98 protein-coding genes and 1 riboswitch are annotated in these 113,997 nt (G+C 56.8%); of the genes, 44 read left to right on the top strand and 54 right to left on the bottom strand.

Annotated features, from left to right (window positions below):
- Positions 1–229 precede the first annotated feature (229 nt).
- From metA to aceK, 4 genes are all read left to right on the top strand, one after another.
- Entirely contained in the window at positions 230–1,159 is a 930-nt protein-coding gene (gene metA / locus V6940_RS20470) for a homoserine O-acetyltransferase MetA (protein ID WP_185668422.1), read from the top strand.
- A gap of 271 nt (positions 1,160–1,430) precedes the next feature.
- Positions 1,431–3,032 (top strand): malate synthase A, encoded by a 1,602-nt coding sequence (gene aceB, locus V6940_RS20465; protein WP_333497111.1) that lies wholly within the window; start codon positions 1,431–1,433, stop codon positions 3,030–3,032.
- Between the two features lie 31 nt (positions 3,033–3,063).
- Complete coding sequence (gene aceA, locus V6940_RS20460; RefSeq protein WP_185668424.1) at positions 3,064–4,368, top strand: isocitrate lyase; 1,305 nt, start codon at positions 3,064–3,066, stop codon at positions 4,366–4,368.
- A gap of 102 nt (positions 4,369–4,470) precedes the next feature.
- Entirely contained in the window at positions 4,471–6,255 is a 1,785-nt protein-coding gene (gene aceK / locus V6940_RS20455) for a bifunctional isocitrate dehydrogenase kinase/phosphatase (protein ID WP_333497117.1), read from the top strand.
- Between the two features lie 51 nt (positions 6,256–6,306).
- On the opposite strand, the gene iclR is transcribed toward aceK, so the two are convergent.
- Positions 6,307–7,131 (bottom strand): glyoxylate bypass operon transcriptional repressor IclR, encoded by an 825-nt coding sequence (iclR, locus tag V6940_RS20450; RefSeq protein WP_035895219.1) that lies wholly within the window; start codon positions 7,129–7,131, stop codon positions 6,307–6,309.
- Positions 7,132–7,329: 198 nt separating this feature from the next.
- On the opposite strand from iclR, the gene metH reads away from it, so the two are divergent.
- The gene (gene metH / locus V6940_RS20445) at positions 7,330–11,013 is read left to right on the top strand and encodes a methionine synthase (protein WP_333497110.1); all 3,684 of its coding nucleotides are present in this window, start codon (positions 7,330–7,332) and stop codon (positions 11,011–11,013) included.
- Positions 11,014–11,225: 212 nt separating this feature from the next.
- Positions 11,226–12,857: a Na/Pi cotransporter family protein gene (locus tag V6940_RS20440; protein ID WP_333497109.1), complete on the top strand. Its 1,632-nt coding sequence runs from the start codon at positions 11,226–11,228 to the stop codon at positions 12,855–12,857.
- Between the two features lie 97 nt (positions 12,858–12,954).
- On the opposite strand, the gene pepE is transcribed toward V6940_RS20440, so the two are convergent.
- The 3 genes from pepE to V6940_RS20425 form a co-directional block, all read right to left on the bottom strand.
- Positions 12,955–13,644, bottom strand: coding sequence for a dipeptidase PepE (gene pepE / locus V6940_RS20435; RefSeq protein WP_333497116.1), 690 nt, complete (start codon positions 13,642–13,644; stop codon positions 12,955–12,957).
- 117 nt (positions 13,645–13,761) lie between these two features.
- Positions 13,762–14,574: a shikimate 5-dehydrogenase gene (locus V6940_RS20430; protein ID WP_333497108.1), complete on the bottom strand. Its 813-nt coding sequence runs from the start codon at positions 14,572–14,574 to the stop codon at positions 13,762–13,764.
- Positions 14,575–14,595: 21 nt separating this feature from the next.
- Positions 14,596–15,519 (bottom strand): sugar-binding transcriptional regulator, encoded by a 924-nt coding sequence (locus V6940_RS20425; RefSeq protein ID WP_333497107.1) that lies wholly within the window; start codon positions 15,517–15,519, stop codon positions 14,596–14,598.
- A 219-nt stretch (positions 15,520–15,738) separates the two neighbouring features.
- On the opposite strand from V6940_RS20425, the gene rluF reads away from it, so the two are divergent.
- On the top strand, positions 15,739–16,617 hold the full coding sequence (gene rluF / locus V6940_RS20420) for a 23S rRNA pseudouridine(2604) synthase RluF (RefSeq protein WP_185668431.1): 879 nt from the start codon (positions 15,739–15,741) through the stop codon (positions 16,615–16,617).
- Here the strand turns inward: rluF and V6940_RS20415 are convergent.
- The 3 genes from V6940_RS20415 to rtcR all read right to left on the bottom strand — a co-directional run bounded on the left by V6940_RS20415 (position 16,614) and on the right by rtcR (position 19,671).
- Entirely contained in the window at positions 16,614–16,886 is a 273-nt protein-coding gene (locus V6940_RS20415) for a DUF3811 domain-containing protein (protein WP_333497106.1), read from the bottom strand. The two genes, rluF and V6940_RS20415, sit on opposite strands and share 4 nt — an antisense overlap.
- Positions 16,887–17,052: 166 nt before the next feature.
- On the bottom strand, positions 17,053–17,979 hold the full coding sequence (gene panS / locus V6940_RS20410) for a ketopantoate/pantoate/pantothenate transporter PanS (RefSeq protein ID WP_333497105.1): 927 nt from the start codon (positions 17,977–17,979) through the stop codon (positions 17,053–17,055).
- 111 nt (positions 17,980–18,090) lie between these two features.
- Positions 18,091–19,671, bottom strand: a complete 1,581-nt coding sequence (gene rtcR / locus V6940_RS20405) for an RNA repair transcriptional activator RtcR (RefSeq protein WP_333497104.1) — start codon at positions 19,669–19,671, stop codon at positions 18,091–18,093.
- A gap of 453 nt (positions 19,672–20,124) precedes the next feature.
- On the opposite strand from rtcR, the gene V6940_RS20400 reads away from it, so the two are divergent.
- Positions 20,125–21,252 (top strand): slipin family protein, encoded by a 1,128-nt coding sequence (locus V6940_RS20400; protein ID WP_333497103.1) that lies wholly within the window; start codon positions 20,125–20,127, stop codon positions 21,250–21,252.
- Positions 21,253–21,257: 5 nt separating this feature from the next.
- A complete protein-coding gene (locus tag V6940_RS20395) occupies positions 21,258–22,046 on the top strand; it encodes a nucleotidyltransferase domain-containing protein (protein WP_333497102.1) in 789 nt (262 codons plus the stop codon).
- A gap of 89 nt (positions 22,047–22,135) precedes the next feature.
- Here V6940_RS20395 and lysC read toward each other — a convergent pair whose 3' ends face one another.
- Positions 22,136–23,485: a lysine-sensitive aspartokinase 3 gene (gene lysC / locus V6940_RS20390; protein WP_333497101.1), complete on the bottom strand. Its 1,350-nt coding sequence runs from the start codon at positions 23,483–23,485 to the stop codon at positions 22,136–22,138.
- Between the two features lie 114 nt (positions 23,486–23,599).
- Positions 23,600–23,797, bottom strand: a riboswitch (Lysine riboswitch).
- A gap of 243 nt (positions 23,798–24,040) precedes the next feature.
- Here lysC and pgi point away from each other — a divergent pair.
- The 5 genes from pgi (at position 24,041) to V6940_RS20365 (ending at position 29,808) form a co-directional block, all read left to right on the top strand.
- Complete coding sequence (gene pgi / locus V6940_RS20385; protein WP_220440466.1) at positions 24,041–25,690, top strand: glucose-6-phosphate isomerase; 1,650 nt, start codon at positions 24,041–24,043, stop codon at positions 25,688–25,690.
- 336 nt (positions 25,691–26,026) lie between these two features.
- A complete protein-coding gene (yjbE, locus tag V6940_RS20380; protein WP_035895200.1) occupies positions 26,027–26,278 on the top strand; it encodes an exopolysaccharide production protein YjbE in 252 nt (83 codons plus the stop codon).
- 61 nt (positions 26,279–26,339) lie between these two features.
- Positions 26,340–26,978 carry a YjbF family lipoprotein gene (locus V6940_RS20375; protein WP_333497100.1) on the top strand — a complete coding sequence of 213 codons (639 nt, stop codon included), beginning with the start codon at positions 26,340–26,342 and terminating at the stop codon, positions 26,976–26,978.
- Entirely contained in the window at positions 26,975–27,712 is a 738-nt protein-coding gene (locus V6940_RS20370; RefSeq protein ID WP_333497099.1) for a capsule biosynthesis GfcC family protein, read from the top strand. The genes V6940_RS20375 and V6940_RS20370 overlap by 4 nt, the downstream gene beginning before the upstream one ends.
- Complete coding sequence (locus V6940_RS20365; RefSeq protein ID WP_333497098.1) at positions 27,712–29,808, top strand: YjbH domain-containing protein; 2,097 nt, start codon at positions 27,712–27,714, stop codon at positions 29,806–29,808. Before V6940_RS20370 ends, V6940_RS20365 begins: the two co-directional genes overlap by 1 nt.
- An 86-nt stretch (positions 29,809–29,894) precedes the next feature.
- Here V6940_RS20365 and V6940_RS20360 read toward each other — a convergent pair whose 3' ends face one another.
- The gene (locus V6940_RS20360; protein ID WP_333497097.1) at positions 29,895–30,350 is read right to left on the bottom strand and encodes an acyltransferase; all 456 of its coding nucleotides are present in this window, start codon (positions 30,348–30,350) and stop codon (positions 29,895–29,897) included.
- Positions 30,351–30,359: 9 nt separating this feature from the next.
- Positions 30,360–30,869, bottom strand: a complete 510-nt coding sequence (locus tag V6940_RS20355) for a GNAT family N-acetyltransferase (RefSeq protein WP_333497096.1) — start codon at positions 30,867–30,869, stop codon at positions 30,360–30,362.
- A 242-nt stretch (positions 30,870–31,111) separates the two neighbouring features.
- On the opposite strand from V6940_RS20355, the gene psiE reads away from it, so the two are divergent.
- The gene (psiE, locus tag V6940_RS20350) at positions 31,112–31,522 is read left to right on the top strand and encodes a phosphate-starvation-inducible protein PsiE (protein WP_035896861.1); all 411 of its coding nucleotides are present in this window, start codon (positions 31,112–31,114) and stop codon (positions 31,520–31,522) included.
- Between the two features lie 150 nt (positions 31,523–31,672).
- Here psiE and malG read toward each other — a convergent pair whose 3' ends face one another.
- The 3 genes from malG to malE all read right to left on the bottom strand — a co-directional run bounded on the left by malG (position 31,673) and on the right by malE (position 35,437).
- A complete protein-coding gene (gene malG / locus V6940_RS20345; RefSeq protein WP_185668440.1) occupies positions 31,673–32,563 on the bottom strand; it encodes a maltose ABC transporter permease MalG in 891 nt (296 codons plus the stop codon).
- Between the two features lie 13 nt (positions 32,564–32,576).
- Entirely contained in the window at positions 32,577–34,121 is a 1,545-nt protein-coding gene (malF, locus tag V6940_RS20340) for a maltose ABC transporter permease MalF (RefSeq protein WP_333497095.1), read from the bottom strand.
- Positions 34,122–34,246: 125 nt separating this feature from the next.
- The gene (gene malE / locus V6940_RS20335) at positions 34,247–35,437 is read right to left on the bottom strand and encodes a maltose/maltodextrin ABC transporter substrate-binding protein MalE (protein ID WP_185668442.1); all 1,191 of its coding nucleotides are present in this window, start codon (positions 35,435–35,437) and stop codon (positions 34,247–34,249) included.
- 371 nt (positions 35,438–35,808) lie between these two features.
- Here malE and malK point away from each other — a divergent pair, with 371 nt between their 5' ends.
- The 5 genes from malK to ubiA all read left to right on the top strand — a co-directional run bounded on the left by malK (position 35,809) and on the right by ubiA (position 40,988).
- On the top strand, positions 35,809–36,918 hold the full coding sequence (malK, locus tag V6940_RS20330; RefSeq protein WP_333497094.1) for a maltose/maltodextrin ABC transporter ATP-binding protein MalK: 1,110 nt from the start codon (positions 35,809–35,811) through the stop codon (positions 36,916–36,918).
- Between the two features lie 101 nt (positions 36,919–37,019).
- A complete protein-coding gene (locus V6940_RS20325; RefSeq protein ID WP_333497093.1) occupies positions 37,020–38,345 on the top strand; it encodes a maltoporin in 1,326 nt (441 codons plus the stop codon).
- A gap of 115 nt (positions 38,346–38,460) precedes the next feature.
- Positions 38,461–39,405 carry a maltose operon protein MalM gene (gene malM / locus V6940_RS20320; RefSeq protein WP_333497092.1) on the top strand — a complete coding sequence of 315 codons (945 nt, stop codon included), beginning with the start codon at positions 38,461–38,463 and terminating at the stop codon, positions 39,403–39,405.
- Positions 39,406–39,603: 198 nt separating this feature from the next.
- On the top strand, positions 39,604–40,101 hold the full coding sequence (gene ubiC, locus V6940_RS20315) for a chorismate lyase (protein ID WP_333497091.1): 498 nt from the start codon (positions 39,604–39,606) through the stop codon (positions 40,099–40,101).
- 14 nt (positions 40,102–40,115) lie between these two features.
- A complete protein-coding gene (gene ubiA / locus V6940_RS20310; RefSeq protein ID WP_333497090.1) occupies positions 40,116–40,988 on the top strand; it encodes a 4-hydroxybenzoate octaprenyltransferase in 873 nt (290 codons plus the stop codon).
- 94 nt (positions 40,989–41,082) lie between these two features.
- On the opposite strand, the gene plsB is transcribed toward ubiA, so the two are convergent.
- Positions 41,083–43,512, bottom strand: a complete 2,430-nt coding sequence (plsB, locus tag V6940_RS20305) for a glycerol-3-phosphate 1-O-acyltransferase PlsB (protein ID WP_333497089.1) — start codon at positions 43,510–43,512, stop codon at positions 41,083–41,085.
- 128 nt (positions 43,513–43,640) lie between these two features.
- Between plsB and V6940_RS20300 the strand changes: the two genes are divergently transcribed.
- The 4 genes from V6940_RS20300 (at position 43,641) to V6940_RS20285 (ending at position 46,451) form a co-directional block, all read left to right on the top strand.
- A complete protein-coding gene (locus tag V6940_RS20300; RefSeq protein ID WP_333497088.1) occupies positions 43,641–44,009 on the top strand; it encodes a diacylglycerol kinase in 369 nt (122 codons plus the stop codon).
- Positions 44,010–44,108: 99 nt separating this feature from the next.
- Entirely contained in the window at positions 44,109–44,717 is a 609-nt protein-coding gene (lexA, locus tag V6940_RS20295; protein ID WP_035897335.1) for a transcriptional repressor LexA, read from the top strand.
- 68 nt (positions 44,718–44,785) lie between these two features.
- Positions 44,786–46,105 carry an MATE family efflux transporter DinF gene (gene dinF / locus V6940_RS20290; protein ID WP_220440476.1) on the top strand — a complete coding sequence of 440 codons (1,320 nt, stop codon included), beginning with the start codon at positions 44,786–44,788 and terminating at the stop codon, positions 46,103–46,105.
- A gap of 136 nt (positions 46,106–46,241) precedes the next feature.
- Positions 46,242–46,451: a CsbD family protein gene (locus V6940_RS20285; RefSeq protein ID WP_035897337.1), complete on the top strand. Its 210-nt coding sequence runs from the start codon at positions 46,242–46,244 to the stop codon at positions 46,449–46,451.
- 55 nt (positions 46,452–46,506) lie between these two features.
- On the opposite strand, the gene zur is transcribed toward V6940_RS20285, so the two are convergent.
- Positions 46,507–47,022, bottom strand: coding sequence for a zinc uptake transcriptional repressor Zur (zur, locus tag V6940_RS20280; RefSeq protein ID WP_035897338.1), 516 nt, complete (start codon positions 47,020–47,022; stop codon positions 46,507–46,509).
- Positions 47,023–47,148: 126 nt separating this feature from the next.
- Between zur and V6940_RS20275 the strand changes: the two genes are divergently transcribed.
- The 4 genes from V6940_RS20275 to pspG all read left to right on the top strand — a co-directional run bounded on the left by V6940_RS20275 (position 47,149) and on the right by pspG (position 50,607).
- Positions 47,149–47,637 carry a cupin domain-containing protein gene (locus V6940_RS20275; protein WP_333497115.1) on the top strand — a complete coding sequence of 163 codons (489 nt, stop codon included), beginning with the start codon at positions 47,149–47,151 and terminating at the stop codon, positions 47,635–47,637.
- A 171-nt stretch (positions 47,638–47,808) separates the two neighbouring features.
- The gene (locus V6940_RS20270) at positions 47,809–49,056 is read left to right on the top strand and encodes a conjugal transfer protein TraF (RefSeq protein WP_333497087.1); all 1,248 of its coding nucleotides are present in this window, start codon (positions 47,809–47,811) and stop codon (positions 49,054–49,056) included.
- Positions 49,057–49,229: 173 nt separating this feature from the next.
- A complete protein-coding gene (dusA, locus tag V6940_RS20265) occupies positions 49,230–50,228 on the top strand; it encodes a tRNA dihydrouridine(20/20a) synthase DusA (RefSeq protein WP_333497086.1) in 999 nt (332 codons plus the stop codon).
- 139 nt (positions 50,229–50,367) lie between these two features.
- Positions 50,368–50,607 carry an envelope stress response protein PspG gene (gene pspG / locus V6940_RS20260; protein ID WP_333497085.1) on the top strand — a complete coding sequence of 80 codons (240 nt, stop codon included), beginning with the start codon at positions 50,368–50,370 and terminating at the stop codon, positions 50,605–50,607.
- 172 nt (positions 50,608–50,779) lie between these two features.
- On the opposite strand, the gene V6940_RS20255 is transcribed toward pspG, so the two are convergent.
- Positions 50,780–51,763 (bottom strand): quinone oxidoreductase, encoded by a 984-nt coding sequence (locus V6940_RS20255; protein ID WP_333497084.1) that lies wholly within the window; start codon positions 51,761–51,763, stop codon positions 50,780–50,782.
- 89 nt (positions 51,764–51,852) lie between these two features.
- Here V6940_RS20255 and dnaB point away from each other — a divergent pair, with 89 nt between their 5' ends.
- From dnaB to V6940_RS20230, 5 genes are all read left to right on the top strand, one after another.
- The gene (dnaB, locus tag V6940_RS20250) at positions 51,853–53,268 is read left to right on the top strand and encodes a replicative DNA helicase (protein ID WP_333497083.1); all 1,416 of its coding nucleotides are present in this window, start codon (positions 51,853–51,855) and stop codon (positions 53,266–53,268) included.
- A 37-nt stretch (positions 53,269–53,305) separates the two neighbouring features.
- Positions 53,306–54,385: an alanine racemase gene (gene alr, locus V6940_RS20245; protein WP_333497082.1), complete on the top strand. Its 1,080-nt coding sequence runs from the start codon at positions 53,306–53,308 to the stop codon at positions 54,383–54,385.
- A gap of 185 nt (positions 54,386–54,570) precedes the next feature.
- Complete coding sequence (tyrB, locus tag V6940_RS20240; protein ID WP_333497081.1) at positions 54,571–55,764, top strand: aromatic amino acid transaminase; 1,194 nt, start codon at positions 54,571–54,573, stop codon at positions 55,762–55,764.
- Positions 55,765–55,963: 199 nt separating this feature from the next.
- A complete protein-coding gene (gene aphA / locus V6940_RS20235; protein WP_185668458.1) occupies positions 55,964–56,677 on the top strand; it encodes an acid phosphatase AphA in 714 nt (237 codons plus the stop codon).
- A 225-nt stretch (positions 56,678–56,902) separates the two neighbouring features.
- Positions 56,903–57,256: an MmcQ/YjbR family DNA-binding protein gene (locus V6940_RS20230; protein WP_333497114.1), complete on the top strand. Its 354-nt coding sequence runs from the start codon at positions 56,903–56,905 to the stop codon at positions 57,254–57,256.
- On the opposite strand, the gene uvrA is transcribed toward V6940_RS20230, so the two are convergent.
- Entirely contained in the window at positions 57,257–60,082 is a 2,826-nt protein-coding gene (gene uvrA / locus V6940_RS20225; RefSeq protein WP_333497080.1) for an excinuclease ABC subunit UvrA, read from the bottom strand.
- Between the two features lie 254 nt (positions 60,083–60,336).
- On the opposite strand from uvrA, the gene ssb1 reads away from it, so the two are divergent.
- The gene (gene ssb1 / locus V6940_RS20220; RefSeq protein ID WP_035896752.1) at positions 60,337–60,864 is read left to right on the top strand and encodes a single-stranded DNA-binding protein SSB1; all 528 of its coding nucleotides are present in this window, start codon (positions 60,337–60,339) and stop codon (positions 60,862–60,864) included.
- A 92-nt stretch (positions 60,865–60,956) separates the two neighbouring features.
- Here ssb1 and V6940_RS20215 read toward each other — a convergent pair whose 3' ends face one another.
- Positions 60,957–62,468, bottom strand: coding sequence for a lytic transglycosylase F (locus V6940_RS20215; protein ID WP_333497079.1), 1,512 nt, complete (start codon positions 62,466–62,468; stop codon positions 60,957–60,959).
- A gap of 152 nt (positions 62,469–62,620) precedes the next feature.
- On the opposite strand from V6940_RS20215, the gene V6940_RS20210 reads away from it, so the two are divergent.
- Positions 62,621–63,376, top strand: a complete 756-nt coding sequence (locus V6940_RS20210) for an IclR family transcriptional regulator (protein ID WP_333497078.1) — start codon at positions 62,621–62,623, stop codon at positions 63,374–63,376.
- Between the two features lie 92 nt (positions 63,377–63,468).
- Here V6940_RS20210 and V6940_RS20205 read toward each other — a convergent pair whose 3' ends face one another.
- Positions 63,469–63,750, bottom strand: coding sequence for a YjcB family protein (locus V6940_RS20205; RefSeq protein ID WP_035895939.1), 282 nt, complete (start codon positions 63,748–63,750; stop codon positions 63,469–63,471).
- A gap of 252 nt (positions 63,751–64,002) precedes the next feature.
- Positions 64,003–64,332: a superoxide response transcriptional regulator SoxS gene (soxS, locus tag V6940_RS20200; RefSeq protein WP_185668463.1), complete on the bottom strand. Its 330-nt coding sequence runs from the start codon at positions 64,330–64,332 to the stop codon at positions 64,003–64,005.
- An 87-nt stretch (positions 64,333–64,419) separates the two neighbouring features.
- Here soxS and soxR point away from each other — a divergent pair, with 87 nt between their 5' ends.
- The 3 genes from soxR (at position 64,420) to V6940_RS20185 (ending at position 68,535) form a co-directional block, all read left to right on the top strand.
- Complete coding sequence (soxR, locus tag V6940_RS20195; RefSeq protein ID WP_035895941.1) at positions 64,420–64,878, top strand: redox-sensitive transcriptional activator SoxR; 459 nt, start codon at positions 64,420–64,422, stop codon at positions 64,876–64,878.
- A gap of 409 nt (positions 64,879–65,287) precedes the next feature.
- On the top strand, positions 65,288–66,637 hold the full coding sequence (locus V6940_RS20190) for an NCS2 family permease (protein WP_333497077.1): 1,350 nt from the start codon (positions 65,288–65,290) through the stop codon (positions 66,635–66,637).
- Positions 66,638–66,888: 251 nt separating this feature from the next.
- Positions 66,889–68,535 carry a Na+/H+ antiporter gene (locus V6940_RS20185; RefSeq protein ID WP_185668466.1) on the top strand — a complete coding sequence of 549 codons (1,647 nt, stop codon included), beginning with the start codon at positions 66,889–66,891 and terminating at the stop codon, positions 68,533–68,535.
- A 137-nt stretch (positions 68,536–68,672) separates the two neighbouring features.
- Here V6940_RS20185 and V6940_RS20180 read toward each other — a convergent pair whose 3' ends face one another.
- Positions 68,673–69,557 carry a LysR family transcriptional regulator gene (locus V6940_RS20180; protein ID WP_333497076.1) on the bottom strand — a complete coding sequence of 295 codons (885 nt, stop codon included), beginning with the start codon at positions 69,555–69,557 and terminating at the stop codon, positions 68,673–68,675.
- Positions 69,558–69,659: 102 nt separating this feature from the next.
- Here V6940_RS20180 and V6940_RS20175 point away from each other — a divergent pair, with 102 nt between their 5' ends.
- On the top strand, positions 69,660–70,070 hold the full coding sequence (locus V6940_RS20175; RefSeq protein WP_185668468.1) for a CidA/LrgA family protein: 411 nt from the start codon (positions 69,660–69,662) through the stop codon (positions 70,068–70,070).
- Positions 70,063–70,752, top strand: a complete 690-nt coding sequence (locus tag V6940_RS20170) for an LrgB family protein (protein WP_333497075.1) — start codon at positions 70,063–70,065, stop codon at positions 70,750–70,752. Before V6940_RS20175 ends, V6940_RS20170 begins: the two co-directional genes overlap by 8 nt.
- Positions 70,753–70,837: 85 nt before the next feature.
- Here V6940_RS20170 and V6940_RS20165 read toward each other — a convergent pair whose 3' ends face one another.
- Together V6940_RS20165 and V6940_RS20160 are read right to left on the bottom strand one after the other, a co-directional pair.
- On the bottom strand, positions 70,838–72,121 hold the full coding sequence (locus V6940_RS20165; RefSeq protein WP_442910835.1) for an ABC transporter substrate-binding protein: 1,284 nt from the start codon (positions 72,119–72,121) through the stop codon (positions 70,838–70,840).
- Between the two features lie 108 nt (positions 72,122–72,229).
- On the bottom strand, positions 72,230–73,525 hold the full coding sequence (locus V6940_RS20160; RefSeq protein WP_333497073.1) for a Gfo/Idh/MocA family protein: 1,296 nt from the start codon (positions 73,523–73,525) through the stop codon (positions 72,230–72,232).
- Between the two features lie 47 nt (positions 73,526–73,572).
- Here V6940_RS20160 and V6940_RS20155 point away from each other — a divergent pair, with 47 nt between their 5' ends.
- Complete coding sequence (locus tag V6940_RS20155; RefSeq protein ID WP_333497072.1) at positions 73,573–75,147, top strand: hypothetical protein; 1,575 nt, start codon at positions 73,573–73,575, stop codon at positions 75,145–75,147.
- A gap of 211 nt (positions 75,148–75,358) precedes the next feature.
- On the opposite strand, the gene actP is transcribed toward V6940_RS20155, so the two are convergent.
- From actP to acs, 3 genes are all read right to left on the bottom strand, one after another.
- Positions 75,359–77,008, bottom strand: a complete 1,650-nt coding sequence (gene actP / locus V6940_RS20150) for a cation/acetate symporter ActP (RefSeq protein WP_185668473.1) — start codon at positions 77,006–77,008, stop codon at positions 75,359–75,361.
- Positions 77,005–77,319, bottom strand: coding sequence for a DUF485 domain-containing protein (locus tag V6940_RS20145; protein ID WP_106928512.1), 315 nt, complete (start codon positions 77,317–77,319; stop codon positions 77,005–77,007). The genes actP and V6940_RS20145 overlap by 4 nt, the downstream gene beginning before the upstream one ends.
- Before the next feature lie 171 nt (positions 77,320–77,490).
- The gene (gene acs, locus V6940_RS20140; RefSeq protein ID WP_185668474.1) at positions 77,491–79,449 is read right to left on the bottom strand and encodes an acetate--CoA ligase; all 1,959 of its coding nucleotides are present in this window, start codon (positions 79,447–79,449) and stop codon (positions 77,491–77,493) included.
- 414 nt (positions 79,450–79,863) lie between these two features.
- On the opposite strand from acs, the gene gltP reads away from it, so the two are divergent.
- Complete coding sequence (gene gltP, locus V6940_RS20135; protein ID WP_333497071.1) at positions 79,864–81,177, top strand: glutamate/aspartate:proton symporter GltP; 1,314 nt, start codon at positions 79,864–79,866, stop codon at positions 81,175–81,177.
- Between the two features lie 187 nt (positions 81,178–81,364).
- Here the strand turns inward: gltP and V6940_RS20130 are convergent, their stop codons facing one another.
- The 6 genes from V6940_RS20130 to V6940_RS20105 form a co-directional block, all read right to left on the bottom strand.
- Positions 81,365–82,054: a tetratricopeptide repeat protein gene (locus V6940_RS20130; RefSeq protein ID WP_333497070.1), complete on the bottom strand. Its 690-nt coding sequence runs from the start codon at positions 82,052–82,054 to the stop codon at positions 81,365–81,367.
- 92 nt (positions 82,055–82,146) lie between these two features.
- Positions 82,147–84,294, bottom strand: a complete 2,148-nt coding sequence (fdhF, locus tag V6940_RS20125; RefSeq protein ID WP_333497069.1) for a formate dehydrogenase subunit alpha — start codon at positions 84,292–84,294, stop codon at positions 82,147–82,149.
- Between the two features lie 239 nt (positions 84,295–84,533).
- The gene (locus tag V6940_RS20120) at positions 84,534–86,006 is read right to left on the bottom strand and encodes an MdtP family multidrug efflux transporter outer membrane subunit (RefSeq protein ID WP_442910834.1); all 1,473 of its coding nucleotides are present in this window, start codon (positions 86,004–86,006) and stop codon (positions 84,534–84,536) included.
- Positions 86,003–87,958 carry a multidrug efflux transporter permease subunit MdtO gene (mdtO, locus tag V6940_RS20115; RefSeq protein WP_333497068.1) on the bottom strand — a complete coding sequence of 652 codons (1,956 nt, stop codon included), beginning with the start codon at positions 87,956–87,958 and terminating at the stop codon, positions 86,003–86,005. The genes V6940_RS20120 and mdtO overlap by 4 nt, the downstream gene beginning before the upstream one ends.
- The gene (gene mdtN / locus V6940_RS20110; protein ID WP_333497067.1) at positions 87,958–88,989 is read right to left on the bottom strand and encodes a multidrug transporter subunit MdtN; all 1,032 of its coding nucleotides are present in this window, start codon (positions 88,987–88,989) and stop codon (positions 87,958–87,960) included. The genes mdtO and mdtN overlap by 1 nt, the downstream gene beginning before the upstream one ends.
- 19 nt (positions 88,990–89,008) lie before the next feature.
- A complete protein-coding gene (locus V6940_RS20105) occupies positions 89,009–89,284 on the bottom strand; it encodes a YtcA family lipoprotein (protein WP_333497066.1) in 276 nt (91 codons plus the stop codon).
- A gap of 315 nt (positions 89,285–89,599) precedes the next feature.
- Here V6940_RS20105 and yjdP point away from each other — a divergent pair, with 315 nt between their 5' ends.
- On the top strand, positions 89,600–89,938 hold the full coding sequence (yjdP, locus tag V6940_RS20100) for a DDRRRQL repeat protein YjdP (protein ID WP_333012356.1): 339 nt from the start codon (positions 89,600–89,602) through the stop codon (positions 89,936–89,938).
- Here yjdP and phnP read toward each other — a convergent pair.
- From phnP to kdgT, 17 genes are all read right to left on the bottom strand, one after another.
- Positions 89,935–90,693, bottom strand: coding sequence for a phosphonate metabolism protein PhnP (phnP, locus tag V6940_RS20095; RefSeq protein ID WP_333497065.1), 759 nt, complete (start codon positions 90,691–90,693; stop codon positions 89,935–89,937). The genes yjdP and phnP overlap by 4 nt on opposite strands.
- Before the next feature lie 9 nt (positions 90,694–90,702).
- Complete coding sequence (phnO, locus tag V6940_RS20090; RefSeq protein ID WP_333497064.1) at positions 90,703–91,137, bottom strand: aminoalkylphosphonate N-acetyltransferase; 435 nt, start codon at positions 91,135–91,137, stop codon at positions 90,703–90,705.
- Positions 91,124–91,681, bottom strand: coding sequence for a ribose 1,5-bisphosphokinase (gene phnN / locus V6940_RS20085; protein ID WP_333497063.1), 558 nt, complete (start codon positions 91,679–91,681; stop codon positions 91,124–91,126). Before phnN ends, phnO begins: the two co-directional genes overlap by 14 nt.
- Entirely contained in the window at positions 91,681–92,817 is a 1,137-nt protein-coding gene (phnM, locus tag V6940_RS20080) for an alpha-D-ribose 1-methylphosphonate 5-triphosphate diphosphatase (protein ID WP_333497062.1), read from the bottom strand. The genes phnN and phnM overlap by 1 nt, the downstream gene beginning before the upstream one ends.
- Positions 92,814–93,500, bottom strand: a complete 687-nt coding sequence (phnL, locus tag V6940_RS20075; protein WP_333497061.1) for a phosphonate C-P lyase system protein PhnL — start codon at positions 93,498–93,500, stop codon at positions 92,814–92,816. The genes phnM and phnL overlap by 4 nt, the downstream gene beginning before the upstream one ends.
- A 227-nt stretch (positions 93,501–93,727) precedes the next feature.
- Positions 93,728–94,486, bottom strand: a complete 759-nt coding sequence (gene phnK, locus V6940_RS20070) for a phosphonate C-P lyase system protein PhnK (protein ID WP_185668486.1) — start codon at positions 94,484–94,486, stop codon at positions 93,728–93,730.
- Positions 94,483–95,328 (bottom strand): alpha-D-ribose 1-methylphosphonate 5-phosphate C-P-lyase PhnJ, encoded by an 846-nt coding sequence (gene phnJ, locus V6940_RS20065; RefSeq protein WP_220438968.1) that lies wholly within the window; start codon positions 95,326–95,328, stop codon positions 94,483–94,485. Before phnJ ends, phnK begins: the two co-directional genes overlap by 4 nt.
- Positions 95,321–96,385: a carbon-phosphorus lyase complex subunit PhnI gene (locus tag V6940_RS20060; protein WP_333497060.1), complete on the bottom strand. Its 1,065-nt coding sequence runs from the start codon at positions 96,383–96,385 to the stop codon at positions 95,321–95,323. Before V6940_RS20060 ends, phnJ begins: the two co-directional genes overlap by 8 nt.
- 1 nt (position 96,386) lies before the next feature.
- A complete protein-coding gene (gene phnH, locus V6940_RS20055) occupies positions 96,387–96,971 on the bottom strand; it encodes a phosphonate C-P lyase system protein PhnH (RefSeq protein ID WP_065356600.1) in 585 nt (194 codons plus the stop codon).
- The gene (phnG, locus tag V6940_RS20050; RefSeq protein WP_333497059.1) at positions 96,968–97,420 is read right to left on the bottom strand and encodes a phosphonate C-P lyase system protein PhnG; all 453 of its coding nucleotides are present in this window, start codon (positions 97,418–97,420) and stop codon (positions 96,968–96,970) included. The genes phnH and phnG overlap by 4 nt, the downstream gene beginning before the upstream one ends.
- On the bottom strand, positions 97,421–98,146 hold the full coding sequence (phnF, locus tag V6940_RS20045; RefSeq protein WP_333497058.1) for a phosphonate metabolism transcriptional regulator PhnF: 726 nt from the start codon (positions 98,144–98,146) through the stop codon (positions 97,421–97,423).
- A gap of 20 nt (positions 98,147–98,166) precedes the next feature.
- Positions 98,167–98,949 (bottom strand): phosphonate ABC transporter, permease protein PhnE, encoded by a 783-nt coding sequence (gene phnE / locus V6940_RS20040; RefSeq protein ID WP_333497057.1) that lies wholly within the window; start codon positions 98,947–98,949, stop codon positions 98,167–98,169.
- Between the two features lie 122 nt (positions 98,950–99,071).
- Positions 99,072–100,088, bottom strand: coding sequence for a phosphonate ABC transporter substrate-binding protein (phnD, locus tag V6940_RS20035; RefSeq protein ID WP_333497056.1), 1,017 nt, complete (start codon positions 100,086–100,088; stop codon positions 99,072–99,074).
- 23 nt (positions 100,089–100,111) lie between these two features.
- Positions 100,112–100,900 carry a phosphonate ABC transporter ATP-binding protein gene (phnC, locus tag V6940_RS20030; protein ID WP_333497055.1) on the bottom strand — a complete coding sequence of 263 codons (789 nt, stop codon included), beginning with the start codon at positions 100,898–100,900 and terminating at the stop codon, positions 100,112–100,114.
- Positions 100,901–101,032: 132 nt separating this feature from the next.
- Complete coding sequence (gene yjdN / locus V6940_RS20025) at positions 101,033–101,479, bottom strand: VOC family metalloprotein YjdN (RefSeq protein ID WP_333497054.1); 447 nt, start codon at positions 101,477–101,479, stop codon at positions 101,033–101,035.
- Positions 101,480–101,663: 184 nt separating this feature from the next.
- A complete protein-coding gene (locus tag V6940_RS20020) occupies positions 101,664–101,999 on the bottom strand; it encodes a zinc ribbon domain-containing protein YjdM (RefSeq protein ID WP_185668496.1) in 336 nt (111 codons plus the stop codon).
- Positions 102,000–102,241: 242 nt separating this feature from the next.
- Complete coding sequence (gene kdgT / locus V6940_RS20015) at positions 102,242–103,240, bottom strand: 2-keto-3-deoxygluconate transporter (RefSeq protein WP_333497053.1); 999 nt, start codon at positions 103,238–103,240, stop codon at positions 102,242–102,244.
- Positions 103,241–103,923: 683 nt separating this feature from the next.
- Here kdgT and proP point away from each other — a divergent pair.
- Positions 103,924–105,426 (top strand): glycine betaine/L-proline transporter ProP, encoded by a 1,503-nt coding sequence (gene proP, locus V6940_RS20010; protein WP_333497052.1) that lies wholly within the window; start codon positions 103,924–103,926, stop codon positions 105,424–105,426.
- Positions 105,427–105,544: 118 nt separating this feature from the next.
- Here proP and V6940_RS20005 read toward each other — a convergent pair whose 3' ends face one another.
- From V6940_RS20005 to V6940_RS19985, 5 genes are all read right to left on the bottom strand, one after another.
- Positions 105,545–106,900 (bottom strand): HlyD family type I secretion periplasmic adaptor subunit, encoded by a 1,356-nt coding sequence (locus tag V6940_RS20005; RefSeq protein ID WP_442910833.1) that lies wholly within the window; start codon positions 106,898–106,900, stop codon positions 105,545–105,547.
- A complete protein-coding gene (locus tag V6940_RS20000) occupies positions 106,887–109,073 on the bottom strand; it encodes a type I secretion system permease/ATPase (protein ID WP_333497051.1) in 2,187 nt (728 codons plus the stop codon). The genes V6940_RS20005 and V6940_RS20000 overlap by 14 nt, the downstream gene beginning before the upstream one ends.
- Before the next feature lie 98 nt (positions 109,074–109,171).
- The gene (locus tag V6940_RS19995) at positions 109,172–110,524 is read right to left on the bottom strand and encodes a TolC family outer membrane protein (RefSeq protein WP_333497050.1); all 1,353 of its coding nucleotides are present in this window, start codon (positions 110,522–110,524) and stop codon (positions 109,172–109,174) included.
- A gap of 160 nt (positions 110,525–110,684) precedes the next feature.
- Complete coding sequence (locus V6940_RS19990) at positions 110,685–111,293, bottom strand: hypothetical protein (protein ID WP_333497049.1); 609 nt, start codon at positions 111,291–111,293, stop codon at positions 110,685–110,687.
- Positions 111,290–113,997, bottom strand: a 2,708-nt coding sequence (locus V6940_RS19985; RefSeq protein WP_333497048.1) for a hypothetical protein, incomplete at its 5' end; no start/stop codon positions are given. The genes V6940_RS19985 and V6940_RS19990, both read right to left, overlap by 4 nt.

Genomic DNA, 113,997 nt, shown 5'->3' with positions numbered 1-113,997 from the left:
CTCTTTAAGTCATCTTAAATGACTCTGAGGTGTCTGTTAAACCCGTGGCGATTCAAACGTCGAATTATCATCATTTTTCTCCTTTTCGAATCGTTTCAACATTCTACCTTATAAGTAATTGAAACTTTCTCACCTTCAACTTGCAGACTCGACATTTAACGGAAATCTGGGTATCGTTAGCTGTCTGGATGTCTAAACGTTTATACGTATGCTGTGAGGTAATAAGGTTATGCCGATTCGGGTGCAGGACGAGCTACCAGCCGTCAATTTCTTGCGTGATGAGAACGTCTTTGTGATGACCACGTCGCGTGCTACGGGTCAGGAAATTCGTCCTTTGAAGGTGCTGATACTCAACCTGATGCCGAAGAAGATTGAGACAGAAAACCAATTTTTACGCCTTCTGTCAAACTCTCCGCTGCAGCTGGATATCCAGCTCCTGCGTATCGATGCGCGCGAGTCACGCAACACGCCAACGGAGCATCTTAATAACTTTTACTGCAATTTCGACGACATTCGCGACCAGAACTTCGATGGTCTGATCGTCACCGGTGCGCCGCTTGGGCTGGTAGAATTTAACGACGTTGCTTACTGGCCGCAGATCAAGCAGGTGCTAGAGTGGGCCAAAGATCACGTCACGTCGACGCTGTTTGTCTGTTGGGCGGTACAGGCCGCGCTTAATATTCTCTATGGCATTCCCAAGCAAACCCGCAACGACAAGCTCTCCGGCGTTTATGAACACCATATTCTCCATCCGCATGCCCTGCTGACGCGCGGCTTTGACGATAGCTTCCTGGCACCGCACTCTCGCTATGCCGATTTCCCAGCGCAGCTGATTCGTGACTATACCGACCTGGAAATTCTCGCCGAAACGGAAGGCGGTGACGCCTATCTGTTTGCCAGCAAAGATAAGCGTATCGCCTTTGTTACCGGTCACCCGGAATACGATGCCCATACCCTGGCGAGCGAATTTTTCCGCGACGTGGATGCCGGTTTAACCCCAGAAGTGCCGTATAACTACTTCCCGAAAGATGACCCAAATAACAAACCGCACGCGACCTGGCGTAGCCACGGAAATCTGCTGTTTGCCAACTGGCTCAACTACTACGTCTACCAGATCACACCGTACGATCTGCGGAATATGAACCCTACGCTGGATTGATCCTCTACCTTCCGCGATCCTAAAGCGTTTCAGCATTCTCAATCAGGCACCTTCGGGTGCCTTTTTTGTTTCCGAAATGACCCCCAGTACAAAATAAATTTTTATCTTATTACTAATCAATAAGTTGTATTTATTTTAAATTGAAAATGGAAATTGTTTTTGTTTTTTTGATTTTATTGATTAGGATTAAAAACGTTGAGCGAAAACTACACAACGATCTTCTGCTCAGCTGGCGGGGAAACTATTCGGATCATTCACGAGGAGCTGCACCATGACACAACAGGCCACAACAACCGATGAACTGGCTTTTCTGAAGCCTTCTGGCGCGCAGGAACAGCAGGTTCTGACTGCGGAAGCGGTGGAATTTCTGACCGAACTGGTGACCCGATTTACGCCTAAACGCAATAAGCTGCTGGCTGCACGTATTCAGCAGCAGCAGGATATCGATGACGGTAAACTCCCCGGTTTCATTTCGGAAACCGCTTCCATTAGAGAGGGTAACTGGACGGTTCGCGGTATTCCGGCTGATTTGCAGGATCGCCGCGTAGAAATCACCGGGCCGGTTGAGCGCAAAATGGTGATTAACGCGATGAACGCGAACGTCAAAGTGTTCATGGCCGATTTTGAAGATTCCCTCGCACCAGACTGGAACAAGGTGATTGAAGGTCAGATCAACCTGCGCGATGCCGTTAACGGCACCATCAGCTATACCAACGACGCGGGAAAAATCTACCAGCTCAAGCCCGACCCGGCGGTGCTCATCTGCCGCGTACGTGGCCTGCATCTGCCGGAAAAACACGTCACATGGCGCGGTGAAGCCATCCCGGGCAGCCTGTTTGATTTCGCACTCTATTTCTTCCACAACTACAAAGCGTTGCTGGCAAAAGGCAGTGGCCCCTATTTCTATCTGCCGAAAACGCAGGCCTGGCAGGAAGCGGCCTGGTGGAACGAAGTGTTCTGCTTCGCAGAAGATCGCTTCAATCTGCCACGCGGCACCATCAAAGCCACGCTGCTGATTGAAACGCTGCCGGCGGTTTTCCAGATGGACGAAATTCTGCACGCGCTGCGTGACCATATTGTTGGCCTGAACTGCGGCCGCTGGGACTACATTTTCAGCTATATCAAAACCCTGAAGAACCACCCGGACCGCGTACTGCCGGATCGTCAGGTGGTGACGATGGATAAACCGTTCCTCAGCGCTTACTCGCGTCTGCTGATTAAAACCTGCCACAAGCGTGGCGCCTTCGCGATGGGCGGTATGGCGGCGTTTATCCCAAGCAAAGATGCCGAGCGCAATGCGCAGGTGCTGAATAAGGTGAAAGCGGATAAATCGCTGGAAGCCAATAACGGCCACGACGGCACCTGGGTGGCGCACCCCGGTCTGGCGGATACCGCAATGACGGTGTTTAACGAGGTGCTGGGCGAGCGTCCAAACCAGTTAACCGTTTCCCGCGCTGACGACGCGCCGATTACCGCTGAAGAACTGCTTTCACCGTGCGACGGCGAGCGTACGGAAGAGGGGATGCGCGCCAACATTCGCGTGGCGGTGCAGTACATCGAAGCCTGGATCTCCGGCAACGGCTGCGTACCGATTTATGGCCTGATGGAAGATGCGGCAACCGCTGAGATCTCCCGCACCTCCATCTGGCAGTGGATCCACCATCAGAAGACGCTGAGCAACGGCAAACCGGTCACCAAACCGCTGTTCCGCCAGATGCTGGCCGAAGAGCTTCTGGTTATCAAAGACGAGCTGGGCGATGCGCGCTTCAGCGGCGGCCGTTTCGATGATGCCGCACGCCTGATGGAGCAGATCACCACCTCCGACGAACTTATCGACTTCTTGACCCTGCCTGGCTACCGCCTGCTGGCGTAATTCACCACATAACAATATGGAGCATCTGCACATGAAAACTCGTACCCAACAAATCGAAGATTTACAAAAAGAGTGGACGCAGCCTCGCTGGGAGGGCATTCGTCGCCCGTACAGCGCGGAAGAAGTGGTGAAACTGCGCGGGTCGGTCAACCCGGAATGTACGCTGGCCCAGCTCGGTGCCGCCAGAATGTGGCGTTTGCTACACGGTGAATCGAAAAAGGGCTACGTAAACAGCCTTGGTGCGCTGACCGGCGGTCAGGCGCTGCAGCAGGCGAAAGCGGGTATTGAAGCGGTATACCTGTCCGGCTGGCAGGTGGCGGCAGACGCGAACCTGGCTTCCAGCATGTACCCGGACCAGTCGCTCTATCCGGCGAACTCCGTCCCGGCGGTGGTCGACAGAATCAACAACACCTTCCGCCGCGCGGATCAAATTCAGTGGGCGAACGGTATTGAGCCAAACGACCCGCGCTATGTGGACTATTTCCTGCCGATCGTTGCTGATGCCGAAGCCGGTTTCGGTGGCGTGCTGAACGCCTTTGAACTGATGAAGTCGATGATTGCAGCTGGTGCAGCGGCGGTGCACTTCGAAGATCAGCTGGCCTCAGTGAAAAAATGCGGTCACATGGGTGGCAAGGTACTGGTACCGACTCAGGAAGCGATTCAGAAACTGGTTGCTGCGCGTCTGGCGGCCGATGTGATGGGCGTACCGACCCTGCTGATCGCCCGTACCGATGCGGATGCGGCGGATCTTATCACCTCCGACTGCGACCCATACGACAGCGACTTCATCACCGGTGAGCGCACCAGCGAAGGCTTCTACCGCACCCATGCGGGCATTGAACAAGCGATCAGCCGCGGCCTGGCCTACGCGCCGTACGCCGACCTGGTGTGGTGTGAAACTTCTACCCCAGATCTGGCATTGGCGAAGCGCTTTGCCGACGCTATCCACGCGAAATACCCTGGCAAGCTGCTGGCCTACAACTGCTCGCCGTCGTTCAACTGGCAGAAAAAACTGGATGATAAAACCATCGCCAGCTTCCAGCAGCAGCTGTCAGATATGGGCTACAAGTACCAGTTCATTACCCTGGCGGGTATCCACAGCATGTGGTTCAACATGTTCGACCTGGCGCACTCTTATGCCCAGGGTGAGGGGATGAAGCACTATGTTGAGAAGGTTCAGCAGGCTGAGTTCGCGGCGGCGAAAGATGGCTACACCTTCGTTTCTCACCAGCAGGAAGTGGGCACCGGCTATTTCGATAATGTCACCACTATTATCCAGGGCGGCACCTCCTCGGTGACCGCGCTGACCGGCTCGACTGAAGAATCGCAGTTCTGATTACTGCCCGGTGGCGCAGCGCTTACCGGGCCTACAACAACATGTAGGCCGGAGAAGCGAACGCGCCATCCGGCATGACTCGGTGCCGGATGGGGAATAATGATGACGCGAGGCCTGGAATTACTGATTGCGCAGACCATTTTGCAGGGATTTGACGCCCAGTACGGGCGTTTTCTGGAAGTCACTTCCGGCGCACAGCAACGGTTTGAACAGGCCGACTGGCATGCGGTTCAGCAGGCGATGAAAAGCCGTATCCATCTGTACGACCACCACGTGGGGTTGGTGGTTGAACAGCTGCGCTGCATTACCGATGGTAAGAGCACCGATGCGGATTTTCTGCTGCGCGTTAAAGCGCAGTACACCCGCCTGCTGCCGGATTACCCGCGCTTTGAAATTGCCGAGAGCTTTTTTAACTCGGTCTATTGTCGATTATTCGATCACCGCTCGCTTAGCCCCGAGCGGTTATTTATTTTCAGCTCGCAGCCGGAGCGCCGCTTCCGCGCCATTCCCCGGCCGCTAGCGAAAGACTTCTTCCCCGAATATGGCTGGGAAGCGGTGATTTTCAAAATGCTCAGCGACCTGCCGCTGCGTCTGCCGTGGCAAAATAAATTCCGCGATGTTGGCTATATCATGGCGCACCTGAGCGAAACGCTGGGCGCTGAGATGCTGCATCGTGCGCATCTGCAAATTGCTAACGAACTGTTTTACCGTAATAAAGCGGCCTGGCTTATCGGTAAGCTCATCACGCCAAACGGTACGCTGCCGTTTTTAATCCCGATTCATCGCACCGATGAAGGGGAGCTTTTCGTCGATACCTGCCTGACCACCACCGAAGAGGCGAGCATCGTCTTTGGCTTCGCGCGTTCCTACTTTATGGTTTATGCCCCACTGCCTGCCGCCCTGGTAGAGTGGCTGCGGGAGATCCTGCCGGGCAAAACCACCGCCGAACTGTATATGGCGATTGGCTGCCAGAAGCATGCGAAAACGGAAAGCTATCGTGAGTACCTGAACTATATCGCCAGCACCGACGAGCAGTTTATCGAAGCGCCGGGCATTCGCGGGATGGTGATGCTGGTGTTCACGTTGCCGGGCTTTGACCGGGTATTTAAGGTGATCAAAGACCGCTTTGCGCCGCAAAAAGAGATGTCTGCCGCCCACGTGCGCGCCTGCTATCAGCTGGTAAAGGAGCACGACCGCGTTGGCCGCATGGCGGATACCCAGGAATTTGAAAACTTCGTGCTGGATAAGCAGCAGATTGCGCCCGCGTTAATGGCGCTGTTGTTGCAGGAAGTACCGGGTAAGATCGTCGATATGGGTGATAAAATTGCAATAAGCCACCTCTACATCGAACGCCGGATGGTTCCGCTGAATATCTGGCTGGAGCGGGTGGAAGGCCAGCCGCTGCGTGATGCGGTGGAAGAGTACGGCAACGCCATTCGTCAGCTTGCCGCGGCCAATATTTTCCCTGGCGATATGCTGTTTAAAAACTTCGGCGTCACCCGCCACGGCCGCGTGGTGTTCTACGACTACGACGAGATTTGCTATATGACGGAGGTGAACTTCCGCGACATACCGCCGCCGCGCTACCCGGAAGACGAGCTCGCCAGCGAGCCCTGGTACAGCGTGTCGCCGGGGGATGTTTTCCCGGAAGAGTTCCGCCACTGGCTGTGCGCCGACCCGCGTATCGGGCCGCTGTTTGAAGAGATGCACGCCGACCTGCTCAGTGCCGATTATTGGCGCGGCCTGCAGACGCGTATCAAAAATGGGCATATAGAAGACGTTTATGCCTACCGCCGCCGCCAGCGTTTCAGCGTACGTTATGAAACCGACTGTAGGCCGGATAAGGCGCTTGCGTCGCCATCCGGCAATGTGCGCCGATCTGCCTGATGGCGCTACGCTTATCAGGCCTACCGAAAATGCCCCTCTGGGGCATTTTGTTTATTTAATGCCGCCGTACGCCAGCGTCACCTCTTTCGCCGCCTTAATCACCATCGCGCCAAACTCGGTGACCCGGTCGTCGGTAATACGGGAAATCGGCCCGGAGATGGAGATAGCCGCAAACGGCTCGCGATGCTCATCGTAAATACACGACGCCACGCAGCGCAGGCCGAGCGCATGCTCTTCATCATCAAACGAATAGCCGCGCTTGCGCGTCTGGGCCAAATCGTCCTTCAGGTGCACCGGCGACACCAGCGTCGCGTGGGTGTAAGCGTGCAGCCCCTTGCGGTGCAGCAGGCTGGTAACTTCTTCTTCGCTCAGCTGAGATAAAAATGCTTTGCCCGCGCCGGAGGCGTGCATCGGTAGCTTGCCGCCAATCGGGGCGGACATACGCATCAGCTGCGTACACTGCACCTGGTCAATAATAATCGCCTGATGATCGCTCTTATCCAGCACCGCCAGATTCACCGTTTCGCCGGAGTCTTCCATCAGCTTGCGCAGAATCGGGTGGACAATTGCTAGCAGATTACGGCTTTGCAGGAAGCTGCTGCCGACGATAAAGGCGTGCGCGCCCACGGACCAGTGCCCCAGTTCACCTACCTGACGTACGAACCCGAGCTGCTGCATGGTGGTGAGCAGGCGGTGCGTGGTGGAGTTCGGTAGCCCAGCCTGCTGCGCGAGTTCGGTCAGCGCGACGCTGCTATGGGATTCGGCAATCCACTCCAGCAGCTTCAGGCCACGGGTCAGTGATTGCACCTGGCCAGTTGCTGGGGCAGCGGCAGGGGCGGGTTTTCTACCGCGTTTCGCAGGAACGTTGGCAACCATCGCAACTCCTTTCTGTATCGTGGAAATTGTTTTCGTTTTTATTGATTATAATACAACCGTTCGTATTACTGCTCCGATGAGTCATGTTGAACATGTCTCAAGTAGCAAGTTGTTTCCTTTTCCACCCTCACAGTTTATGCCAGTATGCTTTATTGCCTTTTTATGTCTGGGTTTCGTTGAGCGGTGTCGGGAGTGCTTGTGAGCAGCAAAGTGGAGCAACTGCGTGCGCAGTTAAATGAACGTATTCTGGTTCTGGACGGGGGCATGGGCACCATGATCCAGGGCTATCGTCTGAGCGAGCAGGACTTTCGCGGCGAGCGTTTCGCCGACTGGCCGTGCGACCTGAAGGGAAACAACGACCTGCTGGTACTCAGCAAGCCGGAGGTCATCAGCGCTATCCATAACGCCTACTTTGAAGCGGGCGCGGATATCATTGAAACCAACACCTTTAACTCCACGACCATCGCCATGGCGGATTACCAGATGGAATCCCTGTCGGCGGAGATTAACTTTGCGGCGGCGAAGCTGGCACGCGCCTGTGCCGACGAATGGACGGCACGCACGCCGAATAAACCGCGCTACGTCGCGGGCGTGCTTGGCCCCACCAACCGCACTGCGTCTATCTCACCGGACGTCAACGACCCGGCTTACCGTAACGTCACCTTTGATCAGCTGGTGGCGGCCTACCGCGAATCCACCAAAGCGCTGGTGGAGGGTGGCAGTGACCTGATCCTGATTGAAACCGTCTTTGATACCCTGAACGCCAAAGCGGCGATTTTTGCGGTGAAAGAAGAGTTTGAAGCGCTGGGCGTTGACCTGCCGATCATGATTTCCGGCACCATCACCGACGCCTCCGGGCGTACGCTCTCCGGCCAGACCACTGAAGCGTTCTACAACTCTCTGCGTCACGCTGACGCCCTGACTTTTGGCCTCAACTGTGCGTTAGGCCCGGATGAACTGCGCCAGTACGTACAGGAGCTGTCGCGCATTGCAGAATGCTACGTGACCGCGCACCCGAACGCCGGTCTGCCGAACGCCTTTGGCGAATATGACCTCGATGCCGACACCATGGCCGCCCAGATTCAGGAATGGGCGCAGGCGGGCTTCCTCAACGTGGTCGGCGGCTGCTGCGGCACCACCCCAGAACACATTGCGGCGATGAGCCGCGCCGTCGAAGGTTTGCCGCCGCGCAAGCTGCCGGATCTGCCGGTTGCTTGCCGTCTGTCCGGCCTTGAGCCGCTGAACATCGGCGACGACAGCCTGTTTGTGAACGTCGGCGAACGTACCAACGTTACCGGCTCGGCGAAGTTTAAACGGCTGATCAAAGAAGAAAAATACAACGAAGCGCTGGATGTGGCCCGCCAGCAGGTGGAAAGCGGCGCACAGATCATCGACATCAACATGGATGAAGGGATGCTCGACGCCGAAGCGGCGATGGTGCGTTTCCTCAACCTGATTGCCGGTGAGCCGGATATCGCCCGTGTGCCGATTATGATCGACTCCTCCAAATGGGAGGTTATCGAAAAAGGGCTGAAGTGCATCCAGGGCAAAGGTATCGTCAACTCCATCTCGATGAAAGAGGGCGTTGAGCCGTTTATCGAACACGCGAAAAAAGTGCGTCGCTACGGCGCGGCGATGGTGGTGATGGCATTTGATGAAGTGGGCCAGGCCGATACCCGCGAGCGCAAAATTGAGATTTGCCGCCGTGCCTACAACATTCTGACCCAAGAGGTGGGCTTCCCACCGGAAGATATCATCTTTGACCCGAACATCTTCGCCGTGGCAACCGGCATTGAAGAGCACAACAACTATGCGCAGGACTTTATCGGTGCCTGCGAAGACATCAAACGCGAACTGCCACATGCGCTGATCTCCGGTGGTGTCTCCAACGTATCGTTCTCGTTCCGCGGCAACGACCCGGTGCGTGAAGCCATTCACGCGGTGTTCCTCTACTACGCCATCCGTAACGGCATGGACATGGGGATCGTCAACGCCGGTCAACTGGCGATTTATGACGACCTCCCAGCCGAGCTGCGCGATGCGGTAGAGGACGTGATCCTCAACCGTCGCGATGACGGCACCGAGCGTCTGCTGGAGCTGGCCGAGAAATATCGCGGCAGCAAAACCGACGAGACCGCCAATGCTCAACAGGCGGAATGGCGCAGCTGGGACGTGAAAAAGCGTCTCGAATACTCGCTGGTGAAAGGCATTACCGAGTTTATCGAACTCGACACCGAAGAAGCCCGCCAGCAGGCCGCGCGCCCGATTGAGGTTATCGAAGGGCCGCTGATGGACGGCATGAACGTGGTCGGTGACCTGTTCGGCGAGGGCAAAATGTTCCTGCCGCAGGTGGTGAAATCGGCCCGCGTGATGAAGCAGGCGGTGGCCTACCTCGAACCGTACATTGAAGCCAGCAAAGAGAAAGGCTCCAGCAACGGCAAGATGGTTATCGCGACCGTGAAGGGCGACGTACACGACATCGGCAAAAACATCGTCGGTGTGGTATTGCAGTGTAATAACTACGAAATCATCGACCTCGGCGTGATGGTCCCGGCGGATAAAATCCTCAAAACCGCCAAAGAGGTGAATGCCGACCTGATTGGTCTCTCTGGCCTGATTACCCCATCGCTGGACGAAATGGTCAACGTGGCGAAAGAGATGGAGCGTCAGGGCTTTACTATCCCGCTGCTGATTGGCGGCGCGACCACTTCAAAAGCGCACACCGCGGTGAAAATTGAGCAGAACTACAGCGGCCCAACGGTCTACGTACAGAACGCCTCGCGTACTGTTGGTGTTGTCGCGGCGCTGCTCTCGGATACTCAGCACGACGACTTTGTTGCTCGTACGCGTAAAGAGTACGAAACCGTGCGTATTCAGCACGGGCGTAAGAAACCACGCACGCCGCCGGTAACGCTGGCCGCGGCGCGTGAAAACGATCTGGCGTTTGACTGGGAAAATTATACCCCGCCGGTGGCGCATCGTCTGGGCGTGCAGGAAGTCGAAGCCAGCATCGAAACGCTGCGTAACTACATCGACTGGACGCCGTTCTTTATGACCTGGTCGCTGGCCGGGAAGTACCCGCGCATTCTTGAAGATGAAGTGGTGGGTGAAGAGGCGAAGCGCCTGTTCAAAGATGCCAACGACATGCTCGATCAACTGAGCGCGGAGAAATCCCTCAACCCTCGCGGCGTCGTCGGGCTGTTCCCGGCCAACCGCGTGGGCGACGATGTGGAAATCTATCGCGACGAAACGCGTACCCACGTGCTGACGGTCAGCCGTCATCTGCGTCAGCAGACGGAGAAAGTCGGCTTTGCGAACTACTGCTTGTCTGACTTTGTCGCGCCGAAAACCTCCGGCAAAGCAGACTACATCGGTGCTTTCGCGGTGACCGGTGGTTTGGAAGAAGATGCACTGGCCGATGCGTTTGAAGCGCAGCACGATGATTACAACAAGATCATGGTGAAGGCGATTTCTGACCGTCTGGCGGAAGCCTTTGCCGAGTATCTGCACGAGCGCGTGCGTAAGGTTTACTGGGGCTATGCGCCGAATGAAAACCTGAGCAACGAAGAGCTGATCCGCGAAAACTACCAGGGGATCCGCCCGGCACCGGGTTACCCGGCCTGCCCGGAGCACACCGAGAAAGGTACCATCTGGGAACTGCTGGACGTGGAAACCCACACCGGCATGAAGCTGACCGAATCCTTCGCCATGTGGCCTGGTGCGTCGGTCTCCGGCTGGTACTTCAGCCACCCGGACAGCAAGTACTACGCGGTGGCGCAGATTCAGCGCGACCAGGTTGAGGATTACGCCTTCCGCAAAGGGATGAGCGTGGCGGAAGTGGAGCGCTGGCTGGCGCCGAACCTCGGCTACGATGCCGACTGATTCACAAAACCGTCATCTTTCCTTACAACTAACAGGGCGCTCTTAGAGCGCCCTGTCTCTTTATTGTGCGTAAACCCTTATACTGAAAGAAGGCTCACGTGCGCTGTACACCTTTTCCGGCCAGCATAGGGATGATTTGTCGGCCTGATAAGCGCAGCGCCAACAGGCATAGGAGCCTCAGGAACCCATAACAATAAGGAGAAAATGATTCCGTGTTAACTCTGCTGCACCTGCTTTCTGCCGTCTCGCTGTTGGTGTGGGGCACCCATATCGTGCGTACTGGCGTGATGCGCGTCTTCGGCGCGCGCCTGCGTACCGTGCTCAGCCGCAGCGTCGAGAAAAAACCGCTCGCCTTCTGTGCGGGTATTGGCGTTACCGCGCTGGTCCAGAGCAGTAACGCCACCACTATGCTGGTGACCTCCTTTGTCGCGCAGGATTTGGTTGCCCTGACGCCTGCGCTGGTCATTGTATTGGGAGCCGACGTGGGGACCGCGCTGATGGCGCGTATCCTGACCTTCGATCTATCGTGGCTGTCGCCGCTGCTGATATTTATCGGCGTGGCCTTTTTCCTCGGCCGCAAGCAGACCCGTGAAGGGCAGCTTGGCCGCGTCGGGATTGGCCTGGGGCTTATCCTGCTGGCGCTGGAATTAATCGTTCAGGCGGTCAGACCGATTACCGAAGCCAACGGCGTACAGGTCATTTTCGCCTCGCTGACCGGTGATATCCTGCTGGATGCCCTGATTGGCGCGGTATTCGCCATCATCAGTTACTCCAGCCTGGCGGCGGTACTGCTGACGGCGACGCTGACTACCGCGGGGGTTATCTCCTTCCCGGTGGCGCTGTGTCTGGTGATTGGTGCCAACCTGGGCTCTGGCCTGCTGGCGATGCTCAACAACAGCGCCGCGAACGCCGCCGCGCGACGCGTGGCGCTGGGTAGCCTGCTGTTTAAGCTGGTGGGTAGCCTGATCATCCTGCCGTTCGTCCATATGCTGGCCGACGTGATGCACAAGCTGCCGCTGCCGGAGTCCGAGCTGGTTATCTACTTCCACGTCTTCTACAACCTGATTCGCTGCCTGGCGATGGTGCCGTTCGCCGAGCCGATGGCGCGACTCTGTAAGCGTCTCATCCGCGATGAACCGGAGCTGGACGCCAACCTCAAGCCGAAGCACCTGGACGTGACCGCGCTGGATACCCCAACGCTAGCGCTGGCCAATGCCGCCCGTGAAACGCTGCGCATCGGTGATGCCACCGAGCAGATGCTGGATGGGTTAAAGAAGGTGATGCACGGCGAACCGCGTGAAGAGAAAAACCTGCGTAAGCAGGCAGATGATATCAACGTGCTCTACACCGCCATCAAGCTCTATCTGGCGCGAATGCCGAAAGATGAGCTGGCGGAAGAGGAGTCCCGCCGCTGGGCGGAGATTATCGAAATGTCGCTTAACCTCGAACAGGCCTCGGACATTATCGAGCGCATGGGTAGCGAGATTGCCGACAAATCGCTGGCTGCGCGTCGTGCCTTCTCGGTTGAGGGGTTAAAAGAGCTGGAAGCGCTGTATGAGCTGCTGTTAAGTAATTTGCAGCTGGCGATGTCGGTGTTCTTCGCCGGTGACGTCACCAGCGCCCGTCGCCTGCGTCGCAGCAAGCACCGGTTCCGTATTCTGAACCGCCGCTACGCGCACGCGCACGTCGACCGCCTGCACCAGCAGAACGTGCAGAGTATTGAAACCAGCACCCTGCACCTGGCGCTGCTGGGTGACATGCTGCGCCTGAACTCGCTGTTCTGCTCCGTTGCCTACAGCGTGCTGGAGCAGCCGGATGAAGACGACGATCGCGACGATTACTAACGCACACCCGGCGTCGCTGCGCTCGGCCGGGCTACCTTGATAATTATCTGTGTCTGTAGCCCGGGCGAGGCGTTTACGCCGACCCCGGGTTTACGGCTCAGAAGCGATGCCCTTCCTCCAGCGCGACCGCTTCTTCTCCCGCTCTGAACACATAGGTCGTACGCGGCCCACCAAGCGTCGCTTCCCCATTTGCCACCTGAATCCAGTTGCCTTCCGGCAGACCAATCACCGTTAATTCCGGTGCCACGACCAGCAGTTCGCGAATACGCTGCTCGCGGGTTTCGCCCTTATGGCCTTCCGGCAGCGCGTTGGTGAAGTGTGGGTTAATCTGCAGCGGGAACAGCCCCAGCGCATCAAACCCTTTCGGATCGACAATCGGCATATCATTAGTGGTGCGGATGGTCTGGCAGGCAAGGTTAGCGCCCGCGCTCCAGCCGATGTACAGCGCACCACGCTTCACTACATCGACAATCGGTGTCAGCAGCCCGCGCTCGCGGCTCTCTTTCAGCAACTGGAAGGTGTTGCCGCCGCCGACGATAATCACCTCGGCATTTTCAATCGCGGAAATAGGGTCTGCCACGCTATGGATACCGGTGACCGTCACGCCTAACGGCGCCAGAACGGCGGCGGTTTTTGCCGTGTACTCGTCCCAGGTCTGCGTCACGCCCGCAAACGGCAGAAACACCGCGCGACGGCGGCCGTTTAACTGCCCGGCAATCAGTGGCAGCGCGTGTTCCAGCCAGGCTTTACCCGGCAGCGTCGAGTTACTCAGCAGAAGTAAGTCCATCATTTCTCCTATTCATCAGAAAATTATCGAGCAGGGCAGCATGTTATCACCCTGCGTCGGGCAGCTTACTGATGCAGTTCACGATGTTGCAGTAGAGAGTCCGGCCTACCGTTCCTATTACCCCGCTCTGGCAAACGCCGCTGCCTCGGCCACCAGCGCATCGTCCGGCCGTACGCCGGTGTACATCACAAACTGCTCCACTGCCTGCAGGGCAATCACTTCGGCACCGCTGATCGTCTTTTTCCCCAGGCGCTGGGCGAGCTGAATCACCGGCGTTTCCGGCGGCAGGGCCACCACGTCAAACACCACGCTGGCGCGTGCGACCATTGCTTCACTAAAGGCGAGCTGCTCGCTCTCTTTACCGCCCGCCATGCCGATAGGCGTGACGTTAACCAGAATATCAATACCGTCAGCGTCCGGCTGCGCCTGCCACTGAAAGCCGTACTGTTTTGCCAGCGCGGTGCCGTTGGCCTCATTGCGGGCGGCGATAATCACGTCGCTAAAGCCCGCGTCGCGAAAGGCGGCAATCACCGCTTTCCCCATCCCGCCGCTGCCCTGAATCATCACGCGGGCGGAGGTATCGAGCTGGTGGCTGGTAATCAGGCTTTTTACCGCAATGTAGTCGGTGTTAAACCCGGTCAGTTGACCGTTGTCATTGACGATAGTATTGACGGAGTCGATGACCCTGGCCGACGGATCGATAGCATCCAGAAACGCCATGCAGCTCTCTTTAAACGGCATCGATACCGCACAGCCGCGGATACCCAGCGCGCGAACGCCTTTCACCGCTGCTTCAATATCCTGCGTGGTAAAAGCTTTATAGATAAAATTCAGCCCCAGTTTTTCATACAGATAGTTATGAAAGCGCGTGCCAAAGTTGCCGGGGCGGCCGGCAAGCGACATGCACAGCTGGGTATCGCGGTTAATCATGGTCATGTCCTCGTTAATGTCTTACTGCACTAAATATTCTGCGGTGGCCCGGTCGGTGACCAGCGCGTTGATATGCTGCCCGCGCAGCGCGCCAAGGATAGCGGCGTGCTTCTCTTCACCGCTCGCCAGACCGATGACATAGCGGGCCTGCTTTAAGGTCTTAAGCTCAATGGAGAGCGTTTTGTCCTGCATCGCGGTGGCAACGGGCGTGCCGTCCCCGGCAAAAAAGCGCGAGCAGATATCCCCCGCCACCTGAAGCGCCTCCAGCTCATCGCTTTGCGCATTACCGTAAAATGCCTGCCAGTTGGCCGCATGGCGAATAGCGGGGGAGCCGATGCCGACCAGCGCGATATCCAGCCGCTGCCAGTACTCGGCCAGCGCCTGAAAATGCTGAGATTGCATGATGCCCTGGCGAATCAGCGGGTTATCCAGCAAAGCCGGGAAGTCTGCGAGATACGACTCGCTCTTTAACCGCGTGGCGGCGCTGTAGGTTAGGGTGTTGACGTGGTAACGGCTCGGAAGCTTGCCAGAGGGGCCGCCAACGATAGGCACGCACACCAGCGGACGAGGCTGACTGGATTGCGGTAACGCCTCGACCAGCGCGCTGACCGCGCGGCCCCAGCCGAAACCAATCACGGCGTTCGGCGACAGCAGTCGTTCAAACAGCTGCGCGCCGTAAATTCCTGTCTCGCTCTCCAGCGGTGCCACGACGGCCTCTTTCAGGCCAAATTTCTGCTTCAACCGTTCTTCCAGCCACAAACCATCGTTGTAGTCATAGTTGATGGCGATGGTCACTACGCCTAGCTCGCGCCCGCGCTTGAGCAGGCGGCTGATGGTGGTGCGATAAATTCCCAACTGGTTGGCGATTTGCGCCTGCGTCATCTCCTGCTCGTAATAAAGCTGGGCAATTTTCACGATCAGGCGGATATCGTCGCTGTTTTCCATCGAAGTAGCGGGCTCCTGCACATATGTGCAAAATGTAAAAACGGGTTCTCGATCTGGTATAGCGCCGTCATGTCGGGAGTTCAAGCGTATTTATGGAAAAGCCGTTGGTCATAGGTATGCACTTTTGTGCAGAAAGGGCGTGATGAAAACAATGATTTGTCGCGGACTATTTTTTCTCAGCCGAAAGGTAGGGTATATTTCGCTTTTACAGGAGAATTTATGCTGCCAGACTCATCCACTCGATTAAATAAATACATCAGCGAAAGCGGCATCTGCTCGCGTCGCGAAGCGGATCGCTTTATCGAACAAGGCAACGTCTTTATCAACGGCAAGCGCGCGACGATCGGCGATCAGGTCGTGCCGGGCGACGTTGTGAAGGTCAACGGTCGATTGATTGAGCCGCGGGAAGCGGATGATCTGGTGCTGATTGCGCTGAACAAACCCGTCGGTATCGTCAGTACTACCGAAGACGGCGAGCGCGACAACATTGTGGATTTCGTTAACCACAGCAAGCGTATCTTCCCGATTGGCCGTCTGGATAAAGACTCCCAGGGGCTGATTTTCCTCACCAACCACGGCGACCTGGTGAACAAGATCCTGCGTGCCGGCAACGACCATGAAAAAGAGTATCTGGTCACCGTCGACAAGCCGGTTACCGATGAGTTTATTCGCGGGATGGGCGCGGGCGTACCGATTCTGGGGACGGTGACGAAGAAGTGTAAGGTGAAGAAAGAGGCGCCTTTCGTCTTCCGTATTACCCTGGTGCAGGGCTTAAACCGTCAGATTCGCCGCATGTGCGAACACTTCGGTTTCGAAGTGACCAAGCTCGAGCGTACGCGCATTATGAACGTCAGCCTGACGGGGATCCCGCTGGGTGAGTGGCGCGACCTGACCGACGACGAGCTGGTGGATCTGTTCAAGCTGATTGAAAACTCGTCTTCCGAAGCCAAGCCGAAGGTGAAGGCCAAGCCGAAAACCGCCGGTATCAAGCGTCCGGTGGTGAAGATGGAAAAGACCAGCGAGAAGCCAGCGCGCCCGGCGGGGAACGGAAACGGTAAACGTTTCACCGCGCCGGGACGTAAAAAGAAAGGCCGTTAACGCCTGCCGCGTGTCGGCGTACTTGCCGACCACGAAAACGAACTTTCGCTATCCGGTTTATAAGCCTGCTGTTTTTTCACCTGGCGGGCTTTCTTCGCTTCGGCTTCGCGCTGAACCATCAGCTTATCGATGTACTCCTTTTTCACGCTATTGGTTTCCGCGTTGGACAGCGGACGGCCATGCGCAATGCGCGCGCGGTCGAGCAGGGTTTTCAGTTCACGCTGCTCGCGCTCGGTCATCTCTTTTTGCGTAATGCGGGGGAGTGCCATAAGGGTTGCCCTCAATCGGATAGTTAACCCAGTGTACGGCAAAGGCGTGAGGCTGTGTAGGCCGGATAAGGCGTTTACGCCGCCATCCGGCAATGTGCGCCATGTTGCCCGATGGCGCTACGCTTATCGGGCCTACAAGCCCGGTCAAGCGAAGCGCCGCCAGATTCTATTTTTGCGTTGTCTGCTTGATAGGCTTCCCTGACCAGTACCCCGCCAGCAGTGACCCAGACAGGTTATGCCATACGGAGAACAGTGCGCCCGGCAGGGCGGCCAGCGGCCCGAAGTAGATTTTCCCCAACGCCGCGGCAAGCCCGGAGTTCTGCATGCCGACCTCAATGGCCAGCGTGCGGCAGGTCGACTCATCAAAACCAAACAGACGACCGCCCCAGTAACCGCCAAGCAGGCCAATGGTGTTGTGCAGAATAACCGCGATAATCACCATAAAGCCCACGGACGCAATATGCGACGCAGAACCGGCGACCACCGCGCTGATAATCGCCAGAATGCAGATCATCGAAAACGCAGGCAGATAAGGTTCCACCGCTTTCACCACGCGCGGGAACAGGTGGTGGATAACCAGACCCATCGCAATCGGGATCACTACAATCTGCAGAATGCTAAGCAGCATGCCCATCACATCGACCTGAATATGCGCATCGACGTACAGGCGGGTCAGCAGCGGTGTCGCGACCACGCCAACCAGCGTGGAGACGGACGAGATGGTGACCGACAGCGCCACATCGCCCTTCGCCAGAAAGATCATCACGTTCGATGCCGTCCCGCTGGCCACGCTGCCCACCAATACCATCCCGGCAGACAGCTCCGGCGGCATATGGAAAGCCAGCGCCAGCAGCCAGGCAGCGAGCGGCATCACCAGATAGTGCAGGAAAATCCCCGCTGCGACCGGCGCAGGCCGTGACAGCACACGTTTAAAATCGTCCACCTTTAGATGCACGCCCATGCCGAACATAATCAGCATCAGCAGCGAAGGAACCAGCGGCCCGATAGGCGTGAAGGTCGTGGGGGTGAAGTAGGCAATAACAGAGAGCAGCAGCGCCCATAACGGGAACAGCCGGGTGATAACGGCGAGCATGTTGTATTCCTTGCGATAGAGTGGTGTTGTGTTGTTATAAAAAAGCCGGGTTCGAGCCCGGCTATAGTTATTGTTTATCGCGTGGTGGAATAATATTCAAACAAATTATGTTCATGTTCCGTGATGCAGGCTTTCCCAACTCAGCCCAAAACGCGCCAGGTATTTACGTAAACGGTCGGCATCGTTCGGATTGGTTTTCTTCTGCCGGGAGACAGCAAATAGCTCGCGACCCGCTTCAGACAACGATGTGCTGCGGCGACATACCTCGAGCACGGTTTCTAACTGGCGCCGATCAAACAGGTCAATTTCTTCCTCCAGTTCCAGCGGTGATACCGCAATCTGCCAGCTCTCCTGCAACAACAAAATCTCTTCTTCAACCAATGCTTGCGTGATGCGGCCCTGTTCGGCGAGCGTGGCCATACGCGCGATGGAGGAACTGAGCTCACGAAAGTTGCCGCGCCATTGTGCCTGGTTTGAACAGGCAAAGGCCAGATAGCGATCGCGGGCCTCTTTATCAAAACGGATTTGCGTCTGTTTGATACTGGAAAAGCGCTGTAGTTCGTACTCAATATTGGGGGGAATATCTTCTCGCCGCTGTGCCAGGCCGGGAAGGGCAAAACGCCACATATTGATACGCGCGTAGAGATCTTCACGGAAACGGCCTTCTGCTACCCACTGCTGCATATCGCGATGGGTGCCAGCGATGAGCTGGAAATCGCTGTGTACCTCTTTATCCCCGCCAAACGGGAAAAAGGTTTTTTCTTCAATGGCTTTCAGCAGCATCGCCTGCTCATCCAGCCCCAGCTCGGCGATCTCATCCAGGAATAACACACCGCCATCGGCTTCGCGTAATAGTCCGGTGCGAGCCGTCAACGCCCCGGTAAATGCCCCTTTGACGTGCCCAAATAAGGTCGACATCGCATTGTCGCCGCGCAGGGTGGCGCAGTTAACTGCCACCAGTTTGCCTGCCACCAGATGGCGTGATTGGCGAAGCTGGAAGATACGTTTCGCGAGGAAAGACTTCCCCGCCCCGGTGGGACCGGTCAGCAGAATAGGATCGGTAGAGCGAAGCGCGACCCGCTCTATACGATCGATGAGTTTATTGAAGGTCGCGTTGTGGGTATCAATCCCGTCCTTCAGAAAAGAGATCGATTGTGCTTGTTCACGCTGGAAGCGGCTGGTCAGGGTGGCGTAGCGGCTTAAATCCAGATCGATAACCGAACAGACGCCCGCGGCGACGGCTTCATCGGATGAGCCTCTCGGTGCTGGGCTTGATTGCAACAGGCTGGCCGGAAGATACCGAGCTTCTGTGAGCAGGAACCAGCAAATCTGCGCCACGTGAGTGCCGGTTGTGATATGCACCAGATATTCTTCGTTTTCGGTATCGAACGCATAGTGGGTTGCGAAATCGAGGAAGGCGGCATAAACCTCTTCAAAATCCCACGGATCGTTAATCGTCACGGCATGGGGCCGTACCTGAGTATGAGGGGCCAGTAGGGCAACATCCTCAACCAGCCTTTGTGCCATGCTTTCATCGCGTGGTTGATAGAGCAACTCAAGCCGGTCGATGGGGAAATCTACCTGTTGGCAAATTCCGACCGTGGGCCGCCATTTCTTAAACCGATTTGCCCGTTTACCGCGTTTATCCAGCACCGTACCCAGCACACCAATGACAACCCGCCGCTTTTTCATTGTTTATCCAGAAAGATAAGTTCCGATACTTAAAGATAAAAAAACAAACATTCCCCGGCAACCACCAAAACAAGCATTAAAAATAAAAACATTATCAATCAACATATTGAATATTTATTTTGCTGATTTCTTTTTCTGGCACGTTTCTGGCAATACCTGATATGTCAACAACGCTGCAAGCGCAGGGGGTTAAACCTCGCCGGCACGTCGGAAACGGCAGTAGCTGTATTTTCGACGCGTTCCGTCAGCCGAAGACACACACCATGGGTTCGATTCCCAATTTCATTCTCCAGATGAAAACTGGTTGTTAATCATAGAAATATAACGAGGTGGTGCGCAGTTAGCCCACGTCAAAACAGGCTGCCGGTAACGATGCCGTGCGACAGGCAAAAGGGAATTCCCCTGCCGCTTCGCTCCTGCACCCGCGCCTGATTCACCATAAGGAAGAAAAGAATGATGAAGAAAATCACGATTCGTAAAGGTCAGCTCGGCCTGGTATCCCGCGAGGGTGATTACGAGCAGGTGCTGGAAGCCGGTGAGCACCGTTTGCCATGGTTTAACACACCAGACGTGCTGGTGGTGAATACCGATGGCAGCGAAGTCCCGGAAGCGCTGGCGACCTACTTACGTCGATTCCAGCCTGAGTGGGTAGTGCAGTACTGCCTGGTCGTTGATTTAAGCGATACTGAAGCCGGGGCGCTGTACGTGAACGGTATTCTGCAGGAGATATTACCGCCTGCTACGCGTCGGCTTTACTGGCGTGCCGATGAGGCATTGGCGCTGGTTCGGTTGGATACCCGCCAGGTTCAGGTACCAACGGACATTATGAATGCGGTATTACAACCTCGCCGAAGTGGTGCGGTAAAAGGGCGTGAAGCGATGTTAACGGTACAGGTTCCGGCCTGGCATGTTGGTGTCCTCAAAATTGACGGCGAGACGCAACCGCTGCTGCAACCGGGTCTGACGGCATACTGGAAGGTGAACCATCTGATTGAAGCGGAAACCGTCGACACTCGCTTGCAGGCGCTGGAAGTGAGCGGGCAAGAGATTCTGACCAAAGATAAGGTCAACCTGCGTCTTAATCTGGCGGCGAACTGGCGTTATCACGATGTGCTGCAGGCGTTTGGTCAACTGACTAAACCGGTAGAGCATCTGTATCGTGAATTGCAGTTTGCGCTGCGTGAAGCGGTAGGGACGAGAACGTTGGATGAGCTGCTGGAAGATAAGCAGGTTATTGACGAGGTGGTGAGCGCGCAGGTGAAAAATCGCGTGGCGCCGTTTGGTATTGAGGTGGCGTCGCTGGGCGTGAAGGATATCGTATTACCTGGCGATATGAAGACCATTTTGTCGCAGCTGGTTGAAGCCGAAAAATCGGCGCAGGCTAACGTGATTCGTCGACGCGAAGAGACGGCGGCCACGCGCTCGTTGTTAAACACGGCGAAGGTGATGGAAAACAACCCGGTAGCGCTGCGTTTAAAAGAGCTGGAAACCCTCGAAAGAGTGGCGGAACGTATTGATAAAATCTCGGTATTCGGTGGGCTTGATCAGGTTCTGCACGGTCTGGTGAACATAAAAGGATAATCACAATGAGACGAGAAAACGGCGTTGATGCGGCCATGCGCGAGCGCGTATTGCAGCAGCTAAAAGCGGTGGAGCAGCGCTACAACGTTAGCGTGCTGTACGCGTGTGAGTCTGGTAGCCGTGGTTGGGGATTTGCCTCGCTGGACAGCGATTATGACGTGCGATTTTTGTACGTCCACCCGCCGGAATGGTACCTGCGGGTTGAAGCCCCGCGGGATGTTATCGAGCTGCCTATCGATGATGAGCTGGATGTTTGCGGCTGGGAGTGGCGTAAAGCGCTGGGCTTGCTAAAAGGGGCTAACCCGACGCTTATCGAGTGGCTGGATTCACCGGTCGTCTACCAGCAGGATGAGGCCACGATCGGGGCGTTAAAAGCGCTGGTGCCAAAATGGTTCTCTCCGCTACGTGCCCGCTGGCACTACTATTCGATGGCGCGGAAAAACTTCCGCGGTTATCTGCAGGGTGAAGAGGTCAGGCTAAAAAAATACTTCTACGTACTGCGCCCGCTGTTGGCCGTACGCTGGGTTGAAGCGGGGAAAGGGGTGCCGCCAATGCGCTTTGCGGATCTGCTGGCGGGAAGCGAACTGGATGTGCCGCTGCGTCAGGAGATAGATGAACTGCTTGAACGCAAACAGCGGGCCGGTGAGGCGATGTATGGCCTGCGTCGACCACTGCTGCATGCGTTTATTCAGGCTGAATTGGCGCGTGGTGAAACGCCACCCGCACTGCCCGATAGTCGGGAAGGTGATGTCAGGGAGTTAGACCAGTTGCTGATGTCGACGGTGATGCGTTGAGGTGGGGGATACGGCCCGATAGCATGATGCTACCGGGCGGATATCAACAACAACAGGCCGGATAGGTATTTTGCTATCCGGCCTTTTTGTTACTCAAACAGGTTATGGTGAAGTTTCTGCACCACTTGCTCGGCTTCCGCACCCGGCACCAGGAAGCACAGGTTATAGCTGGATGCGCCGTAGCAAATCATGCGGATGTTGAACGGCTCAAGTACGCCAAACACCTCTTTACCCACGCCGCAGGCTTTCGACAGGTTGTTACCAATCAACGCCACCAGCGCCAGGTTCTCTTCCACTTCTACGCGGCACAGCGCCGACAGTTCCATCAGCAATGACTGCGTCAGCAGCGTGTCGCCGGTAGAGGTTGAACCGGTGGTATCCAGCGTCAGCGCGACGCTGACTTCAGAGGTGGTGATCAGATCTACGGAGATGCTATGGCGCGCCAGAATGCCGAACACTTCCGCCAGGAAGCCGCGGGAGTGCAGCATGTTCAGGCTGTGCAGGGTCAGCAGGGTCTGCTTACGGCGCAGCGCCAGCGCGCGGAACAGCGGCGGGTTGGCGGTTTTATTGCACACCATGGTGCCGCCAGCTTTCGGATCTTTGCTGGAGCCGACGAACACCGGAATATCGCTGCGAACCGCAGGCAGCAAGGTCGCCGGGTGCAGAACTTTCGCGCCAAAGGTCGCCAGTTCAGCGGCCTCTTCAAAAGCGATTTCATCAATACGTTTTGCCGCCGGCACCACACGTGGGTCGGTGGTGTAGATGCCCGGCACGTCGGTCCAGATATCGACGCGGGTCGCATGCAGCGCTTCGCCCAACAGCGCGGCGGTGTAGTCGCTGCCGCCGCGGCCAAGCGTGGTGGTACGGCCTTTGCCTTCGCTGCCGATAAAGCCCTGGGTGATCACCAGACCTTCGTCGAGGCGCGGAGCCAGTTGCTGGGTAGCCAGTTCGGCCAGTGCGGCAACGTCCGGCTCGGCGCGGCCAAAGCGGTCGCTGGTGCGCATCACTTTACGCACGTCAAACCACTGCGCCTGCACATGGCGTTCACGCAGAATTTCAACAAACAGCAGGGTGGACATCAGTTCGCCGTGGCTGACCAGTTCATCGGTCAGGGCGGTAGAGGTTGCCAGGGATGCGGCTTCCGCCAGCGTGCCGAGGTTTTCCAGCAGGCGTTCGATTTCATCACGGATAACGGCAGGGTTTGCCAGACGTTCAAGCACGGCGTACTGAATGGCGCGAATGGCATCCAGTTTGGCCTGGCGATCGGCAGGCTCCAGCCCTTCGGCAAGGGCAACCAACAGGTTGGTGACGCCCGCCGAAGCAGACAGCACAACCACGCGTACGTTGGCGTCAGAGAGCACCACATCGGCGCTACGGTTCATGGCGTCAAAATCGGCCACGCTGGTGCCACCAAATTTGGCGACGACTAATGCTGTCATAATAACCTCGTGTCAGGGGAGGTCAGGTTCAGATAAACCGGACCAGATTATTCAGCCTTGGCACAAGGGAAGAGCGAAAGACGGGTGGGCGCAGAGCGATAAACAACTACGATTTCACCCAGAAGTGCTCCACCACTTGCGAAACGCCCGACTGCGAACGTTTCTGGTGACAACCCAGGGGATTCAGCCCCTGCAGCCGATGGTGAACGCAACCTGTTGTTCACGCATCTCGGCGTTGCTCCCCCTCAGGTGTTTTCACAGGATTGGTTCCTCCCACACCCTTTACCTGGGCAACGCGCCTCTTCTGGCCTGCGCATGCGCAGGTAGTACGTTTATAAATAAAGGGTTAGCGGGTACCTTGTCAACGCTGGGGTTATGCGGATTTTTCATGCAGCTTGCCCTCGCAGTAATAGGGCTTATGAAGGCTATACTTTTGTCTGTTTTCTGCGCAATTTTGTCGCCTGGCGAGGGGATAACATTAAAACCATCACTTTTTTTTGTGACAGGCGCTACAATCGAGGGCAGTTTGATTCTTAAATCAGAAGGGTATTGCTAATGAAAAACATCAACCCAACGCAGACCGCTGCGTGGCAGGCACTACAGAAACACTTCGATGCAATGAAGGACGTGACCATTGCGGAACTGTTCGCTAAAGATGGCGACCGTTTTAGCAAGTTTTCCGCCACCTTCGACGATCAGATGCTGGTCGATTTCTCCAAAAACCGTATTACCGAAGAGACCCTGGCAAAACTGCTGGATCTGGCCAAAGAGACCGATCTGAGCGGTGCGATTAAGTCCATGTTCTCCGGTGAGAAAATCAACCGTACCGAAGACCGTGCCGTGCTGCACGTGGCGCTGCGTAACCGTAGCAATACCCCGATTATCGTTGATGGCAAAGACGTGATGCCGGAAGTGAACGCGGTGCTGGAGAAGATGAAAGCCTTCTCTGAAGCGATCATCTCCGGTCAGTGGAAAGGCTACACCGGCAAATCCATCACTGACGTGGTAAACATTGGTATCGGCGGCTCTGACCTCGGCCCATTCATGGTGACCGAAGCGCTGCGCCCGTACAAAAACCATCTGAACATGCACTTCGTCTCTAACGTCGATGGTACTCACATCGCCGAAGCGCTGAAGAACCTGAACCCAGAAACCACGTTGTTCCTGGTGGCGTCTAAAACCTTCACCACTCAGGAAACCATGACCAACGCCCACAGCGCGCGTGACTGGTTCCTGGCAAGTGCGGGCGATCAGAAGCACGTGGCAAAACACTTCGCCGCGCTGTCTACCAACGGTAAAGCGGTGTCTGAGTTCGGTATCGATACTGCCAACATGTTCGAGTTCTGGGACTGGGTTGGCGGCCGTTACTCTCTGTGGTCCGCGATTGGTCTGTCTATCATCCTGTCCGTGGGCTACGACAACTTCGTTGAACTGCTTTCCGGCGCACACGCGATGGATAAGCACTTCTCTACCACTCCGGCGGAGAAAAACCTGCCGGTGCTGCTGGCGCTGATCGGCATCTGGTACAACAATTTTTACGGTACCGAAACTGAAGCGATTCTGCCGTACGACCAGTACATGCACCGCTTTGCCGCGTACTTCCAGCAGGGCAACATGGAGTCCAACGGTAAGTACGTTGACCGTAACGGCAACAAAGTTGAGCACCAGACTGGCCCAATCATCTGGGGCGAGCCGGGCACCAACGGCCAGCATGCGTTCTATCAGCTGATTCACCAGGGCACCAAAATCGTACCGTGCGATTTCATCGCCCCGGCGATCACCCACAATCCGCTGACTGACCACCATCCGAAGCTGCTGTCTAACTTCTTCGCCCAGACCGAAGCGCTGGCGTTTGGTAAATCTCGTGAAGTGGTTGAGCAGGAATATCGTGACCAGGGTAAAGATCCCGCAACCCTGGATTACGTGGTGCCGTTCAAAGTGTTCGAAGGCAACCGTCCAACCAACTCTATCCTGCTGCGCGAAATTACCCCGTACAGCCTGGGGGCGCTGATTGCCCTGTACGAGCATAAAATCTTCACTCAGGGTGCGATCCTGAACATTTTCACCTTCGACCAATGGGGTGTTGAGCTGGGTAAACAGCTGGCTAACCGCATTCTGCCGGAGCTGAACGATGATAAAGCCATCGACAGCCACGATAGCTCCACCAACGGTCTGATCAACCGTTATAAATCCTGGCGCGCGTAAGGTTATATATTCTCAATGCCGGCATCATGCCGGCATTTTTTTGTCAGATAATTCCGTATATCTCTGTTTTCTGAATTATATTGATATTGAGCATAATCCTAAATATCACCTATCCCAGATATCCATTTCGGATTAACCGTATATTGCTATTCTCACGTCAATAATTAATACCCTGTTATTTATCGATATTTTATTTTCTTATATTCTATTTTCGTATTTTCCGAAAAAACCTTCCCCTATTTCCCATCACCGAATTCCGTTCATTTGGTTGTGTATACTCGATGACGCCTGAATATTTTCGGGTACATCTCCATTCATCTAATGAAGGGAATACGTATGAAGAAAATCCTCTATGGCATTTTTGCCATATCGGCGTTTGCTGCGGCAAGCGCCAGCGCGGCACCTATTGAAACGGGTGAAGCGGCTGGTGCAGCAGCAACGTCCGTGTCGGCCGGGAGTTCAACCGCCACCAGCGCCAGCACCGTAGGTTCTGCGGTCGGTATGGCGCTGGCAGCGGCTGGCGGCGATGGTTCCAACACCGGGACTACCACCACGACCAGCACGACAACGACCACCCGTACTCAGTAATAATCGGTACGTTAATCCTAACCACACTTCGGTGTGGTTATTTTGCCCCTGGAGAAGCGTCGTGAAGCGACTTGTTATTCCTCTTATTTGCCTGTTGCTTCAGGCGTGTTCACCCAGCACCAAGGGGCTGGGGAAATCGCTTTGGCAAAGCGTATCTGGCGAGTCGGGCGTGCAGCTCACTGATGATGAAATCCAGACCATGCCGTACGCCAGCCAATATATGCAGCTTAACGGCGGCCCGCAGATCTTCGTGGTGCTGGCGTATGCTGAAAACGGCCAGCAGAAATGGCTGACGCAGGACCGGGCGATGCTGGTCACCCAGCATGGACGGCTGGTGAAAACGCAGCTCGGAGGCGACAACCTCCTCACGGTGAATAACCTCGATAACGACCCGCTGGTGCGCCCGAACCAGATTACCGATGGCGCGCGCTGGACGCGGACGATGGGCTGGACCGAGCACCAGCAGGTGCGCTATGCCACCGCAACATCCACCTTCCACTGGGACGATAACGACACGCTGACGATGGCAGGCCAGAACACCGTTGTACGTGTGCTGGAAGAAGAGGTCTCTACCTCTGCAGCAAGTTGGCGCAACCGCTACTGGGTCGACAGCGAAGGTCAAATTCGCCAGTCGGAACAGTACCTCGGCGCGGGGACGTTCCCGGTGAAAACCACGCTTATCAAGGCGGCGAAATCATGAAAAAACCGTTAATTATCGCCGCCATGCTAAGCGCTATCTCCTTTGCCGCTCTGGCGGCTGGCACCGTTGAGGTTCATATGGCGGGCGTTGAAAAGCCGCTGACCTTAACCCATGCCGAACGACTGGCCGACCTGGTGGGGCAACCGAGGCTGGCGGGAAGCTGGTGGCCCGGCGCGGCGATGACCTCTCCGCTGGCAGCCGCTAAAGCCGAGCGTGAACATCAGGCGCTGCTGGCTGAGCTTGCCGCGCTGGCGGCGGATGAGGACGGCAGCGAGGCGGGGGCGATTAATGCTCTGCGCAGCCAACTGCAGGCCATCCCGGTAACCGGGCGCTTACTGGTGCCGCTGGACCCAGACACCGTGCGGGTTCACAACAAAAATAATCCGCCGCTCGAAGGAAACTACACCCTGTGGCTGGGGCGCGAACCTTCCACCATTACGTTGGTGGGGTTGGTGGATAAACCGGGAAAAATCCCCTTCACGCCGGGGCGCGATGCCGCCAGCTACCTTGATGATGTCAGCCTGCTCAGCGGTGCAGAACGCAGCTACGCCTGGGTGATTTACCCGGACGGGCGCACGCAAAAAGCGCCGGTAGCGTACTGGAATAAGCGGCACGTTGAACCGATGCCCGGCAGCATTCTGTTTGTCGGCTTTGCCGACTCACTGTGGACGAATAAATATGAAGCGCTGAATGCTGAAATCCTTCGCTCCCTGTCGCAGCGGAGACCTGAATAATGAAAAAAGCCTGTCTTTACAGTCTACTGGCCCTGTCGGTCAGCGCAGCGTGTCATGCGGAGACTTACCCCGCGCCGATTGGCCCCTCGCAGTCAGATTTTGGCGGCGTTGGCCTGCTGCAAACCCCGACGGCGCGGATGGCGCGCGACGGCGAATTCAGCCTGAACTATCGCGATAACGATCAGTACCGCTATTACTCCGCTTCCGCCCAGCTTTTCCCGTGGCTGGAAACCACGCTGCGCTACACCGATGTGCGCACCAAAGACTACAGCAGCGTAGAGGCTTTCTCCGGCTCGCAAACCTATAAAGATAAAGCCTTCGATGTGAAACTGCGCCTGTGGGAAGAGAGCTACTGGATGCCGCAGGTAGCGGTCGGGGCGCGCGATATCGGTGGTACTGGCCTGTTTGACTCGGAATATATTGTCGCCAGCAAAGCCTGGGGACCGTTCGACTTTACCCTCGGTTTAGGCTGGGGCTACCTCGGCACCAGCGGCAACGCCACCAACCCGTTCTGCTCCTATAGCGACAAATACTGCTATCGCGATAATAGCTATCGTAAAGCGGGCTCGGTCGACGGCAGCCAGATGTTCCACGGCCCGGCGGCCTATTTTGGCGGCATTGAGTATCAGACGCCGTGGCAGCCGCTGCGCCTGAAGCTGGAGTATGAAGGCAATAACTATCAGCAGGACTTTGCCGGTAAGCTCGATCAGAAGAGTAAAATTAACGTCGGCGCTATCTATCGCGTTACCGACTGGGCCGACGTGAACCTGAGCTACGAGCGTGGCAATACGGTGATGTTCGGCTTTACCCTGCGCACCAACTTTAACGATCTGCGTCCGTCCTATAACGACAACGCGCGGCCGACCTATCGGCCTCAGCCGCAGGATCCGATCCTCCAGCATTCGGTGGTGGCAAATCAGCTCACCCAGCTTAAGTACAACGCCGGCTTTGCGGCACCGAATATTCAGGTGCAGGGCGACACGCTGTACGTCACCGGCGAGCAGGTAAAGTATCGTGATTCGCGTGAAGGGATCGAACGTGCTAATCGGATCATCGCTAACGATCTTCCGGAAGGGATCCGCACGATCCGCATCACCGAAACGCGGCTAAATCTGCCGGAAGTGACCACAGAAACCGATGTGGCGAGTCTGCAACGACATCTTGCCGGGGAGCCGCTGGGGCAGGAGACGCCGCTGGAGCAAAAACGCGTTGCACCAATCGTGCCGGATAAAACCGAGCAGGGTTGGTACATCGACAAATCGCGCTTTGATTTCCATATCGACCCGGTCCTTAGCCAGTCTATCGGCGGGGCGGAAAGCTTCTATATGTACCAGGTGGGCGTAATGGGCTCGGCGGACTGGTGGGTGACCGACCACCTGCTGACCAGCGGCAGCCTGTTTGCCAACGTTGCAAACAACTACGATAAATTTAACTACACCAACCCACCTAAGGACTCAACCCTGCCGCGCGTGCGCACGCATATTCGTGAATACGTGCAGAACGATGTTTACGTAAATAACCTGCAGGCGAACTACTTCCAGTACCTGGGCAATGATTTCTACGGCCAGGTCTACGGTGGCTATCTGGAAACCATGTACGGCGGCGCGGGGGCGGAAGTGCTCTATCGCCCGGTGGATAGCAATTGGGCTTTCGGTCTGAACGCCAACTACGTGAAGCAGCGTGACTGGCGCAGCGCGCAGGACATGATGAAGTTTACCGACTACAGCGTGAAGACCGGGCATCTTACCGCCTACTGGACGCCATCGTTCGCGCAGGATGTACTGGTGAAAGCCAGCGTTGGGCAATATCTGGCGGGGGATAAAGGCGGCACGCTGGATATCTCGAAACACTTCGACAGCGGCATTGTAGTGGGTGCATACGCCACTATTACCAACGTTTCGGCGGACGAGTATGGCGAAGGGGAGTTCACCAAAGGGGTTTACGTGAATATCCCGATGGATCTCTTCACCTCTGGTCCAACCCGCAGTCGTGCGGTCGTTGGCTGGACGCCTCTTACGCGTGACGGCGGCCAGATGCTGGGTCGTAAGTTCGAGCTGTATAACATGACCGGCGATAGAAGCCAGAACTTCAGGTAATGCTTATCCCGTAGCCCGGACGAGGCGTTTACGCCGACTCCGGGGAGAACCCGGCGGCGCTTCGCTTGGCCGGGCTACAATTGGTTTTATAACCGCCGCAACAACCGTGCCGGATTCCCGGCGTACACCCCTTTTTCTTCAATAGAGTGGGTCACCACGCTGCCCGCGCCAATCACCACGCCATCGCAAATCGACACTGCAAGAATGGTCGCTCCGCTGCCGATAGAAACGTTGTTGCCAATCGTAATCCGCCCCCAGCTTTCGCGGTCGGCGTTGGGCTTTCCCTCGCGGAACATATCGTTGGCAAACATCACCCCGTGGCCGATAAAGCAGTCACGCCCGACGGTGACGTACTCGCAGATAAAGGTGTGCGACTGGATTTTGCTGTTGGCACCAATCCGCGTATTGCCCTGAATCTCCACGAACGGGCCGATAAAAACGTTATCGCCAAGCGTGCAATCATAGAGGTTGGCGGGTTCGTAGATAACCACGTTTTCCCCACAGGTGACGTTACGGGTGGCAACCTGACGAATTGAGGTCATGGTATCCTCTCAGAGCCTTTTGGTCAGAATATGCAGCGTGCTGGTCTGCGTAGCAGTGGTGAAGTGAACGTCTTTAAGATGCTGCATACCCAGGCGTTCGTAAAACTTCCGCGCCTGTGGGTTATCTGCCAGCACCTCAAGCCATAGCGCCGTCTCATGCTGGGCCTTGGCCTGACGTATCACCTCGGAAAATAGCTGCTCGCCGAACCGCTGACCGGTTTCTTCCGGCATCAGGTAGAGCTTGTGCAGCAGCGTACCGCACAGGCCATCCGGCTCGACGTATTGTCCTGGTGAGTACTTCGCAAAGCCTACTGGTGCTGATGTGGAGGCAATCAGCCAGCAACTGCCCGTCTTCGCGAACGACTGATGTAACGCCGCTTGTCCGTATTCCTCTTCGAGGAACTGGCGAAGCTCATCCGTATTTTTCCACAGATGAGCAAAATGGTGGGTATAGCTGGTGTAGCCCATGTGGCTCAACAGGGGAATATCTTCCGCGGTTGCCTGGCGAATGCTGAGCATGTGCCGTCTACTCCTGATGATAAACAGAGGTTGATTGTGCCAGCAGGTCACGCGAGGAGGTAAGGAATTAGGGGGGAAAGTGTGTGGTGATGCAGAGTTTAAGGGGAGGGCGCGCTTTTCTGAAAGGGATGGCCATCAATAAGCAGACCGTTTCTGGCGCTTCAGGATGGGTAAAAAAAGTAGATCTGGATCACATTTCTGCGCTATACAAAGATCTCGACCTAGAGAAAGAGGTGCTAGCCATGACGTCACTATCTCGTCCCCGCGTTGAGTTTATCTCCACCATTCTGCAGACCGTGCTGAACCTGGGGCTGCTCAGCCTTGGCCTGATCCTGGTCGTGTTCCTCGGCAAAGAGACATTACACCTGGCCGACGTGCTGTTCGCCCCTGAGAGCACCAGCAAGTACGAGCTGGTGGAAGGGCTGGTAGTCTACTTCCTCTATTTTGAATTTATCGCCCTGATTGTGAAGTACTTCCAGTCGGGGTTTCACTTCCCATTGCGCTACTTTGTCTATATCGGTATCACGGCGATTGTGCGGCTGATTATTGTCGACCATAAATCGCCGCTGGACGTACTGATTTACTCCGCGGCCATTCTGCTGCTAGTGATTACGCTGTGGCTGTGTAATTCGAAGCGGCTGAAACGAGAATAAAGCCCGCACGTTTGTAGCCCACCAAGCGAAGCGCCGCCGGGGAAACCGATACCTGCGACAAAAAAAAGGGCGCTCCATAGGAGCGCCAAACAGTCACAAGTTAGGGTACGTTCAAGTTGAGGATAATAGCAGTGGCATTGCTGATGAAAATTAGCCCTTCACGCCCCCGGCCGTCAGGCCATTCACCAGCCAACGCTGCGCCAGCAGGAAGACCACGGTAATCGGGATAGCGGAAAGTACGGCCGCTGCGGCAAAGTCACCCCACAGGTAGTTTTGCGGGTTGAGGTATTGCTGCATACCAACGGCCAGGGTGTAGCTGTTCACATCACGCAGCAGCAGTGATGCAACCGGAACTTCGGTGATCGCGGCGATAAACGACAGGATAAACACCACCGCCAGAATCGGTACCGACAGCGGCAGCAGAACCAGACGGAACGCCTGCCACGGGGTGGCACCATCCAGCGCCGCCGCTTCTTCCAGAGAACCATCAATCGTTTCGAAGTAGCCTTTAATCGTCCAGACGTGCAGCGCGATACCGCCGAGGTAGGCGAAGATCACGCCGCCGTGGGTGTTCAGGCCGATAAACGGAATGTACTGGCCCAGACGGTCAAACAACGCGTACAGAGCAACCAGCGACAGTACCGCCGGGAACATCTGGAAAATCAGCATCCCTTTCAGCAGCGTGGCTTTGCCCGGGAAGCGCATGCGGGCAAAAGCGTAGGCGCAGGTGGTGGAGAGCGTTACGATGCCAATCGCGGTGATACCGGCGATTTTCACCGAGTTCCACAGCCACAACAGCACCGGGAACGGCGGCGGCGTTACGCGACCATCGGCGTGCTCAACGCTGAAGCCCAGCGCCAGCTTCCAGTGCTCCCATGAGATATTCTCCGGGATCAGGCTGCCGGTGGCGAAGTTACCTTCGCGCAGTGAAATGGCGATTACCATCAGCAGCGGGAACATAATCGCCGCAATGAAAATCAGCAGCAGAAGGTGCGTGGTAAAGAGACGCAGTTTCTGAGATTTGGGTTGTACCATAGCCATGTTCGAGTCTCCCTTAATCAAACTTCATGCGCGTGGCTTTCAGGTTCACTATCGCAAGCGCACCGACCAGCAGGAAGATAAGCGTCGCAATCGCTGCCGCCAGACCGAAGTCCTGGCCGCCGCCGCCTTCAAAGGCGATACGGTAGGTATAGCTCACCAGCAGGTCGGTATAGCCGGCCGGCGTGGTGGTGCCGAGACGGTCCGGGCCGCCGTTAGTCAACAGCTGAATCAGCACGAAGTTGTTAAAGTTAAAGGCGAAGCTGGCGATCATCAGCGGCGTCAGCGGCTTAATCAGCAGCGGTAACGTAATCTTGAAGAAGTTCTGGAACGGGCCTGCGCCATCCATTGCCGAGGCTTCATACAGGTCGTCCGGAATCGCTTTCAGCAGGCCCATGCACAGGATCATCATGTACGGGTAGCCGAGCCAGGTGTTGACGATAACAATCATCGAACGTGCGGTGGTCGGGTCGCTGAACCAGGCCGGTTTGATACCGAACAGCGCGCTCAGCATCATGTTGATTTCACCAAAGCTCTGGTTGAACAGCCCTTTGAAAATCAGAATCGATATAAACGACGGTACGGCGTACGGCAGAATCAACAGCACGCGGTAGATGGCTTTGCCCTTCAGCGATTCCCACTGTACGAGGCAGGCCAGCACCATGCCGACGGCGACGGTCAGGATCACGGTCAGTACCGAGAAGACCACCGTCCAGACGAAGATAGCGAAGAACGGCTTCTGGATGCCCTCGTCGGTGAAGACGCGGGTGAAGTTGTCCCAGCCGATACCGACGGTGTAGCCAGGGCTCAGCTTCTCATCGCCCCAGGAACCATCGGCGTTTACCGTCTGGTAGAAACCGACGTCATTGTTAGGACGGTATTTTACGCCGCTCTGGTTGTTGGTCAGCAGGCCATCGTCGGCCAGGGTGTAGAGCGGCTGGGTGCCGGAGAACTGACGCAGCGAGCTCATGGTGACTTTGCTTTCATCCGGCAGCACGGCGGTCAGTTGGTTCAGCGCCTGACGGTTTTGGGTGATCACGCGAAGCTGCGCACGCTCGCCGGTCGGCAGCGCTTCTGTCTCTTTCAACTGCAGCTTCTGCTCGCCGCCAATCTTAAAGCTGTCGGAGAGGTAATTTTTGCCGCTCTCGCCGTCGGTGAGGGCCAGTTGCCACTCATCACCCGCCGGGAACAGGCTGAAGTTGTAGGTTTTGCCCGCCTGATAAGAACGGTCCATCAGCACCTGCTGGGCGCGTTCAAAGGTGAGCTGGTTGGTGCTGCTGTAGTTGGTAAAGGCGATGGCGATGGTACAAATCAGTGGGAACAGGACGAACAGCCCCATCCCGGCCATGCCAGGGTAAACGTAGCGCCAGGCGTAGGTTTTACGGTTGGCGAAAATATACAGACCCGCTGAGCTTAAGATCAGCGTCATGATGGCGAACAGGTACTCCCCTTGTGCGTACATTAAAACTACAAGGTAACCCACCAGCAAGCCCAGCAGACCAATCACTGACCATTTCAGCGTGTCGCTTTGCCACCAATGTTTCTTTTTAATGACATCCATGGGGATCTTCCTCTACAGCGTTTGAGCTTTTCTCCCTCTCCTGGGGGAGAGGGTCGGGGTGAGGGCGGATGTTGCAACACAACCCTCACCCTAACCCTCTCCCTGAGGGAGAGGGGATAAAAACATTACTTGGTGATACGACCCTGCGCGTCCTTCAGCGCAGCATCGACGGTCTGACGACCGCTTGCGGCGTTGATAACAGCGGTACGAACGGCATACCAGAATGCAGACATCTGTGGGATGTTCGGCATGATTTCGCCTTTCTGGGCGTTATCCATGGTGGCCGCGATTCGTGGATCTTTCGCTAAGGTATCCTGGAAGGATTTCAGCGCAACGGCGCCCAGCGGTTTGTCCTTGTTCACTTCTTCCAGACCCTGGTCGGTCAGCAGGTAGTTTTCGAGGAACTCTTTCGCCAGCTCTTTGTTCGGGCTCGCCGCGTTGATACCGGCGCTCAGCACGCCAACGAACGGTTTAGACGGCTTGCCTTTGAAGGTTGGCAGCAGCGTGACGCCGTAGTTAACTTTGCTCTTGTCGATGTTTGACCACGCCCACGGACCGTTGATGGTCATCGCCGTTTCGCCCTTGTTGAAGGCTGCTTCCGCGATGGAGTAATCGGTATCCGCGTTCATGTGTTTGTTCTTGATAAGGTCAACCAGGAAGGTCAGGCCCGCTTTCGCGCCAGCGTTGTCCACGCCTACGTCTTTCACGTCATACTTGCCGTTTTCAAACTTGAACGCATAACCACCGTCGGCAGCAATCAGCGGCCAGGTGAAGTACGGTTCTTGCAGGTTGAACATCAGCGCAGATTTGCCTTTGGCCTTCAGCGTTTTATCCAGCGCTGGGATCTCTTCCCAGGTTTTCGGTGGATTTGGCACGAGGTCTTTGTTGTAAATCAGCGACAGCGCTTCAACCGCGATTGGGTAAGCGATCAGCTTGCCGTTGTAGCGAACGGCATCCCAGGTGAACGGGTAGAGTTTGTCCTGGAACGCTTTGTCCGGGGTGACTTCTGCCAGCAGGCCAGACTGTGCGTAACCGCCAAAGCGGTCATGCGCCCAGAAGATGATGTCCGGGCCGTCGCCAGTCGCGGCAACCTGCGGGAATTTTTCTTCCAGCTTATCCGGGTGTTCTACGGTGACTTTGATCCCCGTGTCTTTCTCAAATTTCTTACCTACCTCGGCCAGGCCGTTATAGCCTTTGTCGCCGTTGATCCAGATAACCAGCTTTCCCTCTTCAATTTTTGCCAGGGCAGAGGCGGAAAACATCATCGTGGTCAATGCGGACAGCGCGAGGATGCGAGCGCCAGTTTTAATTTTCATATATCCCGTCCTTTCTAGGTGATGTACTCGTGGATACACAGAGGTGGTTTAACGTCGATGAGTTTCCTTTTTTAGCAACCCCTTTCCATCCTCCTGGAGTCTACGCCCTAGGGGTCTTTAGTGTGATCTCCGTAACATAAATCTCCGTTATGCGTCTTGGCGCACAAAAAAAAGCGCCGTTTTTTGCAGGCCCCATCACGATTTTCGTTTTGATGAGATGTCATCGGGGGCAGAGCGTCCCTTCTCATCCTCCCGTCTCCTCCCCCATAAAAAACCGGGGGGGTGGAGGATTCACCGAATGGATGTGTACGGCATAGTCAGCCCATCTTGAATGTTTCTGTTGGTGACAAGTTGTAACGAGGGAGAAGGGCATGGCGAACGTACAGCTACGCAATGTAACGAAAGCCTGGGGCGACGTGGTGGTATCAAAAGATATCAACCTCGACATCCAGGAAGGGGAGTTCGTGGTGTTTGTCGGGCCATCCGGCTGCGGTAAATCGACGTTGCTGCGTATGATCGCGGGCCTCGAAACCATCACCAGCGGTGATTTGTTCATCGGTGAAACCCGCATGAACGAGATCCCGCCTGCCGAACGCGGTGTGGGCATGGTGTTCCAGTCCTACGCGCTTTATCCCCATCTGTCCGTCGCCGAAAACATGTCCTTTGGCCTGAAGCTGGCCGGTGCCAAAAAAGAGATTATCAACCAGCGCGTGACCCAGGTCGCTGAAGTGCTGCAGTTAGCCCATCTTCTGGAACGTAAACCGAAAGCCCTGTCCGGCGGTCAGCGCCAGCGCGTGGCGATTGGCCGTACGCTGGTGGCTGAGCCGCGCGTCTTCCTGCTGGATGAACCCCTTTCTAACCTGGACGCCGCGCTGCGCGTTCAGATGCGTATTGAAATCTCCCGTCTGCACAAACGCTTAGGCCGCACGATGATTTACGTCACCCACGATCAGGTCGAAGCGATGACGCTGGCCGACAAAATCGTGGTGCTGGATGCCGGTCGCGTCGCCCAGGTCGGGAAGCCTCTGGAACTGTATCACTATCCGGCAGACCGCTTCGTTGCGGGCTTCATTGGTTCACCGAAGATGAACTTCCTGCCGGTCAAAGTCACCGCCACCGCCATCGACCAGGTGCAGGTCGAGCTGCCGAACCGTCAGCAGATCTGGCTACCGGTCGAGAGTAACAACGTTCAGGTTGGCGCCAACATGTCGCTGGGCATTCGCCCGGAACACCTGCTGCCAAGCCACATCGCCGATGTGACGCTGGAAGGGGTGGTCAACGTTGTCGAGCAGCTTGGTCACGAAACGCAAATTCATATCCAGATCCCTGCCATCCGTCAAAACCTGGTTTACCGCCAGAACGACGTGGTGTTGGTCGAAGAGGGAGCCACATTCGCTATCGGCTTGCCGCCAGAGCGCTGCCATCTGTTCCGTGAAGATGGCACAGCATGTCGTCGGCTGCACAAAGAGCCAGGCGTTTAACGAAGTCCCATAAAACAAAACAAGCATGAAGCTCTTACGTCGCCAGCGATAAGGCAAGAAGGGTGGAATGTTCAAGAAAAGCAATGATCTCAGGAGATAGAATGATGATTACTCTGCGCAAACTCCCCGTGGCGGTTGCCGTCGCAGCAGGCATTATGTCTGCTCAGGCAATGGCCGTAGATTTCCATGGTTACGCGCGTTCCGGCATTGGCTGGACGGGCAGCGGCGGTGAACAACAGTGCTTCCAGGCAACCGGTGCCGGCAGTAAATACCGTCTCGGTAACGAATGTGAAACCTATGCTGAAATTAAATTAGGTCAGGAAGTGTGGAAAGAGGGCGATAAGAGCTTCTACTTCGACACCAACGTGGCTTACTCCGTAGCACAGCAGAACGACTGGGAAGCCACTGACCCAGCGTTCCGTGAAGCGAACGTCCAGGGTAAAAACCTGATCGAATGGCTGCCAGGCTCCACCATCTGGGCCGGTAAGCGCTTCTACCAGCGTCATGACGTTCACATGATCGACTTCTACTACTGGGATATTTCTGGTCCTGGTGCTGGTATCGAAAACATCGACCTGGGCTTCGGTAAACTGTCTCTGGCAGCAACCCGTTCTCAGGAGGCTGGCGGTTCTTACATCTTCACCAGCAACGATACCTATAACAAATACAAAGACACCGCTAACGACGTATTCGACGTCCGTTTAGCTGGGCTGGAAACCAACCCGGACGGCGTGCTGGAGCTGGGCGTTGACTATGGTCGTGCGAACTACACCGATGGTTATAACCTCGTAGATGGCGCGTCTAAAGACGGCTGGATGTTCACTGCAGAACACACCCAGAGCATGCTGAAAGGCTACAACAAGTTTGTGGTTCAGTACGCAACTGATGCAATGACCACTCAAGGTAAAGGCCAGTCTCAGGGCTCCTATAGCTTTAACGACTACGATAAAGACAGTAAAACGGGTGTTGCAAACAACAGCATCAACAACAACGGTGACATGTGGCGTGTTCTCGACCATGGCGCAATCTCCCTGGGCGATAACGTTGACCTGATGTACGTCGGTATGTACCAGAATATCGACCGTGATGACGGCAACGGCACCAAGTGGTGGACCGTCGGTGTTCGTCCTATGTACAAATGGACGCCAATCATGAGCACCCTGATGGAAGTTGGCTACGACAACGTGAAATCTCAGCGTACCGGCGACACCAACAACCAGTACAAAATCACCCTGGCACAACAGTGGCAGGCTGGCGACAGCATCTGGTCCCGTCCGGCAATCCGTGTGTTCGCAACCTACGCGAAGTGGGATGAGAAATGGGGTTACGACAACGGTATCGCGTACAAAGATACCAGCGCGAAAACCTACAGCCGTGGCGACAGCGATGAGTGGTCCTTCGGTGCTCAGATGGAAATCTGGTGGTAATTCAGCACTAACCTGAAGCAATAAACTGACGAGGGGCGAAAGCCCCTCTGTTCCGTAAGGTTTAGCGCGCTATTGCCTGGCTACCGCTAGACTGACGATTTCTGAGGTCATCATAATGAAAATGAAAAAAAGTCTCGTTGCTCTGTGCTTATCCGCTGGATTGCTGGCGAGCGTTCCGGGTATCAGCCTTGCGGACGTCAACTATGTGCCGCAAAACACCAGCGCCGCGCCAACTATCCCAACCTCGGCCCTCCAGCAGCTGACCTGGACGCCGGTTGATCAATCTAAAGTGCAGTCCACCCAAATTTCTACCGGTGGTCAGAGCCTGAATGTACCGGGTATCACCGGTAACGTCGTGGCCTACAGCGTGCCGGCCAATATTGGCGAACTCACGCTGACGCTGACCAGCGAAGTGAACAAACAAACCAACGTCTTTGCGCCGAACGTGCTGATTCTTGATCAGAACATGACGCCTTCTGCTTTCTTCCCAAGCAGCTACTTTACCTATCAGGCGCCGGGCGTCATGAGCGCCGACCGCCTGGAAGGCGTTATGCGCCTGACCCCAGCCTTAGGCCAGCAGAAGCTGTACGTCCTGGTCTTTACCACGGATAAAGATCTCCTGCAGACCACTACGCTGCTGGATCCGGCTAAAGCCTACGCCAAAGGCACCGGCAACGCGGTACCGGATATCCCAGACCCGGTGGCGAAACACACCACTGACGGCCTCGTGAAGCTGAAGGTAAAAACCAACAGCAGCTCCAGCGTGCTGGTCGGCCCACTGTTTGGCTCCTCCGGCCCTGCACCGGTCACCGTGGGGAACACCGCCGCACCGGCCTATAGTGCGCCAGCGGCTGCTCCTGTGGTTGCCCCAGTCGCGGCTCCGGCTGCCAAAGCAGAACCAATGCTGGATGACACCGAAACCTACTTCAACAACGGTATTAAACAGGCGGTAGCGAAAGGGGATATCGATAAAGCCCTGAAGCTGATGAATGAAGCCGAACGCCTGGGCTCGAAATCTGCTCGTTCCACCTTTATCGGCGCTGTAAAAGGCAAGGGGTAAGCTTTACCCCGCAGCGCCGATGTTTAGGCGAAGCCTTTTGGTGTGCCCATCCGGGCACGCCATTTTTCTACCCCCTCTAGCGCAATAACCAACTGTTGCACTGCTGTTGCGCTAATGATCGTATTTGACCATTCCTGCACCCCCTCCCGTTGTGTTCTGCGATACAATAGCCAGAAGTTATGTATTGGAGAGACAGGCATGTCGCACTCTGCACTGACGCAGCTTCGCGCGCTGCGCTATTTTGACGTTATCCCCCCGCTTGAATCGGCACAGCGCGACTGGCTGATGCTGGAAGATTCCATGACCAAACGGTTTGAGCAATTCGGGAAACCCGTTAGCGTCACGCTGCTGAACGAAGCCTTTGTCCCCCGTGATGCGCTGGAAGGCGAGCAGCATTTGCTGCCGGATGAACCTCGCTATTGGCTGCGAGAAATATTATTGTGCGTGGGCGACGAACCCTGGCTTGCCGGGCGTACCGTGGTGCCGGAGTCGACGCTGTGCGGCCCGGAACTGGCGCTACAGCAACTGGGGCAAACGCCGCTCGGGCGCTATCTGTTTACGTCATCGACGTTGACCCGGGATTTTATCGAAATAGGGTGTCATGATGCGCTGTGGGGGCGACGTTCCCGCCTGCGTCTGAGCGGCAAACCGCTGCTGCTGACGGAGCTTTTTTTACCCGCATCGCCGCTGTACTAAGAGGAAGAAGAAAAATGGAGTGGAGTCTTAGGTCGAATAAGCTGCTTGCTTACCATCGACTCATGCGTACGGACAAACCGATTGGCGCGCTATTGCTGCTGTGGCCGACGCTGTGGGCGCTGTGGGTAGCTTCCCCAGGCGTACCGCCGCTGTGGATTCTGGCGGTGTTTGTCGCTGGCGTCTGGCTGATGCGCGCCGCGGGCTGCGTGGTGAATGACTATGCGGATCGCAAATTTGACGGTCACGTAAAGCGCACCGCTAACCGGCCGCTGCCAAGCGGCGCGGTGACGGAGAAAGAAGCGCGTACGTTGTTTATCGTGCTGGTGCTGCTCTCCTTCATACTGGTGCTGACCCTCAACACCATGACTATCCTGCTGTCGATTGCCGCGCTGGCATTGGCGTGGGTCTACCCGTTTATGAAGCGCTATACCCATCTGCCGCAGGTGGTGCTAGGCGCGGCGTTTGGCTGGTCGATCCCGATGGCCTTTTCCGCCGTCAGCGAAACGCTGCCGCTGAGCTGCTGGCTGATGTTGCTGGCTAACATTCTGTGGGCGGTAGCCTACGACACGCAGTACGCGATGGTTGATCGCGACGACGATGTGAAAATCGGTATTAAATCGACGGCGATTCTGTTCGGCGATAACGACCGCCTGATTATCGGTATTCTGCAGGCGTGCGTGCTGGGCCTGATGGCGCTTATCGGCTGGCTGAACGGTCTGCACTGGGAGTTTTACTGGTCAATCCTGATTGCTGGTGCACTGTTCGTTTACCAGCAGAAGCTGATTCGCCACCGCGAACGCGGGCCATGCTTCCAGGCGTTTCTGAATAATAACTACGTGGGGCTGGTGCTGTTTATTGGCCTGGCGATGAGTTACTGGCAGTTATGATTCAGGCATTGCCGGATGGCGGCGTGAACGCCTTATCCGGCCTACAAAATCAGAACCTAAAAAAATCCCCGGTCTCAGCCGGGGATTTTTGTTTTTACTGTGCCGCCTCTTCCTGCGTCACGCTCTCAATCGTCAAGCGTACGTCCGAGGTAATCAGGTTTGCCATCATCTGGTACACCTTCATCGTCTCTTCCGGCTCGGCGTCACCGCTGTCGCTGATATAGCCTTCATCGCGCAGAGTTAACACCAGAGAAGAGAACACCGCTTTATCGAAGAACTCCGGTGAGTTGATACCGTGAAGGACGGAGAGACGCTGAGCCAGCGTGCGGCTCTCTTTCTCCAGCGTGCTACGGTTCATCGACGGGTTGCCGCTCAGCAACCAGAAGGTGATCGCATAACGCTGCAATGTCTCACGTGCACCGGCAGCCAGCAGTTGCAGGGTGCGGGAGTGGGAAGCGTTGATACGCAGCTCGCCGTTGTGCTCGGTCAGCATCTCCTGACGAACCATCTCAGCAATCAGCGTATCGATAACCGCTGGCAGCTCCGCGCGATCCCAGCGCAGGAACAGCTCGGCTTTCAGCATCGGATACAGCGTATCGATAATGCTCAGCACCTGCTCGCGGGAAATCTCACGATGCTGGGTCATAATTGACGCCAGCAGCGACGGCATGATCAGCATATGTGCGATGTTGTTGCGGTAGTAGGTCATCAGCACCGCCTGCTCGCGCGGCAGAATGATGATGTCGCCAATGGTGTCCTTCTCGACTTCGAACTTATTCATCTGTAGCGCGTGATCGATAAGCTCGCTGGCAGAAGACGTTGGAGCCGTCGCATCAGGTGCATACGGTGCGTTACGCAGCAGCGCCAGATAGCAATCCAGCTGCTGAGTCAGCTGCTCGCGGGTCAGTGAACGCTGACGTGAAGCCAGCAGCGCGGTACAGCACAGGTTCATGGCGTTTGCCGCGCCTGCGTTGTTGATACGCACCATCAGCTCGGCCGCCATCTTGTTGACGGTCGGCGTCAGCCAGGCAGGACGCACGGCTTCGATTGGGTCGATAGACTCGCGCCACTCCGGCACATGGTGGTTCAGGTAGGTCATCAGCGGCATCGGTTCGCCGAAGTTGACGTAGCCCTGGCCCAGATTACGCAGCTTGCTCAAGCCTCGCAGCATCTGCGGCAGGCTCTCTTTCTCTTTGGTCGCACCGCGCAGTTCTTTCGCGTAGGTGCCCACTTCCATCACGTGTTCGTAGCCGATGTAAATCGGCACTAAAGTGATAGGACGGGAACCGCCGCGCAGCATCGCCTGAATGGTCATCGACAGGGTGCCGGTTTTCGGATCCAGCAGACGACCGGTACGGGAACGCCCGCCTTCCACGAAGTACTCTACGGAATAACCGCGGCTGAACAGCTCGCCAAGGTATTCGCGGAACACGGTGGAGTAGAGCTTGTTGCCCTTAAAGGTACGACGAATAAAGAAGGCGCCCAGGCGGCGGAAAATCGGGCCTGCTGGCCAGAAGTTCAGGTTGATACCGGCAGCAATGTGCGGCGGCACCAGCCCCTGGTGATAGAGCACGTAAGAGAGCAGCAGGTAGTCCATGTGGCTGCGGTGACACGGCACATAGACGATTTCATGCCCGTCGTGCGCCAGCTGGCGTACACGCTCGGCGTTGTGAACGTTAATGCCCTGGTACAAACGGTTCCAGGTGAAGCTGAGGATGCGGTCGGTCAGACGAATCATCTCGTAGGAGAAGTTCGCGGCGATCTCTTCCATCAGCGCAATAGCGTTCTGCTGCGCTTTCTCGTGGGAAATTTTCTTGCTACGCGCTTCATCTTCCACCGCTTTAGCGATAGCTTTCGACGCCAGCAGCTTCTTGAACAGGTCGTGACGTGCAGGCAGACGCGGGCCGACCGCCGCCAGACGCTGGCGGGCAAAGTGCATACGCGCGACGCGGGCCAGTTTCTGAGCGATAGTTTTATCGGTACCGTGTTCGTCAGCCATGCGGCGCAGAGAGACGGAAGGCGAGAAGCGGACAAAGCTGTCGCGACCAAGCCAGGAGACGGCAAAGAACTTCTGGAAGCCGTTTAGCATGCGCAGCGGTGGGTTCACTTCGCCTTTCTCACGACCCGGCGAACGACCAAACATCACCGATACCGGCACCATTTGCACATCCAGGTCAGGATTGCTGCGGTGCAAGTCGAGATAGTCGTGGAACAGTTTGATCGACTCTTCTTTCGGCGTGTAGTAGGTGAACACGCGCGGGCCGCCGTGGATAAAGACGTAGCGCGGCAGCAGCGTACCGTCGATCTCAAGCGGTTCAAGCGGATCGGGTAAATCGTGCGCCAGGCACTGAGCGCGCAGCGTCAGCAAGTCAGCCTTAGAGTTATAAGGCAGGACGTACATAATAGGGCGCGACGTATCAAGCCCCAATTCCTGGGCAGGTTGTGCCGGAATAGACTTGCTCTTTACCAGAACACTTAATGGTAAATTCAGTAATTTGTAGTAAATTCGTGGCCAGCCGGACATAAACGATGTAAAGCCTCTGGTTAATCATGCAAATGCGCGGCAAGAATATCAGAAAGTCGGTGAAATTTCTGTTCTACCGCCTCATAACAAGCATTGTCATTGACGTAAAAACGAAAAAGGTTCTTGAGATGGCCAATAATACCACTGGGATTACCCGAATCATCAAAGCTGCGGGCTATTCCTGGAAAGGATTCCGCGCGGCGTGGATCAATGAAGCGGCGTTCCGCCAGGAAGGGGTTGCCTCTGTTATCGCGATTATTATCGCCTGCTGGCTGGATGTCGATGCCATTACCCGTGTCCTGCTCATCGGATCCGTCCTTTTGGTGATGATAGTGGAAATTCTCAATAGTGCACTGGAAGCGGTCGTTGACCGTATCGGCTCTGATTATCACGAACTCTCCGGCCGGGCGAAAGACATGGGTTCGGCGGCGGTTCTGCTGTCTATTTTCGTGGCGGTGTTCACCTGGGTGACGCTGCTGTGGTCTCATTTTCACTAAAGTCGTGAAAACTGCCTGATTTCGTGAGTTTTATGGTTCCAAAATAGGCAGTAGCTGTATATACTCACAGCATAACTGTATATACACCCAGGGGGCGGAATGAAAGCGTTAACGACCAGGCAGCAAGAGGTGTTTGATCTCATTCGGGATCACATCAGCCAGACGGGCATGCCGCCAACGCGTGCGGAAATTGCTCAGCGCTTGGGGTTCCGTTCCCCGAACGCAGCTGAAGAGCACCTGAAAGCGCTGGCACGTAAAGGCGTCCTTGAGATTGTTTCAGGCGCTTCTCGTGGTATCCGCCTGCTGGTAGAAGAAGAAGAGGGCCTGCCGCTGGTAGGCCGCGTCGCGGCGGGCGAACCGCTGCTGGCGCAGCAGCACATCGAAGGTCACTATCAGGTTGATCCCTCGTTGTTTAAACCGAGCGCAGACTTCCTGCTGCGCGTCAGCGGTATGTCGATGAAAGACATCGGTATTATGGATGGCGACCTGCTTGCCGTGCATAAAACCCAGGACGTACGTAACGGCCAGGTTGTGGTCGCGCGTATCGACGAAGAAGTGACGGTGAAACGCCTGAAAAAACAGGGTAACGTCGTCGAACTGCTGCCAGAAAACAGCGAATTTAAACCTATCGTGGTCGATCTGCGTCAGCAGAATTTCTCCATCGAAGGGCTGGCCGTTGGCGTTATCCGCAACGGCGAGTGGCTGTAACTCTCCCCCCATTCTAATGGCTGCGATACTTCCGCTATCGCAGCCTTTTTTCGTTCTGGTCAAAACTCATGCCGCTACTTACTCACGCCGATAAGGCGCTGTGGCGCCTTGCGCTGCCGATGATCTTCTCCAACATTACCGTGCCGTTGCTGGGCCTGGTCGACACCGCCGTTATCGGCCATCTCGATAGTCCCGTCTATCTGGGCGGCGTAGCGATTGGCGCCACGGCAACCAGCTTCCTGTTTATGCTGCTGCTGTTTTTGCGCATGAGCACTACCGGGCTCACGGCGCAGGCGTTTGGCGCGAAGAACCCGCAAGCGCTGGCCCGCGCGCTGGTGCAGCCGCTTATGCTGGCGCTGGGCGCCGGTCTGCTGATTATTCTTTTCAAAACGCCGCTGATTAACCTGGCGCTCTCCATCGTGGGCGGCAGCGGCGAAGTGCTGGAGCAAGCGCGGCGCTTCCTTGATATCCGCTGGCTCAGTGCCCCCGCATCGCTGGCGAACCTGGTGCTGCTTGGCTGGCTGCTGGGCGTGCAGTACGCCCGTGCGCCGGTCGTGCTGCTGGTGGTGGGGAACGTACTGAATATTGTGCTCGACCTGTGGCTGGTGATGGGGCTGCACATGAACGTGCAGGGGGCGGCGCTGGCAACGGCGATTGCCGAATATGCCACGCTGCTGGTGGGGCTGGGGATGGCGCGCAAGGTGCTGGTGATGCGCGGGATTTCGTGGGCGATGCTGAAAACGGCCTGGCAGGGCGATTTTCGCCGCCTGCTGGCGCTCAACCGCGACATCATGCTGCGCTCGTTGCTGCTCCAGCTCTGCTTCGGCGCGGTGACCGTCTTCGGTGCCCGCCTTGGCAGCGAAGTGGTGGCGGTGAACGCGGTGTTGATGACCATGCTGACCTTCACCGCCTATGCGCTGGACGGTTTTGCCTACGCGGTGGAAGCCCATTCCGGGCAGGCCTATGGCGCGCGCGACGGCAGCAAGCTGCTGGAGGTCTGGCGCGCAGCATGCCGCCAGGCGGGCGTCGTGGCGCTGGCGTTTGCGCTGATTTACGCCCTTCTGGGCGAACATATTGTGGCGCTGCTGACGTCGCTGCCTGAGCTACAGCAGCTTGCCGACCGCTATGTGCTCTGGCAGGCGGTGCTGCCGGTGATTGGCGTGTGGTGCTATCTGCTGGACGGGATGTTTATCGGCGCCACTCGCGGCGCGGAGATGCGTAACAGCATGGCGGTGGCCGCCGCAGGGTTTGCGCTCACCATGCTGGCGCTGCCGCTGCTCGGCAACCACGGACTGTGGCTGGCGCTCGCCGTATTCCTTGCGCTACGCGGGCTGTCGCTGGCTTTTATCTGGCGTCGCCACTGGAAAAACAACAGCTGGTTTGCCTGACGAAATGGTTAAAGATTCCGAATAATGAAATGACCTCAGAATGACTGACTACAATTAACCTCACGCTTAGCGAAAAAGATGTCTTTCCTGAAGCATCGGTTTTGCTATTCACTCACTGACGATCGAGGATTCGATGATGAATAAAGACGAAGTCGGCGGTAACTGGAAACAGGTTAAAGGTAAAGTGAAAGAGCAATGGGGCAAACTGACCGATGATGATATGACGGTGATCGAAGGCAAACGCGATCAGCTGGTCGGTAAAATTCAGGAACGCTACGGTTACGCGAAAGATCAGGCCGAGAAAGAGGTGGATAGCTGGGACAAACGCCACAACCACCGCTGGTAATAACGTCCTCCTGCCCGTGCGTACAAGGAAGTACGCTCCCCTTGTTTAGCGCCTGCTAGCGGGATTTCTTCTTAATCTGAATGGTATGGTCGTGATGACAGTGTTCATGCGCGCTGCACGCTTCCACTTCCACGCAGGCTGAACACAGCCCGTGTGCTTCAATCACGTTGTGACGCAGGGCAAAGCCCATTTTGGCCGCCAGCGCATGCATGATGTCTTCTACCCCTTCCGCACACTCTTCTTTCACCACGCCGCAGCGATCGCAGATAAACATGGCGGAGGTGTGGGTTGGCTGATCGAACAGGTGACAGAGCACGTAGCTGTTGGCTGATTCGACCTTATGCACGAAGCCTTGTTCGAGCAAAAACTCCAGCGCGCGATAAACCGTCGGCGGTTTAGCCTGCGGCTCTTTAACGCGCAGCAGGTCAAGCAGGTCGTAGGCGCTAATCGCCCCTTCCTGAAGACTCATCAGACGCAACACTTCCAGACGTTGCGGAGTCAGGCGCACGCCGCGTTGCGCACACAGCTTTTCAGCCTGCGCTAACAGTTCTTGCGTAGTGGTCTTATCCATTGGCGTCCTCGGGTTACGGGTGAAACAAACCCCTACTTTATCATGTTATGCCGGAAACGCCGAGTTTCCGCAGGTGTGCTATAGGTGTGTTATAGCAGGCGTACTTCACACTCAGGATGAAAAATGATGAAAAGACCCGATTGCATTCGCCATTGGCATGATGTTGAAGGACCAGATGACTCCACTTACCCCGACAGCAGCGAGCTTTTTGCTATTGGCGCGCCGCTGGCCCGTGCACTGGGACTGCGGCATCTCGGTATTCACCACGAACGACTGCCGCCAGGTCGCCGCACCTCATACCCGCATGCCGAGAGCGACGAAGAGGAGTTTATCTACGTGCTGGAGGGCTACCCACAGGCGTGGATCAACGGCTATCTGTGGAAGCTGCAGCCGGGAGATAGCGTCGGCTTTCCTGCCGGAACCGGTGTTTGCCATACCTTTATCAACAACACCTCCGAAGAGGTTCGACTGCTGGTGGTGGGGGAGGCGAACAAAAAACACAACCGTATCTATTACCCGCTGAACGCCTCGTATGCCGTGACGCGTGAGGATCGCTGGGTCGATCACCCGCCGCAGTTTTTCGGCCCTCACGACGGAAAACCTGGGCGAAATTAGCCGCATCTTCTATAAAGATTAGGGTGCTTATTAAAAATAACGATAACCGCAGGAAATTTCAGTTAGGGGAACACACCGCTTTTTTCCCCGCTATTCACAGCAACAGTTCGTCTCCATCCGGGTGATAACGGGTGGGGGTTGTTTCATTACCGACAATAAGACGAGCAAACTGTGAATAAAAAAGACAAATTTTCGCTAATGGGGGTCGCTGTCTCCTTTTTCGTGGCGGGACAGGCAGGGGCGGCAAATGGCTGGACGGAGGCGCGTAACGACGCGATGGGCGGCACGGGGGTGGCTTCTGCGAATTATGGCAGCGGCGTACTCATCAACCCGGCGCTGCTGGCGAAGGCGAAGCCGGATGATGATATCACGCTGATTGTGCCGACCATTGGTGCGCAGATTTCCGATAAGGACGATCTGCGCAGCAAAATTGACGATATCAGTGATGATGTGAACAACTACCGGCGGGTGCTGAGCACGAGTGATCTTAGCCAGCTCTTCATTCCGAACAGCCCTGTCTCCCGCCAGATATCAGCAGCGGCAGGCGATCTGGCGAATCAACTCTCCTCGCTGAAAGGAAAAACCGCCAGCGGGAAAGCCGGTGCTGGGCTAGCCGTCAGTATTCCTAACGATACGCTGAACGTGGCTTTCGTGGCGAAAGCGAATGCAAGGGCGAGGGTCAGTTCGTATATCGATCAAGGGGATATTGCGCTTCTGCGCAGCATTCAGTCGAATCCTCTTAATGCGGCCGGTGCGAGTACTCAGGATCTTAAGTCGAAAGGCTACGGCCGCGCAGCGATCGTCAGCGACTACGGCGTGGCTATTGCGCGCCAGTTTGATATCGGCGGCGTGCCGGTGTCGCTGGGCATTACGCCAAAGCTGCAGCAAACCTGGCTCTATAACTACACCACCTCTATTTACAACTTCAGCAGTGACGATATCAACAGCAGCCGCTATCGCAATGACGACACCGGCTTCAACGTTGATGCCGGTCTGGCCGCTGATGTTGGCGATAACTGGACGGTGGGCTTAAGCGGGCAAAACCTGTTCTCCCGCGATATCGACACCAAAGAGGTCGATGGCGTACGCGATACCTACCAGATTCGCCCGCTGGTGACCGCCGGGGTGGCCTGGCATACCGATATGCTGACCCTCAGCGCCGATGGCGATCTCACCGAAACCAAAGGCTTTAAAAGCGAGGAGGCCTCACAGTACGTTGGCGTGGGCGCAGAAGTGCGGCCGCTCGACTGGCTGGCGGTGCGCGCGGGCTATCGTGCCGATGTGAAGAACAACGACAGCAACGTCTTTACCGGCGGCGTTGGCTTTGCGCCATTTAACCGGGTGCACGTTGACCTGATGGGGCTTTATGGCGAAAACCAAACCTGGGGTGCGGGGGCGCAGTTGAGCGTTGCGTTCTAAACCCCGCACTGGCTGTAGGCCTGATGGCGCTGTGCTTATCAGGCCTACAATTTCAGCTAACCTGTAGCCCGGCCAAGCGAAGCGCCGCCGGGGATTCTCCTCCGGCAGTACGTCTCTGCTCAAGCTTTATGCTATAGTAGCGCCCCATTTTTCCGGATGCTTAAATAATCGCCATGTTGTCAGAAACTTCGACTCCTGCTTTCCCCGCTCACCGTTTCTCCATCGCGCCGATGCTCGACTGGACCGACAGACACTGCCGCTACTTCCTGCGCCTGCTGTCGCAGCACACGCTGCTGTATACCGAGATGGTGACCACCGGGGCGATTATTCATGGCAAGGGCGACTATCTGGCCTATAGCGAAGAAGAGCATCCGATTGCGCTGCAGCTTGGCGGCAGCGACCCAGCGGCGCTGGCACACTGCGCGAAGCTGGCGCAAGAGCGCGGCTACGATGAAATTAACCTCAACGTTGGCTGCCCGTCCGACCGCGTGCAGAACGGCATGTTTGGCGCCTGCCTGATGGGCAATGCGCAGCTGGTGGCGGATTGTGTCAAAGCGATGCGCGATGTGGTCTCTATCCCGGTGACGGTCAAAACCCGTATTGGTATCGACGACCAGGACAGCTACGAATTCCTCTGCGATTTTATCGACACGGTCTCCGGCCGAGGCGAGTGCGAGATGTTTATTATTCACGCCCGAAAAGCCTGGCTCTCCGGTTTAAGCCCGAAAGAGAACCGCGAAATTCCACCGCTGGACTACCCGCGCGTCTACCAGCTCAAGCGTGATTTCCCGCACCTGACCATGTCGATCAACGGCGGTATTAAGTCGCTGGAAGAGGCTAAAGCGCATCTGGAACATATGGACGGCGTGATGGTGGGCCGTGAAGCCTATCAGAACCCAGGGATTCTGGCCTCGGTCGACCGTGAAATCTTTGGCGCCACCGATGTTGACGCCGACCCTATCGCGGTGGTGCGCGCCATGTATCCGTACATCGAGCGCGAGCTGAGCAACGGCACCTATCTGGGCCACATCACCCGTCATATGCTGGGCCTGTTCCAGGGCATTCCTGGCGCACGTCAGTGGCGTCGCTACCTGAGCGAGAACGCCCATAAAGCCGGTGCCGATATCAACGTACTGGAACACGCGTTACAGCTGGTGGCCAATAAGCGTTAATTTTTTCACTAAATCCTGGTCAAATTCACCACGCCCTGCACAACGTTGCGGGGCGTTTTTATTGATAATCAATAAGTTAGTTTTGGCACGGTTTTTGTAATAGTTCAGACAGCGATGTTTGAATTCTGGGAGAACCACCATGCTGGAACTGTTATTTGTGATTGGATTTTTTGTGATGCTGCTGGTCACCGGGATTTCACTGCTCGGCATTATTGCCGCGCTGGTGGTGGCCACCGTAATCATGTTCGTCGGCGGGCTGTTTGCGATTATGATTAAGTTACTGCCGTGGCTGATCCTCGCGGTCGCGGTGGTGTGGATTATCCGGGCGATTAATTCACCGAAAGAACGGCCGTATCGCGGCAATTATCGGAGGTATTGAGGTACTCGTCACAACCTCAATAATTTTGCATAAAACCCCATAGGATTTGAGTAATAAATCTGTCACTATTGCCGTCGTTAACGAATTCATCGAGCTGTACCCTACATACAGCCGAACTAAAAAAAGAAAGGGCTTCCTCCGGGAAGCCCTAGTCTTTTGTGCGATACAACCGCTATGGAATCAGCAGGCTTGAACCCTGCGTCGCCCGGCTCTCCAGAATCTCATGCGCGCGTCGCGCGTCCTTCAGCGGGTACTTCTGACTCTCCGCCACGTCCACTTTGATAATGCCGCTCGCAATCAGTGAGAACAGCTCGTGGCTGGCCTCTTTCAGCTCGTCATAGTTGGTAATGTAGCCGTTCAGGGAAGGTCGGGTGGCGAACAGTGAGCCTTTTTGATTAAGAATGCCGAGGTTAACCCCGGTGACCGGGCCGGAAGAGTTACCGAAGCTGACCATCAGCCCGCGGCGCTTTAAGCAGTCCAGCGATGCTTCCCAGGTATCTTTCCCCACCGAGTCGTACACCACCGACAGTTTTTTGCCACCGGTAATTTCTTTGACGCGCTCGGCGATATTTTCATCGCGATAGTTAATCACCTGCCAGGCGCCAGCCTGAAGTGCACGCTGCGCCTTCTCTGCGCTGCCGACGGTGCCGATAAGCTTCGCCCCTAATGCTTTCGCCCACTGGCAGGCAATTAGCCCCACGCCGCCTGCAGCAGCATGGAACAGGAATGCTTCACCGGGTTTGATTTCGTAGGTTTTGCGCAGCAGATAGAAGACGGTTAAGCCTTTGAGGAACGAGGCGGCGGCCTGCTCATAGGAGATTGCCGCTGGAAGCAGGGCGACCTTATCCGCTGGAACGTTATGCACCGAGCTGTAAGCGCCAAGCCCGGACTGCGCGTAGACCACGCGATCGCCCGCCTTGATGTGCTTCACGTTGCTGCCGACCTGGCTGACCACGCCCGCCGCTTCGGTGCCTAAACCGCTCGGCATTGACGGCGGTGGGTACAGCCCGCTGCGAATGTAGGTGTCGATATAGTTGATACCGATGGCCTTGTTTTCCACCTGAACTTCGTTTTCGCCAGGGGCGGATGGGGTGAATTCGACGGCATTCAGCACTTCCGGGCCGCCGTGTTTGCTAAATTCAATGCGGGTTGCCATGGTTCCTCCAGTCTCATTTGGGCTGGGTCAAAAGTGATATAATATGGTAATCTTTCGACCCACTCTTTATCTCGGTAATACCATTCACTATGGCATCAAATAAACCCTTCAACAAACCGCAAACCGAACCTCGCGTCCGCGATTTTCAGGTAGACGGGCTGAAAGTACCGCCGCACTCGATTGAAGCGGAACAGTCGGTGTTGGGCGGGTTAATGCTGGATAACGAGCGCTGGGACGACGTCGCCGAGCGCGTGGTGGCGGAAGATTTCTATACCCGCCCGCACCGTCATATCTTCACGGAGATGGGGCGTTTGCAGGAAGGCGGCAGCCCGATTGACCTGATCACGCTCGCGGAATCGCTGGAGCGTCAGGGGCAACTGGATAGCGTCGGCGGGTTTGCTTATCTGGCAGAACTCTCTAAAAACACGCCAAGTGCGGCAAACATTAGCGCCTATGCCGATATCGTCCGCGAACGTGCCGTTGTCCGTGAAATGATCGCGGTCGCTAACGAGATTGCCGAAGCCGGTTTTGACCCGCAGGGACGCACCAGTGAAGACCTGCTGGATCTCGCGGAGTCCCGCGTCTTTAAAATCGCTGAAAGCCGCGCCAACAAAGACGAAGGCCCGAAAAATATTACCGAAGTGCTCGACGCTACCGTCGCGCGCATCGAACAGCTTTTCCAGCAGCCGCATGACGGCGTCACCGGGGTAAACACCGGCTATGACGACCTCAACAAGAAAACCGCCGGTTTACAGCCATCGGACCTGATCATCGTGGCGGCGCGTCCGTCGATGGGTAAAACCACTTTTGCGATGAACCTCGTCGAAAACGCAGCGATGTTGCAGGATAAACCAGTACTGATCTTCAGTCTCGAGATGCCCTCCGAACAGATTATGATGCGTTCTCTGGCATCGCTATCGCGCGTTGACCAGACCCGTATTCGTACTGGCCAGCTCGATGACGAAGACTGGGCGCGTATCTCCGGCACCATGGGTATCCTGCTGGAAAAACGAAATATCTATATCGATGACTCCTCCGGCCTGACGCCGACGGAAGTGCGTTCCCGCGCGCGCCGTATTGCCCGTGAACACGGCGGCATCGGCCTTATCATGATCGACTACCTTCAGTTGATGCGCGTGCCGTCGCTTTCCGACAACCGTACGCTGGAGATCGCCGAAATTTCCCGCTCGCTCAAAGCGTTAGCCAAAGAGCTGCACGTGCCGGTGGTGGCGCTGTCGCAGCTTAACCGCTCTCTGGAACAGCGTGCGGACAAACGCCCGGTCAACTCCGACCTGCGTGAATCCGGCTCCATCGAGCAGGATGCCGACTTAATCATGTTCATCTACCGTGATGAGGTTTATCACGAAAACAGTGACTTAAAAGGCATCGCCGAGATTATTATCGGTAAACAGCGTAACGGCCCGATCGGCACGGTACGCCTGACGTTTAACGGTCAATGGTCGCGCTTCGATAACTACGCTGGCCCGCAGTACGACGACGAATAACGACACTGAATCAGCAAACACTTATCAAGGAACACAAATGCAAGCGGCAACTGTAGTCATTAACCGCCGCGCTCTGCGACACAACCTGCAACGTCTGCGTGAACTGGCACCTGCCAGCAAGCTGGTTGCGGTGGTGAAAGCGAACGCTTACGGACACGGCCTCCTTGAGACCGCGCGAACGCTCCCCGACGCCGATGCTTTTGGCGTTGCCCGTCTTGAAGAGGCGCTGCGCCTGCGTGAGGGCGGCATTACCCAGCCGATCCTGCTGCTGGAAGGCTTCTTTAATGCGACCGACCTGCCGACGATTGCCGCGCAGCATCTGCATACCGCCGTACATAACATCGAACAGCTTGAAGCGCTGGAAACCGCTGACATCAGCGAGCCGGTCACCGTGTGGATGAAGCTCGACACCGGCATGCACCGTCTGGGCGTACTTCCGGAAGATGCCGATGCGTTCTATCAGCGCCTGAGCCAGTGCAAAAACGTGCGTCAGCCGGTTAACGTGGTCAGCCACTTTGCTCGCGCCGATGAACCGGAATGCGGCGCAACGGAAAAACAGCTCGCTATTTTCACCGCCTTTACTGACGGCAAGCCGGGCCTGCGTTCTATCGCGGCATCCGGCGGCATTCTGCTGTGGCCGCAGTCGCACTTTGACTGGGCGCGCCCTGGTATCATTCTCTACGGCGTCTCTCCGCTGGAGCAGAAGCCGTGGGGCCCGGACTTCGGCATGCAGCCGGTGATGTCGCTGACCTCCAGTCTGATTGCCGTGCGCGAGCATAAAGCCGGTGAACCGGTTGGCTACGGCGGCACCTGGGTCAGCGAACGTGATACCCGCCTTGGCGTGGTCGCGATGGGCTATGGCGACGGTTACCCGCGTGCGGCACCGTCCGGTACGCCTGTGCTGGTCAATGGCCGCGAAGTGCCGATTGTGGGCCGCGTGGCGATGGATATGGTCTGCGTTGATTTGGGCCCGAATGCTGCGGATAAAACCGGCGATGAAGTGATTATGTGGGGCGATGGCCTGCCGGTTGAACGCATTGCCGAAATCACAAAAGTGAGTGCTTACGAACTTATTACGCGCCTGACGTCGCGGGTGGCGATGAAGTATATCGATTAAGTATGCTGTGCGCCGGATAGCGCTTACGCTTATCCGGCCTACATCGCGCACTGACCGTAGGCCGGATAAGGCGTTTACGCCGCCATCCGGCAATCTTTTCACCAACCGCAACTACCGCTCGACCTTCCTCCCCATCCGGTTTATTGTGTTATTTCCTGCCTTCTGTAAACCTGGAGAACCATCGCGTGTTTCAAAAAGTTGACGCCTATGCGGGCGACCCTATCCTTTCTTTAATGGAACGCTTTAAAGAAGATCCGCGCAGCGACAAAGTTAACCTCAGCATCGGCCTGTACTACAACGAAGACGGCATTATTCCGCAGCTTCAGGCGGTGGCCGAGGCCGAAGCGCGCCTTAACGCGCAGCCGCACGGTGCGTCGCTGTATCTGCCGATGGAAGGGCTGAACAGTTATCGCCATACCGTGGCTCCGCTGCTGTTTGGCGCCGATCACCCGGTTCTCCAGCAGCAGCGCGTAGCAACCATCCAGACGCTGGGCGGCTCCGGCGCGCTGAAAGTGGGTGCAGATTTCCTCAAGCGCTACTTCCCGGATTCCGGCGTCTGGGTCAGCGACCCAACCTGGGAAAACCATATCGCGATTTTTGAAGGCGCAGGCTTCAAGGTCGGCACTTATCCGTGGTTCGACAACGATACCAACGGCGTGCGCTACGACGCGCTGCTGGAAACGCTGAACACGCTGCCAGCGCGCAGCATCGTGCTGCTGCATCCATGCTGCCACAACCCAACCGGCGCAGATCTGACGCCTGATCAGTGGGACGGCGTGGTGGAAGTGCTGAAAGCCCGTAACCTGATTCCGTTCCTCGACATCGCCTATCAGGGCTTTGGCGCAGGCATGGACGACGACGCCTACGCGATCCGCGCGATTGCCGACGCAGGCCTGCCGGCACTGGTCAGCAACTCGTTCTCCAAAATTTTCTCCCTGTACGGCGAACGCGTCGGCGGCCTGTCGATTATCTGCGAAGATAACGATACCGCGCTGCGCGTACTGGGTCAGTTGAAAGCGACCGTACGCCGCAACTACTCCAGCCCGCCGAACTTCGGCGCGCAGATTGTGGCCGCCGTGCTTGGCGATGCCGAGCTGAAAGCCAACTGGCTGGCAGAAGTGGAAGGGATGCGCACCCGCATTCTGGACATGCGTCAGGCGCTGGTGAACGTGCTGAAAGAAGAAATGCCGAACGGTAACTTCGACTATCTGCTCAAACAGCGTGGGATGTTCAGCTACACCGGCCTGAGCGCCGCACAGGTCGATCGTCTGCGCGATGAGTTTGGTGTCTACCTGATTGCCAGCGGTCGTATGTGCGTGGCAGGCCTCAACAGCCGTAACGTGCAGCGTGTGGCAAAAGCATTTGCGGCAGTGATGTAAGTAAGTGCTCACGCTGGCTCGGAGGTATATTCTGAGCCAGCGTCCTTTCAAAGCACTAAACTGTGATCCCCTTACTTTTTTCAGGATTATTCTGAGATAAACCTTTCAATCGTATCCCTCAGACGGTAAGGTCGCAGTGCTTTTATTTGAAGCAACACTCACTTTATTACAATAACGACTCGACGAATTAAGGGAAAACATGCGCAAGATCACGCAAGCTCTCAGTGCCGTCTGCTTGTTATTTGCACTGAATGCTTCGGTGACGGCTCACGCCTCGTCACCTTCTCCAATCTATCCAGGCACCGACGTTGCGAAGCTGGCCGAACAGGCTCCTATCCACTGGGTTTCCGTGGCGCAAATTGAAAACAGCCTGATGGGCCATCCGCCAATGGCGGTCGGTTTTGATATCGACGACACCGTCCTGTTCTCAAGCCCAGGCTTCTGGCGCGGGCAAAGAACCTACTCTCCGGACAGCCAGGACTACCTGAAGAACCCTGAGTTCTGGGAAAAAATGAATAACGGCTGGGACGCGTTCAGCATCCCGAAAGAAGTGGCGCGTTCGCTGATTGCGATGCACGTGAAGCGCGGCGATAGCATCTACTTCGTCACCGGTCGTAGCCAGACCAAAACCGAAACCGTCTCCAAAACGCTGCAGGATGATTTCCTGATCCCTGGCGCGAACATGAACCCGGTTATTTTTGCCGGTGATGAGCCGGGTCAGAACACCAAGACCCAGTGGCTGAAAGAGAAGAACATCAGGGTGTTCTACGGTGATTCCGATAACGACATCACCGCAGCGCGTGAAGTGGGAGCCCGCGGTATCCGCGTCCTGCGCGCCTCTAACTCGACCTACCGCCCGCTGCCGCAGGCCGGTGCGTTTAACGAAGAAGTGATCGTTAACTCCGAGTACTAACGGCAAACCGTTGTAGGCCGGATAAGGCGTTTACGCCACCATCCGGCAATCTGCTCTATGCTGCCGGATGATGCTTTGCTTATCCGGCCTACAATTCGCACCAATAAATGATGCTTTTTTAGTCAAAATCAGGCGCTGAAAGGTTTATCCTTTCGGCGTCTTGTTGCACACTGAGATGATGCTTTTTTGCACAACGTGGTTTGCGAGACTGAGGAGTATAAAATGATGACCAGTTCGGATCTTCTGCAGTACTGCATGGCGAAGCGTGGCGCGGAACAGAGCGTACACAGCGACTGGAAAGCAACACAAATTAAAGTGGCCGACGTGCTGTTCGCGATGGTGAAGGATGTCGAAGACCGCCCGGCGGTGTCGCTGAAAACCAGCCCTGCACTGGCAGAACTGCTGCGCCAGCAGCATAAAGACGTTCGCCCAAGTCGCCATCTCAACAAAGCGCACTGGAGCACCGTGTACCTGGACGGCTCGCTGCCAGGCTCACAAATTTACTATCTGGTGGATGCGTCGTATCAGCTGGCGGTGGATCTGCTGCCGGAAACGCTCCGACAGCAGATGTACTCGTGATTAACCCAGCAGAGGCTTCAGGAAGCGTGCCGTGTGCGAGGTTTCGCAGTTAGCCACCGTTTCTGGCGTACCGGAAACGAGGATTTCACCGCCGCCGCTGCCGCCTTCCGGACCGAGATCGACAATCCAGTCCGCGGTCTTAATCACGTCCAGGTTGTGCTCGATAACCACAATGGTGTTGCCTTGATCTCTGAGCTGATGCAGCACTTCCAGCAGTTGCTGGATGTCGGCAAAATGCAGGCCGGTGGTCGGCTCGTCCAGAATATAGAGCGTTTGACCGGTGCCGCGTTTTGACAGCTCGCGCGCCAGCTTCACGCGCTGGGCTTCCCCGCCGGAAAGCGTGGTTGCCGACTGGCCGAGGCGGATGTAGGTCAGGCCAACGTCCATCAGCGTTTGCAGCTTACGCGCCAGTGCTGGAACGGCATCGAAGAACTCACGCGCCTCTTCAATGGTCATATCCAGCACTTCGTGGATAGTCTTGCCCTTGTACTTAATCTCCAGCGTTTCGCGGTTATAGCGTTTGCCTTTGCACTGGTCGCACGGCACGTAGATATCCGGCAGGAAGTGCATTTCGACTTTGATTACGCCATCACCCTGACAGGCTTCGCAGCGACCGCCGCGCACGTTAAAGCTGAAACGGCCTGGCGTATAGCCGCGTGAACGCGATTCCGGCACGCCCGCAAACAGCTCACGTACTGGCGTAAAGACGCCGGTGTAGGTTGCCGGGTTGGAACGCGGGGTACGGCCAATTGGGCTCTGGTCGATATCGATAACTTTATCGAAATGTTCCAGCCCCTGAACGTCGCGGTACGGCGCCGGTTCAGCGATGGTCGCGCCGTTTAACTGGGTCTGGGCAATCGGGAACAGCGTGTCGTTAATCAGCGTCGATTTACCGGAACCGGAAACGCCGGTGATGCAGGTAAACAGACCAACCGGCAGCGTCAGGGTGACGTCTTTCAGGTTGTTACCCGAGGCGCCCGTCAGCTTGAGGACTTTTTCCGGGTTTGCCGGTACGCGGTTTTTCGGCACTTCAATTTTGCGTTTGCCGCTCATGAACTGCCCGGTTAACGACTCTGGCACCGCCATAATGTCGTCCAGCGTCCCTTCAGCCACCACCTGGCCACCGTGAACACCGGCACCAGGGCCAATGTCGATAACGTGGTCGGCAGCGCGAATGGCGTCTTCGTCGTGTTCTACCACAATCACCGTATTGCCAAGGTTACGCAGGTGAATCAGCGTGCCGAGCAGACGTTCGTTGTCGCGCTGGTGCAGGCCGATGGACGGCTCATCCAGCACGTACATCACGCCAACCAGCCCCGCGCCAATCTGGCTTGCCAGACGGATACGCTGCGCCTCGCCGCCGGAGAGGGTCTCTGCGGAGCGGGAAAGCGTCAGATAGTTCAGGCCGACGTTGACCAGGAACTTCAGACGGTCACCGATCTCTTTCAGTACTTTTTCTGCAATTTGCGCGCGCTGGCCGGAGAGCTTCAGGTTATTGAAGAAGTCCATCGCGTGACCGATGCTCATATCTGAGATAGTCGGCAGCGGTGTATTTTCAACGTAGACGTGACGCGCTTCGCGACGCAGACGGGTGCCGTCGCAGCTCGCGCATGGACGGTTGCTGATGAACTTTGCCAGCTCCTCGCGCACCGCGCTGGATTCCGTCTCTTTATAGCGGCGCTCCATGTTGTGCAACACGCCTTCGAACGGATGGCGACGCACGGAGGTATCGCCACGGTCATTGATGTATTTGAATTCAATCGACTCTTTGCCAGAGCCGTAGAGAATCGCTTTCTGCGCGGCGGCATCAAGGCTCTCCCACGGCGCTTCAACGTCGAATTCGTAGTGTTCTGCCAGTGACTTCAGCATCTGGAAGTAATAGAAGTTACGACGATCCCAGCCGCGAATCGCGCCGCCGGCCAGCGACAGTTCTGGATTTTGGATCACGCGGTCAGGGTCGAAATACTGCTGCACGCCCAGGCCGTCACAGGTTGGGCACGCGCCTGCCGGGTTGTTGAACGAGAACAGACGTGGCTCAAGCTCGCGCATGCTGTAGCCGCAAATCGGGCAGGCGAAGTTGGCGGAGAACAGCAGCTCTTCCGCTTTCGGGTCGTCCATATCGGCGACCACCGCCGTGCCGCCGGAGAGCTCCAGCGCGGTTTCAAACGATTCCGCCAGACGCTGCGTCAGGTCATCGCGCACTTTAAAGCGGTCAATCACCACTTCGATGGTGTGTTTCTTCTGCAGCTCCAGCTTCGGTGGATCCGACAGATCGCAAACTTCGCCGTCGATACGCGCGCGGATATAGCCCTGGCTTGCCAGGTTTTCCAGCGTTTTGGTGTGCTCACCCTTACGTTCTTTGATGATCGGGGCCAGCAGCATCAGGCGTTTACCTTCCGGCTGCGACAGCACGTTATCGACCATCTGGCTGACGGTTTGCGCTGCCAGCGGCACATCGTGATCCGGGCAGCGTGGCTCACCAACACGAGCATAGAGCAGACGCAGGTAGTCGTGAATTTCGGTAATGGTACCGACCGTCGAACGCGGGTTGTGTGACGTCGACTTCTGCTCGATAGAAATCGCAGGCGACAGCCCTTCAATATGATCGACATCCGGCTTTTCCATCAGCGACAGGAACTGGCGCGCATAGGCAGAAAGCGATTCTACATAGCGACGCTGCCCCTCGGCGTAAAGGGTGTCAAAAGCCAGTGAGGATTTGCCAGACCCGGACAGCCCGGTCACAACAATCAGTTTGTCGCGAGGGATGACGAGGTTGATATTTTTGAGATTATGGGTGCGGGCGCCCCGAACTTCGATCTTATCCATTCACCTTTCCCGGTAGAGGAGATACACGGATTGCCTGGTTTGTTAGAAGGACAAACGGCAGAAACGGCTAATTATGACACAACTTAACCTGAATGAATATACAGTATTGGAATGCCGATTCTGGATGTTGATGAAAATTGCAGCGGGATAAGATGTTTAGTGGAATCTGTCTCCCAGCTACCAAAATACCGTCTGGAAATGATACACTGGCGCGTTTACACTTAATCAAGATTACATTTTCAGGAGAGACAAACATGGCCAGCAGAGGCGTAAACAAGGTGATTCTCGTCGGTAACCTGGGCCAGGACCCGGAAGTACGCTACATGCCGAATGGTGGCGCAGTTGCCAACATTACGCTGGCTACTTCCGAATCCTGGCGCGACAAAGCGACCGGTGAAATGAAAGAGCAGACTGAATGGCACCGTGTTGTGCTGTTCGGCAAGCTGGCGGAAGTAGCAGGTGAATACCTGCGTAAAGGCTCTCAGGTCTACATTGAAGGCCAGCTGCGTACCCGCAAATGGACCGATCAGTCCGGTGCTGAAAAATACACCACCGAAGTCGTGGTTAACGTTGGCGGCACTATGCAGATGCTGGGTGGACGTCAGGGCGGCGGCGCACCAGCAGGTGGCGGTCAGCAGCAGCAGGGCGGTTGGGGTCAGCCTCAGCAGCCACAGGGCGGCAACCAGTTCAGCGGCGGCGCGCAGTCTCGTCCGCAGCAGCAGTCCGCTCCGGCACCGTCTAACGAACCGCCGATGGACTTCGATGACGATATCCCGTTCTGATAAACGGCAGATAACCGTCTGAAAAAAAGCCCCGATTCGTCGGGGTTTTTTTATGCCAATTGCCAGATGCCGATCTCGGGGCGGCTTGGGGCCTACTGCTGCGCCTTATCGCTCGCCGGAATAATCGGCGGCTTCCCGGTCGCCGCCCGCTTGCGGTTGATCTCATCCAGCACCAGCCGATAGGCAATGTAATACTTATAAATATTGCCAACGTAGGTCACCGTCTCCGCGCCTATCTTCTCGGCGGCCAGGTTCTCGACGTTGCCAAACCAGACGTTCGGATCAAAACCGCGTTTCTGCGTCTCTACCCGTAAACGCGCAATCCGCGCCGGGCCTGCGTTATAAGAGGCAAACGAAAACAGCGCCTTATCCAGCTGCGTCATCGGTTCATCGCCGTAATAGCGGTCGATCATCCAGCGCATATACTTCACCCCGGCGTGAATATTGGGGTCGAGCTGTTTGATATCGCCCACCTTCAGCTCCTTGCCGGTTTTGGGCATCACCTGCATCACGCCGATGGCCCCAACGTGGCTACGTACCGACTGATTTAACCGCGACTCCTGGTAGCCCTGCGCCGCCATCAGCAGCCAATCAACGTCATAGCGATCGCCATATTTCCTGAACACCTCCACCATCTTCAGAAATTTACGCCGCTCTTTTTCCGCCGCCGCGTTCTTCACGTATTTCGCGCTCTTCAGGTAGCGCAGCAGCAGCGTATTGCCCAGCGTGCTTCCCTGGCGGTTATCTTTCACAAAGCCGTTTAACTCGGCGAGGAGTTTGGGATTATCTTTGCGCACTGCCCAGGCGATGCTGCCGTTATCGCGCAGCACCACATCCTCATGCACCTGAATTTTGGGAAAGACCTGCTGCCAGAAAACGGCCTTATGATGGTCAACCACCGTCAGCGGGATCAGCCCGGCATTGAGCATCTCCAGCAGATCTTCATCCTCCAGCGCCTCCGGGGCGGCTTTGATGATGACCGGTGGTTTTGCCGCTTTGACGAACTGCGCGTTGAGCGCGGTCAGGCTCTCGTAATAGCTCGACGACTTACGCACAAACACCGTTTTCCCGGAGAGGTCATCCAGGTTTTTGACCTGAGGTGACGCGGGGCCGGAAATCAGCAGCTCTTTGATATCGTTATAGATAGGATGGGTAAAGGCAACCGCCTGCTGGCGGGACGGTGTGATGGTCAGGTTGGCGGCGGCGATATCGCCTTTCCCCTCGTTGAGGGCGGTAAACAGGTTATCGCGGGTCACCGGCACAAAAATTATCCGCACCTTCAGATGCTTCTGCTTAAGCTTCTTATCCTTTGCTAGCTGTGCGTTCAGGCTGCGCTCAAAGGCGGCGAAAATATCGTGCGTCGCGCCGCGCTGCTGGCCTTTGTCGATAAAAAAGAAGGTCTTACTGTAGGTGGTTAATACGCGAATCACGCGGCGATCAAGCATGCCGGGCAGGTCGCCTTTCCACGGCTGCATGATGCTCTCGATATTCACTTCCAGCGCGTCGCGTTGTTCATCCAGTTTGGGGGCGGCATAAACCGGGGTGGACAGCAGCAGGGCGCTTAAACAGAAGGTAATGAGGCGATGAAAAGGGATGGCGTTCATCGTGCGGCACTCCGCAAGGCGCATCCGTCAATTTTAGTCGAACGCGGCTAAAAAACCTGGCGGGAGTGTGGCTTTTTCAGGCCGTCGGAGGCCGCTATCTGGTTAGCATCGATGGCAACCGCTACAATGCACATTTTGTGCCATGGAGAGACATGATGACCAGCCTGAATCGGATGCTGTCGGTACTTGACCTGTTCACTGCAGAACGCCCCGTGTGGGAAGCCGACCGTATCGTGGAAGCGCTGGGATGCTCCACGCCCACCGGCTATCGCTACCTGAAAGAGCTGATGCACGCTGGCCTGCTGCAGCGCTTTAACGGTGGCTATTATGCACTGGGGCCGCGCATCACTCTGCTGGATTATGTTATTCGCAGCACCGACCCTCTGTTGGCCGCCAGCATCCCGCAGATGCGCGAACTGGTGACGTTGACGGGCTGCCATTGTACGCTCTCCAGGCTTGATGGCGATGTGTTTCTCGACCTGCACCATGAGTGCTCGAATCAGGAGATTGCGCTGGTTTACGGCCGAGGCCGCCCGCGCCCGATGTTTTCCGGCAGCGCGCCGAAGGTGGTGATCGCCAACCAAACCTCGAAGCAGCAGCGTGGGCTGTTCGAACGTTATCGTGAAGAGGTGCTGGCGGCAGGATTAGGCGAAACGGAAGAGGCTTTCCTGAAACGGATGCTGCAAATTCGTAAAGCGGGCTGCTACCGGGCGGATGAAGAGTTGGCGGCGGGGGTGTCATCGCTGTCGGTACCGCTGCGATTTGCGCCAAAAGAGCACTGCGCCGCGCTGGCGCTGGTCTCTTCGACTCAACATTTTGCGCAAAACAACGTTGGGGAATGGCAGGAGAAACTCAAAAAAGCGGCCCGGCGCATCAGTGCTGCATTAGACGGGGATACGGCGTTGTAGGCCGGATAAGGCGTTCACGCCGCCATCCGGCAATTTGCCATAAGGTGCCGGATAACGCTTCGCTTATCCGGCCTACAGTATTGAGTGGCAAATTAGTAGAGCGCGACCGGCCATTCTGGCGGCGTCTGACTCATCACTTCAACCATCACATCTTTGATATTGTTAAAGATGGTGGAAATTTCTACCAGGGTGATACCAAGTAAACTGGTTGCGAACCAGCAGGCGGCCGCCAGACCCAGCATGCTGCAAATAGCACCCAGACCGATGTAGTCAGCTTTACGGAGTTTGATTTTCAGGGTACTAGCAACGAACATCAGCACGGCGCTGGTTAACGGCCAGCGTAACAGCGTAACGCCTGCGGTAAGTGAAAGCATGGGACCTTTTCCTCAGAGATAAACAACAAGCTGCCCTGACAGCACTTGTGTAATGAGGCTCTGGGCACTCTGGCTATCTGAAGGCATTCACAAATTGAGTGAAACGGTGTTTCTGTTTCATTTCATTGTGTGAACTATATCACGTTTGTTGCTTTATTCACCAGAGGTAAACGCGGGATTTTTGTCAATCCAATAACCACTTTTAAAACATGGATAAGGCCGCCACACGCGGTGCGGCAGCCTGAATGCGGATTAGGCGGAGATCTGGTGACGGTAGTCCGTCGGCGTGCGGTCAAACTCGCGGCGGAATACGCGTGAGAAGGTCTGCTGTGAGACGTAGCCGAGATCCATAGCGATATCAAAGATAGGCCGCTGGGTGGTGCGTAGCGCCTCTGCGGCAAGCAGCAGGCGTCGCTGGCGGATGTAGTCACCCAGCGTCTGATGCATCACGGTGCGGAACATTCTTTGCAGATACCACTTCGAGTAGCCGGACTTACGGGCCACGATGTCGATATTAAGCGGTTGATCGATATGTTCATCTATCCATTCAATTAGCGTCTGAATAATTTCCCGATGGGACATAAGGCTCTCCCCGTTGTCTATTTTCGCGTCGATTTCTGTTCTGTTGGCGAGTATAATTCCTCAAGTTAACTTGAGGTAAAGCGGATTATGGAAAAAAAATCGACGAGAATAAAAACGCTGCTTTCACCGGGTGAAGTAGCGAAACGAACTGGTGTTGCGGTATCAGCGCTGCATTTTTATGAAAGCAAAGGGTTGATTCGTAGCACGAGAAATAGCGGTAATCAGCGGCGCTATAAGCGTGATGTCCTGCGTTACGTGGCGATTATCAAAATTGCCCAGCGGTTAGGGATCCCGCTCGGCACTATCGGTGAATCGCTGAGCGTGCTGCCGGAAAACCACACGCTGGGGCCGAAAGACTGGAAGCATTTCACCACGCAGTGGCGCGAAGAGCTGGATAAACGCATCCACGCGATGGAAGCCTTACGCGACCAACTGAACGGCTGTATCGGTTGCGGCTGTATGTCGTTGCGCGACTGCCCGCTGCGTAACCCTGGCGATAAACTGGGGGAAGAAGGGACCGGCGCGCGTTTGCTGGAAGATGAGTAATCCTTATTCATTTCTCCCCGGAAAATTGCGACATTTTTGCCATAGAAATGTTGCCGGATTGCGCATGGACGATAACGTTTGCGCATGGGTTGACCAATTCTTCATCGGCATTCGTTAATTTTCATAAACCAGGGCAAACTTCTGTTGAAAAAAGGGGCATAAAAGCCAGATAATCGTTTGCCTTCAAATTTCGGACGTCTCTTACGCCGAAAATGAGCGGGTCAACCTTATCTCGCACACGCGGAGAATAAGGAATTCCGAATATCGTTTTGTCTGCGCGGAGTTAATCGTTTGCTTTTTTGTGGCTCCCCTATTGCCGCAAGTAGCACATGGAGATGACGCTTAGCTGGAAGTGGATGTTCCACCACGCAGACGAACGAATGATAAAAACTCTCAGGGGATGTTTTCTATGTCTACGCCTTCAGCGCGTACCGGCGGTTCGTTAGACGCCTGGTTTAAAATTTCTGCACGTGGTAGCTCCGTTCGTCAGGAGATTGTCGCCGGCCTTACTACCTTCCTGGCGATGGTTTACTCGGTGATCGTGGTGCCGGGCATGCTGGGTAAAGCCGGTTTCCCACCGGCGGCGGTCTTCGTGGCGACCTGCCTGGTGGCCGGTGTCGGTTCTATCGTGATGGGCCTGTGGGCAAATCTGCCGCTGGCGATCGGCTGTGCGATCTCACTGACCGCCTTCACCGCTTTCAGCCTGGTACTGGGCCAGCACATCAGCATTCCGGTTGCGCTGGGCGCGGTATTCCTGATGGGTGTACTGTTTACCATCATTTCTGCCTCCGGTATCCGTAGCTGGATTTTGCGCAATCTGCCGCAGGGCATTGCGCACGGTACGGGCATTGGTATTGGCCTGTTCCTGCTGCTGATCGCCGCGAACGGCGTTGGCATGGTGGTGAAAAACCCACTGGACGGCCTGCCAGTTGCGCTGGGTCAGTTCGATAGCTTCCCGGTCATTATGACGCTGGTCGGTCTGGCGATGATCATCGGTCTGGAGAAACTGAAGGTACCGGGCGGCATTCTGCTGACCATCATCGGTGTCTCCATCGTGGGGCTGATTTTCGATCCCAACGTACACTTCTCCGGCGTGTTCGCGATGCCATCGCTGAGCGATGACAAAGGTAACTCGCTGATTGGCAGCCTCGATATTATGGGCGCGCTGAACCCGGTTGTGCTGCCAAGCGTGCTGGCGCTGGTGATGACCGCAGTGTTTGACGCCACCGGTACTATCCGTGCGGTAGCCGGTCAGGCGAATCTGCTGGATAAAGACGGCCAGATCATCAACGGCGGCAAAGCGCTGACCACTGACTCCCTGAGCAGCGTGTTCTCGGCAGTTGTGGGCGCATCCCCGGCAGCGGTCTATATCGAATCCGCAGCGGGTACGGCAGCAGGCGGTAAAACCGGTTTAACGGCGATCACCGTCGGCATCCTGTTCCTGCTGATTCTGTTCCTCTCTCCGCTCTCTTACCTGGTTCCAGGCTATGCCACCGCACCAGCGCTGATGTACGTCGGCCTGCTGATGCTGAGCAACGTGGCGCGCATCGACTTCAACGACTTCGTTGACGCGATGTCCGGGCTTATCACTGCCGTGATGATCGTGCTGACCTGTAACATCGTTACCGGCATCATGATTGGCTTCGCGACCCTGGTGATTGGCCGCGTGGTTTCCGGTGAATGGCGTAAGCTGAACATCGGCACCGTGATTATTGCTGCGGCGCTGGTAGCGTTCTATGCAGGCGGCTGGGCGATTTAATCTCGCCACTGCCGTAAAAAGAACCCGCCTGATGGCGGGTTCTTTATTTGTAGCCCGGCCAAGCGCAGCGCCGCCGGGGCAGGCTCCGAACCGATCCCGGCGGCGCTGCGCTTGGCCGGGTTACAGGTCCGGACTTTTTTTCTATTTTCAGCCACCTCTCGTTTCCTTTTGCGTTAATCTGGGTAACGTAAACTCGGAAGCACGACGCTTCATGTTTTGAATAATAAGACAACGCTGTAAACAGGGAACGCATGGAAATATTCTTTACCATACTCATCATGACTCTCGTGGTTTCGCTCTCCGGGGTGGTTACGCGCGTAATGCCCTTCCAGATCCCACTTCCATTAATGCAAATCGCCATCGGCGCGCTGCTGGCGTGGCCGACGTTTGGTTTGCACGTTGAATTTGACCCTGAACTGTTCCTCGTTCTGTTTATCCCGCCGCTGCTGTTTGCCGACGGCTGGAAAACGCCGACCCGCGAATTTATTGAGCATGGGCGAGAGATCCTCGGGCTGGCGCTGGCGTTAGTGCTGGTGACGGTGGTGGGGATTGGCTTCCTGATCTACTGGATTGTGCCGGGTATTCCGCTGATTCCAGCCTTTGCGCTGGCAGCCGTGCTGTCGCCGACCGATGCCGTGGCGCTCTCGGGGATTGTCGGTGAAGGGCGCATCCCGAAAAAAATTATGGGGATTCTGCAGGGTGAGGCGCTGATGAACGACGCCTCCGGCCTGGTGTCGCTGAAGTTTGCCGTTGCGGTAGCGATGGGCACGATGGTCTTTACCGTCGGTGGCGCCACGGTGGAATTCCTTAAAGTGGCGATTGGCGGCATCCTGGCGGGTTTTGTCGTCAGCTGGTCGTACGGTCGCTCTATGCGCTTCCTCAGCCGCTGGGGTGGCGATGAACCGGCCACGCAGATTGTGCTGTTGTTCCTGCTACCGTTCGCCTCTTACCTGATAGCTGAACATATCGGGGTTTCCGGGATTCTGGCGGCGGTGGCGGCCGGGATGACCATCACCCGTTCCGGCGTGATGCGCACCGCGCCGCTGGCGATGCGCCTGCGTGCCAACAGTACCTGGGCGATGCTGGAGTTTGTGTTTAACGGCATGGTGTTCCTGCTGTTGGGTCTACAACTGCCAGATATTCTCGAAAGCTCGCTGGTGGCGGCAGAGGCCGACCCGAACGTTGAAACCTGGATGCTGTTTACCGATATCATCCTGATTTACGCGGCGCTGATGCTGGTGCGTTTTGGCTGGCTGTGGACGATGCGCAAGCTGAGCCAACGCTTCCTGAAAAAGAAACCGATGGAGTTTGGTTCGTGGACCACCCGCGAGCTGCTGATCTCCTCCGTGGCCGGTGTGCGCGGGGCGATTACCCTTGCCGGTGTACTCTCCATTCCGCTGCTGCTGCCTTCTGGCGATGCTTTCCCGGCACGCTATGAGCTGATCTTCCTGGCGGCGGGCGTGATTCTGTTCTCGCTGTTTGTCGGGGTGATCGCGTTGCCGATTCTGCTGCGCCATATTGAGTCGAGCGATAACGTCCAGCAGCGTAAAGAAGAGCGCCTGGCGCGGGCGGCGACGGCCGACGTAGCGATTGTCGCCATCCAGAAAATGGAGGAGCGTCTTGCCGCGGATACCACCGAGAATATCGATAATCAGCTGCTGACCGAGGTCAGTTCTCGCGTGATTGGTAACCTGCGTCGTCGCGTCGATGGGCGTAACGATGTGGAAACCTCAATGCTGGAAGAGCAGCTTGAACGCCGCTTCCGCCTCGCGGCGCTGCGCTCTGAGCGCGGGGAGCTGTATCACCTGCGCGCGACGCGTCAGATCAGCAACGAGACCTTGCAGAAGCTGCTGCACGACCTTGATCTGCTGGAAGCGCTGTTGATTGAAGATGCGTAATTCGGATAAAGCGTGAGCCTGTCAGTTCCCTCTCCCCTATGGGGAGAGGGCTAGGGTGAGGGGATGACTCGGAGCATAAACCCTCACCCCAACCCTCTCCCTTAAAAAGGGAGAGGGAGCACACCGTGCCTAAACCTCTACTCCGGTAGCGTAAATCCCTCACAGCACTTCAGCCACGCCTGGGCGCTGTGAGACAAATACACCCCTTCTCGCCAAATCATCCCCAACTGCCAGCGCAGATCGCTCTCCAGCGGCAGCCAGCGCAGGGTTTTCTCATCAAGCCTGCGGCAAATTGGCTCCGGCAGAATTGCCACGCCGACGCCCGCCTGGACCATTGCGGCGAGAAAATCCCATTGCCCGCTGCGCACCGCAATACGCGGCTTGACGTCGTGACGCGCAAACAGCTGCATCAGCTGGCGGCTAAGGGCGAAATCTTCGTTGTAGATAAGCAGAGGGTGGGCAGCAAGCTGCTGCGGTGAAACTGAGGTGTGCTCCAGCCAGTCTCCAGAGCGCGGCACCAGCACGCAAAGCGGATGACTGAACAAGAGCCGGGTAGTGAGTGCGCTTTCTTCTTCCACCGGCAGCGCCGTCATCGCCAGATCCAGCTCGCCGTTCATTACCGCCTGCTGCACGGTCAGACCGCCGCCTTCGGAAATTTTCAGCTCCACGCCGGGATAGCGCTGGCGAAACAGGCTAATGGGTCCGGCCATCAGCATGCCAACCATCGGTGGAATACCGAGGCGCAACACGCCTTTGTTGAGATGGTTAATGTCGCTAAGTTCGGCCTCCAGCTGGCGAAATTCGTCGAGGATAGCCAGCCCGCGGTCGAACACCACCTGCCCGGTATCGGTCATCAACAGCTTACGGCCGTCGCGAATGAGCAGGGTGCAGTTCAGCTCATCTTCCAGATTTTTGAGCATCTTACTGATGGTGGGTTGCGTCACGAAGAGCTTCTCCGCCGCGCGGGTAAAGCTCTGCTGACGAACGACTTCGACAAAGTAGCGCAGCGTTCTGATGTCCATGATTATGCCTCTTAACTATGCTACCGATGAGTTTAATTCATTTTTGTCATCATCGTTGTCTCACTATACTGTGCCTCTCTCATTTTTTCTGGACATCCCTCCATGGCTGAGGCCTTAGGGCGCGTTGTGCCCTCCGTTTTAAACCGTCTCCAGGTTCCGGTGCAGGTTGTGCTGTACGCAGGTCTGTTTGTGTTTGCTGACTATCTGGTGAACCGGTGGCATCTGCCGCTGCCCGCTAACCTGGTGGGCATGGTGCTGCTATTGGCGCTGATCGTCTGCCATATTGTGCCGCTGAAATGGGTTCGCGCCGGGTCGCGCTGGCTGCTGGCGGAAATGCTGCTGTTCTTTGTGCCGGCAGTGGTGGCGGTGGTGAACTATGCCCAACTGCTGATGGTCGACGGCTGGCGGATTTTTGTGGTGATTGCGCTAAGCACGATGATGGTGCTGGCGGCGACCGCTTGGGTAGTCGATAAGGTTTATCGCTACGAGCTAAAACGGATGCGCCATGAGTAACTTTCAGCTGAGCGTGCTGTGCCTGGCGATTACGCTGGTGCTCTACTTTGCCAACAAACGCCTCTACCGCCGCTTTCGCAAGCTGCCGCTGATGCCGCTGGTACTGACCCCGGTGTTATTGGTGCTGATGCTGGTGTTCGGCCATATCTCCTATCAGAACTACATGGGTGAAGCGCACTGGCTGCTGTGGCTGCTCGGCCCGGCGACCATCGCGTTTGCGGTGCCGGTGTACGACAATCTGGCAATCATCAAACGCCACTGGATGTCGCTGTCGGCGGGGGTGATCACGGCGACGGTGGTCGCGGTGACCAGTTCGGTGTGGCTGGCGCGGCTGTTTACGCTGCCGGACGAAATCCAGCGTAGTCTGGCGGTGCGTTCCATCACCACGCCGTTTGCTCTGGCGGCAGCAAAGTCGCTCGGCGGCCAGCCTGAGCTGGTGGCACTGTTTGTGGTGGTGACCGGCGTATTCGGTATGGCGATTGGCGACGTACTGTTCCTGCGCTTATCTATTCGTGAAGGGATGGCAAAAGGCGCAGGCTTCGGCGCGGCATCGCACGGTGCCGGGACGGCGCGCTCCTATGAGCTGGGGCCGCAGGAAGGCGTGGTGGCGAGCCTGGTGATGATGCTGTCCGGCGTGGTGATGGTGCTGGTGGCGCCGTTAGTGGGCTGGATTATGTTCTGATGCTGCTGCCGGGTGGCGCTGCGCTTACCCGGCCTACAAGGGCGCAATCCCGTAGGCCTGATAAGCGACGCGCCATCAGGAAAAACTAGCGATTTAACCGCCGCACAATGCGCTCCACCTGCTGGCGGAAATCGGCGACCACTTCAGCGGTCGTCTGCTTACCGAGGTCCAGCTTCTCGCGGGCCGAGGTAAACTGATCGATAACCTGCAAATCCTCAATATACGGCGTGGCGACAGCGGTGGTGTGCAGCGACTGTGCCTGGCGTAATCCGGCAACGACCGGGTCATTCGGATCAATCACCCCTTTTTCGGTGAGCAGCGTTTCTGCCGCCTTGTTCAGCGGAATACCGCGCTCCAGCCCCAATGCTTCAACCGACTGCGGGTCGCTGACCAGGAAGTTCAGCAAAATCGCTGCCTCTTTCGGATGTTTGGTGGACTTCGCCACCGAGAACATCTGCGAGGTTTTAAAGTAGACGCCGGACTCATCCGTTCCCGGCTGCATCACATAGTCGCCGAGCACCAGTTTCGCCGGTGGCGTCATGTTGTTGGCAAACATCCGGATGGTGATATTCCAGGTGAACAGGCCGCCCCATTCGCCGTTAATCCACGGCTTCATTTCATACAGATTGCCCTTGCCGTAGGCGGAGAGCGTTTTCGGTGACGGCAGCACGTGGTCATCGCTCAGCCGCTTCACAAAGTTGAACGCCTCAATCCACTGCGCCTCATCCCAGGCAAACTTACCGTCGCTGTTAAACATCGGCTTCTGGTGTGTCTGCATCATGTAGGCGTTGAGCAGCAGAATCACGTCCTGATCGACCATGGTGTACGGATAGTAATTGTTGCCCAGTTTCTGCTGGAATACCTTCCCGGCGGCAAAGAATTCGTCCCAGGTTTTAGGGTAGGCCAGCCCGGCTTTTTGCCAGGTCACATCGTTGTAGTAAAAGACCGGCGCGTTGACTGAGATAGGCAGACCGTTGAGCTTGCCTTTGACGGTGGTGGACTGCAAATCTTTGGCCTGATACTGGCTGAAATCAAGCTCACTCTTGAGCTTATTGAGGTCGTAATAGCCTTCGCCGTTTTTGGAGAAGATGATCAGCCACGGCCAGTTGGTCTGCATCACATCCGGCTCGGTGCCGCTGGCCATCTGGGTGGTCAGGCGCGAGAGGTGCCCGTCCCAGCCGGTATACTCGGCCTTCACTTTAATATCAGGATACTTTTTCTCGAAGGCTTCCAGCGCTTTCAGCGTCGCCTGGTGGCGGCTATTGCCACCCCACCACGACATGCGTAATTCAACGGGCTGTTGCGCCCAGGCAGAGGTACAGGAAAATAACAGCGATGCGATGACACCTGAAACGAGTTTATTCATTATTTGTCTCCAGGATAGAGGCATAAATAGTGTTATTAAACAGGTGAGTAACAGCAAAATACTGACCAGTCGCTCCGGCGCAGCCTCCTGCCGCGCCGGAGGGCGTGCGGCTTAACGTTTTGTCAGACGGGAAACCAGTTCAAACTCCTTAAAGTTCACCGGGCGCTGCTGCTGCATCGAAATATTGCCCGCAATACCGGTGAGGATAGACATCGCCCCCGCGCGGTGGTCGGCGGCGCGCAGCAGCGGGTCGTTGCCCGGTTCGCCGAACAGGTCCGCCAGCATGGCGTTATCGCCGCCGCCGTGGCCGCCTTCACCGAGGTTAAACTCCGCCTTCCACGGCTCGGCAAACATTGGGAACACGGTGATATCGCACTGTTCCAGGCTGCCTTCGTTTTCGCGTTTGCCACCGGCGTTGACGTAGGATTTCTCAACGATCTTCATCTCCAGACGACCTTCGGTGCCGTTAAACACCACGTTCAGCCCTTCCCACGGCAGATAGGCGTTCAGCGAGTAGGTGAGCTGCACCTGGTTCTGGTATTTCACCAGCACCGACATGGTGTCTTCAATGGTGATGCCGTCGCTGAACACGCTCTGGTCGCGGAAGTAGTTATCTTCATGCTCGGCGTCCAGATAGAGCGCTTTCAGCTGTTCGTTGTCCGCCATGTTCAGCGCGAACGGGTCGTCCTTCGCTTCGGCATAACCATGAGTGCGCGGGTAGAACTGGCTGACGCCGCGCTTCTCGGCGTTTTCTTTGCCGTAGAACTGCAGGCTGCCTTCGGCGTACACGCGCTCCGGATAGCTTGCCAGCCAGAAGTTCATCAGGTCGAAGTGGTGGGTCGATTTATGCACCAGCAGGCCGCCGCTGTTGCGTTTTTCGCGGTGCCAGCGACGGAAGTAGTCTGCGCCGTGCTCGGTATTGAGCAGCCACTCGAAGTGAACGGAGGTGACGTTGCCAATCACGCCCTGCATCAGCAGTTCACGCACTTTGCTGTGGTGCGGCGCATAGCGATAGTTGAAGGCCACACGTACGGTATGCCCGGTCTCTTCAATGGCGTCCAGAATACGCAACGCGCGCTTCTCGTCGATGGTCATCGGCTTTTCGGTGATCACATCGCAGCCCGCGTGCAGCGCCCGAACGATATAGTCGTCGTGGGTGCGATCCATGGTGGTGACGATGACGATGTCCGGGCGGGTTTCGCGGATCATCTCTTCAAACTGCGCCGCTTTCCAGGTGGAGGCCGGCTCGGCTCCCTCTTTTTGCAGCAGCGTATTGGCGTAATTCATTCGCGTCTGGTTGGTGTCGCAAAAAGCGACCATTCTGGCGTTATTACGCCAGGTTCCACCGATAGCGGAAATATATAAACCTGCACGACCTCCAGTCCCGACCAACGCATATTTTTTCATGACATCCTCGATTAATATATCAACACCAAAATCAGCAAGGCGACGCAATGAAACGTATTCCGCATCAATTGATGGAGCTGAACAGCACTTTTATCTGGCACTGGCCCTGGTTTATTCAGGGCGTTAAAAGCGCGAAACAGCACGGTTTCACCGGCATCATCCTGCACCAACAGGAACTGCTTTCCATTCTTGCAACGCCCTCGCCGTTGAGTCCGAAACTCCACGTCGAGAACCTTATTCATCAGCAGCATTACGCGTTGCAGTATTTAAAACGCGTTGACCGTTATCTGGCGGAAAATAACCTTTCGTTCTGGCTACAGGGGGAAGCGGCGCCTAATGACGACATTATTAAGCGTAAATTTCCCGAACTGACCTTCGACGAAAGAAGCGCGCCGGATTTCTGGCAGCAGTTTTATGCCGCGATACTGCATCCGCTATTGCCGTCGTTGCCGCATCTCAGCGGCATGATTCTGAGCCTGACCACCCCGGACTTTCAGACCGCCCGCTGGCAGCAGAGCCTGCACGATGTCTGGAGCCTGCTGCGCGCCCAGGGGAAAAAGCTGGTGCTGCGCGACTTTATTGATGACAGCTGGCCGCGCCAGCAGCTTTCCAACATTCTTGCCCGGCTCTCGGACGACGTTCGCGCCTCTATCAAAGCCACCGAACTGGACTATCACCCCGGTTTTGCCAACCACCCGCACATTGCGACGCTGCCGGGTCATAAAAAATGGATCGAGTACGATCTCTTCGGCACCGGCTACGGCTGGACGGCGCTGCCGTGCTATTTAGCCGATGAAATCAGCGGCCGCCTGAGCTGGGCGCTGAGCGCCGCTGAAAACGAAATTGAGGCCATTACCTCTCGCGTGAGCTGGCAGTGGCTGCCCGATAGCCGGGTCATGGACTCTGCCAACGCGATAAATCTCTTTGGGCTGTCTGCCGCCAACCAGGTCGACGATGCCGCGCCGTCGGCCTTTGAACGCTGGGCCGAGCATCAGCAGCTTGGCTTTCGCTCGACGCAGGATAAACATCAGCTCTCTGCCATCGTCCACGCCAGCTACGACTGGCTGTGTAAAACGCCGAACTTCCTCGGGAGGCGGTTGCACTACCAAAGCCAGATCCCGGAGAGCCTCTCTCAGGCGCAGCAACTGCTGCATATGGACACCCGCAGCGCCAACTGGATGCACGCCTGGCAGCCCTTAATGCCGACTGACGACCCGACGCTTGGCAAAGAGCAGCGCGAGCGGGTGACGCTGGAAAAAGAGGCCGCCTGCTTCCTCGCAGCCCGCACGGTGCAAAATCTGCGGGAGCTGATACCGCGAATTACCTGCCCGGATGACACGCTGGAGGTGCTGCTAGCCGCCTGGCGCAGCGCGGAAATCTACAGTCAGATGTTCTCTCGCGTCGCGGCGGCGGTGACCGATGCCCTTTGGCTGGATCACTATGGCCCGCAAAGCCTGCCTGCCGACACGCTGCAAAAGCATCAACAGCAGCTACTTCGCTATGCCGATACGCTGGAACGCTGGCTGGTGAATCCGCCCGCCAGCGGCCCGCTGTTCCTGCCGCTGCTGTTAAGCCCGGAGCGCCTAACTCGCTTTGCCAGCAGTCTCAGCGAGGCGCCTTGAGTAAAGAATAAAAAGCGCGGCGAGCGTTGTCTGTAAACGTCGTAGAGGTAAAACCGGGGATTGGCGTGAAAACGGGAAAAGTGTGATGGCCTTTGCGAATCGCAGATAAAGCTTGTGATGCGCATCGGCTTTTTTCGTTTTGACGACGTGATAAACGTCACCTGAAGGGGGAAAAAATGTGATCCCCGACCTGGCGGCCGGGGAGGGGATTTTAGTGTGCGCGGCCCTGGTCGATGCCCAGACCGGTCTGCGAACGGATGAACTGCGCGCGGAACTGCTCGCGTTCACGATTACCTTCTTCGGAGTTATCGGTGGCGGAGAAGAACCAGATACCGATAAAGGCGATGGCAATAGAGAACAGCGCCGGGTACTCATACGGGAAGATAGCCTTCTCGTGGCCGAGGATCGTCACCCAAATGGTTGGGCCGAGGATCATCAGTACCACCGCCGTCAGCAGGCCCAGCCAGCCGCCAATCATCGCGCCACGAGTGGTCAGTCTTGACCAGTACATGGAGAGCAGGATGATCGGGAAGTTGCAGCTTGCCGCGATGGAGAACGCCAGGCCCACCATGAACGCGATGTTTTGATTCTCGAACAGAATGCCCAGCAGAATCGCTACCACGCCCAGCACCAGCACGGTGATTTTTGAGACCTTCAGCTCTTCACGTTCGGTCGCGCCTTTCTTAAAGACGTTGGCGTACAGGTCGTGAGAAACCGCCGAAGCCCCAGCCAGCGTCAGACCGGCGACCACTGCCAGAATGGTGGCAAAGGCGACCGCAGAGATAAAGCCCAGGAACAGGTTACCGCCCACAGCATCGGCCAGGTGAACCGCCGCCATGTTGTTGCCGCCAATCAGCGCGCCCGCCGCATCTTTAAACGCCGGGTTCGCCCCGACCAGCATGATCGCGCCGAAGCCGATGATAAAGGTCAGGATGTAGAAGTAGCCCATAAAGCCGGTAGCGTAGAACACGCTCTTACGCGCTTCGCTGGCGTCGCTGACGGTGAAGAAACGCATCAGGATGTGCGGCAGACCCGCAGTACCAAACATCAGGCCGAGACCCAACGACAGTGCCGATATCGGATCTTTCACCAGCCCACCAGGGCTCATGATGGCCGCCCCTTTCGGGTGTACCGCCATCGCTTCGGTGAACAGGTTATTGAAGCTAAAGCCGACGTGCTTCATCACCATAAAGGCCATGAAGCTGGCGCCGAACAGCAGCAGTACCGCTTTGATGATTTGTACCCATGTGGTGGCGAGCATGCCGCCGAACAGCACGTACATCACCATCAGCACGCCAACCAGCACCACGGCGACGTGGTAGTTGAGACCGAACAGCAGTTCGATAAGCTTACCAGCACCCACCATCTGAGCGATCAGGTACAGCGCCACCACCACCAATGAGCCGCAGGCGGAAAGCATGCGGATTGGCCCCTGCTTTAGTCGGTATGAAGCGACGTCGGCAAAGGTGTAGCGGCCGAGGTTACGCAGGCGTTCGGCAATCAGGAACAGAATGATTGGCCAGCCGACGAGGAAGCCGAGCGAGTAGATCAGTCCGTCATAGCCGGAGGTATACACCAGCGCGGAGATCCCGAGGAATGAGGCCGCTGACATAAAGTCACCGGCAATCGCCAGCCCGTTCTGGAAACCGGTGATATTGCCGCCGGCGGTGTAGTAATCGCTGCGCGAACGTACGCGCTTCGAGGCCCAGTAGGTGATGTACAGCGTCAGCATGACGAAAATCAGGAACATGATAATCGCCTGCCAGTTGGTCGGCTGGCGCTCAACGTGTCCGCTAATCGCATCGGCCGCGTTGGCTGCGAAAGGAAGTGTGGCGGCCAGCGCCGTCAGGACTTTCTTCATGATGCTTTTACCTCACGCAGTACGGCCTTGTTCAGGCGATCGAATTCATTGTTGGCCCGCCAGACGTAAACGCCGGTCAACAAGAAGGAAATGACGATAATGCCGATCCCAATCGGGATGCCACGCGTGACGCTAGTGCCCGGATGCAGCGGCGTGCCAAGCCAGCCAGGGGCAAAAGCGATGAGTAAAATAAAACCGACGTACACCACTAACATGATCAGCGATAAGAAGGTGGCAAACCGTTGCCGTTTTTCGACGAGCTCCCTGAAATGCGCACTATCTTCTATCTGCTGACAAATTTGATCATTCATCACAGAGTCTCCAGAGGTTTTTTACGTAGTGTTTTTTGTTGTGCAAATCAGAACCAGAACACCGTACTGTTCCTTTCTCCGAACGGAAAAAGGATCGGGCGAGGGGCGGTGTACGGCGGTGCACCCTCACCCCGACCCTCTCCCGTGAACAGGAGAGGGGGAAGTCTGCCCTTATGACGGCATCGTGATGGCCTGCTTCTCTTCCAGCAGTTTGTCCACCACGCCCGGATCGGCGAGCGTTGAGGTATCGCCCAGATTGCTGGTATCACCGGCGGCAATCTTGCGCAGAATGCGGCGCATGATCTTGCCCGAACGAGTTTTTGGCAGCGAGTCGGTCCAGTGCAGCACGTCCGGGGTTGCCAATGGGCCAATCTCTTTACGGACCCAGTTGCGCACCTCGGTATACAGCGCTGGCGTTGGCTCTTCACCGTGGTTCAGCGTGACGTAGGCGTAAATCGCCTGGCCTTTGATGTTGTGCGGAATGCCGACGACGGCGGCTTCGGCAATTTTCGGATGTGAAACCAGCGCCGATTCGATTTCTGCGGTACCTAAGCGGTGGCCGGAGACGTTCAGCACGTCATCGACGCGGCCGGTGATCCAGTAGTAGCCATCTTCATCGCGACGTGCGCCGTCGCCGCTGAAGTACATGTTTTTGAAGGTGGAGAAGTAGGTCTGCTCAAAGCGCTCATGGTCGCCGAACAGAGTACGCGCCTGGCCTGGCCAGGAGTCGGTAATCACCAGATTACCCTCGGTCGCGCCTTCCTGCGGATGGCCTTCGTTATCGACCAGCGCGGGCTGCACGCCGAAGAATGGACGGCTGGCGGAGCCAGCTTTCAGCTCGATAGCGCCCGGCAGCGGGGTGATCATAAAGCCGCCGGTTTCAGTCTGCCACCAGGTGTCCATCACCGGGCATTTCTCGTTGCCGATCTGCTTCCAGTACCACTCCCAGGCTTCCGGGTTAATCGGCTCGCCCACGGAACCCAGAATGCGCAGGGAAGAGCGGTCGGTGCCCGCGGTGGCTTTATCGCCTTCCGCCATCAGCGCACGAATCGCCGTTGGCGCGGTATAGAGAATGTTGACCTTATGCTTATCCACCACCTGGCACATACGCGCCGGGGTTGGCCAGTTTGGCACGCCTTCGAACATCAGCGTCGTCGCGCCGCAGGCCAGCGGGCCGTACAGCAGATAGCTATGACCGGTGACCCAGCCCACGTCAGCGGTACACCAGTAGATGTCGCCCTGATGGTAGTCGAAGACATATTTAAAGGTGGTTGCGGCGTACACCAGGTAACCGCCGGTAGTGTGCAGCACGCCTTTCGGCTTACCGGTGGAACCGGAGGTATAGAGGATAAACAGCGGATCTTCGGCGTTCATCTCGGCAGGCTGATGCTGGTCGCTGGCGGTTTCCATCAGATCGTGCCACCACAGATCACGGCCTTCATGCCAGTCGATATTGCCGCCGGTGCGCTTCAGCACCACCACGTTTTCGATGGTTTTGACGTTCGGGTTTTTCAGCGCGTCGTCGACGTTTTTCTTCAGTGGTACGTTGCGCCCAGCGCGAACGCCTTCGTCAGAGGTGATCACCAGACGAGAACTGGAGTCAATGATACGACCGGCAACCGCTTCCGGTGAGAAGCCGCCAAAGATAACGGAGTGGATGGCACCGATACGGGCGCAGGCCAGCATCGCCACCGCCGCTTCCGGCACCATCGGCATATAGATAGCGACCACGTCGCCCTTTTTCACACCCAGCGACAGCAGGGTATTGGCGAAGCGACACACGTCGCGGTGCAGTTCGCGGTAGGTAATGTGTTTGCTTTGGGAGGCATCGTCGCCTTCCCAGATGATGGCGGTCTGGTCGCCACGGGTCTCCAGATGACGGTCCAGGCAGTTTGCTGCCAGGTTCAGGGTGCCGTCTTCGTACCATTTGATGGAGACGTTGCCAGGGGCAAAGGAGGTGTTTTTAACTTTGGTGTAAGGCTGCATCCAGTCGAGGATTTTTCCCTCTTCACCCCAGAACGCATCCGGGTTGGTGACTGACTGGTGATATTTGGTCTGGTATTGCTCCGGGTTTATCAGGCAGCGTTCTGCAATATTTGCAGGAATAGAGTGTTTGTGAATTTGGCTCATGCTTTTTTTCTCCTTGTAAGATGTTAATAATATGTCTCATAAAAGTTAATAACAGAGGGAGAAGACGCTTTGTTTACTATTTGCGCGGCAGATCACGCAATATTGGAATTGTTCAAATAACGTTCATTTGATTCTTTGAACAAAAATAATTCCGCAGGGGGATTTATAGAAAAATACCGATTTTTTCTTTTTTTATAACAAAAGCTTATAAATAATTACTGGTAGAAATCAGCGGTAATATGGATTTAGGCAGTGAAAAGCCCTGTTCTGAAAGGGTTGCACGGGACACCGTGCAGATGATACTGATATTGCGCGTTAAAAACCTCTAAAAGTAAACGCAACACAAATCACCCCCTTTCAAATGGATACCATTCCGGTTTGGCATGGTATTTTTCATTGAGGAAGTCTGCAGTTATGAAAAAAGCTCGAATCAGCCTGGCCTGGCAAATTCTGATTGCCCTGGTGCTGGGTATTATTCTCGGTAGTTACCTGCATTATCATAGCGATAGCCGCGACTGGCTGGTTATGAATCTGTTATCACCTGCTGGCGATATATTCATCCACCTGATTAAAATGATTGTGGTGCCGATTGTTATTTCTACGCTGATCGTGGGAATAGCCGGCGTCGGCGATGCAAAGCAATTAGGACGAATCGGCGCAAAAACCATCATCTATTTCGAAGTGATCACCACGGTAGCGATTATTATCGGTATTACCATGGCGAATGTCTTCCAGCCTGGGTCAGGGATTGACATGTCACAGCTGGCGACGGTGGACATTTCGAAATACCAAAGCACCACCGCCGAAGTGCAAAGCCATGCGCATGGTCTGATGGGCACCATCCTGTCGTTGGTGCCAACCAATATCATTGCCTCGATGGCGAAAGGCGACATGCTGCCGATTATCTTCTTCTCGGTGCTGTTTGGTCTGGGGCTCTCCTCGCTGCCTGCCACCCACCGCGAACCGCTGGTTACGGTGTTCCGTTCGATCTCTGAAACCATGTTCAAAGTCACCCATATGGTGATGCGCTACGCGCCGGTTGGTGTGTTCGCGCTGATCGCCGTGACGGTGGCGAACTTCGGTTTCGCCTCGCTGTGGCCGCTGGCGAAGCTGGTGCTGCTGGTGCACTTCGCGATCCTGTTCTTCGCGTTGGTGGTGCTGGGTATTGTGGCGCGCATCTGCGGGCTAAGTATCTGGATCCTCATTCGTATCCTGAAGGATGAACTGATTCTGGCGTACTCCACCGCCAGCTCCGAGAGCGTGCTGCCGCGCATTATCGAGAAAATGGAAGCCTACGGTGCACCGGCTTCTATCACCAGCTTCGTGGTGCCGACCGGTTACTCGTTTAACCTCGATGGCTCGACGCTGTACCAAAGCATCGCGGCTATCTTTATCGCCCAGCTGTACGGTATCGACCTCTCCATCTGGCAGGAAATCGTGCTGGTGCTGACGCTGATGGTGACCTCAAAAGGGATCGCGGGCGTGCCGGGCGTCTCCTTCGTGGTACTGCTGGCGACGCTGGGCAGCGTCGGTATTCCGCTGGAAGGCCTGGCATTTATTGCCGGCGTTGACCGTATCCTCGATATGGCGCGTACCGCGCTGAACGTGGTGGGTAACGCGTTGGCGGTGCTGGTTATTGCCAAGTGGGAACACAAGTTTGACCGTAAGAAAGCGCTGGCGTATGAGCGTGAAGTGTTGGGCAGGTTTGATAAAACCGCCGACCAATAAATAGAACAATAATGCCGGGCTTGCCCGGCATTATTTTTTTGGTGCTGATGAACGTTCTGGCTGGCACGATGTGCTCCCTCTCCCTTTTTAAGGGAGAGGGCTGGGGTGAGGGTTTAACGTCGAACCGACATGCCCCTCACCCTAACCCTCTCCCCAAAGGGGCGAGGGGACTGACTGGTGCGGGCTGTTACTCCGCACTCACCTTATCAAACTCTTCACACCCGGTATCAAACCCTTCCGTACAGCTCAGGTTCAACCACTGCAATGCTTTCTGTTTGTTCTGCGGGATAAATCCTTTCTCGCCGCCCAGGAACATCATCCCGGCCCAGTACTCGGCATAGCCGGTGCGAGAGAGCGCTGAACTGTTTTTGAAGTAGTCCGTCGCCTTCTCGTCATCTTCCTTCACACCCACGCCGTTGGCGTAAATCAGCCCCAGCAGCATCTGCGCGTCCACCGCGAAATCGCTCTCGGCGTTCATCGACGCCTGCTGGAGCAGCGTAATGGCCCGCGGGTAGTCGGTCTGGCCCGCCTGACTGTTGATAAGAATACGCGCCAGGATAACTTCACCGGCTCGGCTGCCCGCCTTGACGGCTTTCTCGGCCAGCGCTTTGGCTTCGGTGTAGTCGAGGCTTACCGGGTTGGTAATTTTAATCTGCGCCAGTAGCGCACAGGCATCGGCATCGCCACTATCGGCGGATTTTTGCGCCCAGAATTCGGCTTTACTCAGGTCACCGGAGCTAAACCAGGTATCGGCCAGATAGTATTGCGCCCGTGCGTCTCCCGCTTCGGCGGCTTTCAGGTATTGGCTGCCCGGCTCGTCGGCGTACGCTGACAGCGCCGTCAGGCATAACCATAGCATTGCAAAAAGTCGTGTCATCTTATTATGTAGGTTGTCGAGGAAGGGGGCAGTATAAAGAGATTGGCAGGATAAAAAAACGCCCCCGAATGGGGGCGTTGAAACGAGTCCGCTTAGCCCATTGCGCTTTCGCGCAGTCCGGCCTTCAGCTTCGTATACTCATCAATAACATACTGCTCTGCGGCACGCTGGTCGGCAATCGGCTCAACGTTCACGGCGCAGTATTTATACTCAGGCGTTTTGGTAATCGGGCTTAAGTTCTCGGTTACCAGCTCATTACAGGCCCCAATCCACCACTGGTAGGTCATGTAAATCGCGCCTTTGTTCGGACGGTCGCTGACCGCTGCACGGGTGATGACGCGGCCTTTGCGGGAGTTCACCCACACTAGCGCTTCATCTTCGATGCCTAAACGTGCGGCATCCGCGGTGTTGATCTGGGCGTAGCCCGGTTCATCCGCCAGTGCTGCCAGCGCCGCACAGTTACCGGTCATCGAACGGCAAGAGTAGTGGCCGACTTCGCGCACCGTCGACAGTACCATCGGATACTGCTCGGTCAGCTTGTCGATTGGCGCTACCCAGTCGCAGGTGAAGAACTGCGCCATACCGTTCGGGGTGTCGAACTTCTCTTTAAAGAGGTAAGACGTCCCCTGGTCAGCGTCGGACTCATCGCGGCAAGGCCACATCACATAGCCGAGTTCACCCATTTTCTCGTAGGTGGCACCGTAGAAATCAGGGCACAGGCCGCGCAACTCATCCCAGATTTCCTGAGTGTTGTTGTAGTGCATCTTGTAGCCCATACGGGTGGCAATTTCACTGATGATCTGCCAGTCGGTTTTCAGGTCCCACTTCGGCTCAACGGCTTTAAAGAAGCGCTGGAAGCCACGGTCTGCGGCCGTGAAGACGCCTTCATGCTCGCCCCATGACGTAGACGGTAAAATAACGTCTGCGGCAGCAGCGGTTTTAGTCATGAAGATATCCTGGACGATAACCAGTTCCAGATCTTCGAAGCCTTTACGTACCGCGGAGAGCTCGGCGTCGGTCTGTAATGGATCTTCACCCATAATGTACGCGGCGCGAACTTCGCCATGCGCGGCGCGGTGCGGCAGCTCGCTGATGCGATAGCCGGTATGCGCAGGCAGGCTTTCCACGCCCCAGGCTTTGGCGAATTTCTCGCGGTTAGCCGGGTTGTTCACGTACTGATAGCCCGGATAGGTATCCGGCAGTGCGCCCATATCGCAGGCACCCTGAACGTTGTTCTGACCGCGAACCGGGTTCACGCCCACGCTTGGCTTACCGAGGTTACCGGTCAGCATCGCGAGGCTGGTCAGCGAACGGACGGTTTCCACGCCCTGATAGAACTGGGTAACACCCATGCCCCACAGGATGGCCGCGCTTTTCGCACCGGCATACATACGCGCACACTGACGAATTTCCTGTGCGCTGACGCCGGTAATCTCTTCGACGGACTCCGGCGTATAGCCTTCGACAATCTTGCTGTACTCTTCAAAACCGTCGGTACGGCTAGCGACGAACGCTTTGTCGTACAGATTTTCTTCAATAATGACATGACCTATGGCGTTGAGCAGCGCGATGTTCGAGCCGTTTTTCAACGCGATATGCATATCGGCAATGCGCGCGGTTTCAATTTTGCGCGGATCGCAGACGATGATTTTCGCCCCTTTACGTTTGGCGTTAATCACGTGATTCGCCACGATAGGGTGGGAATCAGCCGGGTTGTACCCGAAGATAAAGACTAAGTCAGTGTCATCAATTTCGTTGATGGCATTGCTCATTGCGCCGTTACCGACCGATTGGTGCAGACCTGCAACCGAAGGGCCGTGTCAGACGCGTGCGCAGCAGTCGACGTTGTTAGTACCAATCGCCGCACGCGCAAATTTTTGCATGACGTAGTTTGTTTCGTTACCCGTTCCGCGTGAGGAACCGGTAGTCTGAATGGCATCCGGGCCGTATTTCGCTTTGATCGCGCTCAGGCGGTCAGCCACGTAATTCAGCGCTTCGTCCCAGGAGACGGATTCCAGCTTGCCGCCACGTTGGCGACGGATCATTGGGGTTTTCAGGCGTGGCGTCAGGATCTGGGTATCGTTAATAAAATCCCAGCCATAATAGCCTTTCAGACACAGGGTACCCTGGTTGGTTTTCCCCTGAGCCGCCTCTGCCCGGACGATTTTTCCGTTATCGACCACCAGGTTGATTTTGCAACCTGATGCGCAATACGGGCAAACCGTGACGACTTTTTTCATCGGTCTCGCTCCAGTTAATCAAATCGCGCATACGCGCTGTCGCCCTCAGTATGCATCTTTTATGCCACTTTTTTATTATGGTCATTCCCTGATAATACGGCTGATTTTTGGACAAAACGCTGACGAAAAACAGGCTGTCGTCATATTTGACGTGTCGAAGGGAAAAACGGGTGACGTTCCTGGGGGACGAACCGATCCCGGAGTCGGCGCCGATGCGCCTCGTCCAGGGCGGTTCCGACCTACTTAACCGGCGCGGCCTGATAACCGCCGCCCAGCGTTTTAATCAGCTGAATCCCCTGCACCACGCGCTGGGTGTCGAGCATCAGCAGCGACATCTCTTCCGCCAGCACCGGCAGGCGTGCTTCGGTGGCCTGCAGCCGGCTGCCGAGCCCACGGCTGAAGGCGGCTTCGGCGGCGCTTTGGCTGTAGCGGGTGGCATCGACGCGTTCGGCCTGCATTGTGCGCTCATCGTTCAGCGTTTGCAGACGCGTACCGCCGATCGCCACGTCGCGAACGGCGTTAAGGACCGACTGGTTGTAGCGTTCAATCAGCATATTGCTGCCCGCGCGCGCGTTTTTCAGGTTGGCGTTTAACCGACCGCCGTCGAACAACGGCAGACGCAGGCCGGGGATGACGTTAATCTGCCGACTGGTGCTCTTGAACAGTTCGTCAATATGAATGGCGTCCAGCCCGAAGAAGACCTTGAGATCGAAGCTTGGGTAGAACAGCGCCCGTGCGGCCTCCACCTGATCGAGCGAGGCTTGCACGTACCAGCGCATGGCCTGCAAATCCGGGCGGCGTGCGAGCAGATCGTAAGAGAGCATCGGCGGGATACCCATCTGCACCTGCGGCAGCGCCGCTGGTTTTATCTCCGCCAGCCCGTTCGCCCCTGCGCCCATCAGCGCCCGCAGCGATTCGCGAGTCTCTTTGATTTGCCCTTTGACGGCGGCTATCTGCTTATCCACTGCCAGCATCTGCGCGCGCGCGCCGTGATAAGGCACCTTTGCCTCCAGCCCCTGCGCGACTTTGCTCTGGTGCGCTCGCACCGCGTAGTCAATCACGTCGTGGGTTTGCTGCAGCAGGTCGAGCATCTGGTAGCTTGCCTGGATGCTGTAATAAAGCTGCGCCACGCCGGTCGATAGCGCCAGCTCTACCGCCACCGTTTCGGCAAGCGCAGCGTTTTGCGCGCCAATGGCCGCCGAGACGGCAGAGCGGTGTACGCCCCATAGATCGAAATCCAACCCGGCCACCAGGCCGACGGTCGCTTCGGTGTAGTAAGGGCCGTCCATGCCCAGGCGCGGCGCGTCCAGGGCGTAGGGGCCGAGGAAGCCGTTGGCCGACGCGCGCTGGCGGTTAACCATCCCCAGCGCTGCCATCTGCAGCCGCGACCCGGCCTCGAGTAAATCGGCCTGCGACTGTGCTTTCTCTTCGCGTAGCCGGGCTTCGGCCAGCGTGTGCGACCCGGCCAGCGTTTTTTCAATCAACGCCGTTAGCTGTGGGTCATTAAACTGCCGCCACCACTGTGCCTGCCGCCACCACTGTGCCTGCGGCCAGCCCTGGCTGGCGAGATGGATATCGTCAGCCAGCGTAATCTGCCCCGGTTGCAGCTGCGCATGGGGGGCAGAATCGCTGCGGATCAACGCGCAGCCGGAGAGTGTGGCGGTGCTGCTCAGCAGGCTACACAGCAGGATGCGAAAAAGGGTTCGGGTCATGATGGGGTGGCTCCTTGCGCCTGTTCCCCGGCGCGTTTGGCCGGGGAGGTCCAATCGGGTAAACGGGCTATTTGCTGCGCGACGCGCTGTGCGTCTTCGCTCTGCTCCGGCGAGAGCGAGAGCGCGGAGGCGGTACCCTGCGTCAGCGCGGCGGCGTACTGCTCCAGCGCTTCGGCAAGCGCCGGTTCCGGTGCCTCAGCACCATCCCAGGCGTAGAGGATCTCGCGGCCCGAATGAATCACGCTCTGACAGTGAGTAAGATGGGTGGCCTGGTGGGATTCCAGCGCCACGCGCTCGCACATCTCCTCGCAGGCATTAAAGGCCGCGTGGCAGCCAATGCGCAGCTTGAGATAGTCACGCTGCGTTGTCGGGGATTGCTGCGAAAGGCGCAGCAGTTTGCCGAGCATGCCCAGGGCTCCGGCCAGCTTGTGCCGCAGAGGGACGGCTTCACTTTCCGGCCAGATAAAGGTGTAGATAACGGCGGAGACGGCGGTGCCAATTAGGATCCCGACGGCGCGATCGCGGATCTCTGCCAGATCGTAGGCCGGGCCATAAACGTTCTCGATCGTGGCAAGCGCGAAGGTGACGATCATCTGGGTGCCAATATAGGACGATCGTTCCGATCCGGTCGCTATCCAGGCGCCAAACAGGAAAATAGGCGCCAGTACGGCGAGCAGTTCAACGATGCCGTCCAGCCACGGCATAATGGCGATCGTCACCAGCAGCGCCAGTAGTGCACCGGCCAGTGCGCCGCCGAAGCGCAGCGCCATTTTCTGGTAGGAAGAGCCGATGCTGGGATTGGCGACAATAATGCAGGTCAGCATGCAGGTGTGAATGCCTTCCCAGTCGACGCCGGAATAGAAGACAAAGCAGATCAGGCAGGCCAGCAGCGTTTTGAGGGCATAACGCAGGTAGGCCGGGTTGGTAAAGGCATCCGCGACGAATGACGGCGCTTTGACGACAGGCGATGGCGGCGTATTGGGGTCCATCAGGCCAAGCTGACGCAGCTGCTCGCAGAGATTCTCCAGCCCGCAGGCCTTTGCCGCTGCGCGTTCCTCGGCGCTGAGCTGCCATGTGCTCTGCCACGGTTTACCCTCGGTAATTGACTGCCGCAGCGAGAGGATTTCCGCCCTCAGCCGTGCGATGAACGCCGGGGCTGGCGCGGTGATGGTGGCATCGTAGCGGTTCAGCGTGCTGTACAGATAGCTCACGGTATTGACGCCGTTTTGCCACCAGGCGCAGTGCGCTCTCCAGCCGGCATCGTCGGCCATGCAGAAGACATTCAGCTTTTGCAGCGCCAGTATTTCCCGCTCGACGGCGGTTTCCGCCAGCGGGACGCCTTCGCCTGCCAGCCGCTTGAGGGCGTCATCCAGCCGGGCGCAGAGCGCACCGCGCATCTGGTTTCCGGCACGGCTGGGGAACCACAACACGCCCATCAGCACCATTAGCAGCGTAGGGTAAAGGCCCACCACAATGCACCACAGCGTCAGGCGCATCACCACTTCGGGATAGTCGAGCATGCCGGGAAAGCTCTGACCGTAAATGGCGACAATAGCTACCGCGAAGAAGACCAGCCCTAGCCGATGGGTGCGCATCATAAACATGCAGCCCAGCAGGATCAGGCTGGCGATGATAAGGCGCACCAGCGGGTAGCCGTAGGCCCATTTGTAGATCAGAAACAGGCTGCCGATCTCCAGCACCGTGGCGACGACAAACAGTATCGCCACGAATTTGGTGTAAAACGCGTTCGATTGAATGCCATAGAACAGCACCGCCAGTGAAACGGCGAGAAAGGGGATCTCGAAGGTCATCGAGATAAGCACGACCAGCAGGCAGCCAATCCACAGCTGAAGCGTCTGCGGCAACCGTCCGGGACGACGCTCGCTCAACTCCTTATGGAAAAACGCCAGTAGCCTGACCAGCGGCAGCGGCAGGTAATGGAGCGCGTTCATTATTGCGACTCAAGGCTGGCAACCGCCGACGCGCCGATACGGAACATGTCAGCGTCCGGGTTATCAACCATGATTTTCACCGGAAAGCGCTGGGCCACGCGCACCCAGTTGATGGAGCGGGAGACGCGCGGCAGGCCGCCGAGCACTATGCCACCGTCGTCTGGCAGCACGCCGTAACCAATGGAATCTACCTTGCCGGTAAACGTTTTGCCGCTGTCGCTCATCAGGCGCAGAGTGGCGGGGGAACCCGCGTGGATGTTGCCTAACTCGGTTTCACGGAAGTTGGCAATCACGTACCAGTGGCGGGTGTCGATGAGGGTGAAAATAGGGCGCATGGCGGAGGCGAACTGCCCAATGGCGGTTTTCAGCGACACCACGCGGCCGTCGAACGGCGCACGCACGGTGGCCATCTCGAGGTGCAGTTTGGTCAGCGCAATATCCGCTTCCACTGCCACACGCTGGGCGACCAGCGCATCCACGCCGCTGACGGCGCTGGCGGCCTGCTGCGCCTGCAGCAGCACGGCGTTGAGATCGGCTTCGCTGGCGCGCTGCGCGGTGCGCGCGCGGTCAACGTCTTCCGCCGAGACAAATCCCTGCGATAGCAGCGGTTCGGTGCGGCGCAGCGTGTCGCTGGCGAGTTTAGCCGCCGCGCGCGCTTTGCCAACGGAGGCCTCAACGGAGCCCGCGGCAAATTTTTGCGCATCGATGCTGCGCTGGGTCAGCATGATCTGTTTGTCCAGCGCAGCCAGTGAAGCTTCGGCCTTTGCCAGATTGGCCTCATAAGGGCGAGGGTCGATGCGGAAAAGCAGATCGCCCTGCTTGACCTGCTGGTTATCGCGCACCGCCAGCTCAATAATGCGCCCGCTCACTTCCGGGACCACGTCGATAGTGTCGGCAGAGGCATAGGCATCGTTAGTTGAAGGTGCGCTATCAATACGCCAGATAATCCAGATCAGGACAATTAACGCGAGCAGCGCCAGCACCAGGGCAGGTATTTTGTTGCGAAGAGTTTTATTCTGCGAGCTTTCCATGAGCGCATCTCAATGTGAGTTAGAAAAAGACCAGCCAGACCAGCATGGAGTAAAGAGCAAAGAGGGCGGTATAAATCACGCTGGCCAATGCCAGTGAAGGGTATCGATTAAGGATAATTCGCCGTGAAATAAGCGTCAGGATAACGCCAATAATAAGACAGAATAGCCAGCCAGGGTAATAGGCGCCAATGACCGGGATAGCGGGCGATAACGAACACCCGGTCAGCCCTGGCACGGGCGTCAGCCAGGCCATTTTTTCTAGCCGTATCCTAATCCTGGATTTAATGATTTGCATAATAGAATACATCCTGTGTATTTCTAACGATATTTATGATGAATATAAAATAACCATGAGAAGAGACAGTATGGCTATTTTTTTGCAGGAGAAAAATAGCTTTATTTATCTATCGCATTCATAACTTATTTATATTTTATATTTCTTGTGGAGGTTATTATATTTATTATGAATTTGAATACCGGCAGGCTTATTTTAGGCTTGTTTTGATATCGTCTGCATCTCGCCGTTTGCCGACTGAATTGAGATTCCTCCGCTACACCGATGGTGCACACTTGCATAACCTACCGCCAGCTCCCTGACGAGACTGGCCCTATGAAACGTTACCTCACCGCCGTATGCTTCTGCGCGCTGTCGCTGACCAGCCAGCTCGCTCATGCCGATATTATTGATGACGCCATTGGCAATATTCAGCAGGCGATCAACGATGCCTACAATCCGGGCAGTAGCGATCGCTCCAGCCGCGATCGGGATGACGACGATCGATCCTATAACGATCGCCGCAGCACGCAGAGCAGCCAGCAATATAACGATCGTCGCCGGCAGCTTGATGACCGTCGCCGTCAGCTTGACGATCGCCAGCGCCAGCTCGATCAGGAACGCCGTCAGCTGTCGGACGACGAGCAGCGTCTCGACGACGATTACGACCGTTAATCCAGGCGAATTTCCATGCCATCGTAACCCGCTTCAATGCCGGGCGGCAGCAGGTGGGTCATCATCCATTCATCAAACTGGTGGCTGATATGCGTCAGGATAACGCGCGGGCAGCGGATCTCGTCGTTAAGTACCTGAATCGTCGCCAGATCGCTATGGTTGCGCGGCGTTTGATCCCGCGGGGCGTGGCTGCAATCAATCACCATCACCTGCGGGCGATTATTGCTTAAAAAGGTCAGCGTTTTCTCCGGCAGCCCGGCGGTATCCGAAAGCCAGGCGACGCGGCTATGCGGCGTTTCCAGCAGGTAGCCAAAGGTGAGCTTCGAGTGTTCGAGCGGCACGGGCGTGACCTGCAATCCCTGCAAATCAAAGACCACGAACGGTGCGACGGTGTGGCTGAAATCCAGCAGGCCGGGATGTTTGAATAGATCGTCGCAGCCCTGTTCATCCGGCGGGCCGTAGACCGGAACGGTGTCGCCCACGCCCCAACGCAGCGGAAATAGCCCCTGCACGTGATCCATATGGTAGTGGGTGAGCAAAAACTGCTGAAAAGATCCGGCAGGCCAGCGATCGGTAAGATCGTGCAGCCCGGCGTCGATCAGGGTCACGGCGTCGTTAAAGCGGACCACGCCGCTACAGGCTTTCCGCCGATACTGCGGGGCACGACGCGCCCGCGTACAGGCCAGGCAGTCGCAGCCCCAGGCGGGCACGCCCTGCGCGCCGCCGGTACCGCTGAGGGTGAGGCTCAAACTCATACTGCATCCTCATAACGCTTTGGTGAAACGAACGTGGCTCGGGGCATAGCCTTCACGCTGATAAAAACGGTGGGCATCAAGACGTTTGACGCTGGTGGACAGCTCGGCCATCTCCGCACCCGCATCGCGTGCGGTCTCTTCCGCCCATGCCAGCAGCTGGCTGCCAATGCCGGTGCCGCGCACCTGTGGCATCACCACCAGCTCCTGGATTTCGCCTATCCAGTTGGCGTGATGCAGGTGGAACTGCAAATGCAAACTCACCATGCCCACTACCTCGTCGTCGAGCAGCGCCAGCTGATAGTGCAGATTTCTATCCTGAAGATTGGCGGCGAAGCCGGTGTAAAAGGCGTCTCTGTCGTATTCGGCCTGTTTCAGCTCGCACATCAGCGCGTAAACGTCCTCGATGTCCTCGAAGGTGGCATGGCGTAGTTCACAGACAAGCATAGCGTGGCTCCTTTCTCCCCATCAGCGTGAGGAGGGTCTCTACCGACTGTAGCAGACTGCCGTCATTGTTGAGCGTGTGGCACTCCGACGGCGTATAGCGCGCGGCGCGTTCCAGGCGGGCGGCAATCTCCACGCCGTTCTCCCGCCCGCGGGCGTGCAGCCGCTGGCGCAAGATCTCTGGTGAGACCTGCAAACAGACCGGCAGCAGCGCCTCAGTATAGCGGGCTTTGGCCTGGGCGAGATGGGCGCGTGAGCCGTTCACCACCACATCAAATCCGGCGTGCAGCCAGAGGTCAATTTCCACGCCCACGCCGTAGTACAGGCCGTTGGCGTGCCAGCTTAGCGCCAGTAGATTGTGCCCAGCGCGGGTGAAAAACTCTTGTTCACTCAGCGCGATATGGTTTTCACACCCGGCGCTGGCCGGGCGGGTGATATAACGATGTGCTACTAACAACTGGGAAAGCTCCTGCTGGCGAAGCACTTCCAGCAGGCTGTCCTTCCCGGAGCCGGACGGCCCCATTAACCAGACCAGTTTTCCCTTCATCAGAACACCCTTTTCCCCTGACGCCAGACGTGATCGATATGAATATGCTCGCCTTTGCGATGCGCCAGCACCAGATCGGCCCGTTTGCCTTCGGCAATCACCCCACGGTCGTGCAGATTCAGCGCTCGCGCCGGGTTTTTTGTCACCAGCCTCATGGCCTGAGGGAGGGTAAAGGTATTACTGTCGTCATCCGCCACGCGGAAGGCGGCATCCAGCAGACTGGCCGGGTAGTAATCAGAAGAGAGAATATCCAGCAGCCCCAGTTGGGCTAATTCACGTGCGGCGACGTTGCCGGAGTGCGAGCCGCCGCGCACGATGTTTGGCGCGCCCATCAGCACGTTCATGCCGTGGTGTCGCGAGGACTGTGCGGCTTCAAAGGTGGTGGGGAACTCGGCGATCACGCTGCCCAACTGGTGTGATTCAACCACATGTTCATGGGTGGCATCGTCGTGGCTTGCCAGCGCGATGTTACGATCCCGGCACATCCCGGCAATCGCCGTACGGTTTGGCTGCGACCAGCGGGCTGCCAGTGCCAGCTGCTCTTCTTCGTACTGACGCATCTGCTCATCGGTCAGCGAGTATTTGCCCTGATAGTATTCGCGGTACTTCTCGCGGTTGGCAAACTGACGCTGGCCCGGCGAGTGGTCCATCAGGGAGACCAGCGACACCGGCTCGCGGCCCACCAGTTTTTCAAACAGCGGCAGGGTGGTGTGATGCGGCAGTTCGCAGCGCAGATGCAGGCGGTGCTCGGCGCGGTTAACGCCGCGCTTTTGTGTCTCCTCGATGGCGTTGATCATCTTCTCGAGGTTTTCCAGACGGTCGCCGCCGTCGCGGACATCGCCAATGGCGACCGCGTCCAGTACGGTAGTGATACCGCTGGCGACCATTAGCGCGTCGTGGCTGCTCATCGCCGAGTGGGCAGGCCAGTCAACCTTCGGCCGCGGGGTGAAGAATTTATCCAGATTATCGGTATGCAGCTCAATCAGCCCCGGCAGCAGCCAGCCGCCTTCGCCGTCCATCGCTTCCGGCAGGCGGCTCTGGCTTTCGGCAAAGGCGCGAATTTCGCCGTCCTGCACCTCAAGGGAACCGTGAACCACGTCGTTCTCAAGAACTAGCTTTACGTTATTGATAATCATACAGGTGTACCCATTGGGTGGAGGCGGTCGGCGACCTGGTTGCGGACGGCTTCGTCATGGAAAATGCCGACGATAGCCGCGCCGCGGGCTTTGGCTTCGGTAATCAGGCTGACCACGGCAGCGCTGTTTTTGGCGTCCAGCGAGGCGGTGGGTTCGTCGAGCAGCAGAATCGGGTAGTCGACGATAAAGCCACGAGCAATGTTGACGCGCTGCTGCTCGCCGCCGGAGAAGGTTGACGGTGCGAGGTGCCACAGGCGCTCCGGCACGTTAAGGCGCGTCAGCAGCTGAGCGGCTTTCGCGGCGCAGACTTCACGGGGTACGCCGATGTTGAGCAGCGGCTGCATCACCACTTCCAGCGTGGAGATACGAGGGATGACTCGCAGAAACTGGCTGACCCAGCCAACGGTGGTTTTACGCACTTCCACCACCTTGCGCGCCGGGGCACTGACCAGATCGACCCATTCGTCGCCGTGTTTGATATGAATATGGCCTTCATCCGGCAGGTAGTTGGCGTACAGCGAACGCAGCAGAGTGGATTTACCGCTGCCGGAGTGGCCGTGCAGCACCACGCACTCTCCGGCGTTGACGGTGAGCGAGGCTTCGCGCAGCACCGGAAGCTGGACACCGTTTTGCTGATGCAGAACAAAGGTTTTACTGACATTTTCGACGCGGATCGCGTTCATTTTTTGCCTCTTTAAGCATTTTGCGTTCGATTGCCTGATGGCGCTTCGCTTATCAGGCCTACAACCGTTTTAGAATGCTGACAAACTTAAAAAAGAGCGCGGACGGTCCCCTCGCCCCTTGGGGAGAGGGTTAGGGTGAGGGGGATCCGCTGTTTTATCCGTGCGTTATTACCCTCACCCCGGCCCTCTCCCTGAAAGGGAGAGGGAGAAAACCCGCCGCGCGAGGGTTAGTTCTGCAACACCGACGACACCAACAGCTGGGTATACGGATGATGCGGATCGTCGAGTACCCGGTCGGTCAGCCCACTTTCCACCACCTGCCCCTGCTTCATCACCAGCAAACGGTCGGCGAGCAGGCGCGCGACGCCCAAATCATGGGTGACAATCACCACCGCCAGGTTCAGCTCCACCACCAGGCCGCGCAGCAGGTCGAGCAGGCGCGCCTGCACCGACACGTCCAGCCCACCGGTAGGCTCATCCATAAACACCAGCTTCGGATGGGTGACGAGGTTGCGGGCAATCTGCAGGCGCTGCTGCATCCCGCCGGAAAAGGTGGTTGGCAGGTCATCGATGCGCGAGGCCGGGATCTCTACTTCCTCCAGCCAGCGCTGGGCGGTGGCGCGGATATCGCCATAGTGGCGCGCGCCGGTAGCCATCAGCCGCTCGCCGATATTGCCGCCCGCCGATACCTGACGACGCAGGCCGTCCATCGGATGCTGATGCACCACGCCCCACTCGGTGCGCAGCAGGCGGCGGCGATCGGCCTCGGTCATCGCGTACAGCGAACTGTCCTGATAGCGAATTTCCCCTTCCTGCGGCGTCAGCCGTGCCGAAATGGATTTCAGCAGCGTGGTTTTACCGGAACCGGATTCGCCGACGATGCCCAGCACTTCGCCCGGCCACAGGTCAAAGGAGACGTTGCTGAAGCCCTTGCCCGGCGCGTAGAGATGGGTCAGGCGGTCAACGGAGAGTAATGGTTGCGTCATGCGTTTTTCGCCTCGCTCTGTTGGCGGCAGAAATCGGTATCGGAGCAGACAAACATCCGTTTGCCGCTGTCATCGAGCACCACTTCATCGAGATAGCTGTGCTGCGAACCGCAGATGGCGCACGGCTCGTCCCAGCTCTGGATGGTGAACGGATGGTCGTCAAAATCGAGGCTCTCGACGCGGGTAAACGGCGGCACGGCGTAGATGCGCTTCTCGCGCCCGGCACCGAACAACTGCAGCGCGGGCATCATGTCCATCTTCGGGTTATCGAATTTCGGGATCGGCGACGGATCCATCACGTAGCGGCCGTTCACCTTCACCGGGTAGGCGTAGGTGGTGGCGATATGACCGAAGCGGGCGATATCTTCATACAGCTTCACCTGCATCACGCCGTACTCTTCCAGCGCATGCATGGTGCGGGTCTCGGTTTCGCGCGGTTCGATAAAGCGCAGCGGCTCGGGGATCGGCACCTGGAAGATCAGGATCTGATCCTCAACCAGCGGCGTCTCCGGGATCCGATGACGAGTCTGGATAAGCGTCGCGTCTTCGGTGCGTTCGGTGGTGTTCACTCCGGTGACGCGCTGGAAAAACTGGCGGATGGAGACGGCGTTGGTGGTGTCGTCCGCGCCCTGGTCAATGACCTTCAGCACGTCTGCTTCGCCAATCACGCTGGCGGTTAGCTGAATCCCGCCGGTGCCCCAGCCGTACGGCATCGGCATTTCGCGGCCGCCGAACGGCACCTGATAGCCGGGGATCGCCACCGCCTTGAGGATGGCGCGGCGGATCATGCGCTTGGTCTGTTCATCGAGATAAGCGAAGTTATAGCCGCTGAGATTAGCCATTTTTCTGCTCCCGTTGCAGGCGTTTCAACAGTTCCAGTTCGGCCTGGAAATCGACGTAGTGGGGGAGTTTCAGGTGCGAGACGAAACCGGCGGCTTCAACGTTATCGGCGTGGGCGAGGACAAACTCTTCGTCCTGCGCCGGGCCTGCGGCGTGCTCGTCATAGTCTGGCGCCTGCAATGCGCGGTCGACCAGCGCCATCGCCATCGCCTTGCGCTCGCTCATGCCGAACACCAGGCCGTAGCCGCGGGTGAAGTGCGGCGGTTCGTCCGCCGGGTCAACGAAGCCGTTCACCATTTCGCATTCGGTCATCAGCAGTTCGCCGACGTTCACCGCAAAACCCAGCTCTTCGGGCACAATTTCCACATCAATATGGCCGCTGCGAATTTCCCCGGCGAACGGGTGGTTGCGGCCGTAGCCGCGCTGGGTGGAGTAGGCCAACGCCAGCAGGTAGCCTTCGTCGCCGCGCATCAGCTGCTGTAAGCGCGAGGAGCGTGAGCACGGGTAGACCGGCGGCGTGCGGGTGATGTCATCCGGCATCGCGCCGTTATCCTCTTCCGCTTTCGCCAGCCCCTGATTTGCCAGCAGGCTGAAGACGTGTGGGGCGGCAGACGGCTCGCCGTCGTCGGTTTTCAGGGTTGGCGCTTCGCCGTTCGCCAGCAGCGTAAAGTCCAGCAGGCGATGGGTGTAGTCGTAGGTCGGCCCGAGCAACTGGCCGCCGGGCACGTCTTTATAGACGGCGGAGATGCGGCGCTCCAGGCGCATGCTATCTGTCTTCAGCGGCTCGCTCACCGCCAGCTTGGCCAGCGTGGTGCGGTAGGCGCGCAGCAGAAAAATGGCTTCAACGTTATCGCCGCTCGCCTGCTTCAGCGCCAGCGCGGCCAGTTCGCGGTCGGCGATGCCGCCTTCGGTCATTACCCGGTCCACCGCCAGGTTAAGCTGCTGTTCAATCTGGGCGACGCTGAGCTCCGGCAGCGCGGTGTCGCCCCGGCGTCGATGTTCCTGTAGCGCGTGGGCGGCGGCTATCGCCTTCTCACCCCCTTTGACGGCAACGTACATATCAGCAAACCTCGACGTGAGTGGTGCGCGGGATGGCCAGCAGACGCTCGCCGCAGGTGAGGATCAGATCCACGCCGAGCGGGAACGGGTGCGGGCGTTCGGTTAGTTCATGCAGAATGCAGTTCGGCAGCTGCGGGGCGATCATCCGTTCTTCGGCGATGCCCGCACCAGTCAGGCGCAGCATGCGGCCGCCGCTGAGGCTCGAGACCTGCACAATCAGCGTGGCGCTGGTTTCCGGCGCTACGGCGCTGCCTTCACACAGGGCGTTGAGCTGCTCGCTGCTGATGGTGTCGCTCGACACCGCGAAGGTTGCTTGCTGCGGCTGCTCAACCAGCGGCGCGTTGGTGTGAAAGCGCAGGCTCTGGCTGACGATATCGTTATGCAGTGCATTGGATAGCCACACCGGCGTGTCGTTGTCGGCAAGGGTCAGCAGCACGCTGGTGGTGGCGACGTTCAGCGGCTGCCAGCCGTGTTTGAGCTGGTGCAGCGCGACGATCACGCCCGGCTCGCTCATGGCTTTTAACAGGCGACGAAAGCTGTGCTGGGCATCCTGCACGGGAAGGGTAAAAGCGGTTTCCAGGGTCATGCGTTATCTCCGCGAACCAGCGTAAAGAAGTCGACCCGGCTGGCGTTGATTTCAGCCTGACGTGCGGCAATGCGCGCGGTACGGTCGGCTTCCAGCGGGGTAATCAGGGTTTCTAATAAGGTTTGAAAATGGGTCGGCTGCTGCATCAGCGCGTCAATCACCGCGCAGCGCTCGGCGTGGGCTTTATCACGCCCCAGCACCCAGCTGTAACCCAGCGTGCCGCCGTTCAGGCGGACGGCGGCGCGGGTCAGCGTGGCATCGCCGGCAAAAAAGCGTTCTCCGGTGCCGCCCATGCGGCCCTGGAGCTGGACCAGACCGGTTTCCGGGGCGCGGATCGTTTCGTAGTCGACGTTAATGTTCAGGGCGACCATTTTCTCCGCCAGATTGGCGGGGTCGCTGTGGGACAGCACCGACATCCAGTGCTGACGGGTCGCGGTATCGAGGTGCATTCAGTGCTCCATAATAAATTCGATCATGTCGGCGCGGGTCAGGCTGACGGAGTACTCCATCGCCTGGTCATCGCCTTCACGATGGTTCAGGGTGCGCACGCACAGCAGGGGCGCCATGTTGGGAATTTCTAAGCGCTGGCTCTCTTTGGCCTGCGCCCGGCGTGCGCTGATACGGGTCTGGCTGCGTTTGAGCGCAATGCCGGTTTGCTCACGCAGGAAGTCATGCAGCGAACCGCTGCTGAAGTTTTGCAGCGTGGGCCAGAGCGTGAGGTCGGCGAAGTAGTGGTCGATAAGGCACAGTGCCACGCCGTTGACCCGGCGCAGGGTGCGCAGGTGAATAACGTTGTCGCCTTCGGTAATTCCCAGCGCTTCGGCGATATGGCTGGAGGCCGGGCGCAGCACCGACAGCAGCTTTTCGCTGGTGGGATGGCTGCCCTGGTCGAGCAGATTCTGGCTAAAGCGCGCCTGGGCGTTCAGCGGGTAGTCGAACGGGCGCATCAGCACCAGCACGCCAACTCCCTGACGGCGCTGAACCCAGCCTTTCTCCACCAACTGGTCGATGGCGCGACGCAGGGTGTGACGGTTCACTTCAAAGCGCGCCGCCAGCTGGTGCTCGGCGGGCAGATAGTCGCCGCAGCGGTAGTTCTGGCGCAGCTCTTGTTCCAGGCGTGCCGCAATCTCTTGATAACGCGTCGAATAACTGGTCGGATGTGTAGACAAGTGCATAGTCAACAAAACCTCGCTAATTAGATGAAGTGCTTACGCAAACGCTGAGAGAGGAAATCCAGCAGGCTGACGGTGACGATGATGAGGACCATCAGCGCACAGGTTTGCTGGAACTGGAAACCGCGAATGGCCTCCCACAACGTCACGCCGATGCCGCCTGCGCCCACCATGCCGACCACCGTAGCGGAGCGGACGTTGGACTCGAAACGGTAGAGCGAGTAGGAGATTAAGAGCGGCATCACCTGCGGCAGTACGCCGTAGAGGATCTCTTCAATTTTGTTCGCCCCGGTGGCGCGAATGCCTTCAACCGGGCCGGGTTCAATGGCTTCCACCGCTTCGGAAAGCAGCTTGGAGAGGACGCCAGTGGTGTGGATAAACAGTGCCAGCACCCCGGCAAATGGGCCTAAGCCGACGGCCACCACGAACAGCATGGCGAAGACCATTTCGTTGATGGCGCGACAGGCGTCCATCAGGCGGCGCATCGGCTGGTAAATCCACCACGGCACCAGGTTTTCGGCGCTCATCAGGCCGCAGGGAATGGAGAGTACGACCGCCAGCGCGGTACCCCAGACGGCGATTTGCAGGGTCACGGCCATCTCGCTGAGATAGTCCTGCCACTGGCTAAAGTCCGGCGGGAAGAAGTCAGCGGCGAAGGTCGCCATGTTACCCGCGTCTTTGAACAGCGTGACCGGGTTCATTTCCGCCCCTTTCCAGGAGACGACAAGCACCGCCAGTAGGATGGCCCAGCTGATCAGCGAGAACCAACTGCGCTTGGGCGGGGGAACGGTGATGGTGTGTTGCATGGTTGGTCTCCGGGTTTCCTGAGTTCCCTCTCCCCTATGGGGAGAAGGTTAGGGTGAGGGGGTCAGCACCGTGCCGATTTCCCCTCACCCCGGCCCTCTCCCAGAGGGAGAGGGGGAAAGGGTTACTGCACCGCTTTGGTCACCGACGTCATCGCGCCAATCGCCGCCGTGGTACGGTCAAGGTCGCTCAGACGCGCCTGAATCTCGGCGGTTTTAGTGGCCTTTTCAGCGTCGTTCAGCGTGCCGTTGCCCTTCACGGTCTGCATCTCTTTAAACAGCGTCAGCTGACGAATCGGCAGCAGCTGCAGGTCGCTGGAGGCGCGGAACGGCGCCCAGCCCAGACGTTCCAGTACCGCTTTCTGTTCCGGCGTTTTGCCGTAGTTCATAAAGAAGCTGTACACCTTGTCCTTGGTGGATTCAGACAGGTTTTTACGCCACACAATCGGGTCGCCTGGGATCAACGGTGACTTCCAGATAACCTTCAGCTCTTTCAGCTTGTCCGGCGCGGAGACCTTCAGCTTGTCGAGGTTTTCGGTGTTGTTGGTGGCGACATCCACCTGCTTGTTGGCGACGGCCAGGGCGTTGGTTTCATGGCTGGCGTTAACCGTGCGCTTGAAGTCGCTGGCGGAAGCGTTGTTCTTGGCGAAGACGTAGTAGCCAGGGACCAGGAAACCGGAGGTGGAGTTCGGGTCACCGTTGCCGAAGGTCAGCTCTTTGCGTTTAGCGAGCAGGTCATTGAGGTTGTTGATTGGGCTGTCTTTGTTGACGATCAGCACGCTCCAGTAGCCAGGGGATCCGTCGGCGGCCACGGTCTGCGCGAATACCTGACCGTTGGCACGGTCCACCGCTTCCATGGCGGAGAGGTTGCCGTACCAGGCGATATCGACCTTGTTAAAGCGCATCCCCTGGATGATCCCCGCGTAGTCCGGTGCGAAGAAAGCGTTGACCTTCACGCCCAGCGACTTTTCCATGTCCTTCAGGAACGGTTCCCATTGCGGCTTTAAGTTCTGCTGTGATTCCGTCGAAATAATGCCGAAGTTCAGCGCCTTTTCCTGCTCTTCCGCGTGGGCTGGGGTTAACAGGGTGCTGAGGCTAAACATGCTGGTAAAGGCCAGCGCGGCAACGGCTTTATAACTCATTTCCATTCCTCATTGTGGGGACGTTAAGCAGCCTGCGCGTTCTCTTCGACGCGATTAATGCTGCGGTAGAGATGGTCAAATCGTTCGTTATCAAACTGCTGGCTGCTGCCGTCATAGAACACGTGTCCCTGACGCAGCGCGATGATGCGTTCGCAGTAGCGCAGCGCATAATCGACCTGGTGCAGCGTCACCACTACGGTGATGCCGTCGGTCTGGTTAATGTCGCGCAGCGTGTCCATCACGATGCGCGCGGATTCCGGGTCCAGCGAGGCGATAGGCTCATCGGCAAGGATCACTTTCGCCTGCTGCATTAGCGCACGGGCAATCGCCACGCGCTGCTGCTGGCCACCGGACAACGTAGAGACGCGCTGGTGGGCCATGTGCGCCATACCTACGCGGGTTAACGCCTGCAGGGCACGTTGCTTCTGATCGCGGGTGAACCAGCTAAAGCAGGTGCGCCAGAACGGCGTGCTGCCGAGCGCACCAATTAGCACGTTCTCCATCACGCTCAGACGGTTCACGAGGTTGAACTGCTGGAAGATGTAGCCGGTGTGAGCGCGGCTTTTACGGATGTCGCGGGCCAGACGGCCCGACTGCTGTACGGTGTTGCCCAGCAGTTCGATGCGGCTGCTCGGCGTTTTATCGCCGACGATAAGGCCGCTCAGATGACGTAAAAGGGTGGATTTGCCAGAACCAGATGGGCCAAGCAAAGCCACCATCTCACCAGCGTGGACGTTCAAATCAATGGTGTGGAGCACCTGTTGCTGATTGAACGTTTTGTTGAGCTTTTCAACGCGAATAATCGTTTGCATGCTGAGACCCTCATTTAAGGTGGCCTCATCGTGGCGAATTAATGTGACATTTGGGTTAAGAGATAGTTACTTGAAGATGAATAATTGACCGGGGTTTGATGACAGGGCGGGAGGCCGTGGCCTCCCGCGTGGTTAGAGTGTGGGCTCTTGTTGTTTGACCACGTTAATCATCCACGGCACGCCGTAGCGGTCGATGACGCGACCGAAGCCGTGCGCCCAGAAGGTCTCCTGCCAGGCCATCTCAACCTTGCCGTTGGCGGCGAGATTGTCGAACCAGCGTTTACCCTCTTTTACGTCCTGGGTGTCGAGCACCAGCGTAAAGCCAGCGTAGTTAACGGCATCCGGCGAGGTGCCGTCGCTCATCATGATATCGCTGCCCGCGATGTGGACGTTGGCGTGGGCGATGGCGCTATCGGGAAACTTCAGGCCGGACGGGCAGCTGCCTTCTTCATCCATGGCGGAGGGCGGCATTTCGCCGAAGGTGATTTTGTAGCGCAGTTCCGCACCCAGCGCCTGCTGATAATAGGCAATGGCATCGGCGCAGTTTCCGGAAAAGGCGAGATAGGGGCTTAACGGCATGATCGTTACCTCAGGTAAGAAGTGCTCATTAAGTGTAGTGCGTGTCGGTTCAGGGGGCGAAGCGGGGCGGGGAGCGTATTGCCGGATGGCGATGCTATGCATCTTATCCGGCCTACCACGAGCAGTGCTTTCTGTAGGCCGGATAAGCGAAGCGCCATCCGGCAATACGATGCAACAAACTAAATTAGTTCTTTTTCACAAACTCAGATTTCAGCTTCATCTGGCCGAAACCGTCGATTTTGCAATCGATGTTGTGGTCGCCTTCCACCAGGCGGATGTTCTTCACTTTGGTGCCGATTTTCAGCATTGAAGAGCTGCCTTTGACCTTCAGGTCTTTAATCACGGTGACGCTGTCGCCGTCGACCAGCAGGTTGCCGTTGGCATCTTTAACGATCAGTTCGTCACCGTCGTGTGCCGGTTCAGCATCGTTCCACTCGTGCGCGCACTCCGGGCAGATGAACATGCCGTTGTCTTCGTAGGTGTATTCGGAGTTGCATTGTGGGCAGTGGGGTAATGACATGGATATTTCCTCAAATGTGCAGTGCGAAAGGCAAAGGCCTGTAAAACGGCAAATCGCCGAAAATAGCCCTGATTATACAATAAAACCCTGCAGTTGTCGGTGTTATCCGGGATTTGGTTGACGAATGGTCAGAAAACGAGGGGCGGTTTTCCCCCTCTCCCTTGCAGGGAGAGGGCCGGGGTGAGGGGGAGTGTGCAGATTTTCCCTCACCCTAACCCTCTCCCAAGGGGAGAGGGGACCGATTAGTGGTGCGCGGGCTGTGGTGCTGTTTCTGATTTCTTTTCAGTTGATTGCGGTGCGCCATAACGTTTGGCGTACAGCGCGGTAATAATCGGCACCAGAATCGCGGTGACAATCACGCTGGCGGCGACCAGTGCCGTAGCGGATGCCGCAACCGGGGCAAACGACGGGTTAATCTGTGCAATGATAACCGGGTTCGCCACGGCAGCGCCGGCTGCAGAAGAGGCGGCAACGCCTGCGGTACCATTACCACCGCCAATCACGCGGTCAGCAATAATCAGCGGAATACCGGTGATGATGATAACCGCCACGCCCAGCACGATACCCAGCAGACCGGTGTCGAGAATCACGTTCAGGTTGATGGTGTTACCCAGTGCGAAGCCGAAGAACGGAATCAGGACCGGCGTGGCTTTGCTGAAGAACGCACGCAGGTCGTGGTCCAGGTTACCGAGGGTGAAGCCAATCAGGAATGGCAGCACGGCACCGATAAAGTGGTGTGGCTCAAAGGAAGCCAGGCCTGCGGAACCGAGGATCACCATGGTCATCAGCGGGCCGGATTCCAGCGACATCAGCACGAACGCACCGGACTCTTCTTTGGTGCCGTACTGGTTCATCAGGCTGGCGTACAGACCGCCGTTGGTCATATCCATAGCCGAAACGATCGCCAGCACGGAGAGGCCAGCAAAGAAACCGGTCTGAATACCTGTGTCAGGAATAAAGGATGCCGCAATCATGGCAACCACCCAGGCGACGGCGATTTTGGTCAGCACCAGCGTGCCGGATTTGCGTAATACCGTGCCGGTAGCACGTAAATCAATGGATGCCCCAATACAGAAGAACCACACCGCCAGAATCGGTACCGTTCCGCCAATCATACCCTTAGTGAAAGATCCGAAATATTCACCGGTTGTTGGGGCCAGGGTATTTAATACCGCGCCTAACAGTAACGGGATAAGCATCATCCCGCCAGGGATTCGTTCCATTGTTGCTTTGATTTTCATGTGACATCCTCGCTTCGTATCGCCCAGGCGACAGAAGAGGTTAAGTATAATAATTTCAGTGTGTTATATGGCTATCATCTGGTGTTCTTATGTCAGTCAGCTTTCGTGTTAAAAGAAACTTATCGACATATTCAACGCTGTTTCGGAAGTTATAATGCATTTGTAGAAATGATGATTCAATGAAAATAAAACAGCGTTTTATATATATAGATCACATATTTCAAATGTTGACATTGAGCGCATCTAAAAGATAAAAACGGTGTGAAGTGAATGTAAAAAATTCTGAAAAAACTCTTTTCGAAATTGAGGTGAAAAAACATCGCGAAGCATGCGGTGGGTCTAGCGTTGAGCGGGAAATGAGCAGGTAAATGTGAGCGGAATATTTCGCTTTGGTAGCATGATTCAATCTTTTGTTAAGTTGATCACAATATTAATCGCTGTTAGGGTAAATAGGATTGTCCCTCAAACGGTCATTTTCCGAGGGGCGGCTTTTTAACTGACTCGCCAGCAGGCCCAACAGGTTTGATTGTCCGCAAACATCGACTCACGCAGACATGCAAACCTGCTACGCTTGGATAAACGGAACCAGCATCTCCACGGTTCCCTTTACGCACCCTCGCAAACACATCGTGTGTTTGTCGCCACTGGGTGTGCGTTCAAGGCGAAATTGAACGAGGAAAACCATGCTTAAAAGGAAAAAAGTAAAACCGATCACGATTCGTGACGTCACTATTATCGACGATGCCAAACTGCGAAAAGCGATCACTGCTGCTTCACTGGGTAACGCGATGGAGTGGTTTGACTTCGGGGTTTATGGGTTTGTGGCCTATGCGCTGGGTAAAGTTTTCTTCCCGGATGCCGACCCTAGCGTGCAGATGATTGCCGCATTGGGTACCTTCTCCGTTCCCTTCCTGATTCGTCCACTGGGCGGTTTGTTCTTCGGGATGCTGGGGGATAAATACGGTCGCCAGAAGATTCTCTCCATCACCATTATTATTATGTCGCTCAGTACATTCTGTATTGGCCTTATTCCCTCGTACGAGACCATTGGTATTTGGGCACCAATCCTGCTGCTGCTGTGTAAAATGGCGCAGGGTTTCTCGGTCGGCGGTGAATATACCGGGGCGTCTATCTTTGTCGCTGAATACTCTCCTGACCGTAAACGCGGTTTCATGGGCAGCTGGCTGGACTTCGGTTCGATTGCCGGGTTCGTGATGGGGGCGGGTCTGGTGGTGCTGCTCTCTACTGCGGTGGGTGAGGCGAACTTCCTTGAGTGGGGCTGGCGTATTCCGTTCTTCGTTGCGCTGCCGTTAGGGATTATCGGTCTCTATCTGCGTCACGCGTTAGAAGAGACCCCGGCGTTCCAGCAGCACGTCGATAAGCTGGAGCAGGGCGATCGTCAGGGTCTGCAGGATGGACCAAAGGTATCGTTTAAAGAGATTGCCACCAAGCACTGGCGCAGCCTGCTGGCGTGTATCGGTCTGGTTATCTCCACCAACGTGACCTACTACATGCTGCTGACCTACATGCCGAGTTACCTGTCGCATAACCTGCACTACTCAGAAGACCACGGCGTGCTGATTATCATCGCCATTATGATCGGTATGCTGTTCGTGCAGCCGGTGATGGGTCTGCTGAGCGACCGATTTGGCCGTCGTCCGTTTATCGTGGTGGGTAGCGTTGCGCTGCTGGTGTTCTCGATTCCGGCCTTCGTGCTGATTAACAGCAACTCGATTGGCCTGATTTTCTCCGGCCTGCTGCTGCTGGCGGTGATCCTGAACTGCTTCACCGGGGTAATGGCGTCGTCGTTACCGGCGATGTTCCCAACCCATATCCGCTACAGCGCGCTGGCGAGTGCCTTTAACATCTCGGTACTGGTTGCCGGTGTAACGCCGACGCTGGCCGCCTGGCTGGTGGAGTCAACGCAGAACCTGATGATGCCGGCCTACTATCTGATGGTGGTGGCGGTAATCGGCCTGATGACCGGCGTGATGATGAAAGAGACCGCCAACCGACCGCTGAAAGGCGCGACGCCTGCGGCATCGGATATGGCCGAAGCGAAGGAGATCCTCCAGGAGCATCACGACCATATCGAGCATAAGATTGAAGATATCGATGCCGAGATTGCCGCGTTGCAGGAGAAACGCTCGCAGCTGGTGATGCAGCATCCGAAAATTAACGAGTAGGCTGGATAAGGCAACGCCGCCATCCGGCAAGGTGCATCGAACTGCCTGATGGCGCTGCGCTTATCAGGCCTACAAATAAAAACCCCGGCCTTATCGACATGCCGGGGTTTTTTTATGCTTATCGTTCGCGGAACGCTTCGGCTTTGGCCCTCAGAATCGGCTTCAGCAGATAGGCCAGAATGGTTTTCTTGCCGGTAATAATATCCACCGACGCCACCATCCCCGGAATAATAAGCAGCGGTTTTTCATCGCTGCCGAGGTGGTTTTTCTCCGTACGTAGACGAATGACATAGAAGCTCTTACCGTCTTTGTCCGTCACCGTATCAGGGCTGATTTGCTCCAGCTTAGCCTTCAGGCCGCCATAGATGGTGAAGTCGTAGGCGGTGAACTTGACCATCGCTTCCTGCCCAGGACGCAGGAAAGCGATATCCTGCGGGCGGATTTTTGCTTCAATCAGCAGCGTATCGTCCAGAGGAACAATCTCGACCAGGTCGTTGCCCGGTTGGATAACGCCGCCGATGGTGTTGACCATCAGCTGCTGGACGATGCCGCGTACCGGTGAAGTGACCAGCGTACGGTTAACCCGATCCTCGATGGCCTTGCCGGTGGCGGTGAGCTTGCTGAGTTCGGTGCGGGCTTCGTTGAGCTGGGACAGCGCTTCACTGCGATAGCGGCCGCGCGTCTCACCCATTTTACTTTCAATCTCTTTAATCGCCGCCTGGGCTCTTGGCACTGACAGCGTGACCGACTCCAGCTGCCCGCGGGTTTCTACTTCGGAGCGGCGCAGGCGCAGTACCTCGACCTTCGAGATGGCCCCTTTGGCAACCAGCGGTTCAGACATGCTGATTTCCTGTTGCAGCAGCCCCAAGCTACGGCGGTACTGCTCGCCTTTGGCCTGGTAATCCAGTAGTTCCTGTTTCTTTTGCACCAGTTGCTCATCCAAGCCTGATAACTCGCTCTGAATCCGTTTGTTCACGCTGGCAAAGAGCTCCATTTCGCCGTTAGCGATATCCGGCGACTTCTCCACAATATCCGGCGACAGGGTGAGCGTTTCTTTGCCATCCAGCTGCGCGGTCAGGCGTTGAATACGCGCCTCCAGCGCCAGTCGGTCGGCCTCGGACTCCCCGGCGTTAGAGCGAAAGCGAGTATCGTCGAGACGCAACAGCGGCGCGCCTGCTTTGACGACTTCCCCTTCGTGCACGAACACTTCGGCGACAATCCCCCCTTCCAGGTTCTGGATTTTTTGCAGACGGGAAGAGGGAATCGCTTTTCCGTCGCCGCGCGTCACTTCGTCGATTTCAGCCAGCGATGCCCAGGCAACCATGATGATAAAGAAGCCGAGGATCGCCCACAGCGTGATACGCACCACGCGCGGAGAGTCATCGAGTAGCGCTTTGTTCACCTCGTTTGAGGTGAGCGTTGTGGCGTTTCTATCGCCAAAAAGCCACTTCATCATTCGGTTAACGTTGCGCATGAATTTGTCCCTTTTTCAGTGCGGTCATGACGCTTTCTTTCGGACCATCCGCGATGATTTTGCCGTTATCGAGGATAATCAGGCGGTCAACCAGCGTCAGCAGCGAGGCACGGTGGGTGACCAGCAGCAGCGTTTTGTTGCTGACGAGCGGCGTCAGCGCTTTTTTAATCAAATCTTCGCTGGTGTTGTCCATCGAGCTGGTGGGTTCATCCATCAGGAGTACCGGCGGGTCGAGCAGCAGCGCCCGCGCCAGCGCGACGGCCTGACGCTGGCCGCCGGAAAGATTCATCCCGCGTTCCCCGACCTGCATGTTGTAGCCGGAAGGGTGGCGACGAGCGAACTCATGTACGCCAGCCAGCGTGGCCGCACGCAGCATCGTCTCTTCATCAACGTAGCTGGCGCCGCTCAACAGGTTATCGCGCAGCGTACCGCTGAACAGGTGAATATCCTGCGGCGCGTAGCCGATGTTATGCCGGACATCGTGGACGTCGAGCTGGCGGGCATCAATGCCATCAATCAGAATGGTGCCCTCATCTGGCTGGTAGAAACCAACCAGCAGCTTCGCCAGCGAGCTTTTGCCGGAACCGCTACGGCCGATAATCCCCACCTTCTCGCCCGGCTCAATTTTGAGCGAAATGCCGTTTAACGACATGTACTGGTTTTGTGGGTAGTGGAAGGTCACGTCGCGGAATTCGATAGCGCCAGAAAGCGTTTCACGCTTCAGCGGCACTTCGTCCTCCTGCACTTCCTGGTCAAGATCCATCATGCGGTCGATGGTGGCCTTGGTCATTTTGGCGCGCTGGTAGCGGGTGATCAGACTGCAAAGTTGGCCAATGGGCATCATGGCACGGCGATTGAGCAGGTAGCAGGCGATCAGGCCGCCCATACTGAGGTTACCGGCAATAATGCTGTACACGCCCACGACAATCATCACGACGCCGGCAATTTTCTGGATCCATGCCGTCAGGTTCACCGCAAGATAGGAGAGCGATTTAACCCGCAACTCCAGCTTGCTCAACTGGCCGATAATCTGTTCCCACTGATACTGACGTTCGCTTTGCGCGTTGTTGACCTTAATCGCGTCCAGGCCGGTAATGGTCTCAACCAGCATGGCCTGACGTTCAGTGGAGAGGCGATAGGTTTTTTGCACCTGCTCCAGCAGCGGGCGCTGAAGCATCCAGTTAATGCCCAGCGCAATCGGATAACAGAGCAGCGGAATCAGGGCAAGCGGGCCGCCAATAATACCGATAACCAATAAAATCAATAAAGTAAACGGGAAGTCGATGAGCGCCGTCAGGGTGAATGACGAGAGGAAATCACGTACCGACTGATACTCCTGGAACTGCTGCGTAAAGCCGCCAACCCGCTGTGGCCGCTCTTTCATCTTCATGCCCAGCAGGCGTTCAAACAGCGCTGCCGAAACGATGAGATCGGTCTTTTTCCCCGCGATATCAAGACAAATACCGCGTAATACCTTCAGAATGAGATCAAACACAAAGGCGATTGAGATGCCGATTGCCAGCACCCAGAGCGTGGCGGTGGCCTGGTTTGGTACCACGCGATCGTAGACGTTCATCACGAACAGCGGCGTAGCAATCGCGATCACGTTGATGATAAAACTGGCGACAACCGAATCCAGGTAAAGAAGTTTCGACAGTTTTAACGTGTCTTTAAACCAGGAACGGGTGCGTGGAATCGTCGCCGTCGGCTGGCGGTCGTATTCGTGTCCTGGCTGGATAAAAATGGTTTTCCCGCTGTAGTTTTCCGCCAGCGCTTCGCGCTCAAGCACGACTTCACCGCCTTCCGTTTCCGTTGTCAGAAGACGGGCGCGCTGCTGGTCGTCCCATTCAATCAGCACGGCGGCCTGATCGTTTTTGAGGAGTACGATAGCGGGTAGCGAAATGGCGGTGATTTTTTCCAGCGGCCGCTGCAGTACGCGCGCTTTTAGCCCCGCGCGCTTCGCCGCGCGTGGGAATGCGCTGAGCGTGAGTCGATGTTCATCCAGCGGCAAACCGCCGGTTAATACGTTGCGACTGGTCACGATGTTGTGCAACTGGCAGACGATCATCAGTGAATCGAGCAGGGGATCGTCATGATGTTGCCGCGGATCGTGCCTGATGGTGTTATCAGCAGAAGCAGTCACTTGCTCAAGTGGATCAGTATAAGACGCCATAGTCAGACCTTATATACCAGCGAAGAAAACTCGCGCAGGCTGAAGAGTATAAGGGGTTACCTCACCGTAGAGTAAGATAACCCGCAGCCCAAAATCGATTATTTCAGTTCGGGTAAGTTGTTGTGTGCCGTCTGCTGCTCATCCACCGGCTGTGCGGCCGTTGGTGCCTGAATATTCAGCTGTTTTAGCAGATCGCCAATACGGGCGTTGATGCGGTAGGTGGTGAACATCTCCACAAACTGCATTTCGACGTAGCGGCGCTGGGCGGTGAACACTTCGTTTTCGCTGTCCAGCATATCCAGCAGGCTACGCTCGCCGATGCTGAACTGCTCCTGATACGCGGTGCGCACCACGGCACTGCGATCGGCGTAATCTTTGGCGATCGGCACCTGCTGTTTGGCGTTCTGCCAGGCGTTCCAGGACAGACGCAGCTCCTCATCCAGCTGGCGGAGGGCGTTGCGTTTGACGTCCTGCGCTTCCTGCATTTTATAGGCATAAGATGACAGCTGTGCTTTATCGCTGCCGCCGTTAAACAGGTTGTAGTTCATACGCACCATCGCCTGCCACTCCTGATCGTGACCACGCGTACCGTCAGTGTTGTTATCCATGCGGCGGCCGAGGTCGACATCCACGCTTGGGTAGAAGCGGGATTTCGCGGCTTCATACTGCTGACGGGTGGCTTCAACGTCCGCATCGGCCTGCTTGAGCAGCGGGCTGTTTTCCAGCATCTGCTTGCGGGCTTCTACCTGTGAGCCTGGGACTTTGGTTGCCATCGGCATTGACAGGTTGCTGGCCTCTTTGCCGACTACGCTGTAGTAGTTGGCCTGGGCATCTTCGAGGTTGGTTTGTTCGGTCAGCAGGTTGTTTTTCGCCTGCGCCAGACGCGCCTGCGCCTGCTCAAAGTCAGCCTTACGGCCTACGCCCTGTTCGGTGCGCAGGCGAATTTGATCGAAAACGCGCTCGTGGTTTTTCAGGTTATCCTGCGCCAGTTGCACCATTTTTTGACGCATCAGAACGTCGAGATAGCTCTGAATCGCATTCAGCGCAGTCACTTCACTGGTGTTCATCACCGTGTATGCCCGGGAGTTCACGGTCGCCTTTTGCCGGGCCACTTCGCTGGTGGTGGCAAAACCGTTAAACACATTCTGGCGCAGATTAAGGCTGGATTCGCTGCGGTTCAGGTTGCGACGATGATCGTTAGCCGCGCGGGTGCTGGCGTTATCGGTCTGCTCCCAGCCGGTGCCGGCGGAGAGGTTCAGGGTGGGCAGGTAGCCGCCTTTTGCCGCCCGTAAATCCTCATCGGCAGAATAGCGGCTGTTGGCCGATGCGCTCACCTGCGGGTGCCAGAGCAAGCTGTCTTTGACGGCCTGTTCGAGCGTGGCAGCACTAACGCTGCTGGCGAACAGCAGCGGCAGAGAGACGCTGGTGAATACCCGAATGTGTTTGTTCATGATGTCGCCCTTTCCTTACGTTTATTTCCCTGGCTACGGGTTTTGGCCACCAGAGGCAATGTCATTAATATCATTTACTGCTAAGGGTTCATCCAGACCAATAAGGGTGGCTATGATGAACTAATAATAAAAAGAGTCGGCGGTAGCCGACCCTAACGCATCAGGCGTCCGTATCAGGCTGCGGTATTAAATGATCCAGCTCCGCAATATTATGGGCATTCCAGCTATCCGCCCCCTCACCGCCAGAACTTTCCGCCGGAACATCCTGTACGTGTCCCACCGCATCGGTATTCCCCGCTGGCGCTTCTACCTGAATCATTGAGCTGACATCATTGGTGCTGTCATCGTGGATAATCTCGCTGAGATCGATAGTCTCCACCTGATGCGTATCTGTCGTCGCCGTTGAGGCCGGTTTATCCTCTAGTGGTTCAGCGTTCTGGGCGGTATCGGCCTCATGCAGTTGGCTATCAATATCGTCCAGCAGCATGCTCAGCGATGTCTCAGGGCTTTCGCTAGCCACGCTCTGCACCTGGGACGTATCCTGCTCAATCGCGCTGAGATCGATAGTTTCATTGTCGCCCAGCAGGCCAGCGGTATCCTGATCTGCTGCGGTATGATCGTTTGCTGAATCCGTTTCCTCTGCCTGACCTGCGGTGTCTACCGTCGGGTTTCCGGCAAGGTTATCTGCCGGTTCGCTGGTGTCGGTTTCACCGGTATTCGCGGTATCGCCAGGATCGGTTGTTGCCGTATGCGTATCGTTGCCGCTCAACGCCGCCAGATTTGCGGAGTCGCTTTCCGTTGAGCCGATACATCGTCGGTATGTTCGGTTGAGTCAACGGTGCTGACGTGCGCCAGAGTCGCATGGTGAGCGTCTCCCTCCGTCGATAGCGTATGAGTCGAGTCGTCCGCGTGGTTATCTTCACCGCCAGCGAGGACGATTGAGTGATCGCCGCTGTTGGCATCAATCGGCCCGGAAGACGGCGATGAGTCGTCGACGTCGGTGACAACATCGACTTTGACCGAGCCCAGATCGGTTATCTGCGTCGGTGATGTCAGGGTTAAATGCGCATCCAGATGGGTGCCATCTGGAACATCGATGGTCAGATTCCCCTTGTCGTCTGCCGTATAGTCAACGCCCAGATAGTTGACCGTGGCTTTTGGAGCTAACCCACTGAATTTTATTGAGGTAATGTTGTGGTCGCTACTTCCCTCAATGTTGGCATCAATATTCAGGTCATATTGCCAGGAGACTTTACTGTCGGAATGACCGGGATCCAGGCCTTCTTTCCCCGTTCCGGAGATAATTTCAGTTAAACGGTTATTACCATAAAACGTTTGTCCATTAACGGTAAGGTTGACGCTTTCGATGTAGTTAATGTTGCCATTGACGTTTTTTGTGCCATCCGTGTTGCTCCACGATGAGTCCCCAGGGACAAAAATGTAGTCGTGCGCAGTACTGCTGCTGGCTTCGCGGTTGCCGTTGACCGCATTCATCGCATGCTGGGTGTTATCTCCCTGCGTGTAGGTACTACCATCGTGCAGAATAAAGATATCGGATTTACCCACGGTACCATTCGCGTTACCGGAGGTGTATTCATGGATGTTGGATGAAGGGATATCCTTAGAAACATATTTCCCGACGTCACCTTGAGATACCCACACAACAACATTCGCCCCAACTGCAACAATCATACCGCTGCCGTCGATATCAAAGCCGTTACCGCTAGGATCTTTGCTACCGCCGTTAACCTCGATGACCTTTGTAGGATTAGAGGCGGTAAAGTTGACGTTGAGGGTGATGTCGGAGTCGGCGTCGGCATCAGAGTCGGCATCGGCATCGGCGTCGGCATCGGCGTCTGCATCGGCATCTGCGTCCGCATCGGCATCCGCATCAGCGTCGGCATCAGCGTCGGCATCAGCGTCCGCATCGGCGTCCGCGTCGGCATCAGCGTCCGCATCGGCATCAGCATCGGCGTCCGCATCAGCATCGGCATCGGCGTCCGCATCAGCATCCGCATCGGCGTCTGTGTCGGCGTCGGCATCGGCGTCCGCATCGGCATCAGCGTCGGCGTCGGCATCGGCATCGGCATCGGCATCGGCATCAGCGTCGGCATCGGCATCAGCGTCGGCATCCGCATCAGCATCCGCATCGGCGTCTGCGTCTGCGTCGGCATCCGCATCGGCATCAGCGTCGGCATCCGCATCAGCGTCTGCATCGGCATCCGCGTCTGCATCGGCATCAGCGTCGGCATCCGCATCAGCGTCGGCATCGGCGTCGGCATCCGCATCAGCGTCGGCATCCGCGTCGGCATCTGCATCGGCGTCTGCATCAGCATCAGCATCAGCGTCGGCATCAGCATCAGCATCAGCATCAGCATCAGCGTCGGCATCTGCATCTGCATCGGCATCGGCATCAGCATCAGCATCAGCATCCGCGTCGGCATCCGCATCGGCATCCGCATCGGCGTCGGCATCAGCGTCGGCATCAGCGTCCGCATCCGCATCCGCATCGGCGTCGGCATCTGCATCCGCATCGGCGTCCGCATCCGCATCCGCATCGGCGTCGGCATCCGCATCGGCGTCGGCGTCGGCGTCGGCATCGGCATCAGCGTCGGTATCCGCATCGGCATCAGCGTCGGCATCCGCATCAGCATCAGCATCAGCATCAGCATCAGCGTCGGCATCCGCATCCGCATCAGCATCGGCATCTGCGTCGGCATCCGCATCTGCGTCGGCATCCGCATCTGCGTCCGCATCGGCGTCTGCGTCGGCATCAGCGTCTGCATCGGCATCGGCATCGGCATCCGCATCGGCATCCGCATCAGCGTCGGCATCAGCGTCCGCATCGGCATCGGCATCGGCATCGGCATCGGCATCTGCATCCGCATCGGCGTCCGCATCCGCATCCGCATCAGCGTCGGCATCGGCATCGGCGTCGGCATCGGCGTCGGCGTCGGCATCCGCATCAGCGTCGGCATCAGCGTCGGCATCTGCATCGGCGTCTGCATCGGCATCGGCGTCCGCATCGGCGTCTGCGTCTGCGTCGGCATCAGCGTCGGCATCGGCATCGGCATCAGCGTCTGCGTCTGCGTCGGCATCAGCATCCGCATCGGCATCCGCATCGGCGTCTGCATCGGCATCGGCGTCTGCATCGGCATCGGCGTCTGCATCGGTATCTGCGTCTGCGTCGGCATCCGCATCGGCGTCGGCATCGGCATCTGCGTCCGCATCAGCGTCAGCGTCGGCATCGGCATCTGCGTCCGCATCAGCATCCGCATCGGCGTCGGCGTCTGCATCCGCGTCTGCGTCGGCATCTGCGTCTGCATCGGCATCCGCATCGGCGTCGGCATCCGCGTCGGCATCTGCGTCCGCATCAGCATCAGCATCGGCATCGGCATCAGCATCAGCATCAGCATCAGCATCAGCATCCGCATCGGCGTCGGCGTCTGCATCCGCGTCTGCGTCGGCATCTG

Source organism: Kluyvera sp. CHPC 1.251, from assembly GCF_036759945.1.
GTDB classification, from domain to species: Bacteria; Pseudomonadota; Gammaproteobacteria; order Enterobacterales; family Enterobacteriaceae; genus Kluyvera; species Kluyvera sichuanensis.
The sequence above is the reverse complement of the archived record's forward strand: the minus strand, read 5'-3'. Positions and strand labels throughout refer to the sequence as shown.

What these genes read in the sequence shown, in the direction of transcription:
- metA (WP_185668422.1), top strand. Translation starts at nt 230, where the DNA reads ATGCCGATTCGGGTGCAGGACGAGCTACCAGCCGTCAATTTCTTGCGT.
- aceB (WP_333497111.1), top strand. Translation starts at nt 1,431, where the DNA reads ATGACACAACAGGCCACAACAACCGATGAACTGGCTTTTCTGAAGCCT.
- aceA (WP_185668424.1), top strand. Translation starts at nt 3,064, where the DNA reads ATGAAAACTCGTACCCAACAAATCGAAGATTTACAAAAAGAGTGGACG.
- aceK (WP_333497117.1), top strand. Translation starts at nt 4,471, where the DNA reads ATGACGCGAGGCCTGGAATTACTGATTGCGCAGACCATTTTGCAGGGA.
- iclR (WP_035895219.1), bottom strand. Translation starts at nt 7,131, where the DNA reads ATGGTTGCCAACGTTCCTGCGAAACGCGGTAGAAAACCCGCCCCTGCC.
- pepE (WP_333497116.1), bottom strand. Translation starts at nt 13,644, where the DNA reads ATGGACTTACTTCTGCTGAGTAACTCGACGCTGCCGGGTAAAGCCTGG.
- V6940_RS20430 (WP_333497108.1), bottom strand. Translation starts at nt 14,574, where the DNA reads ATGATTAACCGCGATACCCAGCTGTGCATGTCGCTTGCCGGCCGCCCC.
- V6940_RS20425 (WP_333497107.1), bottom strand. Translation starts at nt 15,519, where the DNA reads ATGGAAAACAGCGACGATATCCGCCTGATCGTGAAAATTGCCCAGCTT.
- rluF (WP_185668431.1), top strand. Translation starts at nt 15,739, where the DNA reads ATGCTGCCAGACTCATCCACTCGATTAAATAAATACATCAGCGAAAGC.
- V6940_RS20415 (WP_333497106.1), bottom strand. Translation starts at nt 16,886, where the DNA reads ATGGCACTCCCCCGCATTACGCAAAAAGAGATGACCGAGCGCGAGCAG.
- panS (WP_333497105.1), bottom strand. Translation starts at nt 17,979, where the DNA reads ATGCTCGCCGTTATCACCCGGCTGTTCCCGTTATGGGCGCTGCTGCTC.
- rtcR (WP_333497104.1), bottom strand. Translation starts at nt 19,671, where the DNA reads ATGAAAAAGCGGCGGGTTGTCATTGGTGTGCTGGGTACGGTGCTGGAT.
- V6940_RS20400 (WP_333497103.1), top strand. Translation starts at nt 20,125, where the DNA reads ATGATGAAGAAAATCACGATTCGTAAAGGTCAGCTCGGCCTGGTATCC.
- V6940_RS20395 (WP_333497102.1), top strand. Translation starts at nt 21,258, where the DNA reads ATGAGACGAGAAAACGGCGTTGATGCGGCCATGCGCGAGCGCGTATTG.
- lysC (WP_333497101.1), bottom strand. Translation starts at nt 23,485, where the DNA reads ATGACAGCATTAGTCGTCGCCAAATTTGGTGGCACCAGCGTGGCCGAT.
- pgi (WP_220440466.1), top strand. Translation starts at nt 24,041, where the DNA reads ATGAAAAACATCAACCCAACGCAGACCGCTGCGTGGCAGGCACTACAG.
- yjbE (WP_035895200.1), top strand. Translation starts at nt 26,027, where the DNA reads ATGAAGAAAATCCTCTATGGCATTTTTGCCATATCGGCGTTTGCTGCG.
- V6940_RS20370 (WP_333497099.1), top strand. Translation starts at nt 26,975, where the DNA reads ATGAAAAAACCGTTAATTATCGCCGCCATGCTAAGCGCTATCTCCTTT.
- V6940_RS20365 (WP_333497098.1), top strand. Translation starts at nt 27,712, where the DNA reads ATGAAAAAAGCCTGTCTTTACAGTCTACTGGCCCTGTCGGTCAGCGCA.
- V6940_RS20360 (WP_333497097.1), bottom strand. Translation starts at nt 30,350, where the DNA reads ATGACCTCAATTCGTCAGGTTGCCACCCGTAACGTCACCTGTGGGGAA.
- V6940_RS20355 (WP_333497096.1), bottom strand. Translation starts at nt 30,869, where the DNA reads ATGCTCAGCATTCGCCAGGCAACCGCGGAAGATATTCCCCTGTTGAGC.
- psiE (WP_035896861.1), top strand. Translation starts at nt 31,112, where the DNA reads ATGACGTCACTATCTCGTCCCCGCGTTGAGTTTATCTCCACCATTCTG.
- malG (WP_185668440.1), bottom strand. Translation starts at nt 32,563, where the DNA reads ATGGCTATGGTACAACCCAAATCTCAGAAACTGCGTCTCTTTACCACG.
- malF (WP_333497095.1), bottom strand. Translation starts at nt 34,121, where the DNA reads ATGGATGTCATTAAAAAGAAACATTGGTGGCAAAGCGACACGCTGAAA.
- malE (WP_185668442.1), bottom strand. Translation starts at nt 35,437, where the DNA reads ATGAAAATTAAAACTGGCGCTCGCATCCTCGCGCTGTCCGCATTGACC.
- malK (WP_333497094.1), top strand. Translation starts at nt 35,809, where the DNA reads ATGGCGAACGTACAGCTACGCAATGTAACGAAAGCCTGGGGCGACGTG.
- V6940_RS20325 (WP_333497093.1), top strand. Translation starts at nt 37,020, where the DNA reads ATGATGATTACTCTGCGCAAACTCCCCGTGGCGGTTGCCGTCGCAGCA.
- malM (WP_333497092.1), top strand. Translation starts at nt 38,461, where the DNA reads ATGAAAATGAAAAAAAGTCTCGTTGCTCTGTGCTTATCCGCTGGATTG.
- ubiC (WP_333497091.1), top strand. Translation starts at nt 39,604, where the DNA reads ATGTCGCACTCTGCACTGACGCAGCTTCGCGCGCTGCGCTATTTTGAC.
- ubiA (WP_333497090.1), top strand. Translation starts at nt 40,116, where the DNA reads ATGGAGTGGAGTCTTAGGTCGAATAAGCTGCTTGCTTACCATCGACTC.
- plsB (WP_333497089.1), bottom strand. Translation starts at nt 43,512, where the DNA reads ATGTCCGGCTGGCCACGAATTTACTACAAATTACTGAATTTACCATTA.
- V6940_RS20300 (WP_333497088.1), top strand. Translation starts at nt 43,641, where the DNA reads ATGGCCAATAATACCACTGGGATTACCCGAATCATCAAAGCTGCGGGC.
- lexA (WP_035897335.1), top strand. Translation starts at nt 44,109, where the DNA reads ATGAAAGCGTTAACGACCAGGCAGCAAGAGGTGTTTGATCTCATTCGG.
- dinF (WP_220440476.1), top strand. Translation starts at nt 44,786, where the DNA reads ATGCCGCTACTTACTCACGCCGATAAGGCGCTGTGGCGCCTTGCGCTG.
- V6940_RS20285 (WP_035897337.1), top strand. Translation starts at nt 46,242, where the DNA reads ATGAATAAAGACGAAGTCGGCGGTAACTGGAAACAGGTTAAAGGTAAA.
- zur (WP_035897338.1), bottom strand. Translation starts at nt 47,022, where the DNA reads ATGGATAAGACCACTACGCAAGAACTGTTAGCGCAGGCTGAAAAGCTG.
- V6940_RS20275 (WP_333497115.1), top strand. Translation starts at nt 47,149, where the DNA reads ATGAAAAGACCCGATTGCATTCGCCATTGGCATGATGTTGAAGGACCA.
- dusA (WP_333497086.1), top strand. Translation starts at nt 49,230, where the DNA reads ATGTTGTCAGAAACTTCGACTCCTGCTTTCCCCGCTCACCGTTTCTCC.
- pspG (WP_333497085.1), top strand. Translation starts at nt 50,368, where the DNA reads ATGCTGGAACTGTTATTTGTGATTGGATTTTTTGTGATGCTGCTGGTC.
- V6940_RS20255 (WP_333497084.1), bottom strand. Translation starts at nt 51,763, where the DNA reads ATGGCAACCCGCATTGAATTTAGCAAACACGGCGGCCCGGAAGTGCTG.
- dnaB (WP_333497083.1), top strand. Translation starts at nt 51,853, where the DNA reads ATGGCATCAAATAAACCCTTCAACAAACCGCAAACCGAACCTCGCGTC.
- alr (WP_333497082.1), top strand. Translation starts at nt 53,306, where the DNA reads ATGCAAGCGGCAACTGTAGTCATTAACCGCCGCGCTCTGCGACACAAC.
- aphA (WP_185668458.1), top strand. Translation starts at nt 55,964, where the DNA reads ATGCGCAAGATCACGCAAGCTCTCAGTGCCGTCTGCTTGTTATTTGCA.
- V6940_RS20230 (WP_333497114.1), top strand. Translation starts at nt 56,903, where the DNA reads ATGACCAGTTCGGATCTTCTGCAGTACTGCATGGCGAAGCGTGGCGCG.
- uvrA (WP_333497080.1), bottom strand. Translation starts at nt 60,082, where the DNA reads ATGGATAAGATCGAAGTTCGGGGCGCCCGCACCCATAATCTCAAAAAT.
- ssb1 (WP_035896752.1), top strand. Translation starts at nt 60,337, where the DNA reads ATGGCCAGCAGAGGCGTAAACAAGGTGATTCTCGTCGGTAACCTGGGC.
- V6940_RS20215 (WP_333497079.1), bottom strand. Translation starts at nt 62,468, where the DNA reads ATGAACGCCATCCCTTTTCATCGCCTCATTACCTTCTGTTTAAGCGCC.
- V6940_RS20210 (WP_333497078.1), top strand. Translation starts at nt 62,621, where the DNA reads ATGATGACCAGCCTGAATCGGATGCTGTCGGTACTTGACCTGTTCACT.
- V6940_RS20205 (WP_035895939.1), bottom strand. Translation starts at nt 63,750, where the DNA reads ATGCTTTCACTTACCGCAGGCGTTACGCTGTTACGCTGGCCGTTAACC.
- soxS (WP_185668463.1), bottom strand. Translation starts at nt 64,332, where the DNA reads ATGTCCCATCGGGAAATTATTCAGACGCTAATTGAATGGATAGATGAA.
- soxR (WP_035895941.1), top strand. Translation starts at nt 64,420, where the DNA reads ATGGAAAAAAAATCGACGAGAATAAAAACGCTGCTTTCACCGGGTGAA.
- V6940_RS20190 (WP_333497077.1), top strand. Translation starts at nt 65,288, where the DNA reads ATGTCTACGCCTTCAGCGCGTACCGGCGGTTCGTTAGACGCCTGGTTT.
- V6940_RS20185 (WP_185668466.1), top strand. Translation starts at nt 66,889, where the DNA reads ATGGAAATATTCTTTACCATACTCATCATGACTCTCGTGGTTTCGCTC.
- V6940_RS20180 (WP_333497076.1), bottom strand. Translation starts at nt 69,557, where the DNA reads ATGGACATCAGAACGCTGCGCTACTTTGTCGAAGTCGTTCGTCAGCAG.
- V6940_RS20175 (WP_185668468.1), top strand. Translation starts at nt 69,660, where the DNA reads ATGGCTGAGGCCTTAGGGCGCGTTGTGCCCTCCGTTTTAAACCGTCTC.
- V6940_RS20170 (WP_333497075.1), top strand. Translation starts at nt 70,063, where the DNA reads ATGAGTAACTTTCAGCTGAGCGTGCTGTGCCTGGCGATTACGCTGGTG.
- V6940_RS20160 (WP_333497073.1), bottom strand. Translation starts at nt 73,525, where the DNA reads ATGAAAAAATATGCGTTGGTCGGGACTGGAGGTCGTGCAGGTTTATAT.
- V6940_RS20155 (WP_333497072.1), top strand. Translation starts at nt 73,573, where the DNA reads ATGAAACGTATTCCGCATCAATTGATGGAGCTGAACAGCACTTTTATC.
- actP (WP_185668473.1), bottom strand. Translation starts at nt 77,008, where the DNA reads ATGAAGAAAGTCCTGACGGCGCTGGCCGCCACACTTCCTTTCGCAGCC.
- V6940_RS20145 (WP_106928512.1), bottom strand. Translation starts at nt 77,319, where the DNA reads ATGAATGATCAAATTTGTCAGCAGATAGAAGATAGTGCGCATTTCAGG.
- acs (WP_185668474.1), bottom strand. Translation starts at nt 79,449, where the DNA reads ATGAGCCAAATTCACAAACACTCTATTCCTGCAAATATTGCAGAACGC.
- gltP (WP_333497071.1), top strand. Translation starts at nt 79,864, where the DNA reads ATGAAAAAAGCTCGAATCAGCCTGGCCTGGCAAATTCTGATTGCCCTG.
- V6940_RS20130 (WP_333497070.1), bottom strand. Translation starts at nt 82,054, where the DNA reads ATGACACGACTTTTTGCAATGCTATGGTTATGCCTGACGGCGCTGTCA.
- V6940_RS20120 (WP_442910834.1), bottom strand. Translation starts at nt 86,006, where the DNA reads ATGACCCGAACCCTTTTTCGCATCCTGCTGTGTAGCCTGCTGAGCAGC.
- mdtO (WP_333497068.1), bottom strand. Translation starts at nt 87,958, where the DNA reads ATGAACGCGCTCCATTACCTGCCGCTGCCGCTGGTCAGGCTACTGGCG.
- mdtN (WP_333497067.1), bottom strand. Translation starts at nt 88,989, where the DNA reads ATGGAAAGCTCGCAGAATAAAACTCTTCGCAACAAAATACCTGCCCTG.
- V6940_RS20105 (WP_333497066.1), bottom strand. Translation starts at nt 89,284, where the DNA reads ATGCAAATCATTAAATCCAGGATTAGGATACGGCTAGAAAAAATGGCC.
- yjdP (WP_333012356.1), top strand. Translation starts at nt 89,600, where the DNA reads ATGAAACGTTACCTCACCGCCGTATGCTTCTGCGCGCTGTCGCTGACC.
- phnP (WP_333497065.1), bottom strand. Translation starts at nt 90,693, where the DNA reads ATGAGTTTGAGCCTCACCCTCAGCGGTACCGGCGGCGCGCAGGGCGTG.
- phnO (WP_333497064.1), bottom strand. Translation starts at nt 91,137, where the DNA reads ATGCTTGTCTGTGAACTACGCCATGCCACCTTCGAGGACATCGAGGAC.
- phnN (WP_333497063.1), bottom strand. Translation starts at nt 91,681, where the DNA reads ATGAAGGGAAAACTGGTCTGGTTAATGGGGCCGTCCGGCTCCGGGAAG.
- phnM (WP_333497062.1), bottom strand. Translation starts at nt 92,817, where the DNA reads ATGATTATCAATAACGTAAAGCTAGTTCTTGAGAACGACGTGGTTCAC.
- phnL (WP_333497061.1), bottom strand. Translation starts at nt 93,500, where the DNA reads ATGAACGCGATCCGCGTCGAAAATGTCAGTAAAACCTTTGTTCTGCAT.
- phnK (WP_185668486.1), bottom strand. Translation starts at nt 94,486, where the DNA reads ATGACGCAACCATTACTCTCCGTTGACCGCCTGACCCATCTCTACGCG.
- phnJ (WP_220438968.1), bottom strand. Translation starts at nt 95,328, where the DNA reads ATGGCTAATCTCAGCGGCTATAACTTCGCTTATCTCGATGAACAGACC.
- V6940_RS20060 (WP_333497060.1), bottom strand. Translation starts at nt 96,385, where the DNA reads ATGTACGTTGCCGTCAAAGGGGGTGAGAAGGCGATAGCCGCCGCCCAC.
- phnH (WP_065356600.1), bottom strand. Translation starts at nt 96,971, where the DNA reads ATGACCCTGGAAACCGCTTTTACCCTTCCCGTGCAGGATGCCCAGCAC.
- phnG (WP_333497059.1), bottom strand. Translation starts at nt 97,420, where the DNA reads ATGCACCTCGATACCGCGACCCGTCAGCACTGGATGTCGGTGCTGTCC.
- phnF (WP_333497058.1), bottom strand. Translation starts at nt 98,146, where the DNA reads ATGCACTTGTCTACACATCCGACCAGTTATTCGACGCGTTATCAAGAG.
- phnE (WP_333497057.1), bottom strand. Translation starts at nt 98,949, where the DNA reads ATGCAACACACCATCACCGTTCCCCCGCCCAAGCGCAGTTGGTTCTCG.
- phnD (WP_333497056.1), bottom strand. Translation starts at nt 100,088, where the DNA reads ATGAGTTATAAAGCCGTTGCCGCGCTGGCCTTTACCAGCATGTTTAGC.
- phnC (WP_333497055.1), bottom strand. Translation starts at nt 100,900, where the DNA reads ATGCAAACGATTATTCGCGTTGAAAAGCTCAACAAAACGTTCAATCAG.
- yjdN (WP_333497054.1), bottom strand. Translation starts at nt 101,479, where the DNA reads ATGCCGTTAAGCCCCTATCTCGCCTTTTCCGGAAACTGCGCCGATGCC.
- V6940_RS20020 (WP_185668496.1), bottom strand. Translation starts at nt 101,999, where the DNA reads ATGTCATTACCCCACTGCCCACAATGCAACTCCGAATACACCTACGAA.
- kdgT (WP_333497053.1), bottom strand. Translation starts at nt 103,240, where the DNA reads ATGAAAATCAAAGCAACAATGGAACGAATCCCTGGCGGGATGATGCTT.
- proP (WP_333497052.1), top strand. Translation starts at nt 103,924, where the DNA reads ATGCTTAAAAGGAAAAAAGTAAAACCGATCACGATTCGTGACGTCACT.
- V6940_RS20005 (WP_442910833.1), bottom strand. Translation starts at nt 106,900, where the DNA reads ATGCGCAACGTTAACCGAATGATGAAGTGGCTTTTTGGCGATAGAAAC.
- V6940_RS20000 (WP_333497051.1), bottom strand. Translation starts at nt 109,073, where the DNA reads ATGGCGTCTTATACTGATCCACTTGAGCAAGTGACTGCTTCTGCTGAT.
- V6940_RS19995 (WP_333497050.1), bottom strand. Translation starts at nt 110,524, where the DNA reads ATGAACAAACACATTCGGGTATTCACCAGCGTCTCTCTGCCGCTGCTG.